General features: G+C 63.9%; 102 protein-coding genes and 1 pseudogene (2 of these 103 cut by a window edge). 38 read left to right on the top strand and 65 right to left on the bottom strand.

The genetic code is table 11. From position 1 onward, the window contains the following. On the bottom strand, window positions 1-202 hold the beginning of the coding sequence (locus DOM56_RS02110; protein WP_157958138.1) for an MFS transporter. It extends 1,001 nt beyond the left edge of the window; 202 of the gene's 1,203 nt are visible here — the first part of the coding sequence; its start codon is at window positions 200-202; the stop codon falls past the left edge of the window. A gap of 206 nt (window positions 203-408) precedes the next feature. Between DOM56_RS02110 and DOM56_RS19820 the strand changes: the two genes are divergently transcribed. Beyond that, the gene (locus DOM56_RS19820; RefSeq protein ID WP_198655642.1) at window positions 409-804 is read left to right on the top strand and encodes an RcnB family protein; all 396 of its coding nucleotides are present in this window, start codon (window positions 409-411) and stop codon (window positions 802-804) included. Window positions 805-928: 124 nt separating this feature from the next. Continuing rightward, window positions 929-1,876 (top strand): LysR family transcriptional regulator, encoded by a 948-nt coding sequence (locus tag DOM56_RS02100; RefSeq protein ID WP_110707271.1) that lies wholly within the window; start codon window positions 929-931, stop codon window positions 1,874-1,876. A gap of 39 nt (window positions 1,877-1,915) precedes the next feature. On the opposite strand, the gene DOM56_RS02095 is transcribed toward DOM56_RS02100, so the two are convergent. The 7 genes from DOM56_RS02095 to DOM56_RS02065 form a co-directional block, all read right to left on the bottom strand. Further along, the gene (locus tag DOM56_RS02095; RefSeq protein ID WP_198655641.1) at window positions 1,916-3,127 is read right to left on the bottom strand and encodes an OprD family porin; all 1,212 of its coding nucleotides are present in this window, start codon (window positions 3,125-3,127) and stop codon (window positions 1,916-1,918) included. Window positions 3,128-3,422: 295 nt separating this feature from the next. Further along, window positions 3,423-4,391, bottom strand: a complete 969-nt coding sequence (locus DOM56_RS02090; protein ID WP_110707270.1) for an alpha/beta hydrolase-fold protein — start codon at window positions 4,389-4,391, stop codon at window positions 3,423-3,425. Window positions 4,392-4,489: 98 nt separating this feature from the next. Further along, window positions 4,490-5,863, bottom strand: coding sequence for a lyase family protein (locus DOM56_RS02085; protein ID WP_110707269.1), 1,374 nt, complete (start codon window positions 5,861-5,863; stop codon window positions 4,490-4,492). A gap of 37 nt (window positions 5,864-5,900) precedes the next feature. Next, window positions 5,901-7,292 carry a C4-dicarboxylate transporter DcuC gene (dcuC, locus tag DOM56_RS02080; RefSeq protein ID WP_110707268.1) on the bottom strand — a complete coding sequence of 464 codons (1,392 nt, stop codon included), beginning with the start codon at window positions 7,290-7,292 and terminating at the stop codon, window positions 5,901-5,903. Between the two features lie 258 nt (window positions 7,293-7,550). Beyond that, on the bottom strand, window positions 7,551-7,979 hold the full coding sequence (locus tag DOM56_RS02075; RefSeq protein WP_110601867.1) for an organic hydroperoxide resistance protein: 429 nt from the start codon (window positions 7,977-7,979) through the stop codon (window positions 7,551-7,553). 91 nt (window positions 7,980-8,070) lie between these two features. Continuing rightward, entirely contained in the window at window positions 8,071-8,520 is a 450-nt protein-coding gene (locus DOM56_RS02070; RefSeq protein WP_110707267.1) for a MarR family transcriptional regulator, read from the bottom strand. A 36-nt stretch (window positions 8,521-8,556) separates the two neighbouring features. Then, window positions 8,557-9,519 carry a LysR family transcriptional regulator gene (locus DOM56_RS02065; protein WP_110707576.1) on the bottom strand — a complete coding sequence of 321 codons (963 nt, stop codon included), beginning with the start codon at window positions 9,517-9,519 and terminating at the stop codon, window positions 8,557-8,559. A gap of 185 nt (window positions 9,520-9,704) precedes the next feature. Here DOM56_RS02065 and DOM56_RS02060 point away from each other — a divergent pair, with 185 nt between their 5' ends. Then, window positions 9,705-10,778 (top strand): SDR family oxidoreductase, encoded by a 1,074-nt coding sequence (locus DOM56_RS02060; RefSeq protein ID WP_110707266.1) that lies wholly within the window; start codon window positions 9,705-9,707, stop codon window positions 10,776-10,778. A gap of 154 nt (window positions 10,779-10,932) precedes the next feature. Here the strand turns inward: DOM56_RS02060 and DOM56_RS02055 are convergent, their stop codons facing one another. Together DOM56_RS02055 and DOM56_RS02050 are read right to left on the bottom strand one after the other, a co-directional pair. Continuing rightward, window positions 10,933-11,772, bottom strand: coding sequence for an inositol monophosphatase (locus DOM56_RS02055; RefSeq protein WP_110707265.1), 840 nt, complete (start codon window positions 11,770-11,772; stop codon window positions 10,933-10,935). Between the two features lie 95 nt (window positions 11,773-11,867). Further along, on the bottom strand, window positions 11,868-13,115 hold the full coding sequence (locus DOM56_RS02050; protein ID WP_110707264.1) for an MFS transporter: 1,248 nt from the start codon (window positions 13,113-13,115) through the stop codon (window positions 11,868-11,870). A gap of 143 nt (window positions 13,116-13,258) precedes the next feature. On the opposite strand from DOM56_RS02050, the gene DOM56_RS02045 reads away from it, so the two are divergent. From DOM56_RS02045 to DOM56_RS02010, 8 genes are all read left to right on the top strand, one after another. Next, window positions 13,259-13,519 (top strand): ATP-binding cassette domain-containing protein, encoded by a 261-nt coding sequence (locus DOM56_RS02045; RefSeq protein WP_110707263.1) that lies wholly within the window; start codon window positions 13,259-13,261, stop codon window positions 13,517-13,519. A gap of 137 nt (window positions 13,520-13,656) precedes the next feature. Next, window positions 13,657-17,187: a type I restriction-modification system endonuclease gene (hsdR, locus tag DOM56_RS02040; protein WP_110707262.1), complete on the top strand. Its 3,531-nt coding sequence runs from the start codon at window positions 13,657-13,659 to the stop codon at window positions 17,185-17,187. A gap of 178 nt (window positions 17,188-17,365) precedes the next feature. Further along, a complete protein-coding gene (locus DOM56_RS02035) occupies window positions 17,366-18,436 on the top strand; it encodes a Fic family protein (RefSeq protein ID WP_110707261.1) in 1,071 nt (356 codons plus the stop codon). Window positions 18,437-18,453: 17 nt separating this feature from the next. Beyond that, entirely contained in the window at window positions 18,454-20,076 is a 1,623-nt protein-coding gene (locus DOM56_RS02030) for an N-6 DNA methylase (RefSeq protein WP_110707260.1), read from the top strand. Continuing rightward, window positions 20,073-21,428, top strand: a complete 1,356-nt coding sequence (locus tag DOM56_RS02025; protein WP_198655640.1) for a restriction endonuclease subunit S — start codon at window positions 20,073-20,075, stop codon at window positions 21,426-21,428. The genes DOM56_RS02030 and DOM56_RS02025 overlap by 4 nt, the downstream gene beginning before the upstream one ends. Beyond that, window positions 21,425-24,691 (top strand): DEAD/DEAH box helicase, encoded by a 3,267-nt coding sequence (locus DOM56_RS02020; protein WP_110707259.1) that lies wholly within the window; start codon window positions 21,425-21,427, stop codon window positions 24,689-24,691. The genes DOM56_RS02025 and DOM56_RS02020 overlap by 4 nt, the downstream gene beginning before the upstream one ends. 32 nt (window positions 24,692-24,723) lie before the next feature. Next, window positions 24,724-25,548 carry a DUF3800 domain-containing protein gene (locus DOM56_RS02015; protein WP_232822135.1) on the top strand — a complete coding sequence of 275 codons (825 nt, stop codon included), beginning with the start codon at window positions 24,724-24,726 and terminating at the stop codon, window positions 25,546-25,548. Window positions 25,549-25,847: 299 nt separating this feature from the next. After that, window positions 25,848-27,299 carry an aspartate ammonia-lyase gene (locus DOM56_RS02010; protein WP_232822134.1) on the top strand — a complete coding sequence of 484 codons (1,452 nt, stop codon included), beginning with the start codon at window positions 25,848-25,850 and terminating at the stop codon, window positions 27,297-27,299. 55 nt (window positions 27,300-27,354) lie between these two features. On the opposite strand, the gene DOM56_RS02005 is transcribed toward DOM56_RS02010, so the two are convergent. From DOM56_RS02005 to DOM56_RS01995, 3 genes are all read right to left on the bottom strand, one after another. Next, a complete protein-coding gene (locus DOM56_RS02005; protein ID WP_110707258.1) occupies window positions 27,355-28,071 on the bottom strand; it encodes an SDR family oxidoreductase in 717 nt (238 codons plus the stop codon). 54 nt (window positions 28,072-28,125) lie between these two features. After that, window positions 28,126-28,800, bottom strand: coding sequence for a peroxiredoxin-like family protein (locus DOM56_RS02000; RefSeq protein WP_110707257.1), 675 nt, complete (start codon window positions 28,798-28,800; stop codon window positions 28,126-28,128). Between the two features lie 76 nt (window positions 28,801-28,876). Next, window positions 28,877-29,443, bottom strand: a complete 567-nt coding sequence (locus tag DOM56_RS01995) for a carboxymuconolactone decarboxylase family protein (RefSeq protein WP_110707256.1) — start codon at window positions 29,441-29,443, stop codon at window positions 28,877-28,879. Between the two features lie 229 nt (window positions 29,444-29,672). Between DOM56_RS01995 and DOM56_RS01990 the strand changes: the two genes are divergently transcribed. Next, a complete protein-coding gene (locus DOM56_RS01990) occupies window positions 29,673-30,575 on the top strand; it encodes a LysR family transcriptional regulator (RefSeq protein ID WP_110707572.1) in 903 nt (300 codons plus the stop codon). Window positions 30,576-30,761: 186 nt separating this feature from the next. Here the strand turns inward: DOM56_RS01990 and DOM56_RS01985 are convergent, their stop codons facing one another. From DOM56_RS01985 to DOM56_RS01925, 13 genes and pseudogenes are all read right to left on the bottom strand, one after another. Then, window positions 30,762-31,751 (bottom strand): MDR family oxidoreductase, encoded by a 990-nt coding sequence (locus tag DOM56_RS01985; protein WP_110707255.1) that lies wholly within the window; start codon window positions 31,749-31,751, stop codon window positions 30,762-30,764. A 62-nt stretch (window positions 31,752-31,813) separates the two neighbouring features. Further along, the gene (locus DOM56_RS01980) at window positions 31,814-32,449 is read right to left on the bottom strand and encodes a TetR/AcrR family transcriptional regulator (protein ID WP_110707254.1); all 636 of its coding nucleotides are present in this window, start codon (window positions 32,447-32,449) and stop codon (window positions 31,814-31,816) included. Between the two features lie 242 nt (window positions 32,450-32,691). After that, window positions 32,692-33,831, bottom strand: a pseudogene (locus tag DOM56_RS01975) (alpha-hydroxy acid oxidase). Window positions 33,832-33,880: 49 nt separating this feature from the next. Next, window positions 33,881-34,816 (bottom strand): SMP-30/gluconolactonase/LRE family protein, encoded by a 936-nt coding sequence (locus tag DOM56_RS01970; RefSeq protein WP_110707253.1) that lies wholly within the window; start codon window positions 34,814-34,816, stop codon window positions 33,881-33,883. Between the two features lie 3 nt (window positions 34,817-34,819). Next, window positions 34,820-36,115 carry a TRAP transporter large permease gene (locus tag DOM56_RS01965; RefSeq protein ID WP_110707252.1) on the bottom strand — a complete coding sequence of 432 codons (1,296 nt, stop codon included), beginning with the start codon at window positions 36,113-36,115 and terminating at the stop codon, window positions 34,820-34,822. Beyond that, window positions 36,115-36,669 (bottom strand): TRAP transporter small permease, encoded by a 555-nt coding sequence (locus DOM56_RS01960; protein WP_110707251.1) that lies wholly within the window; start codon window positions 36,667-36,669, stop codon window positions 36,115-36,117. Before DOM56_RS01960 ends, DOM56_RS01965 begins: the two co-directional genes overlap by 1 nt. A 17-nt stretch (window positions 36,670-36,686) precedes the next feature. Then, entirely contained in the window at window positions 36,687-37,673 is a 987-nt protein-coding gene (dctP, locus tag DOM56_RS01955; protein WP_110707250.1) for a TRAP transporter substrate-binding protein DctP, read from the bottom strand. A 529-nt stretch (window positions 37,674-38,202) separates the two neighbouring features. After that, complete coding sequence (locus DOM56_RS01950) at window positions 38,203-39,006, bottom strand: amidohydrolase family protein (protein WP_110707249.1); 804 nt, start codon at window positions 39,004-39,006, stop codon at window positions 38,203-38,205. A 3-nt stretch (window positions 39,007-39,009) separates the two neighbouring features. Continuing rightward, window positions 39,010-40,491, bottom strand: a complete 1,482-nt coding sequence (locus tag DOM56_RS01945) for a tripartite tricarboxylate transporter permease (protein ID WP_110707248.1) — start codon at window positions 40,489-40,491, stop codon at window positions 39,010-39,012. Window positions 40,492-40,518: 27 nt separating this feature from the next. Further along, a complete protein-coding gene (locus DOM56_RS01940; protein WP_110707247.1) occupies window positions 40,519-40,995 on the bottom strand; it encodes a tripartite tricarboxylate transporter TctB family protein in 477 nt (158 codons plus the stop codon). Continuing rightward, the gene (locus DOM56_RS01935; RefSeq protein ID WP_110707246.1) at window positions 40,992-41,939 is read right to left on the bottom strand and encodes a tripartite tricarboxylate transporter substrate binding protein; all 948 of its coding nucleotides are present in this window, start codon (window positions 41,937-41,939) and stop codon (window positions 40,992-40,994) included. Before DOM56_RS01935 ends, DOM56_RS01940 begins: the two co-directional genes overlap by 4 nt. A gap of 433 nt (window positions 41,940-42,372) precedes the next feature. Continuing rightward, window positions 42,373-43,047 (bottom strand): RraA family protein, encoded by a 675-nt coding sequence (locus tag DOM56_RS01930; protein ID WP_110707245.1) that lies wholly within the window; start codon window positions 43,045-43,047, stop codon window positions 42,373-42,375. Between the two features lie 56 nt (window positions 43,048-43,103). Further along, window positions 43,104-44,096, bottom strand: a complete 993-nt coding sequence (locus DOM56_RS01925; protein WP_232822133.1) for a hydroxyacid dehydrogenase — start codon at window positions 44,094-44,096, stop codon at window positions 43,104-43,106. Between the two features lie 165 nt (window positions 44,097-44,261). On the opposite strand from DOM56_RS01925, the gene DOM56_RS01920 reads away from it, so the two are divergent. After that, window positions 44,262-45,143: a LysR substrate-binding domain-containing protein gene (locus tag DOM56_RS01920; protein WP_110601897.1), complete on the top strand. Its 882-nt coding sequence runs from the start codon at window positions 44,262-44,264 to the stop codon at window positions 45,141-45,143. Window positions 45,144-45,181: 38 nt separating this feature from the next. On the opposite strand, the gene DOM56_RS01915 is transcribed toward DOM56_RS01920, so the two are convergent. From DOM56_RS01915 to DOM56_RS19905, 8 genes are all read right to left on the bottom strand, one after another. Next, entirely contained in the window at window positions 45,182-46,126 is a 945-nt protein-coding gene (locus DOM56_RS01915; protein ID WP_110707244.1) for a tripartite tricarboxylate transporter substrate binding protein, read from the bottom strand. A 66-nt stretch (window positions 46,127-46,192) separates the two neighbouring features. Then, window positions 46,193-47,203: an amidohydrolase family protein gene (locus DOM56_RS01910; RefSeq protein ID WP_110707243.1), complete on the bottom strand. Its 1,011-nt coding sequence runs from the start codon at window positions 47,201-47,203 to the stop codon at window positions 46,193-46,195. Further along, entirely contained in the window at window positions 47,200-48,708 is a 1,509-nt protein-coding gene (locus DOM56_RS01905) for a tripartite tricarboxylate transporter permease (RefSeq protein ID WP_110707242.1), read from the bottom strand. Before DOM56_RS01905 ends, DOM56_RS01910 begins: the two co-directional genes overlap by 4 nt. 12 nt (window positions 48,709-48,720) lie before the next feature. Then, window positions 48,721-49,206 carry a tripartite tricarboxylate transporter TctB family protein gene (locus tag DOM56_RS01900; protein WP_157958137.1) on the bottom strand — a complete coding sequence of 162 codons (486 nt, stop codon included), beginning with the start codon at window positions 49,204-49,206 and terminating at the stop codon, window positions 48,721-48,723. 130 nt (window positions 49,207-49,336) lie between these two features. Further along, entirely contained in the window at window positions 49,337-50,197 is an 861-nt protein-coding gene (locus tag DOM56_RS01895; RefSeq protein WP_232822132.1) for a tripartite tricarboxylate transporter substrate binding protein, read from the bottom strand. 691 nt (window positions 50,198-50,888) lie between these two features. Next, entirely contained in the window at window positions 50,889-51,995 is a 1,107-nt protein-coding gene (locus tag DOM56_RS01885) for a hydroxyacid dehydrogenase (protein WP_232822131.1), read from the bottom strand. Beyond that, complete coding sequence (locus DOM56_RS01880; protein ID WP_110707238.1) at window positions 51,992-53,323, bottom strand: alpha-hydroxy acid oxidase; 1,332 nt, start codon at window positions 53,321-53,323, stop codon at window positions 51,992-51,994. The genes DOM56_RS01885 and DOM56_RS01880 overlap by 4 nt, the downstream gene beginning before the upstream one ends. Window positions 53,324-53,426: 103 nt before the next feature. Next, on the bottom strand, window positions 53,427-54,506 hold the full coding sequence (locus tag DOM56_RS19905) for a 4-carboxy-4-hydroxy-2-oxoadipate aldolase/oxaloacetate decarboxylase (protein WP_232822130.1): 1,080 nt from the start codon (window positions 54,504-54,506) through the stop codon (window positions 53,427-53,429). Here DOM56_RS19905 and DOM56_RS01870 point away from each other — a divergent pair. The 3 genes from DOM56_RS01870 (at window position 54,451) to DOM56_RS01860 (ending at window position 57,470) form a co-directional block, all read left to right on the top strand. After that, window positions 54,451-55,398, top strand: a complete 948-nt coding sequence (locus DOM56_RS01870; RefSeq protein WP_232822129.1) for a tripartite tricarboxylate transporter substrate binding protein — start codon at window positions 54,451-54,453, stop codon at window positions 55,396-55,398. The two genes, DOM56_RS19905 and DOM56_RS01870, sit on opposite strands and share 56 nt — an antisense overlap. A gap of 65 nt (window positions 55,399-55,463) precedes the next feature. Continuing rightward, window positions 55,464-55,925, top strand: coding sequence for a tripartite tricarboxylate transporter TctB family protein (locus DOM56_RS01865; RefSeq protein ID WP_157958136.1), 462 nt, complete (start codon window positions 55,464-55,466; stop codon window positions 55,923-55,925). A gap of 3 nt (window positions 55,926-55,928) precedes the next feature. Beyond that, a complete protein-coding gene (locus DOM56_RS01860) occupies window positions 55,929-57,470 on the top strand; it encodes a tripartite tricarboxylate transporter permease (protein ID WP_110707235.1) in 1,542 nt (513 codons plus the stop codon). Between the two features lie 56 nt (window positions 57,471-57,526). On the opposite strand, the gene DOM56_RS01855 is transcribed toward DOM56_RS01860, so the two are convergent. Together DOM56_RS01855 and DOM56_RS01850 are read right to left on the bottom strand one after the other, a co-directional pair. Further along, on the bottom strand, window positions 57,527-58,210 hold the full coding sequence (locus DOM56_RS01855) for a GntR family transcriptional regulator (protein WP_110601919.1): 684 nt from the start codon (window positions 58,208-58,210) through the stop codon (window positions 57,527-57,529). 139 nt (window positions 58,211-58,349) lie between these two features. Beyond that, on the bottom strand, window positions 58,350-59,213 hold the full coding sequence (locus DOM56_RS01850) for a YicC/YloC family endoribonuclease (RefSeq protein WP_110707234.1): 864 nt from the start codon (window positions 59,211-59,213) through the stop codon (window positions 58,350-58,352). Between the two features lie 173 nt (window positions 59,214-59,386). On the opposite strand from DOM56_RS01850, the gene rph reads away from it, so the two are divergent. Then, the gene (rph, locus tag DOM56_RS01845; protein WP_110707233.1) at window positions 59,387-60,109 is read left to right on the top strand and encodes a ribonuclease PH; all 723 of its coding nucleotides are present in this window, start codon (window positions 59,387-59,389) and stop codon (window positions 60,107-60,109) included. A gap of 285 nt (window positions 60,110-60,394) precedes the next feature. After that, window positions 60,395-62,131 carry a ubiquinone-dependent pyruvate dehydrogenase gene (gene poxB / locus DOM56_RS01840; RefSeq protein WP_110707232.1) on the top strand — a complete coding sequence of 579 codons (1,737 nt, stop codon included), beginning with the start codon at window positions 60,395-60,397 and terminating at the stop codon, window positions 62,129-62,131. Window positions 62,132-62,195: 64 nt separating this feature from the next. Here poxB and DOM56_RS01835 read toward each other — a convergent pair whose 3' ends face one another. Continuing rightward, window positions 62,196-62,804: a TetR/AcrR family transcriptional regulator gene (locus DOM56_RS01835; RefSeq protein WP_110707231.1), complete on the bottom strand. Its 609-nt coding sequence runs from the start codon at window positions 62,802-62,804 to the stop codon at window positions 62,196-62,198. A 181-nt stretch (window positions 62,805-62,985) separates the two neighbouring features. Between DOM56_RS01835 and DOM56_RS01830 the strand changes: the two genes are divergently transcribed. Beyond that, window positions 62,986-63,402 (top strand): RidA family protein, encoded by a 417-nt coding sequence (locus DOM56_RS01830; protein ID WP_110707230.1) that lies wholly within the window; start codon window positions 62,986-62,988, stop codon window positions 63,400-63,402. A 104-nt stretch (window positions 63,403-63,506) separates the two neighbouring features. On the opposite strand, the gene DOM56_RS01825 is transcribed toward DOM56_RS01830, so the two are convergent. The 3 genes from DOM56_RS01825 to DOM56_RS01815 all read right to left on the bottom strand — a co-directional run bounded on the left by DOM56_RS01825 (window position 63,507) and on the right by DOM56_RS01815 (window position 66,999). Beyond that, entirely contained in the window at window positions 63,507-64,640 is a 1,134-nt protein-coding gene (locus tag DOM56_RS01825) for an alkene reductase (protein WP_110707229.1), read from the bottom strand. 168 nt (window positions 64,641-64,808) lie between these two features. After that, window positions 64,809-65,576 carry a glucose 1-dehydrogenase gene (locus DOM56_RS01820; protein WP_110707228.1) on the bottom strand — a complete coding sequence of 256 codons (768 nt, stop codon included), beginning with the start codon at window positions 65,574-65,576 and terminating at the stop codon, window positions 64,809-64,811. 43 nt (window positions 65,577-65,619) lie between these two features. Beyond that, complete coding sequence (locus tag DOM56_RS01815) at window positions 65,620-66,999, bottom strand: GntP family permease (RefSeq protein WP_110707227.1); 1,380 nt, start codon at window positions 66,997-66,999, stop codon at window positions 65,620-65,622. 239 nt (window positions 67,000-67,238) lie between these two features. Between DOM56_RS01815 and DOM56_RS01810 the strand changes: the two genes are divergently transcribed. Both DOM56_RS01810 and DOM56_RS01805 read left to right on the top strand, forming a co-directional pair. Then, window positions 67,239-68,816, top strand: a complete 1,578-nt coding sequence (locus tag DOM56_RS01810; RefSeq protein ID WP_110707226.1) for an FMN-binding glutamate synthase family protein — start codon at window positions 67,239-67,241, stop codon at window positions 68,814-68,816. Window positions 68,817-68,880: 64 nt separating this feature from the next. After that, window positions 68,881-71,040, top strand: coding sequence for a prolyl oligopeptidase family serine peptidase (locus DOM56_RS01805; protein ID WP_110707225.1), 2,160 nt, complete (start codon window positions 68,881-68,883; stop codon window positions 71,038-71,040). A gap of 38 nt (window positions 71,041-71,078) precedes the next feature. Here DOM56_RS01805 and DOM56_RS01800 read toward each other — a convergent pair whose 3' ends face one another. Genes DOM56_RS01800 through DOM56_RS01785 form a run of 4 tightly spaced genes read right to left on the bottom strand, consistent with a single transcriptional unit; the run spans window position 71,079 to window position 74,920 of the window. Beyond that, window positions 71,079-72,011 (bottom strand): amidohydrolase family protein, encoded by a 933-nt coding sequence (locus DOM56_RS01800; RefSeq protein WP_110707224.1) that lies wholly within the window; start codon window positions 72,009-72,011, stop codon window positions 71,079-71,081. 10 nt (window positions 72,012-72,021) lie between these two features. Continuing rightward, the gene (locus DOM56_RS01795) at window positions 72,022-73,302 is read right to left on the bottom strand and encodes a TRAP transporter large permease subunit (RefSeq protein WP_110707223.1); all 1,281 of its coding nucleotides are present in this window, start codon (window positions 73,300-73,302) and stop codon (window positions 72,022-72,024) included. Continuing rightward, window positions 73,299-73,850, bottom strand: coding sequence for a TRAP transporter small permease (locus tag DOM56_RS01790; protein WP_198655636.1), 552 nt, complete (start codon window positions 73,848-73,850; stop codon window positions 73,299-73,301). Before DOM56_RS01790 ends, DOM56_RS01795 begins: the two co-directional genes overlap by 4 nt. Before the next feature lie 59 nt (window positions 73,851-73,909). Beyond that, the gene (locus tag DOM56_RS01785) at window positions 73,910-74,920 is read right to left on the bottom strand and encodes a TRAP transporter substrate-binding protein (protein WP_198655635.1); all 1,011 of its coding nucleotides are present in this window, start codon (window positions 74,918-74,920) and stop codon (window positions 73,910-73,912) included. Window positions 74,921-75,345: 425 nt separating this feature from the next. Here DOM56_RS01785 and gshB point away from each other — a divergent pair, with 425 nt between their 5' ends. The 4 genes from gshB to DOM56_RS01765 all read left to right on the top strand — a co-directional run bounded on the left by gshB (window position 75,346) and on the right by DOM56_RS01765 (window position 78,052). Further along, window positions 75,346-76,311, top strand: coding sequence for a glutathione synthase (gene gshB, locus DOM56_RS01780; protein ID WP_110707221.1), 966 nt, complete (start codon window positions 75,346-75,348; stop codon window positions 76,309-76,311). Window positions 76,312-76,449: 138 nt separating this feature from the next. Then, complete coding sequence (locus tag DOM56_RS01775; RefSeq protein ID WP_110602123.1) at window positions 76,450-77,007, top strand: YqgE/AlgH family protein; 558 nt, start codon at window positions 76,450-76,452, stop codon at window positions 77,005-77,007. Then, a complete protein-coding gene (gene ruvX / locus DOM56_RS01770) occupies window positions 77,007-77,477 on the top strand; it encodes a Holliday junction resolvase RuvX (protein WP_110707220.1) in 471 nt (156 codons plus the stop codon). Before DOM56_RS01775 ends, ruvX begins: the two co-directional genes overlap by 1 nt. Before the next feature lie 23 nt (window positions 77,478-77,500). Then, window positions 77,501-78,052 (top strand): cupin domain-containing protein, encoded by a 552-nt coding sequence (locus DOM56_RS01765; RefSeq protein ID WP_110707219.1) that lies wholly within the window; start codon window positions 77,501-77,503, stop codon window positions 78,050-78,052. Between the two features lie 34 nt (window positions 78,053-78,086). Here DOM56_RS01765 and DOM56_RS01760 read toward each other — a convergent pair whose 3' ends face one another. From DOM56_RS01760 to DOM56_RS01750, 3 genes are all read right to left on the bottom strand, one after another. Beyond that, entirely contained in the window at window positions 78,087-79,586 is a 1,500-nt protein-coding gene (locus DOM56_RS01760) for an aldehyde dehydrogenase (protein WP_110707218.1), read from the bottom strand. Next, complete coding sequence (locus DOM56_RS01755; protein ID WP_110707217.1) at window positions 79,583-80,986, bottom strand: aspartate aminotransferase family protein; 1,404 nt, start codon at window positions 80,984-80,986, stop codon at window positions 79,583-79,585. The genes DOM56_RS01760 and DOM56_RS01755 overlap by 4 nt, the downstream gene beginning before the upstream one ends. Window positions 80,987-81,058: 72 nt before the next feature. After that, on the bottom strand, window positions 81,059-82,435 hold the full coding sequence (locus tag DOM56_RS01750; RefSeq protein ID WP_110707216.1) for a glutamine synthetase family protein: 1,377 nt from the start codon (window positions 82,433-82,435) through the stop codon (window positions 81,059-81,061). A 244-nt stretch (window positions 82,436-82,679) separates the two neighbouring features. Here DOM56_RS01750 and DOM56_RS01745 point away from each other — a divergent pair, with 244 nt between their 5' ends. Beyond that, window positions 82,680-83,432: a gamma-glutamyl-gamma-aminobutyrate hydrolase family protein gene (locus tag DOM56_RS01745; protein ID WP_110707215.1), complete on the top strand. Its 753-nt coding sequence runs from the start codon at window positions 82,680-82,682 to the stop codon at window positions 83,430-83,432. Between the two features lie 76 nt (window positions 83,433-83,508). Here the strand turns inward: DOM56_RS01745 and DOM56_RS01740 are convergent, their stop codons facing one another. The 10 genes from DOM56_RS01740 to DOM56_RS01695 all read right to left on the bottom strand — a co-directional run bounded on the left by DOM56_RS01740 (window position 83,509) and on the right by DOM56_RS01695 (window position 95,554). Continuing rightward, window positions 83,509-84,819 carry an FAD-binding oxidoreductase gene (locus tag DOM56_RS01740; RefSeq protein ID WP_110707214.1) on the bottom strand — a complete coding sequence of 437 codons (1,311 nt, stop codon included), beginning with the start codon at window positions 84,817-84,819 and terminating at the stop codon, window positions 83,509-83,511. A gap of 45 nt (window positions 84,820-84,864) precedes the next feature. Continuing rightward, window positions 84,865-85,938: a spermidine/putrescine ABC transporter substrate-binding protein gene (locus tag DOM56_RS01735; RefSeq protein ID WP_110707213.1), complete on the bottom strand. Its 1,074-nt coding sequence runs from the start codon at window positions 85,936-85,938 to the stop codon at window positions 84,865-84,867. Window positions 85,939-85,982: 44 nt separating this feature from the next. Further along, entirely contained in the window at window positions 85,983-87,362 is a 1,380-nt protein-coding gene (locus DOM56_RS01730; RefSeq protein ID WP_110601957.1) for a glutamine synthetase family protein, read from the bottom strand. Window positions 87,363-87,441: 79 nt separating this feature from the next. Continuing rightward, entirely contained in the window at window positions 87,442-88,509 is a 1,068-nt protein-coding gene (locus DOM56_RS01725) for a spermidine/putrescine ABC transporter substrate-binding protein (RefSeq protein ID WP_110707212.1), read from the bottom strand. A gap of 71 nt (window positions 88,510-88,580) precedes the next feature. Beyond that, window positions 88,581-89,378, bottom strand: coding sequence for an ABC transporter permease (locus tag DOM56_RS01720; RefSeq protein WP_110601960.1), 798 nt, complete (start codon window positions 89,376-89,378; stop codon window positions 88,581-88,583). Next, window positions 89,375-90,295, bottom strand: coding sequence for an ABC transporter permease (locus DOM56_RS01715; RefSeq protein WP_110601961.1), 921 nt, complete (start codon window positions 90,293-90,295; stop codon window positions 89,375-89,377). Before DOM56_RS01715 ends, DOM56_RS01720 begins: the two co-directional genes overlap by 4 nt. A gap of 11 nt (window positions 90,296-90,306) precedes the next feature. Next, complete coding sequence (locus DOM56_RS01710; protein ID WP_110707211.1) at window positions 90,307-91,437, bottom strand: ABC transporter ATP-binding protein; 1,131 nt, start codon at window positions 91,435-91,437, stop codon at window positions 90,307-90,309. A gap of 29 nt (window positions 91,438-91,466) precedes the next feature. Beyond that, entirely contained in the window at window positions 91,467-92,759 is a 1,293-nt protein-coding gene (locus tag DOM56_RS01705; protein ID WP_110707210.1) for an FAD-binding oxidoreductase, read from the bottom strand. Window positions 92,760-93,314: 555 nt separating this feature from the next. Beyond that, on the bottom strand, window positions 93,315-94,634 hold the full coding sequence (locus tag DOM56_RS01700) for an APC family permease (RefSeq protein ID WP_110707209.1): 1,320 nt from the start codon (window positions 94,632-94,634) through the stop codon (window positions 93,315-93,317). Between the two features lie 107 nt (window positions 94,635-94,741). Further along, on the bottom strand, window positions 94,742-95,554 hold the full coding sequence (locus DOM56_RS01695) for a carbon-nitrogen hydrolase family protein (RefSeq protein ID WP_110707208.1): 813 nt from the start codon (window positions 95,552-95,554) through the stop codon (window positions 94,742-94,744). Between the two features lie 171 nt (window positions 95,555-95,725). Between DOM56_RS01695 and DOM56_RS01690 the strand changes: the two genes are divergently transcribed. Next, window positions 95,726-96,547, top strand: a complete 822-nt coding sequence (locus DOM56_RS01690; RefSeq protein ID WP_198655634.1) for a LuxR C-terminal-related transcriptional regulator — start codon at window positions 95,726-95,728, stop codon at window positions 96,545-96,547. 142 nt (window positions 96,548-96,689) lie between these two features. Here the strand turns inward: DOM56_RS01690 and DOM56_RS01685 are convergent, their stop codons facing one another. Continuing rightward, window positions 96,690-97,739, bottom strand: a complete 1,050-nt coding sequence (locus DOM56_RS01685) for an aspartate carbamoyltransferase (RefSeq protein ID WP_110707207.1) — start codon at window positions 97,737-97,739, stop codon at window positions 96,690-96,692. Window positions 97,740-98,023: 284 nt separating this feature from the next. Between DOM56_RS01685 and DOM56_RS01680 the strand changes: the two genes are divergently transcribed. Continuing rightward, entirely contained in the window at window positions 98,024-98,878 is an 855-nt protein-coding gene (locus DOM56_RS01680; RefSeq protein WP_110707206.1) for an SDR family oxidoreductase, read from the top strand. A 10-nt stretch (window positions 98,879-98,888) separates the two neighbouring features. Here DOM56_RS01680 and DOM56_RS01675 read toward each other — a convergent pair whose 3' ends face one another. Together DOM56_RS01675 and uraD are read right to left on the bottom strand one after the other, a co-directional pair. Then, entirely contained in the window at window positions 98,889-99,791 is a 903-nt protein-coding gene (locus DOM56_RS01675) for an IclR family transcriptional regulator (RefSeq protein WP_110707205.1), read from the bottom strand. A 70-nt stretch (window positions 99,792-99,861) separates the two neighbouring features. Then, window positions 99,862-100,401, bottom strand: a complete 540-nt coding sequence (gene uraD, locus DOM56_RS01670; RefSeq protein WP_110707204.1) for a 2-oxo-4-hydroxy-4-carboxy-5-ureidoimidazoline decarboxylase — start codon at window positions 100,399-100,401, stop codon at window positions 99,862-99,864. Between the two features lie 107 nt (window positions 100,402-100,508). On the opposite strand from uraD, the gene uraH reads away from it, so the two are divergent. The 3 genes from uraH to DOM56_RS01655 all read left to right on the top strand — a co-directional run bounded on the left by uraH (window position 100,509) and on the right by DOM56_RS01655 (window position 103,087). After that, window positions 100,509-100,871: a hydroxyisourate hydrolase gene (uraH, locus tag DOM56_RS01665; RefSeq protein ID WP_110707203.1), complete on the top strand. Its 363-nt coding sequence runs from the start codon at window positions 100,509-100,511 to the stop codon at window positions 100,869-100,871. Beyond that, entirely contained in the window at window positions 100,871-102,238 is a 1,368-nt protein-coding gene (locus DOM56_RS01660; RefSeq protein WP_110707202.1) for an 8-oxoguanine deaminase, read from the top strand. Before uraH ends, DOM56_RS01660 begins: the two co-directional genes overlap by 1 nt. Before the next feature lie 99 nt (window positions 102,239-102,337). Continuing rightward, window positions 102,338-103,087 carry a GntR family transcriptional regulator gene (locus tag DOM56_RS01655; RefSeq protein ID WP_110707201.1) on the top strand — a complete coding sequence of 250 codons (750 nt, stop codon included), beginning with the start codon at window positions 102,338-102,340 and terminating at the stop codon, window positions 103,085-103,087. Window positions 103,088-103,105: 18 nt separating this feature from the next. Here DOM56_RS01655 and DOM56_RS01650 read toward each other — a convergent pair whose 3' ends face one another. Next, entirely contained in the window at window positions 103,106-103,837 is a 732-nt protein-coding gene (locus tag DOM56_RS01650) for an aspartate/glutamate racemase family protein (RefSeq protein ID WP_110707200.1), read from the bottom strand. 128 nt (window positions 103,838-103,965) lie between these two features. On the opposite strand from DOM56_RS01650, the gene puuE reads away from it, so the two are divergent. The 6 genes from puuE to DOM56_RS01620 all read left to right on the top strand — a co-directional run bounded on the left by puuE (window position 103,966) and on the right by DOM56_RS01620 (window position 109,007). Then, window positions 103,966-104,889: an allantoinase PuuE gene (gene puuE / locus DOM56_RS01645; RefSeq protein ID WP_110707199.1), complete on the top strand. Its 924-nt coding sequence runs from the start codon at window positions 103,966-103,968 to the stop codon at window positions 104,887-104,889. 305 nt (window positions 104,890-105,194) lie between these two features. Continuing rightward, window positions 105,195-106,010, top strand: a complete 816-nt coding sequence (locus DOM56_RS01640) for a transporter substrate-binding domain-containing protein (protein WP_110707198.1) — start codon at window positions 105,195-105,197, stop codon at window positions 106,008-106,010. A gap of 14 nt (window positions 106,011-106,024) precedes the next feature. Then, entirely contained in the window at window positions 106,025-106,708 is a 684-nt protein-coding gene (locus tag DOM56_RS01635) for an amino acid ABC transporter permease (protein WP_110707197.1), read from the top strand. Continuing rightward, a complete protein-coding gene (locus DOM56_RS01630; RefSeq protein ID WP_110707196.1) occupies window positions 106,705-107,361 on the top strand; it encodes an amino acid ABC transporter permease in 657 nt (218 codons plus the stop codon). The genes DOM56_RS01635 and DOM56_RS01630 overlap by 4 nt, the downstream gene beginning before the upstream one ends. Continuing rightward, window positions 107,342-108,070, top strand: coding sequence for an amino acid ABC transporter ATP-binding protein (locus tag DOM56_RS01625; protein ID WP_110707195.1), 729 nt, complete (start codon window positions 107,342-107,344; stop codon window positions 108,068-108,070). Before DOM56_RS01630 ends, DOM56_RS01625 begins: the two co-directional genes overlap by 20 nt. Before the next feature lie 94 nt (window positions 108,071-108,164). Next, window positions 108,165-109,007: a MurR/RpiR family transcriptional regulator gene (locus DOM56_RS01620; RefSeq protein WP_110707194.1), complete on the top strand. Its 843-nt coding sequence runs from the start codon at window positions 108,165-108,167 to the stop codon at window positions 109,005-109,007. A 49-nt stretch (window positions 109,008-109,056) separates the two neighbouring features. On the opposite strand, the gene DOM56_RS01615 is transcribed toward DOM56_RS01620, so the two are convergent. Further along, a complete protein-coding gene (locus DOM56_RS01615) occupies window positions 109,057-110,496 on the bottom strand; it encodes a TIGR00366 family protein (RefSeq protein ID WP_110707193.1) in 1,440 nt (479 codons plus the stop codon). Between the two features lie 314 nt (window positions 110,497-110,810). Between DOM56_RS01615 and DOM56_RS01610 the strand changes: the two genes are divergently transcribed. After that, complete coding sequence (locus DOM56_RS01610) at window positions 110,811-111,668, top strand: bifunctional allantoicase/(S)-ureidoglycine aminohydrolase (RefSeq protein ID WP_110707192.1); 858 nt, start codon at window positions 110,811-110,813, stop codon at window positions 111,666-111,668. A 15-nt stretch (window positions 111,669-111,683) separates the two neighbouring features. Here the strand turns inward: DOM56_RS01610 and DOM56_RS01605 are convergent, their stop codons facing one another. The 3 genes from DOM56_RS01605 to DOM56_RS01595 form a co-directional block, all read right to left on the bottom strand. Beyond that, window positions 111,684-112,976 (bottom strand): FAD-dependent oxidoreductase, encoded by a 1,293-nt coding sequence (locus DOM56_RS01605; RefSeq protein ID WP_110707191.1) that lies wholly within the window; start codon window positions 112,974-112,976, stop codon window positions 111,684-111,686. A 53-nt stretch (window positions 112,977-113,029) separates the two neighbouring features. After that, the gene (locus DOM56_RS01600; protein WP_110707190.1) at window positions 113,030-113,692 is read right to left on the bottom strand and encodes a GntR family transcriptional regulator; all 663 of its coding nucleotides are present in this window, start codon (window positions 113,690-113,692) and stop codon (window positions 113,030-113,032) included. A 161-nt stretch (window positions 113,693-113,853) separates the two neighbouring features. After that, window positions 113,854-114,282: the 3' portion of a dihydrodipicolinate synthase family protein gene (locus DOM56_RS01595; RefSeq protein WP_110707189.1), read on the bottom strand. 522 nt of this gene lie beyond the right edge of the window; the window shows 429 of its 951 coding nt (coding positions 523-951); its start codon lies beyond the right edge, outside the window; the stop codon is at window positions 113,854-113,856.

The raw sequence follows: 114,282 nt of genomic DNA, 5'->3' as shown, positions 1-114,282 counted from the left end.
GCTGCAGGCAGCCGTAGACGATGGCGAAGGCGGTGATGGCCCAGGAGGCAGCGCTCAGGGTGGTGGTGTAGACCTCGGCGAGGCGCGGCAGCATCGGATCGAGGATTCGCTGGGTGGCGGAGGCGCAGAAGGCGGTCATCGCCAGCAGAACGATGGTGGGCCAGGGCGTGGGCGCTGCGGAGGGGGAGGTGGTCGCTGACACGGGCGGCAAGTCCGGGTGAAGGGTGAGGATATCTGCGATATTAGCATGCTAAGTGAGATTCGCCGCCGTTCGCGGTTGGACTCTCCTGCATGACACCCGCGTCGCCGGGGCAGTCAGGCAGAATGCACAATTCGTGAACACTGTTTTCTTATTGGCCTTTCATGCTGGAAAAATCTCGCCATCGACGGCCATGAGAGGAGAGTCCCATGAAACACCGTATCGTCACTGCCGGTGTCCTGATCGCCGCGCTGAGTACCGCCGGCATTGCCCAGGCCCACCCGGGGGGCGGCCCCGGCCACGGCCCTGGAGGGCCGCCGGGCCACGCGCGCCAGCATGACCGCCACCACGGGCCGGCTCACCACCATCATCACCACGACCATCATCACCACGACCGGGAGCGCCACCGGGCGCTGCGGGCGTGGCACCCCGGCGGGCGGATCGCCGATCGCTACTACCACGACGACCGCTACTGGGTGCGCGACTGGCATGCACGGCATTTGCGGGAACCGCCACGCGGGCATCGCTGGTTGAACATCGACGGCGATTACGTACTTGCCGCGGTCGCCACCGGCGTGATCACGGCGATCATTCTGAACCATTGATCACGGCTGCCGCTCCGTTCTGGCCGCCCGATGCGTCGTCACCGGCTTTGACCAAAGCGGCAGTGTCTCTCTCTGGGCTTCTGGTAGGCTCGTCGATCCGATAGCCTGGCAAAGTCGACTTCCCATGAACCTCAAGGCGCTCCGACTGTTCCGATTGACCGTGCTGCACGGCTCGCTGTCGGCGGCGGCGCAGGCGGCCAACCTGAGCCAGCCCGCCGCCAGTCGGTTGATCGCCTCGCTGGAGGCGGAACTCAAGCTGACGCTGTTCGAGCGTACCCACCAGAAGCTGCTGCTGACCCAGGAAGGGGAACGCTTCTACCGCGAGGCCGAGCATATCCTCAACGGGGTCGAGGAGATTCCCACCATCGCCGGCGAGATCCGCCAGCAGACGGTCGAGGCGTTGCGCATCATCACCTCCGCCCCCATCGGCGCCACACTGCTGCCGGCGGCGATCGCCGACCTGCGCGAGCGCTGCCGCGAGCTCAACTGCAAGATCGATATCGGCAGCCGGTTCGATGTCGAGCGCCAGGTCGGGTCGCGGCGCTACAACGTCGGCCTGCTGTCGCTGCCGGTGGAGAACACCATCGTCGAGCTGGCGGTGGAGCCTCTGCTGCAGGCGACCACCCAGGTGCTGATGCCGGCCGACCATCCGCTGGCAACCCTCGAGCAGGTGCCGGTCGAGGCGCTGCTGGAGTCACCTTTCGTCACCCTCAAGCCGCAACAGATCTGGCGTCAGCGACTGGAGCGGCTGTTCGACGGAGTCGGGCGCAAGCCCCGGATCGCGCTGGAAGTCGGTTCGACGCAGCTGGTACCGCGCTTCGTCGAGGCCGGCTTCGGGCTGGGGCTGCTCGATCTGGCCTGTTGCGGTGCCGCTGTCGGATCGGGAGCAGGGATGGCCGGCACGGTGATGCGGCCGATCACGCCTGCCACCGAGCTGACCTATGCCTGCATTTTGCCGCCGGCGGGGCAGCGCCCCATCGCACGGCGCTTCATCGAAACCTTGCGCGAGACGCTCGAGGCGCGCGGCCGGCAGGACCGCGCGTTCCGTGACGGTGTCACCCTGCTCCCCTGAGTCGGAAAGGGCTGCCTGGCGGTGACGGGGTCGGCCGCGTCAGAGCTTCAGGGTATAGCCGAGCAGGATGCGGTTTTCGTTGGCGTCGCGGGTGAAGTTGGCGCGGCGTGAGGCGTTGCGCCAGCGCAGCGACAGCCCCTCGAACATGCCCCCCTGGACGATGTACTCGATATCGACATCCCGCTCCCACTCCCGCGCCTCGCCGTCGAAGCCGCGGACGCTGGCCTGGTCGCCGGTCGCATACCGGAGCATGAAGGTCAGCCCAGGCAGGCCGAGATCGCTGAAGTCGTAGTCGTAGCGGGCGTGCCAGACCCGCTCGCCGGTCTCGGTGAAGTTGCTGATCTGGTACTGGGAGAACAGGTAGACGTTGGTACCGCTCAGGTAGGTGAAGGGGGTATCGCCGAACTGGGACTGGTAGCCGCCACTAAAGGTATGGGCGCCCAGCCGATAGCGCAGCCGCGTGCTGACGGCGCGGTTGTCCACCTCGCCGGCCTCGGCGGCGCCCTGCTCGCTGGCGTCGAAATAGCGTATATCGGCGCCCAGCCGCCCCGAGCCGAGATCGATGCCGTCGCTCAGCCCCACATAGTGCTGGCGGTAGATATCCTCCAGCTGCGCATAGTGATAGCCGAGGCGGGCGCGCTTGCCGAGATGGTACTCCCCGCCGACGAACTGGAAGCGGTTACTGGTGGCCCTGCCGTAGGCGCCGCTCTTGCGATTCAGCGCCATCGGCTCGTGCTCTGTCTCGTCGCGCTGGCGGGTGCGGTTGAGCTGGCCTGCCGTCAGCTCCAGGCCCTCGATGTCGGTGGAGGTGATCTGGGTGCCGAGGAACGACTGCGTGAACAGCCGGCTGGCATTGGGCCGCAGCGACGGCAGGCTCGGCTCGAGATAGCCGTAGCGCAAGATGCTCTCACCGGCGCGGATCTTGGCGGTGGCGCCGAACTTGGTGTAGTCGTCCTCGGCACGCCCATCGTCATCGATCTTCAGCAGGCCGGTGCCGGAACGGGACGGGCTCGAGTCGAGCTTCACGCCCAGCATGCTGATGGTGTCGACGCCGAACCCGATCGGGCCCTCGGTGAAGCCGGAGTCGGCCCGGAACAGAAAGCCCTGGGCCCACTCCTCGCGCTTGTTGTTGTCCCGGTTGCCCTCGAGGTAGTCGCGGGTGATGAAGTAGTTCTTGAGTTCCAGCGAGGCGGTGCTGTCCGCCAGGAAATCGGCCTGGGCCGGGGTGGCGAGGGCCAGGGTCAATGCCACAGTGCCGGCGCCCGCGAAAGTCGTTATCGATAAAGGCGTCTTTATCGACAGAGGCGAGCGTGCGTGTGCGAATCGGGATCGCCGGGACATGTGGCGGTGGCATGGCGTGATCATGGTGAACTCCTGTCGTTTTTCATGTTGTGGGGAGCTTCTGGAAATGGTCGGGAGCTGCTGGCGCGGCCGCTCGAGGCTCGACGCTGGCCCTCGAGCGGACGCAGGTTCCCTGCCTCGCCCGCTGAGCGGACGAGGGGTAGTGATCGAAAGGGCGAAAGGCGAGTATCGGAAAGACGAAAGCCTAGTCAGGCGTGCTCTCCGGCGCGGTCTCCGGGGTCACGACATCGAAGGTGCCATCGCGCTCGAAGGCGGCGAACTGCTTGGCGGCGAAGGGCGCGATGCCGGCGTTGTCGTGGCCGACACCGGGCACGGTCTGGAACGCCCAGTGGAAGTCGAAGCCGTAGCGGTTGGCCTTCTGCTCGGCGGTTTTGTAGTAGACCCAGGCTCGCTCGACCCGGTTGTTGCCCTGGGCCATCGCCTGATAGCTTCGGCGCAGATACTTGTGCCAGGGATCGGTGTCCTCGGCGCCGACCGTCACCAGCAGGTTGAGGCCGGCAAGCTGGCGCTGGGCATCACGATCGACTGCGACCGGCGTATCCTTGAGTCCGTAGGGCCACTCGTTGTCGGTATCGGGCAGCGTCCACCAGCCCGCCGCCGAGCAGATCGCCGCCTGGATTCGCGACTGTGGCACGAAGGTCAGCATGCGGTGGACGAACTGACAGCCGGCGCTGTGGCCGAACAGGTAGTAGCGCTGGCGCTCGGTCTGGCCGGACTGCTCGAGATCGCTGAAGAGATCGTCGATGACGGTGTAGGACCACGCCTCGGGCGGGTTGGGCTGGCCATCTTTCGCGACCAGATTGCCCAGGTTGTAGCCGGCGACGCCGGGATAGTCCTGCTTGGAGAAACGTGGCACCACGATGGTGAAGCCGTATTCGTCGGCGGCCTTGATCCAGGCGTCGCGATAATCCTCGGCGTTGCGCTTGAGGCCGGTCAGCACGAACACGATCGGTGTCTTGGCATCGGCCCCCTTGGGCACGTAGCTGGCCACCTCGATCTGGCGCTGGCTCTGCGGCAGGGTGAAGGTCGATTCATGGCTGCCCGTGGCCAGGGGTGGGGCGGTCTGGGGCGTCTGTGACTGTGCCAGCGGCGACAGGGCGAGGCCGCCCAGCGCGAGCAGGAGGCCGAGATAGCGTCTTGGTGTTGTTGGCATGATCCTTCCTCTTTTTCTTGTCGATGCGTTCTTGTCGATGCGGCGTTGTGCCACCGATGCGCTTGGCGCATCGGTGGGGTGGTTCTCATTCCGGGCTGTCAGCGCGCCGACGTGGGTATTTCCGTGAGTTCCCGAGCCAGGCGTGCGGCGAGGTCGCGGGCGGAGGCGGCCATCGTCAGCGCGATCTGGCGGCTCTGGCCGGTGTAGTGCTCGGGGCTGAGCGCACGTTCGAGCGCGTCCCGGTCGCCATAGTGGCGGCGCACGGTGTCGTCCTCGAACAGCGCCTCGGCAAAGGTGCGAGCCCCGTCGCGACTGGCGACGATGGCGTCATGGACGAGGTCATGGGCGCGCTGGCGGCCGACCTCGTCGCTCAGTTCGAGCATGATGTGTTCGGACATCAGCGGTGTGGCGTTCGCCATCAGGATCTCGCGCATCCGCTCGGGGTGGGGGACCAGTCGGGTCAGCAGCGTGCGCTGGGTGGCGGCAACGCGATAGGCGAGCGCACCGGCCTGGTCGAGCAGTTTGTAGAGGCGGAAGTTGCACGACGCATCGCCCTCGTGGGAGGGGCGCGCGGTCTCCAGCGCCGGTGCCACCAGACTGCGCAGCTCGCCGGCCTCGGCCAGCAGGTTGACGGCATACTTGGGGTTGAACTTGTGCGGCATGGTGCTGCTGCCGACCACCTCCTCGCCCTGGTTCTCGCTGACCTCCTCGAACTCGTTGGCCATCAGCGTGTAGAGCTCCTGGCCCAGGCGCTCGCAGCCGGCGGCGTAGAGCCCCAGCGTGGTGATGTACTCGACCAGGCCGTCGACGGCGGCGCGGGAGTGGACCCGCGACACGCCGAGGCCGAGCCGGGCGGCCAGCGCATGGGCCAGTGCCTGCCCCTCGTCGCCGTAGCTGTGCATGGCGCCGCTGGCGCCGCCGAAGGTGAGCACGAAGGCGCGGAACTCGACCGACTCCAGCCGCTCGACGTTGCGCTCCAGCTCCTCGATCCAGCCGGCGACCTTGTAGCCGAAGGTGATCGGCAGGGCGTGGCGGCGATTGGTGCGAGAGACGCAGGGCCACTCGGCGCCGCGCTCGGCGAGATCCGCCAGACACTCGAGCTGGGCCGCGAGCTGCGCCTTGAGCCAGCGATGCGAGCGTGCGAGCTGCAGCATCTTGCCGGTGAGGATGATGTTCTGGGTGGTGGCACCGAGGTGGACATAGCCGCCGGCATCGCCGTTGCAGCGCGCGGCCAGCGCCCGCACCAGCGACATCACCGGCGACAGGGTGCGTTCGATATCCGCCGCCAGCGCCTCGCGGTCGAGCTGGTCGAGGGTCGCGCAGCGCGCGATCTCGGCGGCGGCGGCGGCAGGGATCATGCCCCGCTCGGCCTGGGTCAGGGCCAGCGCACGCTCGACCTCCAGCCATGCCTGCCAGGTGGCGTCACGCGAGAAGATAGGGTCGGTCGACTCGGGAAGCGGGTCGGTCTTCATGTGGGGTTCCTTGGTCCGGTTCCTGGGCGATCGGGGATCAATTGACGCCGACGAACAGCGCGGTATAGACGAACAGCACCACCAGGCCGCCGATCAGCGGAATCGCGGTGCGCTTGACGATATCGATGGGCGAGCAGCCGGCGGCCTCGCTGACCGCGATGATCACCCCCGAGACCGGCGACAATGAGCGCGCGATCCCGGCGGTGAACTGCAGCGGCAGCAGCAGGGCCACCGGGCCAGCGGCCGTGGCGGCAGCGACGTTGGGGGCCAGGCCGGCGAAGGAGAAAAATGCCGCGTTGCCGGAGCCGGTGAGAATCGCGGTCACCGCCACCAGCAGACAGGTGACCAGGGTCATGCCGAACAGGCCGAAACCCGCACCTTGGGCGGCGCCGATCATGAAGTCGATGGCGCCGATGGCGGTGAGCCCGGCGGCGAAGAACTCGGCACAGATGATCAGCGAGATGATCGAGGAGAACATCTGGCCCATTCCCTGGAAGAAGGTCATGAAGCCCTTGAACACCGCCTGAAGCTCGCGACGCTTGCGCACCATCTCGCAGAACAGGCCCAGCACCGCACCGATGATCATCGCCGTCACCACGCCGATCTCGATCTGATGGATCAACAGCTTGCTGAAGACCAGGATCAGCGTCAGCGGCAGGATCGGCAGCAGCGCGTAGAAGCCGGGCACGCGCTGGGCCTCCGTCTCGCCATCGGCGATGGCATGGGCGGTCGGATCGGGGTCGACCACGTGGCCGCTGCGGCGATCGAAATACTTGGCGCTGAAATAGGTCAGCACGCAGATCACCGGCACGATGAACAGCGACGCCGGAATCTGGTACTGGGCGAAGTAGATCGCCACATCCATGTTGGCGGTATGCGCCGCCAGGTTGGCGGTGCCGGACGCCGGCCCCAGGTCGAGCACCGAGGTCATGCCGATCATCGCCGCGGCAGAAGCCTTGCTGACGCCGAGGCGTACCAGCGTCGGGTAGAGCGTGACCAGCAGCAGCATGGCCAGCCCCGCCGCGCTGGGGATGAAGATATTGAGCACCTGGCCCACCGCATAGCCGAGCGCCAGCACCAGGTAGGGCGCACGCATCCGGGCCAGCGGCCGGGTGCCGATATTGACCATCGCCTGGGTGGCGCCGATATGGTCCATGTACTTGGCGAAGCCGCCAGCGGCCATGATGATCAGCCCCAGCCCGGCCAGGCGGTAGGACATGATCTGGTGGATGAACTCGAAGATATCGAAGCCGGCCCAGCCGCTGGTCTGGGTCTCCTTGAACAGGATCGACTGGGCGGGGAAGAACAGCGCCGTGGCGACGAACAGGGCCAGACCGGCCAGCAGCAGCACGGTCTGCGGTTGGTATTTCTTGATGACCAGCGTGCCGGCAAAAGCCGTTACCGCCATGGCGATGAGAAACGCGACCATGATCGAATCCCTTGGTTGTTGGAGTCGACACGGTAGTCAGCGGCGACGGCGCGAGACTATTGCGTTGTTGCTATGTCCGCATCGCGTTTTTGCATGATCCTGTAAGAATTTGATTTTAGAAGTTTTTATAGATTGCTAAAAAGTGGCGGTAGGGGTCGCTACGACCAAAGCACGACGCCCCGCCCCCTTTGCCAAGGGGGCGGGGCGCAGGGATGGGAGCACCCGTATTAGGCGAGCGTCGGCGCTGCCGACACCGGCTCAGACCTCGACGTTGAGCGTCACGTCGATATTGCCGCGGGTGGCGTTGGAGTAGGGGCAGACCTGATGGGCCTTCTCCACCAGCGCTTCGGCCTGCTCGCGTTCCATGCCCGGCAGCTTCACCGTCAGCGTGGCTTCGATGCCGAAGCCGTCACCCTTGGGGCCGATGCCGACTTCACCCTGGATCCGGGTGTCTTCGGGCAGCTTGGCCTTCTCTTTCGAGGCGACCAGCTTGAGCGCGCCGATGAAGCAGGCGGAGTAGCCAGCGGCGAACAGCTGCTCGGGGTTGGTGCCGTCGCCGCCGGCGCCGCCCAGCTCCTTGGGGGTCGACAGCTTGAGGTCGATGGCACCATCGGCGGCGGTGGCACGGCCGTCGCGGCCGCCAGTGACGGTGGCTTCGGCACGGTAGAGGACTTTATCGAGTGACATGGAACTGCTCCTTCGGGTTAAAGATCGTCAACGATTGAATCGCACACGATCTATTGGGCTAAAAAAGGTCTGCGCCAATCGTGCAAACGCTTCACTGAGTGTCGAGCCGCTGGCGCAGCTCGTGCAGGGCATCGCGCAGTTCGGCGGCCTCCTCCGGCGTGCACTGGCCCGCGCAGCCGGCGGCATGCGGGACCGACTTGGCCCGCTCCCGGAGCGCACGGCCCTTTTCGGTCAAGGCGATCTCCACCTGGCGTTCGTCCTGTCGCGAGCGCTGGCGCGTGACCAGACCGGCCGCTGCCAGGCGCTTCAGCAGTGGCGTCAGCGTGGCCGAATCCAGATACAGATGTTCGCCGATCTCCGATACCGTCTGCCGGTCCCGCTGCCACAGCACCAGCATGGTCAGGTACTGGGGATAGGTCAGCTCGAGCTCGCGAAGCAGGCCGCGGTAGAGCTTGTTCATCGCCAGTTGCGTCGAATAGAGCGCGAAGCAGAGCTGCGATTCGAGCGTCAGGGCGTTGTCGGTGTCATCGGGTGTCGTCATGCAGCTAAGATAGATCGCGCACGATTCAATCGCTAATTAGCTTTGTCTATGGTCGTTCGAGAGGCCGCCTATGCCTTCACGCCACCGGTCCCATGCCGGCCGTGGCGCCAGCGATTCGCGTAGATAGTCGAGAAACGCCCGCACCTTGCGCGTTCGCAGGCGGCGCTCGGTGGTCAGCACGTGAATGTCGCGGCGGCCGGGCATCACCTCGCCACGCCACGCCTCCAGCAGCGGCACCAGCTCCCCGCGCGCAAGCGCATCGCCGATCAGCCAGGTGGGAAACAGCACCAGCCCCTGCCCCAGCAAGGCGGCGCGCAGCAGGCTCTCGGCATCGTTGCTGTAGAGATTGCCGCTGACCTCGAACGGGGTCGAGCCGCTCTGGTCCGGCGCCTGGAAATACCAGCGCTGGCGGCCCATCTCGCCCTGGTAGAGCAGGCAGTTGTGATCGGCCAGCGCCTCGGGGGTCCGGGGTTCACCGTGCGCTTCGACATAGCTCGGTGCGGCGGCCACCACGTAGTTCATCGGTGCCAGGCGGCGTGCCACCAGCGAGGAGTCGGCCAGATCGCCGACCCGAAAGGTGATGTCCTGACCCTCTCGCACCGGGTCGACGACCTGGTCGCTCAGCTGCAGTTCGGCGGTGATGCCTGAATGTTGGCGCTGAAAAGCATGCAGCAGCGGCACGATCTGGCGCTGGCCGAAGGCGACGGGGGCATTGATGCGCAGCACGCCGCTGGGCTCGGCGTCGGGGTAGGCCAGCGCCTCCGTGGCGAGATCGAGCCGTTCCAGAATCTCACGGATCTCCTCGTAGTAGCGCCAGCCCGCGTCGGTGAGCGCGACGGCGCGGGTGTGCCGGTAGAGCAACGGCTGGCCGAGCGCCTCTTCCAGCCCGCGAATCTGACGTGAGACCGAGGAGACCGCGCGGTGAAAATGCCGGGCGGCGGCGGTGAAGCTGCCGGTCGCGGCGACGCGCTCGAAGACGCGCAGGGCATTGAGGTCCAGCGCGTTGAGATCCATCGCATGGCGGGTTTTTGGCCTGTCCGTCATCGAGTTGCGCCTCATGCAATAAAGATTTGTGATGCTTTCGATTGTAGCAACGAACAGGCGCTATCAGACTGCGTTCATCGATCCGGCGCACCCCGGATCTTCCTGACTCGACGCCCTGACTCGAAAGGAGGTCATCGACCATGCGTAAAGGAACTGCACTCGTCGTCGGCGCGACCGGCATCACCGGCGGCAATCTGGCGTCTTATCTGGTCGCCAGCGGCTGGACCGTCTACGGCCTGTCACGTCGTGCCACCGAGCAGAGCGGCGTGATTCCCGTCGCCGCCGACCTGCTGGACCCGCCCGCCACCGAGCAGGCGCTGGCCGGCCTGCCGATCACCCACGTCTTCTACTGCACCTGGATTCGCCGCGACAACGAGAAGGCCAACGTCGAAGCCAACAGCCAGATGATGCGCAACCTGTTCGCCGCGCTCGAAGCGGCGCCGCTCGCGCATGCCTCTCTGGTCACTGGCACCAAGCAGTATCTGGGCTCGTTCGAGGCCTACGGCAGCGGGCGGATCGAGACGCCGTTCCGCGAATCCGAGCCGCGCGTCCCCGGCGATAACTTCTACTACGCGCTGGAAGACGTGCTGTTCGAGGCCGCCGAGCGCCAGGGTTTTGCCTGGAACGTGCATCGCCCGCACACCGTGATCGGTTATGCCCGCGGCAACGCCATGAACATGGGCACGACACTGGCGGTCTACGCTTCGATCTGCCGCGAGACCGGACGACCCTTCATATTCCCCGGCTCTCAGACCCAGTGGAACGCGCTGACCGACATGACCGATGCGCTGGTGCTGGCACGTCAGATGGCGTGGGCGGCGACCACGCCGGGCGCGGCCAATCAGGCCTTCAACACCGTCAACGGAGACGTGTTCCGCTGGCGCCGGATGTGGCGCGAGATCGGTGAGTATTTTGGTCTAGACAGTCAGGGGCCCGAAGCCTCGGACGATCCGGAGACGATGCAGCCGCTGGAGAAGCAGATGGCCGGTGCCGAATCGATCTGGCGCGAGATCGCCGCCAAGCACGATCTGGTCGAGCCGGACGTCGCCAAGCTCGCCTCCTGGTGGCACACCGATGCCGATCTCGGCCGCGACCAGGAGTGCGTCAACGACACCACCAAGTCCCGCGACTTCGGCTTCGATCACTTCCGTGAAACGCGAGCAGCCTTCTTCGACCTGTTCGATCGTCTGCGCGCCGAGAAGATCATTCCCTGATCCGGCCTAGGTGATCATTTTTTGATCGGCCGCGGGTCTTTATCGATGGCTAGACGTTGTCGACGACAGGTCCGTTTCGATGAAAGCAAGAAAACCGGCGCCTTCTCGGCGCCGGTTTTCGTCGTCATGGATGGTTAAAACGCGCAGGCACTTTTTAGCCCAGAAAGCTGAACTTCTCGCGCAGCTGCTCCCAACGCGCCCGCGAGCTGGCCGCCAGCACCGTGCCCTGATGAATCGTCGGCTGGTAGGGCGTGCCATCGAGCAGTGCCGAATAACCGCCGGCTTCGGCGTGAATCATCAGCCCGGCGGCGTGATCCCACGGCATCAGCTTGCCGGTGAGCATGAAGTCGACGAAGCCGAACGCCATGGTGCGATATTCGTGGCAGGCGCAACCGAACGCCATCATGCGCTGGAAGTCGGGGAAGGTCGCCGCCAGCTGATACTGCTGCGGCTTGGGGAACAGCCGGATCGAGGTCGAGCCGACCATCTCGTCGAACTTGTCGGTATCCGAGACCTGCAGCCGGCGCTGGGTGCCGTCGGGGCGGCCGAACCAGGCACCCTCGCCGTGGCGCGCGACGATCCAGTCATCCGCCATGGGGTCGTAGAGCAGCCCGAAGATCGTCTCGCCGAAGCTGGTGGCGGCCAGGATCACGCCGAACTGGTTGAGCCCGCGGGCGAAGTTCCAGGTGCCGTCGACCGGGTCGATGATCAGTGCGAGCTCGGCGCCGGCGATATCATCGAGATTGGCGCTGCCATCGGCCACCGCCTCCTCGCCGATCACTGTCGCCTCCGGCAGCAGCTCGCGAATCGCCGCCGTCATCATCCGCTCCGCCCCCTGGTCGGCATCGGTGACCAGATCGTCCGGCGCGCTCTTCGAGCGGATCGCGTCTTCGGAGAGGTTGCGAAAACGCGGCAGGATCTCGGTCTTGGCGGCGTCGCGCACGATCTCGATCAACTGCTGTTGCTGCTCGAGGCTGATGGCTCTGGCGGGCATGCGAATCTCCTGGGTCGTGGGTCTCGTCTCTAGGGTAACCGATTCCGGCGGCCCGGTTCGTCGGCGTGTCCGCTTTGCGCCGTCAGTCCACGTCGTCAATCCACACCCTGGGTCGAGGCCACCTGGCGATCGCGGCCGGCACCTAGGGCCATGACCAGCGCGCCCAGCGCAATCGCGCTCACCAGAATGCCCACCACGTTCCAGCCACCGCTCCAGTCGTGCAGCACGCCGACCAGCAACGGCCCCATTGCCGCCAGGGTATAGCCGATGCCCTGGGCCATCGCCGAGAGGCTGGCCGCGGTGATGGCGTCCGGCGCGCGCAGCGCCAATAGGGTCAACGCCATGCTGAAGGTGCCGCCCTGGCCCAGCCCCAGAATCACAATCCATAGCCATACGCTGCCGATCGGCGCATAGAGACAGCCCAGCAGGCCGATCAGGGTGAGCGCCATCACCCCGACCAGCACCGCCCGCTGATCGCGCATGCGGCTGCCGATCCACGGCGCCAGGATCGCCGTGATCACCTGCAGCAGGATCGACACCGATAGCGCCAGCCCTGCGGTGACCGCCGTCAGCCCTCGATCCTGCAGGATCGTCGGCAGCCAGCCGAACACGATGTACGCCAGCGACGACTGCAGCCCCATGAACAGCGATACCTGCCACGCCAGCGGATCGTGACGCAGGCGCGCGCCCCGGCGGACGGGCACCCGAACGGGTTTGGTGCCCTTGAGCTGAGGCAGCCAGAACAGTGCGGCGATCACCGCCGGCAGCAGCCAGAACGCCAGCGCGCCCTGCCAGGAGCCGTGAGACACCCCTTGAGAAGCACCCTGCCAGATACCGTCGAGCTGCTGACGCAACGGCTCCGTGGTGCCTGCGGCAGCGGAGGCGCCGAGATTGAGCGCAACGGTGTAGAGGCCGGTCATGATGCTGACGCGGCGGGGGAAGTCCCGTTTGACGATGCCCGGCAACAACACCCCGATGATGCCGATGCAGCTCCCGGCGATAGCCGTACCCAGGAACAGACCCGCCGTGCCGACCGTTGTAACGACATAGGGCCGCGCCAGCAGCGCCACCGCCAGCACCACAAGCGCGGCGAACACGCTGCGCTCCGGCCCGATGCGACGCACCAGTTTGGGCGCCAGTGGCGCCGCCAGACCTAGAAACAGCACCGGCAGCGTGGTTAGGATGCCCTGCCAGCTGGGCGAGAGCGCCAACGCCTCGGCGATGCTGCCGAGCACCGGCGAGACGCTGGTCAGCGCCGGGCGGAGATTGATCGCTACCAGCAGCAGCGCGACGAGAGTCAGCACGCTCCGGCGGGGCATCGCGGAAGTCGACAAGAGAACCATCCTTGGAGATCGAAAGATATTGCTGCACGGCGGCAAGCCAGGGGAGCAAGGGTAGCCGATTACGGCCAAAACAGGGATGGTTCTACGCCAATGGTCGAGGGTGGTAGGGTTTTTGACCTTGGGAACAGAGGTTGTGTGCTGCGATGTTGCTTGGGAATCCCGGGGACGGCAATGGCGAGCTTAAAGGTATTGAAGCCGCCACCCACCTTTTCACCGGCCAGGTTTGGCGTGTCTGCATCGCCCGCGCCTTCCTGCTCGATACCCGCATCCTCCTGCTCGACGAACCCACCGAAGCCCGCGTGCTCGACGCGCTTGGCAAACTGATGGAAGGGAAAACCACGCTGCTGGTGTCGCACCGGCCCAGGGCGTTGGCGTTCGTGGGGAGCATGGTGAGAGTGGAGTAGAAAATCTGTAGCCGGATGCGCTCACGAGTTACGCTGCGATACAGTGTCGGCATACAGATTCATGGCGTTGCGTTCGTCTGCCGATACCAGAGTGAATGCGCCGCTGACCGCTGCCAACCCCTGCGCCTGGAGACCCGATGCCGCCGCCTTCCTCCACACGCCTGTCTGAACTGTCGCCAAACTTCGGCTTCCTGGCCGAACATGACCCGCTCTTCGTCGAGCTTGCGGCAGCGGCGGAGCGCGCGTTCTCAAGCGACCCGAACACCACGCTGATCAAGCTGCGTCAGTTCGGCGAGGCGATAGCGCAGCACATCGCGGCACTGTCGGGCGTGGAATTCGATGACCAGACGGCGCAAAGCGAGCTCTTGCGTCGTCTCGATCGAGAGCTTCAGTTCGATTCAGGCGTTCGCGAGATGTTTCATGTCTTGCGGGTCGAGGGCAATCGCGCCACCCATCAGTTCCGCACCCAGCACCGCGAGGCCATGGAAGGGCTGCAGATCGCGCGCAAACTGGCGATCTGGTTTCACCAGGCTTTCAGCCAAAACGGCGCGGCCTTCAAACCGGGGCCTTTCGTTCCGCTCGCCGATCCCAGCGCGCAACAGCGCCAGCTCCAGATCGATATCGAAACGCTCAAACATGAACTGCTGCGGGCCAACGAAGCGTTGGATTCCAGCCAGCAGCTCAATGAGTTGATCGAAAAAGAGCGCGCCGAGTACGAAGCACTGGCGTGTGCCATGGACGAGGAGTCGCGCGAGAAAGCGCAGGTGTTGAAATCCCACGAGCAAGCGCTGCTCGATCAGCAGCAACAGTACGAACAGAGCATTCAGGCGCTCAAGCGCCAGCTTGCCGAACAGAATCAACAGGCGCAGACCTCGCAGCGCCGACAGATCACGCGCAAGATGCAGAGCGCTAACCAGCGGATCGTGTGGGATGAGGCGCTGACGCGCACGATGATCGACCGGCAGCTCGTCGAGGCAGGCTGGGAAGCCGATACCCAGGTACTGAGTTTCAAGCAGGGTGCGCGACCCGAGCCAGGCATCAATCGCGCGATTGCGGAGTGGCCGACGGTCGGGCGTGAGAAGGCGGACTACGTGCTGTTCCACGGGTTGACGCCGCTGGCCGTGGTGGAAGCCAAGAAAGAGAACGTCAACGTGGCCGGCAAGATTGGACAGGCAGAGCGCTACAGCCGAGGCATGGTCATCGAGTCACCGCTGATCGGCGTCTGGGAGCTGGCTGGGCGCACGGTTGCCTGGGCCGATGAACAAGAGGGGCACTACAAGGTGCCGTTCGTTTATTCCTGTAACGGCCGGCCTTACGTTCCCCAGCAGCCGGAGCTTTCGGGCACCTGGTTTCGCGATGTCCGCGAGCCGAGCCATCTCAAGCGCGCCCTGCAAAAGTTTCATTCTCCTCAAGGGCTTTTGGATCAGCTCAAACGCAGTAAGGAGCAAGCGGAACAACGGCTGGCGCAGGAACCCTTTGGCTACCTCGGGCTACGTGAGTATCAGCAGCAAGCCATCGTCGCGACGGAAAATGCGCTTTCTCAGGGCGTGCGACAGGCGCTTCTCGCCATGGCGACCGGTACCGGCAAGACGCGCACGATCATCGGTCTGATGTATCGCTTTCTTAAAGCCGAGCGCTTCAAGCGCATTCTCTTCCTGGTGGATCGCACGGCGCTGGGCGAGCAAGCACTGGGGGCGTTCGACGAAGCGCGGCTCGAGCAGAATCAGACGCTATCGACGATTTACAACGTGGCCGAGCTGGGCGATATGGCGGCGGAAGCCGAAACGCGGGTGCAGGTCGCCACGGTGCAGGCGATGGTCAAACGCGTTTTCGACAGTGATTCACCGCCGCCGGTCGACCAATTCGACTGCGTGATCGTCGACGAAGCGCACCGCGGCTATACGCTCGACCAGGAGATGACCGAGGGTGAGTTGGCGACGCGTGACGTGCGCCAGTATCTCTCCAGCTATCGCCGCGTCCTCGATTACTTCGACGCGGTGAAGATCGCCCTGACGGCGACTCCTGCGCGTCATACCAGCGAAATCTTCGGCAGGCCGGTTTACACCTACTCCTACCGCGAAGCGGTCGCCGATGACTGGCTGATCGATCATGAGCCGCCTATTCGCTACGAGACCCAGCTCTCGCAGCAGGGCATCAAGTTCGATAAAGGCGAAACCGTCCACGCCATCAACACGCAGACCGGCGAGATGGAAGCCGCCGAACTGGAAGACGAACTCAGTTTCGAGGTCGATGCTTTCAACCGTGGCGTGCTCAACGAAGACTTCAATCGGGTCATCTGTGAGGAACTCGCCAAGGAGCTCGACCCCTTCGGCGACGAAAAGACGCTGATTTTCTGCGCGTCCGACCGGCATGCCGACGAGGTCAAACGCCAATTGGATACCGCCTTCAAGGCGATATACGGCGAGGAATATTCCCAAGCGGCCGTCGAGAAGATCACTGGCAAAAGCGACCGCGCCAACCAGCTCATTCGCCAGTACAAAAACGAGCGCTATCCCAATATCGCCATCACCGTCGATCTGCTGACCACGGGGATCGACGTGCCGGCGATCTGTCACTTGGTCTTCATGCGCCGGGTGAAATCCCGAATCCTTTACGAGCAGATGATTGGCCGCGCCACGCGCCGCTGTGACGAGATCGGCAAGACCGTTTTTCGCATTTACGACCCGGTGGATATCTACGCGGCGCTGGCCGAGGTCAGCACCATGCAGCCGCTGGTGAAGAGCCCCAACGTCACGCTCGAGCAGCTAACCCAAGAGCTGGTCGACCCGGATCGACTCGAACAGGGGCTGAATAGCCCCGGCGACCAGCCGGACGAGAGCCAGGCGCACGTCGTGCTCAAGCAGCTCAGTCAGAAGCTGATGCGCGTATTGCGCAAGGCGGAAAAAGCCGCCGAGAAGAAGCCGGCACTTCGCCAGAAACTCGATGAGTTGGAAACTCTCTGGGAAGTGCCGCCCAAGACGCTCCACAAGCATCTGCTCGAACTCGGCCCGAACAAGGCCGCCGTGTTCATCCAGCAGCATGCCGGCTTGATTCATCAGTTGGCGGACGTGGCATCGCTGATGGGCAGCGAGCGGATGCCGGTGATCTCCGAGCATGAGGACGAGATTCGCGAGCGCAGCCAGAGCTACGGTGAGCACAAGCGGCCGGAAGACTATCTGGAAAGCTTCGAGGCGTTCATTCGCGACAATCTCAACGACTCGGCGGCGCTGGCTACTGTGGTCAACCGGCCGCGAGACCTGACCCGCGAGGACCTTCGCCAAATCCGGCTGATGCTGGATAACAACGGCTACTCGGAAGCTCACCTGCAGACGGCGGTGCGCAACCAGACCAACCGCGATATCGCCGCCACCATCATCGGCCACATTCGACGCGCTGCGCTCGGCGAGGCGCTGGTGCCGTTCGAACAGCGGGTGCAAAAAGCGATGGAAGCAATTCACGCGCAACATGCCTGGACGTCCAGCCAACGCAAGTGGCTGGAGCGGCTGGCGAAGCAACTGACGCACGAAGTCATTCTCGACCGGGAAGCCATCAATCGCATACCGGCGTTTGTCGGCGGTGCCAGACAACTGGATAGAGTGCTCGACGACCAGCTGGATGCCGTGCTGGAGGGCATGAACCAGGCGCTCTGGCCCGAGCGAAACGTATAGAAAAGCGGATTTTCTATACAGGTGGTGGCGCTCATGTCGATGGCATCGACATGTATAGGCATCGCCGGTTTCCTGGCATTAGCGTGACGCTAATGCCAAAAGATTCCGGTTTTCTTTGCATGTCGTGTTTTTTATATATAGATTTTCGGTTTTTCTATACATGAAATGAGGGGGCATCGTGCTTCCCACCTTGCCGCTGCCCGAGATCGACCAGTGGGAAACCCGCGCCGTGCTCAAGCAGGCGGCAAAAGCGCATCGCTATCTGGCCGAGCTCAAGGGTGTTGCGGCCACCATCCCCAATGAAGAGATCTTGATCAACACGCTCACGCTGCAGGAAGCGCGACACAGCTCCGAGATCGAGAACATCATCACGACCCAGGACGATCTTTACCGTGCCGTGGTGGCGGATGAAGCCCAGATCGACTCGCAAACCAAGGAAGTGCAGGACTACGCCACGGCGCTGCGCGCCAGCTTCCGTAGCGTTCGGCAGAGTCGACTGCTTCGCCTGAATGACATCCTCGTTATCCAGGAGACGCTGGAGAAAAACCGAGCGGGCCTGCGTAAGCTACCGGGTACGGCACTGCGGAATCAGGCAACGGGCGAAGTCGTGTACGAGCCGCCCCAGGCGGCGCCAGAGATCGAGCGCCTGATGGGTAACTTGGTGGACTACGTCAACGACGACCAACTCTGCGATGCCGATCCACTGGTGAAAATGGCGATCATTCATCACCAGTTCGAGAGTATCCACCCGTTCTACGATGGCAATGGGCGGACCGGGCGGATCATCAACATGCTCTATCTCGTCTCCAAAGGGCTGCTCGATCTGCCGGTGCTCTATCTCAGCCGTTATCTGATCCAGACCAAGGCGCGCTATTACCAGGAGCTGCAGGCGGTCCGCGACAGCGGTGACTGGGAGCCCTGGCTGCTCTATATGCTGGAAGGCATCAGCCAGACGGCGCAGCAGACCATCGAGCTGATTGGCCAGATTCGCGATCTGATGCAGTACACCAAGCACCGGATACGTGAAGAGTGTCCCAAGATCTACCGCCAGGAACTGCTCAACAACCTGTTCAACCACCCCTACACCAAGATCGAGTTCGTCATGGAAGACCTGGGCGTGAGTCGGATCACCGCGACCAAGTATCTGGATGAACTGGTCTCTATCGGTCTGCTGGAAAAGATCAAAGTGGGCCGCAGCAATTTCTATATCAATGCCGCGCTGATGGCGCTTTTCCTCGAGCGCGGTTAACCCGACAGGAATTCATCGTGTCCAATAATGACATCGTTCAAAAGCTCTGGAACCTCTGCGACGTGCTGCGCGACGACGGCATCAACTACTCGGACTACGTCACCGAGCTGGTGCTGCTGCTGTTCATCAAGATGGTTCATGAAAATACCGAAGCCGGCACGCTGGAGCGCCACCCGCTGCCGGTGGGCTGCCGCTGGACCGATCTCAACGGCAAGTCTGGCATCAACCTGCTGGACGACTACAAGCGCATCCTGCTGAGCCTCTCCAGCGGCCGGGACAAAGATGGCCACTTGGTACACGCCGACCCGCTGATCAGCGCGATTTACGCCGATGCCCAGACTCGCCTGCGCGAGCCGCGCCATCTGGAGCAGATGATCAAGGCGCTCGACGGTATCGACTGGTTCAGCGCCCAGCAGGATGGTCTCGGTGATCTCTACGAAGGGCTGCTGGAGAAGAACGCCAACGAGACCAAATCCGGTGCTGGGCAGTATTTCACCCCGCGCAAGCTGATTGATTCGATGGTGCGCTGTGTGAAGCCGCAGCCGCGCGAGGTGATTCAGGACCCGGCCGCCGGTACGGCGGGCTTTCTTATCGCTGCGGATCGCTATATCAAGGCGCAGACCGATGAGCTTTTCCTGCTCGAAGCCCGCGACCAGGCTTTTCAGCGCTACGAGGCCTTCGTCGGTATCGAGCTGGTGCCCGGCACCCGCCGACTGGCACTGATGAACTGCCTGCTGCACGGCATGGAGGGCAGCAAAGAAGGCGTGGTCCATCTAGGTAACGCTTTAGGTCAGGCGGGTGCTGACATCGATAGCGCTGACGTCATTCTCGCCAACCCGCCGTTCGGCACCGCAAAGGGCGGAGATAAAGCTATTACTCGTGAGTTCACTCACAAGACTACTAACAAGCAGCTCGCCTTTCTCCAGCACATCTACCGCAATCTCAAACCCGGCGGCCGCGCCGCCGTGGTGCTGCCGGACAACGTGCTGTTCGAAGCTGGCGTTGGCACTGAGGTGCGCCGCGACCTGATGGAAAAGTGCAACCTGCACACCGTTCTGCGCCTGCCCACCGGCATCTTCTACGCCCAGGGCGTGAAGACCAACGTGCTGTTCTTCACCAAAGGCAGTGCAGCGGACAAGTATCAGGACACCGGCTGCACCGACAACGTCTGGGTTTACGACCTGCGCACCAATATGCCGAGCTTCGGCAAGCGCACGCCCTTCGGCGAGCAGCACCTCAAGCCCTTCGAGGCGGTCTATGGCGATGACCCCAACGGCCAAAGCCCACGTCAGGAAGGCGAGTGGTCGTTCAATGCCGAAGAGATCGCCGTCGATGCTGAGGCCAGCGAGGAAAACCAGGGCGTGAGTGACGACCGCCTCGCCAAGTCGCGCTGGCGCTGTTTCAGTCGCGAGTGGATTCGCGACACCAAGGGGGATTCGCTGGATATCAGCTGGCTCAAGGACAAGGACAGTGTCGACGCCGCCGATCTGCCTGCCCCCGAAGTGCTGGCCGGCGAGGCGATGAGCGAACTGGTGCAGGCGCTCGGTGAGCTGGACGGACTGATGCGTGAGCTGGGCGCCGAGGACGAAGCTGATGGGCAGCGGGTGTTGTTGCAGGAAATGATGGGTGGGGGCGAATGATGCTTCGGCGTGAATTGCCCATTGAATGGTCTCATGCGCAGCTGGGCGACGTCGTTGCCTATGGCAAAACACAGAAATGTGTTTTAAGCGATGTGTCTGACGACACCTGGGTTTTGGAACTCGAAGACGTAGAGAAAGAAAACTCTAGGATTATTGCCCGAAAAACGGCTGCTGAAAGACCGTTCAAAAGCTCAAAAAATTTATTTAAGAAAGGTGATGTGCTTTACGGGAAGTTACGACCCTATTTGAGCAAGGTTGTACTTGCAAATGCGCCCGGGGTCTGCACGACAGAAATTATCCCTATGGATGCTGAGCCATTTGTTCTCAACTGCTATCTTTTTTATTGGCTCAAGACCCATGATTTTCTGAGTTACGTCACTGAAGTTAGCTATGGTGTTAACATGCCTCGTCTGGGGACTAAAGACGGTGTTGTAGCACCAATTGTCCTCGCTCCCCTAGCCGAACAAAAGGTCATCGCCGACAGACTCGATACCCTGCTGGCACAAGTGGAAAGCGCCAAAGCCCGCCTCGAACGCATTCCCGAGATTCTCAATCGCTTTCGTCAATCCGTGCTCGCGGCGGCGGTGAGTGGGAGATTGACTGAAGAATGGCGATTAAAAGCCGAGAAAAAGCTGGAGCCTTTAAAAAAGATAGGAGATATCGCAAAGGTCGTGAGGGGAGGGTCGCCACGACCTGCGGGGCATCCAGATTATTTTGGTGGAGATATTCCCTGGATAACTGTTAAAGAAGTTACGAAGGATAAAGATAAAATTCTTCGGACCACCTCCAGTCAGGTTACAGAGCTAGGGAAGGAAAGAAGTCGGTATATTGAAGCCGGGACGCTGCTATTGACAAATAGTGGGGCAACTCTAGGTGTTCCAAAAATAACTGAGATTGCCGGTTGTATAAATGACGGAATTGTGGCTATTCAGAACATAGAAGAGCCTTTGAAAGGCTATCTTTACTATAATCTATTGTCTATGACTGATTCACTGCGGAGATTAAACCAAGGTGCAGCACAACCTAACCTGAATACTTCAATAGTAAAGGCCATCGAAGTAATTTTGCCCTTGCCTGACGAACAAACCGAAATTGTCCGCCGCGTCGATCAGCTCTTCGCCTACGCCGATACTGTCGAACGCCAGGTCAATAACGCCCTTGCCCGCGTCAACCAGCTCACCCAATCCATCCTCGCCAAGGCCTTTCGTGGTGAGCTTACCGCCCAGTGGCGGACGGATAACCCGGAGCTGATCAGCGGCGAGAACAGCGCCGAGGCGCTGCTCGCGCGCATCAAGGCAGAGCGCGCCGCCCAGGCGCCGCAAAAACGTACACGGAAAAAGGCCAACGCATGACGTCATCGCCTTCACCCACGCAGGCCGAGCGGATTCTGTCGTTCTGGCACAAGGTCGAGTTTTTCGAGTCCACCGATCTCAAGGATATCGACGACGGTAAAGGGGCGATCCATTACCGCAGCGGAGATCTTGTCGATACGCCGGACTGCCTGCCGTGGCTGAACGCGGAGAAGATCCGTTGCGCGGGAGAGCGCTATCGCCCTGGCAATCGTTATCGCTACAAGCTCTATTTGGGGCTGTTCAAGCGCAGTGCAATTTTCGAAATCGCCCGCGACGCCTACCCGGATCAAAGCGATGCGTGGGTGGAGCGCAGCCGGGAGGAGGGGCTGACCTGCTCGTTGACGGTGGAGGTCGATGAAAAAGGCATCGTGGATCGTGAAAGCTTCGCGATTTCCACCGCGCCCTGGATGCTGGGGGCGCTGCAGCAGGGCCGGCTCGATGCGGTAACGCTCGAGGCATTCGAGGAAGCCACCGAAGTCTTCCGCGCGCGGCTGAACAGAATTCTGACTGTCGCCGACAATCTTAAGCGTGAACACGAATTGCCGCCCTGGCTCACCACCTTCGAGCTGGTCGAGATGCTGAAGGCGATGCAGGGCTGGACGGCGTTTTCGCCGCGCAGCGAAGCACCCGCGCTGATCGTGCAGCTCTTTGAGTTGAACAGAAACATGGGGGGTGAGTCGGCAGTCGTCGATGAAGCGCCCGAGGGGCAAGCGTGGTCGGCGCTCGAAGCGCTGTCTCCTCGGTTGGAAGCCCCGCTCGATGAGGTGCCTCCCGTCACGCACACTGATGCAGCGTCAGAGGGTGCGCGGGCTTCAGAAGATGACCCGATGCCAGAAGAGGCGCCACCGGCGGTCAACGAACTCGCCATTCTCAACAGTTTCTATCTTCGCGATCTGGAGCGGGTGCTGTCTCAGGCCAAAGAACAAGGGTTGGCACCCGGCTCGCCGCTGGCGCGCTATTTGGAAGGGGACTGTCACCGTCAGCCCGATCTGCTGCTACCCGAAGGCAAACCGCTGTTGTTGCGCAATCTGGCGATGGAGCGAATGCCCCTGGGGCGTTGGCCCGGTGAAGACGCCCACGCCATGAGCCTGATGCAGCAGTTTGCGATCAACACCATCGACGAGGAGCTGGCCGAGACCGGGCTTTACTCCGTCAACGGCCCGCCCGGAACCGGTAAGACGACGATGCTGCGCGACCTGGTGGCGTGCAACGTGGTCAAGCGGGCGACAGTACTGGCAGGGCTTTCCGCGCCGGAAGCCGCGTTCGGGGAAGATATCAAGGTCAAGATCAACGACCAGCTCCAGCCCATCAAGACGCTCATTCCGGAGCTTGCCGGGTTCGAGATGGTGGTGGCTTCGAGCAACAATGCGGCGGTGGAGAACGTCACCCGCGAACTGCCGCAGGCCAAGGCGCTGGGAGCGGCGTATCGGAAGCTGGGCTATCTCAAGCCGGTGGGTCAGAAACTCGCCGCCGAGCATGACAATCGCGATAGCAAAACGTATGTCGAGGCGCTGACGCCTGACAAAGATTGCTGGGGGCTGATCGCCACGTCGCTGGGAAAGAAAGGCAACCGCGATACCTTCGGCGAGCGGGTCTTTTTCAAGCCGATCGCCAAATGCGAAGCGCAGGTTGAAGCCGAACACTACGCGACGCTGATCCCGACGCTCAACGCGCTGGCCAAGGGGCGTGACGCCAAGCGCGATTTCAATACCGCGCAGCGCGCCTTCCAAGCGGCCGAGAAAGAAGTCACGTCCGTGCAGGCGGAGCTCAAACGCTTGCTGGCGCTCAAGCATCTCGAGACGCAAACCATTTCGGCACGACGTCAGACGGAAAAGCACCGCGGCTTCGCGGCCCGCGTGGCGCTGTGGAAAAGCGAGCAGCAAGCCAAGAACACACCATTTTGGCCGCTGGGCGAGTATTGGAAGCAGCGGGCGATTCTCAAGCAGATGCAGCGACGCGAACGCCGCGCCGCGCAGCAGGTGGAGGTCAGCCAGCAGCGGCTGGCTTCACTGGAGCGGCGGCGGGACAACGAGCAGGCCGAGTGCGCACCGCTACAGCAACGCTACGCCGATGTACTGCTGCCGGATGATTCACTCGATCTGGAAGCTGCCGAGGTACAGCGCACCTCGTTTGGGCACTGTGAAGCGCTCAACCAGGCACGCGGGCGGCTCACCGCACGCGCGTTCGAGCTGCACCAGGCGTGGCTGGTTGCGGTGTATGCCGATCGCAGCAACCCGCTTTTACCCACCATCATGGCGCTGATGCCCACGCTGAACGGAAAAATCGATGACCGTGATGCGGCAAAAGCGCTATGGCAAATGCTGTTCATGATCGTGCCGGTCGTCTCCTCGACCTTTGCCTCGGTCGCCAACCAGTTCAAGGCGCTCAATGAAGGCGAGATCGGCTGGCTGTTCATCGACGAGGCGGGTCAGGCTTCACCGCAGCAGGCGGTGGGAGCGCTGTGGCGGGCCAGACGTGCCATCGTCGTGGGTGATCCACTGCAGATCGAGCCGGTTTTCACCGTGCCGGCCGAGCTGGTTGAGGCGATGGCGAAGGGCGAGTTCGAGCGCGACTGGTACAAGTGGTCGCCGACGGTGTCATCGGTGCAGGTGGTGGCGGATCGCGCCAATCCCTATGGCACAAATGAAATATCCGACGTCTTTTGGGTCGGCAGCCCGCTGCGCGTGCATCGGCGCTGTGACGAGCCGATGTTCAGCATCGCCAACCGCATCGCCTATAACGACAAGATGCTCCACGGTAACGACAACCTGCCTCCCGGGCCGGGCGATAGCCGCTGGTTCGAGGTCGACGGCAACGTCAGCGGCAAGCACTTCGTGTTTGCGCAGGCGGAGAAAGTTGCCAGCATGCTCAAGCCACATATGGAGCGCACCGGTGAGCCGCCGAGCGTCTACGTGATCTCGCCGTTCAAGGCGGTGGCCAGTGGGATCAAAATCCATCTCGAAAGCGCGCTTCCCGCAGAGGCCTTTGGCGGACGCGAGGGGCTGCGTAATTGGCTCAAGGAGCGCGTCGGTACGGTCCATACCTTCCAAGGCAAGGAGGAGGACAGTGTCATCCTTGTGCTGGGGCTTTCGTCACAATCGCCCGGCGCCGCCGAATGGGCTTCCAGTAAACCCAACCTATTGAACGTGGCGCTAACTCGAGCCAAGAAGCGGGTTTACGTAGTCGGCAGCACGAACATCTGGGGCAACAAGAAATACTTCTCGGAGGCGAAAGATCAGCTACCGGTATCCGAATCGATCTGACCGAGTTTCTATGGTGCCGGAACGACAGGTGATTGGCCGAGTACTGCACGAACGTTTTAGGGGGCGCGATGACAGGTGAGGCGATGATGCCGAAGACAGGCAAAGCACGTGGATTCAGCGACTTCGTGGTGTACGTCGACGAGAGTGGCGATCACGGCATGGTCAATATCGATCCCAGCTACTCGGTCTTTGTGCTGGCCTTTTGTATTTTCTACAAGGGGCATTACCTTTCGACGGTGGTGCCGGCACTGCAGCAGCTAAAATTCGATTACTTCGGCCACGACCTGGTGATATTGCACGAGCACGAAATTCGCAAGGAGAAAGGCGATTTTCGACTGTTCAGAAACCGGGCTGACAAGCAGACGTTCATGGGTAGGCTGAGCACGTTAATCGACGAGAGCAACTTCATTCTTGCCTCCTGTGTTATCGAAAAACATCGGCTAAGCAGTCACGAAGAAATGGCCAATCCGTATCATCTGGCGCTAAGGCACTGTTTGGAAACACTCTTCGACCTCGTCAAAGAGAAAGGCCAGGAAAAGCTCGTCACACACGTCATTGTGGAAAAGCGCGGTGCCAAGGAGGATGACGAACTGGAGTTGGAGTTTCGCCGCATCTGTGACGGCGACAACAAATATCAGCATGATCTGCCTTTCAGCATTCGCATGGCCGCGAAAGCCAGTAATTCGGCGGGCCTGCAGTTGGCCGATCTGGTGGCGCGCCCCATCGGACGGCATGTGCTCGACCCGGCTCAGGCCAATCGGGCATTTGATGTACTGCGGAGAAAATTTTACTGCGAGGGAGGCAGACAGACGGTCGGGAATGGATATGACCAGTGGGGGCTCAAGCACTTACCCTGAGATTTTGCATCCCCCAGATAGCGAAAAACCCCGATGAAACTCACCGAGGTTTAGACGCCGACCGGGCACTCCCAGTCCATTTGCAATGGATTCTGGACATCATCGCACGTTCAGTCAATGCCATTTGCGCTCTATTTGGCACTAAAACGTTCCTTCCCCTTTCCCCATACCACCCACGCATGCACCACCACGCAACGGCATTGGGCAGGCGACCCGGCGCGGCGTTACCTTACGCCCAGCGGCGCCGGCAACCCGGTGCCCAGGCCGTTCGAACCCCCTGACGGAAGACGATACCCACCATGATGGCGACCCCGGATCTCGGCACTGACGCCGACGCGATCCCCACCCGTGAAGAGAAGGACCTGCTGGGCGTGCTGCCTGTACCCCAGAGCGCCTACTACGGCATCCAGACCCAGCGCGCGGTGGAAAACTTCCACCTGAGCGGCGTGCCCCTGGCGCACTATCCCAAGCTGGTGATCGCGCTGGCCATGGTCAAGCAGGCCGCGGCGGAGGCCAATCACGAGCTGGGCTATCTCGATGCCACCCGTCTGGCGGCGATCCGCCACGCCTGCCAGACGCTGATCGCCGGCGAGCACCACGATCAGTTCGTGGTCGATATGATCCAGGGCGGGGCGGGTACCTCGACCAACATGAACGCCAACGAGGTGATCGCCAATCTGGCACTCGAACACCTCGGCCACGCCAAGGGCAACTACGCCCACCTGCACCCCAACAACCACGTCAACATGGCGCAGTCGACCAACGATGCTTACCCCACCGCGATCCGCCTCGGCCTGCTGCTGGGCCACGATGCGCTGCTGGGCAGCCTAGCACAGCTGCGCGATGCGCTGGCGGACAAGGGCGCGGCCTTCGCCGACGTGCTCAAGATGGGCCGCACCCAGCTGCAGGATGCGGTGCCGATGACGCTGGGCCAGGAGTTCAACGCCTTCGCCACCACCCTGGGCGAGGATCTGGGCCACCTGGAGGCGCAGATTCCGCGCCTGCTGTGCGAGGTCAACCTGGGCGGCACCGCCATCGGTACCGGGATCAACTCCGACCCGCGCTATCAGCGCCTGGCGGTGGAGCGGCTCAGCACGATCAGCGGCCAGCCGCTGGTGCCGGCGAAGGATCTGATCGAGGCGACCTCGGACATGGGCGCCTTCGTGCTCTTCTCGGGCATGTTGAAGCGTCTGGCGGTGAAGCTCTCCAAGATCTGCAACGACCTGCGCCTGCTCTCCAGCGGCCCGCGGGCCGGCTTCAACGAGATCAACCTGCCGCCGCGCCAGCCCGGCAGCTCGATCATGCCCGGCAAGGTCAATCCGGTGATCCCCGAGGCGGTCAACCAGGTGGCGTTCGAGGTGATCGGCAACGACCTGGCGCTGACCATGGCCGCCGAGGGCGGGCAGCTCCAGCTCAACGTGATGGAGCCGCTGATCGCCTACAAGCTGTTCGACTCCATCCGCCTGCTGACCCGCGCCATGCACATGCTGCGCGAGCACTGCATCGAGGGCATCACCGCCAACGAGGCGCACTGCCGCGAGATGGTGGAGCGCTCGATCGGGCTGGTCACCGCGCTCAACCCGCATATCGGTTACGACAACGCCACGCGCATCGCCCGCGAGGCGCTGCTCTCAGGCCGCGGCGTGCTGGAGCTGGTGCTGGAGGAGAACCTGCTGGATGAAGCCTCGCTCGCCGATATCCTGCGCCCGGAGAACATGATCGCCCCCAGGCTCGCGCCGCTGGTGGTATGAATCGTCACCGACGTCCGATCGCGCCTCGGCCCGGGAAACCGGGCCGAGGCGTTCTTTAGAAAGCGGCCTTGCCGATCGAGGCGCCGCCGTCGATGAAGAGCGTCTGTCCGGTAATGAAGCTGGCGTCTTCCGAGAGGAAGAACTCGATGCCGGCGGCGATCTCCTCGGGCTTGCCGAAGCGACCCATGGGAACGCCGGAGAGGTAGCGGCGTTCCCCATCGCTGCCAGGCGGGTTGTTGACGCGGAAGAGTTCGGTTTCGGTCGGGCCGGGGGCGATGGCATTGACGGTGATGCCGGTGTCGGCGAGTTCGAGCGCCCACGAGCGGCTGAAGCTGACGAGGCCGGCCTTCGCCGCAGCGTAGGCGGTGCGATCGGTGATACCGAGAATCGTCAGGCTCGAGATATTGACGATCCGCCCCCAGCCTTGCCGGCGCATGGCGGGCAGTGCCGCCTGGGCCACCTGCACGGCGGCGTGCAGATTCACGGAGAACACCGCGTCCATGTCGTCATGCCGGATCTCGCCCAGCCGTTGCGGACGCACCAGGCCGACGTTGTTGATCACGCCATCGAATGCATGACGCTCGGTCAGGTCATCGAGCGCCCGTGCCGTCTGTGACCGGTCCGCGAGATCGGTGGTGACGAGTTCGCCGGGGAAATCGGCATCGCTGCGCGCCAACCCCACGACGCGGTGTCCGGCCGAGACGAGCCGTCGGGATAGCGCGAGCCCGATACCTTTGGTCGCGCCGGTGATGAGAAACGTGCGTGGGTTCATGACGAACTCCCGTGAGAACGGCCCTTGCCAGGGTCGTCATTTCAGGTGGTGGTATCAGGCACTGGTGGGCTGGTGCGCTTCCAGCGCGGCGATCAGCGCTTCGGGCTCGGGCCGCCGGGTATAGTCCGGGTTCACGTCCGCGTAGAGGATGGTCCCGTCCTGTCCGATCAGATAGCGCGCCGGCATCGGCAGGGACCAGCTGGGATCGTCGTTGAACGTCGGCAGGTCGTTTTTCAGCGTCTTGTAGAGGTCGACCAGATCGGGAGGAAGCGAGAAGCGCAGGCCGAAGGCGGCGCCAATGTCGCCCCGGGTATCCGACAGGATCGGAAACGTCAGCCGGTTCTGCCGCACTGACTTGCGGCTGTTGGGGGCCGTCTGGGGCGAGATGGCGACGAGCGAGGCGCCCAGGCGCTCGAATGCCGGCTTGGCGGCCTCGAGTGCCTGTAGCTCCATGTTGCAGTAAGGGCACCATGCCCCGCGGTAGAAGCTCACGATCAGCGGCCCGTACTCCAGCAGATCCTCCGACCTGACGACCCTGCCTTCCGGGTCCTTGAGTTCGAACGAGGGGGCCTTGTCGCCGACCTGCCTGGCGTTTTCGGCAGCGCCGGACTCGATCAGGGCGGCGGTCGCGCGATGCATCGTCGCGATCATCGCCGGTGACATGTTGTAGGGCGGGTTACCGGCTTCGAAATCCGCCTTGAAAGCGTCCAGTCTGGCTTGAAGTGACATGAGGTTCTCCTGGGTAGTGCGGCGCGTTGTCGTCAGGTCGAGTTGTCGTCAGGTCGAGTTGCAGAGGGCGCAGGGTTCAGGCGCCGGCGGTGCCGGGCTTGGTCCACTCGTTGCTTTTCATGAAGTCATCGAGCTGGGTATGGGCGATATGGTTCGTGTAGTTGCTCATCACCTTGGTCGCGACACCGAGAATCACCTCGAACACATTGCGGCGGGTATAACCGGCGGCGAGGAAGGCCTCGGTATCGTCATCGGAGACCCAGCCGCGATGGCGTACCACCAGCGTGGCGAACCGATGCAGGGCTTCGAGCCTGGCGTCCGGCAGGGCGGTGCCGGCACGCAGCGCTTCGATGACCGCAGGGTCCATTTTCTGCATCCTGGCCAGGGTGCTGTGGCCGGCCATGCAGTAGTGGCATTCGTTCTCGAAGTTCGAGCTCATGTAGACGACCTGCTGTTCGTGGGGCGTGAGCGTCGTCTTGCCGAAAAGGTCCCACAGGGTGGCGTAGCCCGCCAGCAGTTCCGGCGATTCGGCCATATTGCCCTGCAGGTTCGGGACGAATCCGAAAGCGGCTTTGGTGGCAGCCAGCCCTGACCGGGAAGCTTCCGGAGCGGTGTCGGCGGTGTACGTGGTAAATGTCGTCATGGGGATTCCTCGCTGTCGTGGCAGACCTATGGGATGCGACAGGTGCAGATTCGAGGATTTGCCCGATGCCAGGTAGACAGGGAGTTGGACTATCGTTTATTCCTCTCAGGAATAGGCCGCTCGTCTGGTCAGGGCCGTTCTCCTGCATTGTCACGAGCCGGATATCTCATTGACAGGTCATTGACCGGACATCGAGCGGCGCGGCCTTGCGCACTTCTGGGGCATGATCATGAATCGCTTTACCGCGATGGAAACCTTCGTGAAGGTCTACGAGTCGGGCTCGTTCTCCAGCGCCGCCCGGCTGTTGCATGTCGGACAGCCGGCGGTCTCCAAGGCCGTGGCGCAGCTGGAAACGCGGCTCGGGGTGCGGTTGCTACTGCGCTCGACCCAGGGGCTGACGCCGACCCAGGCCGGGCATGACTTCTACGAGCATGCCAGGCTCGCGCTGGAACAGGCCGACGAAGCGGAACGCGTCGCCCAGGGAGACAAGGCCGCCATATCCGGCCGGGTCAGAGTCTGCATGGCGGTCACGTTCGCGCGCCTGCACGTGATTCCCCGATTGCCGCTCTTCTTTGCCCGCCATCCGGATATCGAAGTCGATATCGTGCTCAATGACGGCAATATCGATCTAATCGAGAACGGGATCGACCTCGCCCTGCGGATGGGCGAACTGGTGGACTCCTCGCTGACGGTGCGCAAGATCAGTCAATGTCCTCGCTGGGCGGTAGGCACGCCCGGCTATTTCGAGCGCGCCGGGACTCCCGAACACCCCTCCGCGCTCACCGAACACGATGTCGTGATCCATGACCTTTCCGGTCGTGACCACCAGTGGACGTTCGAACGCGATGGCCAGCGTGTGAACGTTTCCGTGAGTGGGCGGTTGAGAACGAATGCCGCCGAGGGCGTGCGCGAGAGCGTCCTGGCCGGGATGGGGATGGCCATTGCCTCCGAGTGGATGTTTGCGCCGGAGCTGGCGGCGGGCACGGTCATCCCCGTGCTAACCGACTGGCATCTGCCATCGATCGACCTGTGGGCCGTCTTCCCCAGTGGCCGTCAGAGCAACGCCCGCACCCGAGCGTTCGTCGATTTCATCGAAACCGAGTTTGCCGGCGCCCGTTCCGAGCCGCGGTGAACGGCCTCGGCCAGACGGATGAACAAGCTCGACGCGGCGTCCACCAGCGCGAAACTGATCTGGCACCTGGAGACCTGATCGCGTGCATTCCCGTGAATCACGACCACGCATTCGGCGGGGCGTCGCGGAGTCTTTCGTCCCTCACTCCTCGTTTCCGCCCGTGCCAGCATGTCGGCCCTCGGGCAGTCAGCCATTGACGTCCACTACGAGCCGGCCGCGCACGGTTCCTGCCAGGAGCCGTTCGGCCGCCTCCAGGGTTTCGCTCAAGCGGATGTCACGTGAGATTGCGTCGAGCAGGGCGGGCTCGATGTCCTCGGCGAGTCGTGCCCAGGCGTGCCGGCGCTCCTCGGCAGGGCGGGTGACGCTGTTGATACCGAGCAGGCTGACGCCACGCAGAATGAAGGGGGCCACGGTGGCGGGGAAATCCATGCCCTGGGCGAGGCCGCAGGCGGCGACCAGGCCGTCGGGGCTGGTTCGGGCGCAGACGTTGGCCAGGGTATAGCTGCCCACCGAGTCGATGGCGGCAAACCACTGCGCCTTGGCCAGGGGCTTTCCGGGGCCTGACAGTTCGCTGCGATCGATGATCTCGGCGGCACCCAGCCGCTCGAGAAAGGCTGCCTCCTCAGGGCGGCCGGTCGCCGCGACGACGCGGTAGCCGCGTGCCGCCAGCAGGGTGATGGCGTAGCTGCCGACGCCGCCGTTAGCGCCGGTCACTAGTACCTCGCCGCGATCCGGCGTCAGGCCGTGGCGCTCCAGCGCGAGCAGGCTCAACATGGCGGTGTAGCCGGCGGTGCCGATGGCCATCGCCTGATGCGTGTTCAGCGAGGGAGGCAGCCGGGTGAGCCAGTCGCCGTCGACGCGAGCGTACTGGGCCAGGCCGCCCCAGTGCGCCTCGCCGATGCCCCAGCCGTTGAGCAGGACGCGATCGCCTACTGTCCATTCGGGATGCTCGCTGTGCTCGACGACTCCGGCAAGGTCGATGCCCGGCACCATGGGGAAACGGCGCACGACGGCCCCTTTGCCGGTGATCGCCAGCGCGTCCTTGTAGTTGAGCGTGCTCCATTCGACACGCACCAGGACGTCGCCCGGAGGCAGTGATTCGGGGTCGAGCTGCGTCAGCGCGGCGTGGCTCCGACGATCGGCTTCGGTCTGCTGCACGACAATGGCGTTGAACACGTGAACCTCCTGAGCATTGAACGGTGATTCGGAGAGGGCGTTTGACGGTGGTGAGATCGATCTCAACGGGGCAATCGGGCGAAGAACTCCTGGCTGAAGAGCTCCAAGGGGGTCGGCTCGCACTTCAGGCGAGCTCGCTGTACGGCGCCTTCCCAGCCGATCCAGAAGAAAGCGGCGAGGGTGTCACAATCCGTATCGGCTGCCAGTTCGCCGTGCGCCTGGGCCAGCCGCAGGCAGTCGGCGACCCGGCATTGCCAGTCCTGGAGGATGGCTTCCAGCCGCTCATCGAATCCTGCGGGTAACAGGGTGACTTCCTGGCCCAGATTGCCCACCAGGCAGCCTCGCCGATAGTGGTGGCGCGCCATCCCCTCCTGGGCGTCCTGGGTGAACCGGCGGAGCCGTTCGAGGGGCGGCAGCTCGGAAGAGAGCAGCCAGCGGTCGAGCTTGCGCGCGAAATAGTCGGCGTATCGTGACAGCACGGCGTGGCCGAACGCCTCCTTGCTGTCGAAGTAGTGATAGAACGAGCCCTTTGGCACGCCGACCCGTTTCAGCACGCCATCGATTCCGGTCGAGACGAATCCCTGCTCGGTGAGCACTTCGACGCCACACCGAATCAGGGCGTCCCGGGTGTCCGGGTTGGTGCGCGCCACCTTCGGTGGGCGGCCGCGGCGTTTGCTGGGGGTCGTTGGCGTCTGCATGGACTCCAATTTAGACCGGTCGTCTCCAAATATCAAAATCGGATCGTCATCGACATCTGGCGACTCGCCATGGCTTCCTTGTGCCGGCCCATCGAGACACGCCGATCCCGGCGTGGACTTCTTTCGCACGGAGGCCGCTGGCGTGAAACCGGTCACTGGACGCTTGAACGGCGGGCTGCCCGAGACCAGGTCCGGGCAGACAGGGGTAACCATCCAGCATCGGGCGTTGGAGAGCGTGATTGTTAGGCTTGGTGCAGCACGGGAGAAGAACGCGTTTCGCCGGTCGAGCGTAAGCCGAGCAGACCCAGATCACGATAGATCTCGTTTTTCATGATCTGAACCGCGCCGCCCAGACTCCCTTCGCCCCCGGTGGTGGAGGCGTAGAGAAAGGGACGTCCGATGAAGACGAAGTCGGCGCCGAGCGCCAGGGCTTTGACGACATCCGTGCCACGCCGAATGCCGCCGTCGACCATGATGGCCATGTGGCCGGCCTCGGCCTTGGCCCGCGGTAGCGCTCGGATCGCGGAGATGGCGTGATCGAGCTGTCGGCCGCCATGATTGGATAGCACGACGCCGTCGCAACCGATGTCCCGGGCTAGCGCGACATCGAGATGGGAGAGCACTCCCTTCACGACCAGCTTGCCTTTCCACTGGTCTCGAATTCGACGGACGTGGTCCCAGTTCAGGTGATCCTTGCGACCGAAGTCCCGCGCCGCCTGGCGAGAGACGATGGGCGCGCCGCGCTGGGCGTGGGAGTTCTCGAAATGTGGCATGCCCCGGCGCCGGAGCGTCGGCAGGAAGGTGGTGAACAGCCAGCGGGGTCTGATGCCGAAATCCCACAACAGTCGGGGCGTGAAGCGCAGCGGAGTGGAGAAGCCGGCACGCAGGTTGTTCTCCCGGTTGGCCAGCACGGCCGTATCCGCGGTCAGGACCAAGGTCTGGTAGCCCGCCGCAGCGACTCGCGCCACCAGCGCCTCGATCCGGTCCTCTTCGCCGGGCACGTAAGCCTGAAATCAGGCTCGGGGGTTGGTCTCGATGACTTCTTCCAGGCGGGTAAGAGACGAACCGCTCAGAACGTAGGGGATGCCTTCGCGGTCGGCAACTCGCGCGGCGACGTTGTCGCCGTCAAGCGCCATCAGCGCGCTGATGCCCATCGGCGCAATGCCGAAGGGCGCCGCCCACTCTTCTCCCAGCAGCCGCTGCCGCAGGGTCCGGCCCTCCACGCCGCGAAGCACCCTCGGCACCAGCTTCAGCTCGTCGAGCGCGGCGCGGTTGTCCTCGCGTGCCGCGGCAGTCTCCGACGCACCTGCGACATATTGGAATAGCGGGCGCGGGAGGCGGCGTCGGGCCGCGATTTCATAATCGTCGAGATTGAGAATCATCGCGCTGGGATCGACCTGTACAGATAGGCTATGGGCATGCGGGCGGGCGCTACTGCCCCCAGCCTGAAGCCATGGGAAGACCGGAAACCGGCAACTCGGCGCACAGAATCGAACCGGAATCCGACTCCGTGATGTAGAGCGTCCGGCCCTCGGGGCCGCCGAAGGCACAGTTGGTGGTGCCCAGCCCCTTCGGCGACCTGACCACGGCGACGGGAACGCCGAGCGCATCGTGAACCCAGACCAGCCCCATGCCGGTCTGGCACACCACGACGCCGTTGTCGCTCGTCAGCGCCAGCCCATCCGGGCCGGCGCGGCCACCGGAGAATTGCAGGAACAGGCCGGCCTTGACCACGCGCTGACTCCGGGAGATCGGCAGTCGCCATACCGCATTGGCTCGGGTGACGGCGACGTAGAGCGTGTGGCCGGACTTGTCCAGCACCAGGCCATTGGGGCTGGGAATCTTGTCGATCAGACAGTCCAGTCGGCCGCTGTCGGGGTCCCAGCGATAAACGCGGCCACTGGGGTCCTGCAGTCCGGTCTGGCCCTGGTCGGTGAAGTAGAGCATGCCGTCGGGGCCGAAATGGAGATCGTTGCAGCCCTTGAACCCTTCCGAATCGGCGTCTCCCAGTGCGGTGGTGACACTGCCCGTGTCAGGGTCGAGCATCAGGATGCCGTGCTGAAAATCGGCGATGAAAATCCGACCCTTGGCATCGATCTTCAAGCCGTTGGGTTGTCCCTCGTACTGCGCGATCAGTTCGATTTCACCCCTGGGGGAGGCACGAAAGATGCGCCCGAAGGGGATGTCGACGAACCAGAGATTGCCTGCCAGATCGAAAGAGGGGCCTTCGATGAAACTGTCCACTGCCGCGCCGCGCCGATTCTTGTCGGCCCAGGGCGAGGGTTTCCCGGTCTGGCGAAGCGCGGGCGGCAGCGTGGTGAAGACGTCCGCTTCGATCAGCACGGGATCAGGGTGGGGAAACGCCATGGATCAACCTCCGGCAGTCAGATTGGGTAGCCACAGTGCGATATCGGGGAACCCGATCAGCAGCACGAGAAACGCCAGGATGATGGCGAAGAAGGGCAGCACGCCCATGACGACGTCCTCGACCCGGGTCTTCGAATCCGAACTGGCCACCACGAAGAGAATGACCCCGAGCGGCGGCGTCAACTGGCCCAGCTCGACCAGGATCACCACGAAGACACCGAACCAGACCGGGTCGACGCCCATCGCCATGAGGGTGGGGAAGATCACCGGCACGATGATGGCGATCATGCCCAGCCCTTCCATGAAGCAGCCCAGAATGGCGAACACCACCATCAGGATCAGCAGCAGCGAGAACTGGGACAGACCCGCGTCGGCGACACGATCGACCAACGCCTCTCCCACGCCGGAGAGCGCGGTGGCATAGGCAAACAGCATGGAGATGAAGACGATGAACAGGACGTTGCCGCTCATCGTCAGCGTGCGTGACAACGCGGACTTCAGCATCGCGACATCGAGCTTGCCATAGAGCGCGGAGATCAGCGTGGCGCCGATGACGCCTAGCGCGCCGGCTTCGGTCGGGGTGGCGACACCGGCATAGATACTTCCCAGCACGAAGGCGATCAGCAGCGTGAAAGGAAAGACGTCGAAGGCGGCCCGCAGGTAATCCTTGAACTGGCGCTGCTGGGTATCCTTGGGAACGAGATTCGGCTTCGCCAGTGCGCGAGCGATGATCAGCAGGCTGTAGCAAGCGCCGAGCAGGATGCCGGGCATCAGGCCCGCCGCGAACAGTTTGGCAATCGACGTCTCGGTGAAGGTGGCGTAGATGATCATGGTGATCGACGGCGGAATCAGGATCCCCAGCGTGCCGCCCGCCGCGAGAGAGCCGGCGACCAGGCGCCGGTCATAACCGCGTGCGGTCAGTGCCGGCAGGGCGACGGTGGACATGGCCGCGGCCGTCGGTGCGCTGCCCCCGGCCACGGCGGCGAAGACGCCGCTGCCGACGATATTGGTGTGCAGCAAGCCACCGGGCAGGCGCTTCATGAATGGCGCAATACCGTTGTAGAGGCGTCCACTCAGGCCGCTGGCCAGCAGAATTTCCGCCATCAGAATGAACAGAGGGATGGCCGCCAGGGTGAAACTGTTGGCGGCGCCCCAGCTCACCAGCCCGAGTGCCTTCCACCCGGCGGCACCTTTCATCAGCCAGAGATAGATCAGCGAGGCAGCGCCAACGGCAAACTGAACCCACAACCCGCCGACGATCAGAATCAGTAGCACGCCAAAGGCGATGAGCGCATCCATCAGTCACGCCCCCCGTTGCGCAAGGCGACCAGCCCGCGCTCGATGATGAAGATGGCAACGAAGAGGAGCCCGACCGGCATTACCAGTTGAGGGATCCAGAGTGGCGTCATCAGGAAGGTGGGCGCCACGTTGCCGCGCTGATAGGAACTCATCACCAGTTGGGCGGTGTACCAGATCAACACGCTGCAGACGGCAAACGAGAGCGCCAGATAGAACAGGTTCAGCCCGTGGCGCAGGGCGCGTGGGAGCGCATCGAACAGGAAACCGACCTGGAACAGGCTGTTCTTCCTCACGGCCAGGCTCGCGCCGAACAGCGTCAGTCCGACGACGAGATAGCCGGCGAGTTCTTCGACGATTCTCAGCGAATAGTTGAAGAAGAAGCGCGAAACGATCTCCGCGGCGACCAGCACCACGAGCGCAACCAGCGCGATGCCAGCAACCGCTCGGACGAGAGACGCCACGATGTCGAAAAAGGAGCCGGCCGACGCCGGCCCGGGCGGTGTCCGAGAGGAGGGCTCTTGCGAGGAGATTTCGTGCGAATGGGCTTCGCTCATCGTCATGACTCCTGGGTTCACTTACCGAGTGCTTTCAACACCTCGGCCAATGCCTTCTCATGGTCAGGCCCCGCTTTTCTGGCCCACTCGTGCCACCAGGGCACCATGGCCTCCTGCGCCCGGCGGATATCGGCGGGATCCGCCTCGACGATCGTCATGCCCGCCTGTGCCTGGTTCTGCTTCTGGACCTTTTCGTCCGCGATGAAATCCCGAGTGATCTGCCGGGTCTCTTCATCGACGATCTTGTCGAGGGTGTCGCGAGTCGCCGGGTCGAGATCGTCGTGAGAAGAGGTGTTGGCGATGATGGCGCTGAATGCGTAATTGACCGGCAGGCGGTAGTTGTAGGGCAGAAATTCGTGCCAGTTCTTCGCCCCGCCGGCGCTGGCGGTCAGCACACCATCGATGACGCCGCGCTCCAGCGCCGTCGGGACTTCCGAACCGGAGAGCGTGATCGGCGACCCGCCGAAAGCCTCGACGAAGGCGCCCTGCTCCGGCGAGGTGACGCGGATCTTGTGGCCCGAGAGATCGTCGAGTGAATCGACCTCGAAGCTCGTGAAGATGACCTGTTGCGGATAGCGGTAGCTGCCGAGATACGTGACGCCCTGTTGCGCGAACCCCTCTTTCAAGTAGGGCTTCATCACGGCGTAGGCCTTGTCCCACTCTTCATCGTCGTTGATGAGCAGCGGCAGGCTGAGAATGCGGGCGATTGGCACGTTGCCCGAGGAGTAGAGGTCCGCGGCGAAGTCGACGATGCCATCTCCGGTGGCCTGGGTGATGTCGCTGGAGGCGATCTGCAGCGTCTTTCCCAGGTGGAGGGTGATCGACAGATCATCGCCGGTCTCTTCCTCGACACGATCCGCGATCCGCTCCATGCCCTTTACGGCGGCCGTGGTGGAAACGGCGGAGTAGGTGTATCCGGTCCAATTGGTGGCGTGGGCCGTGCCGGCTGCCGTGAGCCCCAGCAGTATCAAGCTCGATAGCAGGCGATTCTTGAGAGATTTCATGAGTTGTCCTTCCTAAGGTCGGTCGGCGCTCGCTGAGGGAAAGCCAGGTGACAAATTCCCAGCGGTTGTTAGGGAATATGTTTTGGTCACGAGCTTGATCGGAGCGGATTTCAGGGAGTGATGACTCGCTTGAACGCTTCCACTTTTTCAAAGTGAACATGAAATTCTGATGGCACTAAAGCGCGTTTTTCTGGTTGTAGTGATTAGTTATTTTTCACCTAAACCGCTGCTTATAAAGAAGAAATGTCTATAAAACTTTGGTCTCGAGACGAGAGTCGACAGGGCCGATGGAAACCGTGATGCCTGCAGGCCCGAGACGAAATGTCCGGGATATCGTCTTCGGATCGAACGCATCCCAGGCTGCCGAAATCGATCCGAACGGCGACGCTAGGTGCTGTCTGAAAAGTCGACGAGCGAAGGCCAGGCAAGGCAAAAATCGGCGAAAACGCGGAGTTTACGGGGTGTAAATGAGTATTTTGAGCCGATTTTTAACGCCGCATGGGCGAGCACAGTACTTTTCAGGCAGTGCCTAGAATCGATAAAGAGCGGCAGGATTACTCGAAAAGCAGGCTTCGAATTGAGCGCTGGTCAGTTCGCGCTCGAGAAACCCGATCATGGCCGACGAGCTGGGCAGCGGTGGCGCCGTCATCACATGGGGCCAGTCGCTGCCCCAGAGACACCGTTCGGGATAGCGTTCTGCCAGGTGATGCACCAACTGAGCGAGATCGTCGTAGCGATCCGGGGACTGGCTGACCCGCGTCGGCGCAAGCTTGACCCAGACGCGGCCGGTGTCGAGCAGGTGGCTCAAGCCGGCGAGATGCTCGATGTTGTGTGGCGATACGTGACCCAAGTGGTCGAGCACCAGGGGCTGGTCCGCCGGCAAACGGGTCATCAGTGCCTGCAGCCTGCCATAACGCGCAGGCTCGGTATTGAGCTCGACGTGCCAATCCATGGCTGCTGCCCGTCGAGCGAGCGCCGGCAGCCGGTCGAGATCGTTCCGACCCAGGCGGGTCCTGTCCTGCACCCGGATACCGCGCACGCCAGCGGCGGCAAGATCGTCGAGGCCCTTGGTCCGCTCGTCGATGACCGCCACCCCCCTCAGCTCGATACCGGCCTGGGCACGCAGCGTCTCGACCAGATAGCGATTATCCGTACCATCGATGGAGGCCTGTATCAGCACCGCCCGGCCGATCCCCTGCACCATGCCCTCGGCGCGGAACGCGTCGATGCCCTTGCCGGGAGGCTGGTAGGTCGAGGAGGCGTAGGACTTGTCCCGGTCGAAGACATGAATGTGGCAGTCGCATCGAAGCGGCGTCGGCGAGTGGTTCGGCATGGGTCAGCTCCCTTGGCGTCGCTGGCGAAGACGCTGTAACGAGGCGCCCAGGGTACAGAGCGCCGTGACACCCAGAAGTCCTAGGGCGATTGGCGAGTTCAGGAAGATATCGACACTGCCACCGCTGGTCAGTAGTGCCTGACGCAGGCTCTCCTCGAGAGGGGGGCCGAGGATCAGCCCGATCAGCAGCGGCGGCAGCGGGAAACCGCAGCGACGAAACAGGAAGCCGATCACACCGGCGCCGAGCATGACGCCAACGTCGAACAGCGAATTGTTGACGGAAAACGCGCCGAAGATGGCCAGCATCGCGATGGCCGGAAACAGGTGGCGAGGCTGGAGCTTGATCACGTGGACGGCGCCTTTGAACATCATCAGGCCGAACAGGACGCAGGGGATCGACAGTAGGATCAGCGCCTCGAAGATCGCGTAGACCTCGACGCCGTGGTGCTGGAACAGGAACGGCCCAGGCGTCAGCCCCTGCAGCATGAAGGCGCCCAGGATGACTGCCGTCACCGCGTCTCCGGGAATGCCCAGGGAGAGCATCGGCACCAGAGCCCCGCCAGTGACGGCATTGTTGGCCGCCTCGGGGGCCGCGACCCCCTCTGGCTCGCCCTGCCCGAAGGTTTCCTTGTGTCTCGAGCGCGAGCGTGCGAAGCCGTAGCTGACGAAGGCGGGTACCGTCGAGCCGATCCCGGGCAGGATGCCGACGAAGGTGCCAATGAGCGATGACGCGAGCAGTGTCACCCGCATCCGCCACATCGCCAGCAGCCCGACATGGCCGGAAACGCTGCCCACCTCGGCCGACGGGCGCGGTTGGCGATGGCCGCCGAAGGCTTGCAACAGCACTTCCGACATCGCGAACAGGCCGATCAAGACCGGGATCAGCTGCAATCCATCCTCGGCGGCGAAACTGCCGAAGGTGAATCGGGGCAGACCCTCGATCGGATCCAGCCCCACGATGCCGGCGGTGATACCGACGAGCGTCATGAGTGCCGAATCGAGGATGGAGCCGCCGCCGAACAGCACGATGATGGCGAGCGCGAAGAGCATCAGCGCCGCCATCTGGGCGGGGCCGAAATCGAGGGCGAGGGAGGCCAGCGGTTGTGCCAGGAGCATCAGCACGAGACAGCTGAAGACATTGCCGAAGACGCTGGCATAGAGCGCGATGCGCAGCGCCTCGCCCGCCTTGCCCCGGCGCGCCATCGCGTGGCCATCCAGCGCGGTTGCGGCCGACGATGGGGTGCCCGGTACGTTGAGCAGTATCGCCGAGATGGAACCACCAAAGATCGCCCCCTGGTAGACCCCGAGGAGCAGGATGAGGGCAGGAATCGGCGACATCGTGAATGTCACCGGAATCAGCAGCGCGATGGCCATGGTGGGCCCCAGTCCGGGGATCGCGCCGATCACGATCCCCGCGATGACGCCGACCACGGCGGCGATCAAGACCCACACATCGAGCAGTGCGTAGAAGGCGTCCAGCAGCATGACGGGTTCTCTTCGAATGGCCTGAATTCAGGGGAGCGGGAGGTTCAAGAGCTGACGGGCAGATAGCGTGACGAGCGCGGCGACGACCAGCGGCAGGACCACGCTCAGCGAAAGCCGCCGCTCGCCCAGCAGCCAGGAGAGCAGGATGCCGACCACCGCGGCGCTGGCGAGAAAGCCGACCAGGTTCATCGCCGCGATGGCGACGCCGATCAGCACGACCGCGAACAGCGTCCGACTCCAGTCTCTGGCTGAACCCAGGGGGGTCTCCAGCGCGTGACGGTGGCGCCATAGCCGCAAGCCGGCCATCAGGGCCAGCAGCGCAAGGACCAGCCGAGGGAAGAAGCGGGCATCCGGGCCGCTGTCGCCGAAATCGAAGACAGTGACCTGGGAAGAGAGCGTGAACAGTCCAGCCAAGGCGACGAGCAATAGCCCCGACGTGATCAGCGTCTGCAGCCCGACGCGGCGATCGGCGTTCTCCTGAGATGACTCGATGCCGGGCTTCATTTTTTCAGCTCGCTGGCCAGTTCGCGGTAGTCGGTCAGGTTTTTCTCGATGACCGCTTCCAGGGCCTCGCCGGACATGAGTCGCACCGGCTGGTTCAGCTTTTTCATGACCTTGGCGAAGGCATCCGATGATGCAGCCTGGGTGAAAGCGTCGCGGAGCGTATCGATGCGCCCGGCTGGCGTCCCCCGCGGTGCCATCAGCGCGACGATGGAAGGAAACTCGATATCGTGACCACTCTGCGCGAGTGTCGGAACCGAGGGAAAATCCGGATCCCGCCCGTCATCCAGCACCGCCAGCAGCCGGAGCCGCCCATCGTTGACCAGGTCGCGGTAGGCGGGGACCAGTGCGATGTCGACATGATGACCCAGCAGCGCCGCCGTGGCGCTGGAGGCGCCGTCGAACGGGACATGTTGGAGGTCGGCGTGGGTCTCCCGCGAGAGCGCGGTGAAAGAGAGGCGAGCCCCGCTCAATGCACCGGCGGTGGCGTAGGTCAGCCGCGTGCCGTTTCGTGCCGCCTCGAGCAGCTCGTCCAGGGTTCGATAAGGGCTGTCGGCGTTGATCAGCACCCCGTGATAGGGGCCTGAATAGTTCAATAGCGGCAGGAAGTCCTGGATCGGATCGTATCCCACGTCACGCAGCGCCGGTGTCACGAACGAGGGAGACGAGGTCGTCGCGATGAGGGTGTAGCCGTCCGGGGTGGCTCGAGCGACGGAGCGCATGGCGTTTATACCGCCGCCGCCAGGGTGATTCTCCACGACCACGGGCTGGCCCAGTATCGGCTCCGCGAGCTTGGCCAGTTGACGCGCCGAGATGTCCGTCGTGCCGCCTGCACCGTAAGGCACCACCAGCGTGACGGGCCGCGAGGGAAAAGATTCGGCCCAGGCCGTCGTCGTGACGAGCAGCAGCGCCGTGGCGAGGGCAATAATAATGCGGTGAACTAGCAAGGCATCAGACCCCTGTTGATGGCACGACACCGCCGATCCCAAAGCCTGAGATGCGCGATGAAACGAACGAATGGCCCTACGGCTGTATCGACAGCTGATGTGCTGAAATCATCACGAGTCATTTCTGTCGGTTTTTCATTGGATTTCGGCATGCTTTCGATAGGAATTTCAAAGACGGTTAGCCTTGAATTCGACAAGGAATACTAGCCAATCTGGCGAGATTCAAGCATTAGACCTTAGTTTTAAAAAACGATATTTATTCCATTAATATCAAAGATTTGTGGTTAATTTCGACATGCCCAAGCCGACCTTCTCCCGTGGGGAGGCGGTCGGCGGATTTCAGCTTTCGTAGCGCTTTGTCGGCGGCTGTGGGCGCCGGTTAGCAGCGATAGACGTTGTCGATGATGGCAGGTTGAATCCGGTGGCCGTGGCCTCAGGCCATTTCGCATCCCGCTGTTTTCAACGCGGCATCGACCCAGGACCGATCGTTTTCACCGGCATGAATGGCGGCCATCTGCTTCTCTTCGGCCGCCTGCTTGGCCTGGGCCGCCTCCAGCACCGTTTCGGCATCGTCGTAAGGCACGGCAAGCATGCCATCACTGTCGCCGATGATCAGGTCGCCGGGTTCGATGACCATGCCGCCCAGGTTGATCGGTGTATTGATCTCTCCGGGCCCGTTCTTGTACGGGCCACGATGCGTGACACCGGCGGCAAAGGTCGGCAGGTTGGTTTCGCGGAAGCCGTCGAGGTCGCGAAGCGCACCGTTGAGGACGAACCCGGCGACCCCTTTCTTGACCGCGTAAGCCAGCATCAGCTCACCCATGAGCGCATTGGTGGTATCGCCGCCAGCGTCGCAGACGATGACGTCACCGGGCTCGGCCATGTCGATCGCCTTGTGCAGCATCAGGTTGTCGCCCGGGCGCGTACGAACGGTGAGCGCGACGCCGGCCAGGTTGCCGTCGCGGTGCATGGGGCGCAGGTTGGAGCCGCCAGCGAAGACACGCGACATGCTGTCGCTGACCACGGCGACAGGCAGTTCTGCAAAGGCCTTGACGAGGCGCTGGTCGACACTGCGCTTACGCTGAAGAATTCTGTTTCCGACTGGCATGGCATGACTCCGTTTTGGAAAAGCGCCAACGAGATGGCGTTACTGGTAGCAATCGTTCAGGAGAAGATCGACTCTGGCAATTCATTGGCCAGGCGCGCTTTCGGAAGCGCCTTTCCGGCAAGAAAATCGATGATGCCACCGACAGCCAATACGCCGACCCGGGTACCGCCTTCTTCCGTGACGCCCGCGACATGAGGGGTCAGGATGACCCGCTCGGAGTTCGCCAGCGGGCTGATGCCCTCGGGGGGTTCCTGCTCGAAGGTATCCAGGCCGGCGCCTGCGATGTGACCGCTCTCGAGTGCAGCCAGCAGGGCCTTTTCATTGATCAGGCCGCCGCGGGAGGTGTTGACGATATAGCTGTTGGCCGGCATCAGCGCGATCGTTTCGGCATTGAGCAGATGCGCGTTATCTTTGGTCAGCGGGCAGTGCAGGCTGACGATGTCGGATTGACCGAGAAGGTCCTCGATTCGGTCGGCTCGGCGCGCGCCGAGGGCTTCGATAGCCTCGGCTGGAGCATAGGGGTCGTAGACGCTGATTTCCAATCCCACCCCCTTCACGATTTTTGCGACGGCGGCGGCGATGGCGCCCGCACCGACCAGGCCCAGGCGCATGCCGGACAGCTCGCGGCCCAGGAACTCGGCTTTTTCCCAACGGCCTGCCCGCATGCCGGTGTCCAGCGGCAATAGGCGTTTGACGATGGCGAAGATCAGGGCGACCGCATGTTCCGCGACGGAGATGGCGTTGCCTCCGGCGGCACGGATGACCTGCACGCCCTGCCGGGTCGCGGCATCGATGTCGATGTTGTCGACGCCCGCGCCGTGCTTGGAGACGACCTTGAGCGACTTTCCGGCCGCCATGGCCTCCGCGCCGAACTGGCCCATGCGGGAGACGATGCCGACGGGATCGTGACGCTGGATGTGCTCGACGAGCATTTCGGTCGTCGGATAGGGCGGGGTGTGGAAGATGGCGTAGCCGGCGTCCTCGGCAAGCTGCCTTGCCGGATTCGCCAAGTAGGGACCGGTGACGAGAATGGCGGGTTGCTTATCCAATGGCGTGTCTCTCTTTGTCTTATCCGACTTGTCTTGTCCAACGGCCCGCCAAGTAGCAGGAGCCGCAAATCGATGAAGCGGTCAAACCAGAATACAGATAGTTTTTCTGTATAAAAGCGACTAATATTGTTCGATAAGTGAAGTTATTTTAATCAAAGGGGTGGTATGGACACTCGCCAGCTACGCACGCTGATGGCTATCGCCGAGTACGGCACCTTCGCGCGGGCCGCGCGCGAGGTGAACCTGACGCCATCTGCCGTGAGCCAGCAGATCCTCGCGCTCGAGCAGGAGCTGGATACACCGCTGTTCAACCGCGAGACGCGGCCCCCGAGCCTCAACCTGCATGGATTGCAGCTTCTGGAGACGGCCAAGAAGATTCTGGGACTGGTCGAGGAGACTCGGATCTCGTTGAAAGGCAGCCGGATCTCGAGCTCGCTCAGCATCGGGTCGGTTCGAACCAGTACGATCGGCCTGTTGCCACGCGCTATCGTGGCCCTGCGTCAGACCTATCCTGAGCTTCACGTCGACCTGCGCGTCGGGATGTCGTCGAGCCTTCTGAGCGACGTCAACGCCGGACGCCTCGACCTGGCGGTGGTGGCGGAACACGCGGGGGTGTCGCGCAACCTCACCTGGTCCCCCTTCCTGCGCGAGCCGCTGGTCGTCATCGCGCCGCCGGGAACGCCGCCAATGACGGCGGGGGAGCTGCTGGAGAGCCTGCCGTTCGTGCATTTCGCCAGCGACGTGCCGCTGGCCGCACTCATCAACAACGAGCTGACCCACCAGAGTCTCAAGGTCAAGCACATCGCCGAGATCGACACCATTCCGGCCATCGTGGAGTGCGTGGCGGCCGGGCTCGGTGCCGCCGTGGTGCCGGACATTGCCGTGCGCGAGAACGGTCGTGACATGTTGAAGCTCCCCTTCGGGCAGCCCCAGATCTATCGCCAGATCGGTACCGTGCAGCGCGCCAACTCGGCCAAGTCCGAACTGTTGATCGCCATGCACAACAAGCTCGCTGAGCTTTCCGGGGAGTTCGGCGTCTTTCTCTGATCGTCTGGATCGATTCAAGCCGCGCCAGATGCCGTGATTCACTTCCACGGCTGATGCTTCCACAAGTCTCCCGCGATATCGGACTGCGCCTCGGCCAGCCTGCGGTAGTCCTCCCCCACGACGATATCCAGCGAGTTGCCCTGAGCCGCCAGCTCCCGACGAAGATCCGGGTTGTCGGCCAGGTGCCTGAAGGCCGCTTCGAGGCGGGACTCGAGCGCATCGGGCAGCCCCTTGGGCGCGACGAACCCGCGATAGGAACCCATCTCGACGTCGTACCCCTGCTCCTTGGCGGTCGGCACGTTCGGCGCGTAGGAGGAACGCTGGTCATCCAGGACGGCGAGAACTCGTAGATCGTCCTCGAAGCCCACCGTCTGGCTCAGCGCCATGGTCCCGACCGCCACATGCCCGCCCATCAGTGTCGTCCTCGCCATGGAGGCGCCCTCGAAGGGGATCAGGTTGAAGTCGACGCCGGCAGCCGCTTCCATCAACAGCGCGCTGAAGTGATCGTTGCCGCCCAGTGATGCCAGTGCCACGCTCAGGCTCCCGGGCTTGGCCTTGGCGGCCTCGATCAGCTCGTCGAGGCTGTGGTAGGGCGAATTCCGACTGACGACGATGGTGTTGGGGTCGTGGACCACGTTGGCGATGTAATCGAAACTGTCGGCGTCATAAGCGGCATGGCGATCGAAGGTCAGCGCCAGCGCTGCCGGCAGGTTGAAGGTGCCCAGGGTGTAGCCGTCGGGCTTGGCCTCGGCGACGCTGGTGAAGCCGATCTGGCCACCGGCGCCGGGTTGGTTCTTGACCACGACGCTCGCATCGTCGCCCAACGCCTTCTCCAGGTACTTGCCGACCACGCGGGCCAGCACGTCGGTGCCCCCGCCTGGCGAGTAGCCCACGACCACCGTGATCGGCTTGTCGGGGTAATCGGCGAAGGCCGCGGCGCTCAGTGCGGAGAGCAATATCGTGGCCAGCGTTCTCTTGAGCATCGTCTCTGTCCTCATGGTCGTCGGGTGACTGCGGCCAAGGCGGCGTCGCCAGGTCCTGGTCACTGTTCACTGCCAGCCCGGGTCGAGGCCGTAGGTCTCGGCGGCCGTGCGCCAGAACAGGCGGTCCCGATCTGCCTGACCCAGGGGTTGGGTCAGTCGTTTGAAGGCATTCCACAGCGCAACGTAGGAGTACATGCCCTTGTCCACGGGGAAATTGCTTTCGAACATGGCGCGATGCGAGCCGAAGGCCTCGAGGCAGGTCTCCACATGGGGCGACCAGTCCGAGGCGAGCTGCGCGGAAGTCGGCGGCTCGGGATTCAGGTGATAGGCGTTGCCGAAAACCGCCAGGCCGAATCCGCCGATCTTGATGCGGGTATTGGGCAACGCCGCCAGACGCTGGATTCCCTGACGCCATGCCGCGAAAGCCGCGGGGGGTCTGCCGCGGAACGGCCCCACCCCCAGCGGGCCGCCGCAGTGATCGATCACCACGGTGAGGTCCGGCACGGCGCGGGCCAGCGCTTCTACCTCCTGAAGCTGGGTCTGATAGGCCCAGACATCCAGCGTGAGCCCTGTCCGGGCCACTTGCGTGGCGCCCTCGTGGAAGGCCCTGGCACGCAGCAGGCCATCCGGTGCCGGCCGGGGGTTGGAGCGTATGGCCGGATCGGGATGGTAGGCGGTGGTGTTACGAATGCCGCGCACGCTACCGGGCGCAATGTCGCACAGCGCCTCGAGCGTCTCTCGAACCTGGCTGCCGGCCAGCAGGTCGGCGAAGGCGACGATGCCGAGAGGATAATTCGGGGCGCCAGCGCTCCACTCGAGTACCGTCTCGACTTCGCCTAGCGGTTTGAGGGCCTCGGGCCCCGCATCGCGATACCCGGTGCGGCACTGGACGTAGAGGCTCGCGCGAACGTCGTGACCCTGGGCGACATCCGCCAGGAACTCGTCGGTGCGGTAGCGGCTCTCTTCCCGGTCCCAGAGATGGTGATGCGCATCGAGGATCTTCTGGTCGGGCATCATGATCGGTTCCCGGTGGCGAGCCAGCCACGACGCCCGGATCGTCGCGTGCGGCGTCTTCATCCCGCTACCTTGCTGGCCTTTCTGGCGCGCAGACGTCGCGAGATGAGCGGCGAGACGATGACCAGCAGCACCATGGCGATGAGCACCTTGGCGGTGGGGCTCGACGCCAGAATGCTCCAGTCACCACCGCCGATCCTCAGCGCCAGGCGCAGGTTCTGCTCCGCGAAACCGCCGAGGATCAGGCCTAGCACCACCGGCGGCAGCGGGAACTTCAGCTTGTCCATGAAGTAGCCAATGAGGCCGAAGCCCAGCATCAGATAGACATCGAACATGCGATTGTTGATCGAGTAGACCCCAATGAAGACCAGGGCAATGATGATGGCGCCCAGTAGCGGCCGTGGCAGGCGCAGTACCTGAGCGAAGCTGTTCGTCGCCAGGGCGCCGCCCAGGAAGATCAGCAGGACGGCAGCGAACAGGAATTGCCACATGAAGCCGAAGACGATCTCGGGGTTGTCACGGAAAAGCATCGGCCCCGGCTGGAGACCATGGATCAGCAGTCCGCCCAGCATGACGGCGGCGACGGCGGTGCCCGGAATCCCCAGGGTCAGCGCCGGGATCAGCGCGGCGGCGGTATCGGCATTGTTCGACGTCTCGGACGCCGCGACGCCCTCGGGCTCGCCCTTGCCCCAGTCATCCGGGTTCTTGGAGGCACGCCGCGCTTCGTTGTAGCTGAGGAAGGCGGCCATTGATCCTCCGGCCCCCGGCAGGATGCCGACGAAGACCCCGATCACCGACGAGCGAAGCCAGGTCTTCCAGTACTTCAACATGCCGGGTATCGCCTTCCAGATGCTGGTCGTATTGAGGCGCCCGGTGTTCTTGGTGTCGAAGTCTCGAACTTCTTCGAGCAGCCCGATTGCCGGCGGCAGCGCGTAGAGACCCACCAGCAGCACGACGATGTTGATGCCATCCAGCAGCTCGAGATGGCCGAAGGTGTAACGCTCGTAGCCCGTGATCGTATCGACGCCGATCAAGGAGACGAACACGCCGAAAGCGGCGCTGATCAGCCCTTTGATGATGTCGCCGCCGAGCAGGAACACGATCGCCGACATGCCGAACACGGCAACCCAGAAGATCTCGGTCGGCCCGAACAGGAGCGTCACCTTGGCCAGCGGCGGCGCCAGCAGCATCAGAACCAGCGCCGAGGCGATACCGCCCAGTGCCGAGGAGACCACCGCCACCTGCAGGGCGTAGCCGCCGCGTCCTTGCTGGGCCATCGGGTAGCCGTCGAAGCTCGTGGCGACGGCCGCCGGGGTGCCGGGGATGCGCAACAGCACGGCAGGAATCGATCCGCCGTACATGGCGCCGTTGTAGATGCCGGCCATCATGCCGAGCGCGACTAGCGGGTCCATGCCGAAGGTGAACGGAATGAGCACCGAAATCGCCATGGTGGCGCTGAGGCCTGGCAGGGCGCCGACGCAGATGCCGGCGATCACGCCGACCACGACTGCAAGGATATTGCCAAGGGACAGCACTGCCGGCAGTGCGTCGATGAGATTGCCGTACATGGGATGCCCTCGCTAGCGCAGAAAGAATTCGGTGGGAAGTTCTTGGCCCATCAACAGCACGAAGATGATCGCGATGCCGCCGGTGAATATCAGATCGGCGAGTAGCAAGCCCTTCGGGCTGCGATAGCCGAAACACCAGGCCACCGCGGGGATCATCACCGCGGTCGTGGTGTAGAAGCCGAGCAGGGCGACGCCCGCGACGTAGAGGGCGATGGACGCTGCGATCCCGAGGAAACGGCGGGCGTTATCGAAGACCTGCGTGGGCGCGTAGGTGTCGCCTTGTCGCTTGAGGCGGATCACGCAGCGGGCGATCAAGAAGACGCCGAGCAGAACGAGCACCGACAGCATCGAGACCGGCAGCAACGCCGTCATCGCCAGCATCCCGGCGGTCCGCAGGAGCAGGGCGCCCGCTCCCAGAACGATGACGATGCCGGCGATCAGGTCCGGATCGAGGCGGCGAGAACGAGGGGACGATGGGGCGTTGGACTCGTGGTTCATGGTCTGTCTCATCAATGGAAGGACGAGGGGCCGACGTGTCTCGCCGCTGGCGCGAGCCGACTACGACTCTCTCGTGGCGAGAGTCGCAGGGATCATCGAGGGGGTGTCGGATGGCGCGGGCGAGTGGCGCTTACTTCCAGGGCTGGGTTTCCCAGATCTGCTTGGCGAGCTCCAGCTGTTCGGCGTTGAGCGCCTCGAAGTCGTCACCCAGTGCAAGTTCGGTGGGATTGCCCGACTTGCGCATCGTGGTCTGAAAGTCCGGGTCGTCGTAGGTCTGCTGGAATGCGGCGAGCAGCTTTGACTCGACGTCGTCGGGCAGGCCGGCCGGCGCGACGAAGCCGCGCAGGGCGCCATTGACCAGGTCGTAACCCTGTTCCTGGAAGGTCGGGATATCCTCGGCCATGCTGGAGCGCTCTTTCGAGGCGATACCCAGAACGTTCAGCTCGTCGCGAAAATTGACCACTTCGGAGACGTTGATGATACCCATCGTCACGTGCCCCCCCATCAACGCGCTGCGTGCCGGCGCCGAACCCGAGAAGGGAACGGTGATGTAGTCGGCGTCCGTCGCGCTGGAGAGCTTCTGCAGGAAGAAATGATCGTCGCCGCCGAGGCTGGACATGGCGACCGTCACCGCGCCCGAGCGTGCCTTGGCAGCCTCGACGAGCTTGTCCATGGTGTCGATATCACTACTTTTTGGCGTCACGATCACATTGGGATCGTTAACGATATTGGCGAGATAGGTGAAGCTGTCAGCGTCGTAATCCGCATTGCGGTCGAGGGTTCGTGCCATCGCCCCCGGCAGATTGTAGGTGCCGATGGTATAGCCATCCGGGTCGGCTTCGGCCACGGCCGTGATGCCGATCTGCCCGCTGGCTCCGGGCATGTTCTTGACGATCACGGACACACCGTTACCCAGGTACTTCTCCAGATAAGGTGCGATATTTCTTGCCATGACGTCGGTGCCGCCACCCGCGGCAAAGCCGACGATCATGTCGATTTTCTTTTCAGGATAATCTGCCAGTGCGCTCGTGGTAGTGATACATGAAACGATAAGCGCTGCGGCGACCGAAAGCGATTTGAATCCCATTTTTGTGCCCTCAAGACTCTCAATTCGTCCGGCCAGTTAAGGGCACATCAAAGGGGGGCTAAAGCGAATATTTTTATTGGGCGTGGTTAATTTTTTTTCACACAAGGAATTAGGGATGTGAATAGAGACTTTGGTCTAAAGTTTCGCAAATTTACTTAAATGATGTCCGGCATTGTGTCAATCAGACCAATTGTTCGGCGAGTTCGCGCACTACCCCGGGTACCGAGCGTGTCGGATGCTTCGAATATCTAAATTGTCAGGTTAACGAGATGCTGCCTGGTGGTCGCTGCCGCCCCGATGGCGCAAGCAAGACATCGCGATAGGACTAACCCCCAAGAGACGGGCGATCCGCTGTAGATCGGCGGTATTGGCGGCGATATCGCCGCCGAAGCCGGCCGTCGACAGCTCGGCGAGTAACCGGCGATAGCGCCCGGGCAGCGTCAGCTTGGCGCTGGCCCGGTCAAGGCGTCTCATCATTGCCAAGTGCAGCGCTCGATGAGAATCCGCCAAGCCACCAGACCCCAGCCGATACGGTATTTCGATTGCAATACCATGTCAGGTCGACTGGTATTGAAGGAGCCAAGCGTGTCGTGCTTTATCGATAAGATTTTGTTGGATGTTCGCCGAATATCGCATGGTAACGCTCAGCGTACATTGGCCAGGCTTCGGGATTGAGCAAGCGCGGCGGGAATTCACCGTCCAGTGTTTCGATCAGTTGCCGTGTTGCCCAGGTCGCAATATTACGCCGCGCCTCGTGAGTGACGCCGGCGGTGTGATACGTCGCCATGACATTGGGCATGGTCAGCAGTGGATGGTCCAGAGGCGGGGGTTCAATGTCCCACACATCGATACCGGCTCCACCGATATGTCCGCTTTGAAGTGCCTCGGCCAACGCCGCTTCCGAATGGATGCCACCGCGTGCCGTGGTAACGAAGAGTGCGCCGGGTTTCATGGCAGCAAAGGCGGACGCATCAAACATCCCAAGCGTGTCGGCCTTCCTCGGGCAGTGCAGCGATACGATGTCCGATTCGGCCAGTAGCGTCGATAGGGTCACCGGTTGGGCACCTCTCTCTCGAATCGTGTCCGCGTTCAGGAACGGATCATAGGCGATCACCTCCATGCCGAACGCCCTGGCCAACGCGGCAACGCGCTTTCCGATATGGCCGATGCCTACGAGTCCGACTGTCTTGCCTTGCAGCTCGCGTCCCATGAGATCCTCGCGGGAGAAGGTGCCACCTTGCCTCAGGCGGTGGTCATTCTCCGCGAGTCGCTTGTTGACTCCCAGCATCATGCCCAAGGTATGTTCGGCCACCGATTGGGCGTTGGCGCCGGATTGATTCATCACGAGGACGCCGGCGCGGCTGCAGGCCTCGATATCGACCGTGTCATAGCCGGATCCCGAGGTGGAGACACAAAGAAGGTTGGGCGTTCTGGCGAGCAGGGCCTCGTTGGCAAACCAGGCCGGAGGCGTTTCATCCTTGGCCGAGGATATCTGGTAGGCGTGTGCCGCCTGCAGCACCTCTGTACAGTCGTCGAGGCGGCTGGCGACGGGAAGCGTGGTCAGCGTGATATCGGGGCGGGTCTTGTAGATAGCCTGCATCGATTCGTCGTACCAGACATCGAGTCGGAAGACCGACTTGTCGAGAGACCGTTGCCGCGACGTCGTCTCTAGTGGTGTCGGCGCACTGTGTTGATGATTCAATTTTCGCTCCTCGCTTCCTGACGATGATTCTCTCGATCGGTGTGATGGTCTCGATGTGACGAATTTTCTGGACTGTCGTGATGACCTGGGTCGTTGTCATTCGACAAGCGGCGCTCCGCCATCGAGGTCAGCGCGACCAGGTGATCCCGGCGCAACTGATTCAGTCGAGTGATGCCCAGTAATGCCATGTCTCGCCGGATCTCGGCCGACATGAGTTCGATGGCGTGCGCGACTCCCGGCTCGCCGCCGACGGCGGCGGCATAGGCGAACGGTCGCCCGATAAATACGAAGCGCGCTCCGAGAGCCAGGGCTTTCAGCACGTCCGTGCCGCGACGGAACCCGCTGTCGATCATGACCGGCAGGTCACCCACTGCCGCGATGATGTCGGCCAGCGCATGTAACGGCGAGATCGCCCCATCCAGCTGCCGGCCGCCGTGGTTGGATACGATGAGCGCGTCGACCCCGAGTGCCTGGGCTCTTTCCGCATCGGTGGGATGCAGGACACTCTTGAGTACCAGCCGGCCCCGCCAGATGTCGCGAATGAATGCCAGATCGTCCCAGTTCAAATGGCCCCGGTCGGAAATGTCTCGGTTGACATGGGGGGAAAAAATAGGGGCGCCGCGGGAAGCGTAGTTGTTCTCGAAGTGCGGCATCCCGTGGCGATGGAGCGTTCTCAGGAAGGTGTTGATCAGCCATCCGGGATGTGAAATTCCATCCCAGGCCAGTCTGACCGACGGCTTCATGGGGGAGGAGAAGCCGGCTCGACGGTTGTTGTCCGGGTTCGTGGCAACCGGCGTATCCAGGGTGATCACCAGCGTGGTGAACCCCGCTGCCTGGACGCGTGCCACCAGCGACCGAATGGCCTCGCGCCCGGCCGGTAGATAGGCCTGGAACCAGGTCGAATCTCCTCGCCCGGCGAGGGTTTCCATACGGATTAGCGATGAGCCGCTCATGATCATCGGGATGCCCGCCGATGCTGCGGCGTCAGCGAGGACGATGTCAGCCCGGTAAGCCCACAGTGCGCCGAGTCCCATCGGTGCGATACCGAACGGTGACGACATCGGCAAGTCGAAGAGAGTCGTGGTCTGGCTCACTTGAGAGACATCCACCAGCACGCGTGGCATGAAGCCATAATCGCCAAAGGCATGCCGGTTGGCTCTGGACGATTGACCCTCTTCTGCGGCATTGGCGATGTAGGAAAAGATGGCGTGGGGAAGATACCGCCGAGCCGCCGCCTCGAAGTCGTGCAGATTGTGAATACGGGCCAGCCGTCGACGGGTTGCCGCCGATCGGGCGTCAGCGAGAAGGGGGCGGATTGAGATCGGCATCGAGCGTTCCATCAGTCAGTCTAGCGGGGCCGGCGTTCAAGGGGATTGGGTCTTCGCGCGATACCCTCATCCCGCGACGCGCCGGTCATTGACTAGCCAGGCTTTACTTCAAACCCAGGCGGTCGAGGGTGCCGCGTAGATTCAGTAGATCGAGCGTGCTGGCCCCTTGCTCCAATTCACGGCGGAACGCCTCTTCCTTCTCTTCGCGCGCCTGGGAGGCCGTGATGACGTCATCGAGCGCTTCGCTTGCCACTACCACCACGCCGTCCCGATCGCCGACCACGAAGTCGCCGGCACGTATCGCCACGCCGCCGCATTGGATCGTTTCGTTGACCTTGCCCGATTGATGCTTGTGCGTTCCCTTGATCGAGAGCCCGCGGCAGAACACTGGAAAGCGGGATTCGATGATGGTATCGGCGTCGCGCACCATGCCGTCGATGATCAGGCCGCTGATGCCTGCCAGCGTGGCCGCCAGCGTCAGAATATCCCCCCATGGCCCACCTTCGGTGAAGCCCTTGGCATCGACGACCAGCACATCACCCGGTCTTGCCTTGGAGATGGCGTAGTGAATCAGCAGATTGTCGCCGGGCGAGCAGTCCACGGTCAGCGCCCTGCCGGCCATTCTTAGCGTAGGATCCAGCGGCTTGATGCCGGAATCCATGGCGCCACGCTGACCTTGAGCTTCATGAATCGTTGCACTGCCCAAGGTCTTCATCGTGTCCATGACGGTCTGTGAGGTCATTCGTTGGCCCTTCTCTGAGTGAGGAGATCGTCCGGTGCGCAAGGTCTCGTCAGCGCAGGACATCGACAAGAACAATAAAAAAACAATAAAGATGGCCTGTCTACAAAATCTTCCTTTTTCCAATGCGAGACAAAAGTATAATGAAGTTAAAATATATTTATATTCAGTTGTTTGTAGGCTGTGTTCGGTTTTTGGGCAGAGCGGTTGAAATCGCCGCTTGAGCCAATGAGACACCTGTGATTCGATGATTTTGTTTTTTATTAGAACAATAATCGAAAGCCAAACGATATCAGTCGTTTTCGACATCCATCCGAGCACAGCTCGCCAAGCCAGTACGTCCGTTGAGGCGATGGCGGCGAAAAAGGAGAGGCCCATGAAGCCTGGCATGAAGACAAGAACCGTTGCGATCGCCGCCATCATGCTGATGCCATTGTCGGCCATGGCCGATTATCCCGAGCGCGCCGTGCAGATGATCATCGGCTATTCCGCCGGAGGCGGCACGGATATCGCCGCGCGGACACTGGCTCCCTATATCGAGAAGGAATTGGGCACCGACATCACCGTCATCAATCGCCCCGGCGCCGGTGGTGAGGTCGGCTTCACGGCACTGGCCAACGCCGAGCCCGACGGTTACACCATCGGCTTCATCAATACGCCCAACGTGCTGACCATCCCGATCGAACGTGACACACGCTACGAGCTTTCCGATTTCCAGCCGGTGGCCAGCGTTGTCGATGATCCCGATGGCTTCAACGTGGGGCCGGATAGCGAATTCGCCTCGCTCGAGGATCTGGTCGCCTACGCGAAGGAACACCCCGGCGAGATCACCTACGGCACGACCGGGGTGGGCTCGGACGATCACCTGGCCGCGCTGGCGCTAGAGCGCTTGGCGGGGATCGAGATGACCCACGTGCCCTTTCCCGGCGCTGCCGACGTACGTCAGGCATTGATGGGCGGGCACATCGAGATGGGGATATTCAACATTGGCGAAGCGGCGGCGGACGTGAAGGCCGGGCGAATCAAGATGCTGGCCCAGGCCGCAAGTCAGCGTTCGAAGGAATTACCCGATGTGCCGACGACTGCCGAAGCCGGTTACGAGCTGACTATTGGCTCGAACCGCGGCATCGCCGTTCCTGCCGGGGTCCCGGACGCGATCGTTCAGAAACTCTCCAGTGCCATCGAAGCGGCCATGAACAACGAAGAGTTCCAGAAGGCAGCCGCGCAGCAGTCGTTACCACTCGACTACCAGGACCCGACCACCTACCAGCAAACACTTCAGGACCTGCAGGCACGTTTTCAGACGCTTTGGGACGAATCTCCCTGGAGTCAGTGATAGGACGAGCCAGCCCCTGGCTGGCTCGCCACTTTTTATCCATCGCATTTGAGAGGAGCGCGATGATGCGTCAGGCAGCGGTAGAGACAGGTGTGGCACTCGCTGGCGCGACACTCAGCGTCTTCGGGCTTGTCCATGCGCTGGGTTTCACGCGAGATTCCGCCTATTTGCCCACCGTCGTGATGGGATTTCTGACCCTCCTGCTGGTGGTATGGGCTGTGAGGTCTGCGCTTGCCTTGCGTCATGAAGGTGGTGAATCGATGCGATTGTCGCCGGGCCATGTCAGAAGGTTTTTCACCTTGCTGGCAACCTCCATCGTCATGATCGTCGCTGCACCCAGGTTGGGATTCGCCACTACGTTTCTGCTGTTCGTACCTCTGAGTGGAATGCTCCTCGGCTATCGCAGAGGCAAGTGGCTGGTGGTCACGGCAATCATTTTCTCGCTGTTGATCTATGTGATTTTCCAGGTGGTGCTGGATAGACCACTACCTCCCGAAATGGCGCTGCGTCTTTTCACAGGGATATGACTCATGTGGGATTCCATTCTTTCCGCCCTCCCGTTGCTATTCTCACCCGCTGTCCTGCTCGCCATGGCCGGTGGTACGACCATCGGCGTGCTCATCGGTGCCCTGCCTGGGCTTTCGGCGACGATGGGGATCGCCGTGCTGATTCCGCTGACGTTCACCATGGACCCACTGGTTGCGCTCGGCATGATGGCGGGTATCTACAATGGCGCCATGTACGGCGGCGCAATTCCCGCCATTCTACTGCGTATTCCCGGTACGCCTGCCGGTATCGCCACGGTCTTCGATGGCCATCCCATGGCGCAAAAGGGCCAGGGGCTGGAGGCGATGAAGATCGCGTTGACGTCTTCGGCGATCGGCGGCTCGGTCAGTGCCCTGGCGCTGCTTTTTCTGAGTCCGCCTCTGGCCGCGATGGCGTTGAAGTTCGGCCCGGTGGAGGTTTTCTGGCTGGCGATCTTCGGGCTGGCGGCCATCTCCGTACTGCTGAGCGATGCGCCCATCAAGGGGCTCATCAGCGCCTGTCTCGGTCTCGTCATCGGTATGGTCGGCATCGACTCGATGACCGGTAACGAGCGCTTCACGTTCAATGTCATGGATCTCATGGGGGGTATCGACATCCTGGTGCTGCTCACCGGGCTCTATGCCATTCCGCCGGCTCTGACGCTGGCGCAGGAAGCCATGCTGCTGAGCAGGAACAGCATCGGCAGCAGCGGAAGAACGAGAAGCGGCATCGGCTGGAGACGACTGGTGCCGACCTGGTGCCGGGCATCGGCCATCGGCGTGATCGTAGGCATCATCCCGGGCACGGGGGGGAATATCGCAGCCATGCTCTCATGGAACGAGGCGCGGCGTGTGGCGAAGGACAAGTCGCGGTTCGGCAAGGGAGCGCCTGAAGGCGTCGCAGCGGCGGAGTGCGCCAACAACGCTGACAACGCGGCTTCCCTGATTCCCGCGCTGACCCTGGGGATTCCGGGCAGCAGCGTTTCTGCGGTCATCCTGGGCGGGTTGCTGGTTCACGGCATGCTTCCGGGGCCGGACTTGTTCACGCGCTCCGCTCCCGTCACCTACGGCTTTATCCTGGCCATGCTGGTGACCTCGATCATGCTGTTCGTGATCGGTCGGCTTGGCGCGAGGCTGTTCATCAATGTGATGTACATGCCGCCGCTGCTCCTGGCGCCGATCATCATTGCCCTGACCACCATCGGCGTCTATGCCATTAACAACAGTCTGTTCGATGTGTGGCTCATGCTGGCGTTCGGGGTCATGGGGTGGGGCATGGAACGACTGAAAATTCCGCTGGCGCCTGCGGTATTGGCCGTCATTCTTGGCCCGGTGGCGGAATCGAACCTGCGTCGTGCGATGCTCATTGGCCGGCATGAGGTGAGCTATCTCTTCTCCAGTACCATTGCCATCGTGATGGTGACGATCATTGTGCTGACCGTTCTAGTGCCGGTCATTCGGCGCTTACTCACCCACTACCGGGGGCGGCCGTCGAAACTGGCGATGGCGAGCGACCCTGAGCGGGCCCGTCAACGGTTTGAGCCTTGAGCGTCAGTGATCTGGAATAGGTTGATTCAGCGCGTCTTTGGTGAGCTCGAGGCGCGCTATGTCTTATCCGCTTTTTCCCAAGGGTCTCCTTTCGATTGGGCCGACTGCCTGGCCATGAAAACGCAGTAGGCCATGCGCAGGTGCACGCGCATGAGGTCTTCAGCGTAACTCTCCTCCCGTTGCTCGATCGCATCGATGATGTCCCTGTGTTGCTGCATCGAGCGCTGCATCTCTGCGTCGGAGTAGAGGTAATAGGAGCCTACCGTGATCGGTGAATCGACCAGCATCCTGACCATCTGCTTGAGCTGCGCAGAGCCAGATGCCGTCATCAGGATCTGATGGAATTTCTGATTTTCCGCCTGGATGCTGAACAGGTACTTGTCGGGCTGGTCCCGATAGAGTCCTTCGATCACGTCGGCATGACGATGCAATTGCGCGATCTGCTCCGCCGTCGCACGGCTAGCGGCCAGCCTGGCTGCGCGTGATTCCAGCAGGATGCGCAGCTCGTAGATGTCGACGATATCGTCCTGCTGCCAGGGCGAAACGAATGAGCCGCGACCCTTCTCGTGATAGATCAGGCCGTCGTCCACGAGGCGCTGAATGGCTGCTCGAACCGGCGTCCGGCTGACTGCAAGCGTCTCGGCTAGATGGGCTTCCTTGATCTGCATGTCCGAAGATAACTCTCCCGACATGATTTTTCTTCTGAGTGTCGTGTAGACCCGATCTGTGAGCTTTGTCATGGCTTGAATGCGATCACGCTAGACCGTCATGACGGTCGTCCGGAACCCTGGGCTGATGTCGATACCGTGCCAGCATCGCATCGGTGACAGGTAGTGTCATGTGGTGGGGTGATGGATCGTCCTCCGATGGATGGACATCTCACTCCAGATTCTGAATCTGCTCCCGCATCTGCTCGATCAGCACCTTCAATTCCACCGCGCAGCGGGTGGTGTCGGCGACGACGGCCTTGGAGGAGAGGGTGTTGGCTTCGCGGTTGAGTTCCTGCATCAGGAAATCGAGGCGGCGGCCGATCGGCCCTTTCTGTTTCAACTGACGGTCCACTTCGGTGACGTGGGTTTCCAGCCGGTCGAGTTCTTCGGCGACATCCGCCTTGTGGGCCAGCATCACCATTTCCGCTTCCAGGCGTTGCGGGTCGAGTTCGGTCTTGGCGCTCTCCAGTCGTTCCAGTAGCTGGGTACGCTGGCGCTCGAGAATCGTCGGCAGGTGCTCGCGCACGGTCGCTACCTGTTCGCGGATGCCGCTCAGACGCTCGCGAATCAGTTCCGCCAGGCGCTCGCCTTCGCGGGCGCGGCCGGCATCCAAATCCTCGAGTGCGGCGTCGAACAGCGCGAGTCCGGCGGCTTTGACCTGATCGATATCCAGGCGCTGGGTGGCCATCACGCCAGGATGGGCGAGCAGCTCCAGTGCGTTGGGCATCGGCGCTTCCGGGAGCTGGGCGCGAACCTGCTCCAGCGCCTGGGAGAGGGCGGCGAGTTGATCGGCATTGATCTCCGGTGCGGCGTTGCCTTCGGCGGGGTCGAAACGCAGCGAGCACTCCACCTTGCCGCGGGCGAGGCGCTGGCGCATGGCATCGCGAAAGTGCGGTTCGAGATCGCGCAGGGTATCGGGGAGGCGGAAGTGGGGCTCCAGGTAGCGCTGATTCACCGAGCGCAGTTCGAGCTGCAGGCTGCCCCAGTCGGCGTCACGGGTCTGGCGTGAGAAGGCGGTCATGCTGTGGGGCATGGGAGTTCCTTGAATCGTCGAGCTGATCGATCGAGTGTAACCCATCCGTGAAGCCGTTGGCCGCCGCTCGCCAGCGGTGAATGTGCAGCCGAGCCGTGTAGAATGGCCGGCCTGCTGTGAAGCGTCGAAGACGTGGCGCTTCTGTCATTGATGTTTTGGATCGAGAGGCTTTCATGCGCCCGAGTGGACGACAACCCGATCAGCCCCGCGAGGTCACGCTGACCCGCGGTTTTACCCGTCACGCCGAAGGCTCGGTGCTGGTGAGCTTCGGGGATACCCAGGTGCTGTGCAACGCCAGCGTCGAAGCCGGTGTGCCGCGCTGGTTGCGCGGCAAGAACCAGGGCTGGGTGACCGCCGAGTACGGCATGCTGCCGCGGGCGACCCATACTCGCGGTGGCCGTGAGGCGGCGCGAGGCAAGCAGGGCGGGCGCACGCTGGAGATCCAGCGCCTGATCGGCCGCAGCTTGCGCGCGGCGGTGGACCTGAAGAAGCTCGGCGAGTTCACCATCACGGTCGACTGCGACGTGCTGCAGGCCGATGGCGGCACCCGTACCGCGTCGATCACCGGGGCCTGTGTGGCACTGATCGAGGCGCTGCAGTACATGCAGCGCAAGAAGATGATCAAGACCGATCCGTTCCGCCAGTTGGTCAGCTCGATCTCGGTGGGCGTCTACAAGGGCACACCGGTGCTCGATCTGGACTATCCGGAAGACAGCGCCGCCGATACCGACATGAACGTGGTGATGACCGAGGACGGCAAGCTGATCGAAGTACAGGGCACGGCGGAGGCCGAAGCGTTCTCCCGCGCCGAGCTCAACAACATGCTCGACCTGGCCGAGAGTGGCTGCCAGGCCCTGTTTGCCAAGCAGCATGAAGCGCTGGGCATTCGCCGCTGATTCGCTGCCGTGATGGCGGCCGCATGGGCCGCCATCCTGGGTTTCTCTCCGATTTTCTCTTCTCTTTTCGCGGTTCTCTCCCCTGGGGATTTCGACTTCCGGCTGACTGGCTGGTCATCGTCGCTCGGCGGGCTCAGGCCCGGCGGCAGGGCCCGGTATTTCTACTAGACTAAAGTCCAAGCACTGGGGCCTCGGCTTGGAGGCTCCATTCGCTGTTCTCTTCAGTCATCGGGGCTGCCCGGCATCTGACCTCGCCGGGAGTCCAGTCAACCCAGGGAGACTCTCGTGGCCGAACCGAATATTGCGGACCTCATCATCGAGACGCTGGACCGCGCCGGCGTGCGCAACATCTGGGGGCTGCCGGGCGACTCGCTCAACGGCCTGACCGAGAGCCTGCGACGCCAGGAGCGGATTCGCTGGCGCGGCGTGCGCCACGAGGAGGTGGCGGCACTCGCGGCCAGCGCCGAGGCCGATGCCACCAAGCGTCTGTCGGTCTGCGCCGGCTCCTGCGGCCCGGGCAATCTGCATCTGATCAACGGCCTGTACGAGGCCCAGCGCGCCAATGTGCCGATGCTGGCGATCGCCGCGCAGATCCCCTCCAGCGAGATCGGCCTGGGCTACTTCCAGGAGACCCACCCCGAGAACCTGTTCCGTGAGTGCAGCGACTACTGCGAGCTGGTGTCGTCGCCGGCGCAGATGCCGCGGGTGCTGGAGACCGCCATGAACGTGGCGATCACCCAGCGCAGCGTGGCGGTGATCGTGATACCGGGGGACATTGCGCTGCAGCCGGCACCGGTCAAGGCCTCGAGCTGGTCCGATCCGGTGCGCGCCGTGCCGGTGCCGCCCGCGCCTGCACTCGATGAGCTGGCCGAATTGATCAATGGCCAGGAGCGTGTGGCGATTCTCGGCGGCTACGGCTGCGACGGCTATCACGATCAGGTCGTCGCCCTGGCCGAACGGCTGAAGGCACCGGTCGTCCATGCGCTGCGCGGCAAGCAGTCGCTGGAGTACGACAACCCCTATGACGTCGGCATGACCGGGCTGATCGGTTTCAGCTCCGGCTATCACGCGCTCAAGGATTGCGACTTCCTGCTGATGCTGGGAACCAACTTTCCCTATCGTGACTTCTTCCCCGAGCACGGCAGGATCGTCCAGATCGACGAGCGCGGCCCCCACCTGGGCCGGCGCAGCCCATTGCTGAAGGGGCTGGTGGGCGATATCGGCGCTACCCTCGAGGCGCTGCTGCCGCGTCTGACCGAGAAGACCGATCGGGATTTCCTCGACGATGCCCAGAAGGATTACCGCAAGGCGCGCAAGGGGCTCGACGACCTCGCCACCCCGCGCGGCAGCGGCGAGCCGCTGCATCCGCAATACCTGACCGCGCGAGTGAGCGAGCTGGCCACCGGCGATGCCGTGTTCACCTGCGATGTCGGCACGCCGACGGTGTGGGCAGCGCGCTACCTGGCCATGAACGGCCAGCGAAGGCTGACCGGTTCGTTCATGCACGGTTCGATGGCTACCGCGGTACCCCAGGCGATGGGCTGGCAGGCGACCTTCCCCGAGCGCCAGGTGGTGGCGCTGGCCGGCGATGGCGGTATCAGCATGCTGATGGGGGATCTGATCACGCTGGTCGAGCATCAACTGCCGGTAAAGATCGTGGTCTACAACAACCACACGCTGGGCTTCGTGGCGATGGAGATGAAAGCGGCGGGCTTCGTCGACGAAGTCACCAACCTGCCAGCGGCGGATTTCGCCAAGGTCGCCGAGTCGCTGGGCATGTTCAGCGTCCGTGTCGAATCCTCCGACGCCATCGACGATGCGTTGCGCGAGGCGTTCGCGCATGACGGCCCGGCGCTGGTCGACGTGCGTACCGCCAAGCAGGAGTTGTCGATTCCGCCGCGTATCCAGGCCGAGCAGGCCAAGGGCTTCAGCCTCTACACCATGCGCGCGGTGATGAGCGGTCGCGGCGACGAAGTGGTCGATCTGGCCAAGACCAACTGGCCGTGGCGGCGCAAGAAGTAGACGAAGACAACCGCGATGATGCCGTCGCCCGGCCCTCTCGCCGGTGGGCGACGGTGATCTCCGATCAGCTCGGGCTGGTGGAAGGGCCGAGCGCCAATAGCCCCGAGGCCAGTTGGCGGAAAGCGTCGGTGGCCCTGTCCAGCACGTCAGCATCATCGCTGGCGGCGACCCAGAGCGCGGCGTTGAGCGCCGCGCCATTGATCAGCCGGGCGGCGGCTTCCACGTCCACCGGCTTGACGACTCCCTCCCTGCTCAACGCCTCCAGCGTCGTCATCGTCGCCAGCAGGCAGCGGTTCTGGCTCGGCCACTGGGAGGGATCTCCCAGCACCGCCGGGCCATCCAGCAGCACGATGCGCTGGATCTCGGGATCGCGCGCCAGCTCGATGTAGGCACCGCCCTCCGCCAGCAGTGCCTCCCAGGCATCGGTATGGCGCTGCCCGATCTCATGGGCGCGGGCGGCCATCTCGCTGTCGAGTCGGTCGACCACGGCGGCCAGCAGACCCCGCTTGTCACCGAAATGATGATAGAGCGCGCCTCGGGTCAGGCCGGCACGGGCGGTGAGCTCGTCCATCGAGGCGCCGGCGTAGCCCTTCTCGGCGAAGGCCGCTCGCGCAGCATCGATCAGCTTGGCGCGGGTCTCTTCCAGCATTTCGGCGCGACTACGTCGGGTCATGATCTCTCCTGTGTTCAAGACGGCTTCGTCCGTTCCGCCGCAAGGGTATCGCGAGACGACAATTATTGGCATACGCAGCGTATATTAATTTGACATACATCGCGTATGTGTCATTAATATACGTGTCGTATGTCAATTCTCTGGCGCTCTCGTGCGTCGCGCTGTCCCAAGGAGTCAAACCATGTTGCAAGCTCAGCCTACCCAGTCGCCGCAGCCGGTCTTTCCCGCCAACCGTAGTGCGCTCTACGAGAAGCACGGCTACTCGGCCGCGATTCGCTCCGGGGATCTGCTTTTCGTCTCCGGCCAGGTCGGCAGCCGCGAGGATGGCTCGCCGGAGCCCGATTTCGAACGCCAGGTCGCGCTCGCCTTCGATAATCTGAAGGCGGTGTTGGCCGCCGCCGGCTGCGGGCTGGAGGATCTCGTCGACGTCACGACCTTCCACACCGATCCGGAGCATCAGTTCGATACGGTGCTGGCGGCCAAGTCGCGTCACTTCCCGGCGCCGCCCTATCCCAACTGGACCGCCGTGGGCGTGAACTGGCTGGCCGGGTTCGATCTCGAGATCAAGGTGGTGGCACGAATCCCCAGCGACGGCTGATGCCGGCGGTCTCGCCATCAAAAACGCCCCGCGATGGCGGGGCGTTTTCATCTCAGCGGCAAGATCCTGCCAGCGAGGTGCCGGGATTACGGCGGGTCAGGCGATCAGGATTTCTCCTCGATCATCTTTTCACGCGCCAGACGCGCCTGCTCTTCCTCGTAGGTGGGAAAGTCGACATAGCCTCGGGCGTCACCGCCGTAGAAAGTATCCGGGTCGAACTCGGCCAGCGGCCAGTCGTGCTGCAGGCGCTCGACCAGGTCCGGGTTGGAAGTGAAGTGGCGACCGAATACCGGCAGGTCGATGACACCTTCATCGACCAGCTTCTGCGCTTCCGCCTTGTCGAGATTGCCGGCGAACAGCAGCGTGCCGCGATAGGCGTCGCGGAACTGACGCAGGAACTCTCGCGGCAGGCCATCCTGCCCCTGGGCGCCCTGGTCCATCAGGTGGACGTAGGCCAGGCCGCGCTTGCTCAGCTCGGCGGCAAGATAGAGATAGGTCCCTTCGATATCGTCGTAGCTCGGCATATCGAACAGGGTGCCGTAAGGCGTCAGGCGCACGCCGACACGATGCGCGCCGATCAGCGCGATCGAGGCGTCGATCGCCTCGAGCAGCAGCCGGCAACGGTTCTCGCGCGAACCGCCGTAGTCGTCGGTGCGGTCGTTGAGGCCGGCGTTGATGAACTGCTCGAGCAGGTAGCCGTTGGCCCCGTGCAGTTCGACGCCGTCGAAGCCGGCATTACGCGCGTTCAGCGCCGCCTGGGCGAAGTCGTCGACGAGCCGGCGGCACTCCTCGGTGGTGGCCGCGCGCGGCGTCGTCGCCGCCAGCATGTCGGGCTGACCGTCTTCGTTGTAGCCGAACGCCATGCCGCCCTGCTTGGCGCTGCTGCTGATCGGCGCGGCGCCGTTGAGCTGGATCGACGTGTGCGAGACACGACCGACGTGCCAGGTCTGGCAGAAGATGACCCCGCCGCGCTCGTGCACGGCCTGGGTCGCTTTCTTCCAGCCGGCGATCTGGTCCGGCCCGTAGATGCCCGGATTGAACAGGTAACCCTGGCCCTCGCGGGAGATCGGGCTGCCCTCGGAGATGATCAGCCCGGCACTGGCGCGCTGACGATAGTAGAGGGCGCCCATCTCGTCGGGGATGTCGCCCTTGGCGCGGGCCCGGGTCATCGGGGCCATGACGATGCGGTTGTTGAGGCGCGTACCGGCAAGATCGAACGGTTCGAATAGCGATGTCATATCGTGAACTCCTTTTTATGCCGACATTCGGCCGCGGTATATGGCCGGCCAAACGCAGAGCGAGCCCGAAAGGGCTCGCTCGAATAGACCAAAGTCTAGGAAACGATTAGCCGACCAACAATGAAGCCTGACGACCGGGTCGATAGAGGGAACCTATCGCGGGCCGGTTCACACCACCGAGGTCATGCCGCCATCGACGAACACGTTCTGCCCGGAGACGAAGTTGGACGCCCCGGAGCAGAGGTAGACCAGCGTGCCGACCAGCTCCTCGACCTGGCCCCAGCGCTGGGCCGGCGTGCGCTTCTCGATCCAGGCGTTGAAATCGGCATCCTGCCACAAGGCCTGATTCATGTCGGTCTGGAAGTAGCCGGGGGATAGGCAGTTGACCTGGATGCCGTAGCGCGCCAGGTCCGCCGCCATGCCCTGGGTCAGCAGCGCCACGCCGCCCTTGGAAGCGGCATAGGGCACGATGGTTTCGCGGGCCAGCTTCGACTGCACCGAGCCGACATTGACGATCTTGCCGCTGCCGCGCTCGGACATCGCCGGACTCAGCGCCCTGGAAACATAGAAGGCGCTGGAGAGATTCGTCGCCAGCACGGCGTCCCAGTCGGCGGGGTCGAAGTCGTTGAAGGGCGCCCGCTTCTGCAGGCCGGCGTTGTTGACCAGGATGTCCGGCACGCCGAGTCGTTCGATCAACGCGGCAGTCGCGGCTTTCACGGCCTCGGCATCGGTGACGTCGAAGGCCACGGCGTCGACCTGGGCCCCGGTCTCTGCCGCCAGTGTCCGCGCGGCCTCGTCGGCGGCTTCCTGGCGGCGTCCGTGAAGGATGACGTGAGCGCCGCGCTCGGCCAGCCCGCGGGCCAGTGCGTTGCCCAGGCCGCGGGTCGAGCCGGTGACCAGCGCCAGCCGGTCGCGAATGTCGAAAAGGTCTTTCATCGGTACTCCTTGCCGCCAAAAACGGATCTGGCGGGTCAGTGACTTAGAAAATCAGATAGACGATGCAGGCGAGCAGGAAGCCGACCACCGATTCCAGCGCCTGCTGCACGGTCCAGGTCATCAGCGTGGTCTTGACGTCCATGCCCAAAAGCCGCCCCACCAGCCAGAAGCCGGAGTCGTTGACGTGGCCGGCGAACACCGAGCCGGCAGCGGTGGCGAGGGTGATCGCGACGATCTGCATGGCCGAGAAGTCGCCGCTGGCGACGGCGGGCGCCATCAGTCCGGCGGCGGTGACCAGCGCCACCGTGGCGGAACCCTGGGCCAGGCGCATCACCACCGCGACCAGATAGGCGGCGACGATCACCGGCATGCCCAGGTCGCTCATCGAGTCGGAGAGCGCATCGCCGATGCCGGAGGCCTGCAGCACGCCGCCGAACATGCCGCCGGCGCCGGTGATCAGGATCACCGAGCAGATCGGCCCCAGCGAGGAGTCGACGATCTTCTCCAGCGCGCTGCCGCCTTCACCGCGGCGGCTGCCCAGCACGTAGATCGCCACCAGCACCGAGATCAGCAGTGCGATCGGCGTCTCACCCAGCGAGGAGAGGAACTGGAACCAGGTAGCGTCGCTGTCGGCCACGCCGGCGGCGCGGGCGAAGTCGAGCCCGGTATTGAGAAAGATCAACGCCAGCGGCAACAGCAGTAGCGCAATGACCGTACCCACGCTGGGCGGATTCTCGATCGTGTCGTTGTCCTGGCCGCCGAACAGGCTGACTTCCAGCTTGAAGTCGAAACGGCTGGCGGCGAAACGCCCCCACAGGTAACCCGAGAGGTACCACATCGGGAAGGCGATGAGGATGCCCACCAGCAGCACCAGGCCCAGGTTGGCGCCGTAGAGCTCGGTGGCGGTGACCGGGCCGGGATGGGGCGGCACGAACACGTGCATCACCGAAAACGCCGCCGCCGCCGGCAGGGCGTAGAGCAGCACCGGGCCGCCGAGGCGTTTCGCCACCGCGAAGATGATCGGCAGCATCACGATCAGGCCGGCATCGAAGAAGATCGGGAACCCCATGATCAGCGAGGCGATACCCAGCGCGAACGGGGCGCGGGACTCGCCGAACAGCGACACCATCCGTTCGGCCAGCACCTGGGCGCCGCCGGAGTGCTCCACCAGCTTGCCGAGCATGGCACCGAAACCGACCAGCAGCGCCACCGAGCCCAGCGTGCCGGCGAAGCTGTCGGTCATGGTATCGACGATGGCACCGGACGGGATGCCGGTGGCAAAGGCGGTCAGCAGGCTGACCAGCACCAGGGTGGGAAAGGCGTGTAGATGAAAGCGGATGATCAGTACTAGTAGCAGGGCGATCGCGGCGGCGGCGATGCCGAGCAACGGCCCTGCGGTCAGGGTTTGCGTCCAGTCGTCCATGAAGCTCTCCCGGAAGGGGTGGTTATCGTCCCACGGTTGCATGAAGTCATATGTCTAAAAATACGACATTGGTTTGCCGCTCTCGCCCTCTGCTCGTTCGATGGCGCCGGAGGCTCGTCGCCTCCGTATCGGTGACGTGGTTTACTTACTACGTCGGTAGCCGGCGGGCTCGATAATTTGAACAATCCTCAGGTGCGATCAACACTTGAAGGGTCACCCTCATCGTCGGACAGCCAACCATGTATCGCCAATGTTTTTATTTTCTGACGGCTGCGTTGATCGCGGCCACTCTCGTCATCGGCATTTTCTGGTCCCCGCTACTGTGGTTGCTGCTTCTCTGGATACCGCTGGCCCTCGTCGGCTGGCGGGATCTGCGCTCGCCGCACAACGTGCTCTACAACTACCCGCTGATCGGTCATCTGCGCTATATGCTCGAGTTCGTGCGCCCGGAGCTCCGTCAATATTTCTTCGAATCCGAGACCAGCGGCCGGCCGTTTTCGCGCGAGCAGCGCAACCTGATCAATGCGCGCGCCGACGGTACCGGGGATACCTCGCCGTTCGGCACCATCCGCGATGTCGATGCGCCCGGCTACAACCTCTCCTACCACTCCATCCAGCCCGGCAAGGTGCCGGATGAGGCGCGCTGGATCACCATTGGCGGGCCCCAATGTACCCGGCCCTATCGCTCGTCGCGGCTCAACATCTCGGCGATGAGTTTCGGCTCGCTCTCGGGCAACGCCATCGAGGCGATGAACCTGGGTGCCAAGCAGGGCGGCTTTGCCCACGACACTGGCGAGGGCGCGATCAGCCCCTATCACGAGAAGCATGGCGGCGATCTGATCTGGGAGCTGGGTACGGCCTACTTCGGCTGCCGCCACGACAATGGCCGCTTCGACGCCGAGACGTTCCGGGAGAAGGCGTGCCGGGACCAGGTCAAGATGGTGGAGATCAAGATATCCCAGGGTGCCAAGCCCTCTCATGGCGGGTTGCTGCCGGGGGCCAAGGTCAACCAGGAGATCGCCAGCACGCGCCAGATCGAGGCGGGGCAGGATTGCGCCTCCCCCTCTTCACACCCTGAATTTTCCACCCCGCGCGAACTGATGGCGTTCGTCGCGCGCCTGCGTGAACTCAGCGATGGCAGGCCCGTCGGCATCAAGCTCTGCCTGGGCAAGCGCAGCGAATTCCTGAGTATCTGCAAGGCGATGATCGAGACCGGCACGCTGGTCGATTTCATCGTCATCGATGGTGCCGAGGGCGGTACCGGGGCCGCGCCGCAGGAGTTCTCGGACAGTCTCGGCGTGTTCATCGACGACGCCGTGCCGTTCGTCGACAATGCCCTGCGCGGCGTCGGCCTGCGCGACAAGATCCGCCTCGTCGCCAGCGGCAAGGTGGCACTGGGCTACGACATGGTGGTCAAGACCGCGCTTGGCGCCGACATGTGCAACGCCGCGCGCCCGTTCATGTTCGCGGTCGGCTGCATCCAGGCCCGTCGCTGCCATACCAACAAGTGCCCGACCGGGGTGGCGACCCAGGACCCCAAGCGCTCCCGAGCGATCAACGTGCCGGAAAAGGCCGAGCGGGTGGCCCGCTATCATCAGGCCACGCTGGATGGTTTCGCCGCGCTCACCGGTGCCATGGGACTCTCGCACTTCGACGAGCTGACCCCGGACCACATTCGGCATCGCAGCGGTTACGCGCCGGCTCGCGGCTACAGCGATTTCGAAATGCCGGCGCTGGAGGCCGGCCAGTTGCTCGGCGACGACGTGCCCGAGGTGTGGCAGGCCGAATGGCGGGCCGCCGGCGTGGATCGGTTCTAAACTCGCCTTGCCGTCGACCGACGCATGCTAGGCTCGACGGCACCCTGATGGTCTGGAGAACGCCATGCTTCGCTTCCCCCCTTATCGTTATCGCTCGGCCGATCCGGATATCGCCGGTTCGCCGGGCGAGGATCCGTATCGCTGGCTGGAAGCGGTCGACAGCCCAGAGGCGCTGGCCTGGGTCGAGGCGCAGAACCGGCGGACGCTTGCACGCTTCGAGGACGCCGAGTTCGACGCCTTGCAGACGGGATTGCGTCAGATTCTCGACGCCGACGACCGGATTCCGTTCGTGGTCAAGCGCGGCGAGCACTACTACAACTTCTGGCAGGACGCCGAGCACCCGCGCGGCCTGTGGCGGCGCACCACGTGGGCGTCCTACCGCCAGTCACGGCCGGCGTGGGAAGTGCTGATCGACGTCGACGCGCTCAACGCGGCCGAGGGCGAGAACTGGGTCTGGCATGGCGCCAGTTGCCTGGAGCCGAAGACGCCGGACGCTCCCTGGGAGCGGGCGCTGGTATCACTCTCCCGCGGTGGCGCGGATGCCGACGTGACCCGCGAGTTCGACCTGATCGACAAGCGCTGGGTCGGGCACGACGGTCACGGCGAGGCCGGTTTCGAGCGCCCGGAGGCCAAGGGCGGCATGAGCTGGATCGATCGAGACACGGTGTTCGTCTACACCGATTTCGGTGCGGACTCCCTGACCAGCTCCGGCTACCCGCGCTGCGTCAAGCGCTGGCGGCGGGGCGAGCCACTGAGTGCTGCCGAAACGCTGTTCGAGGCGGACCGCCAGGACCTGATGGCGCTGGCGTTCCATGACAGCACCCGCGGCTTCGAGCGCGATTTCATCCATCACGCCCTGGCCTTCTACGAGCAGCGCCTGATCGAGCTCATGCCCGACGGCGAGACCTTCCCCATCGAGGTGCCGCTGTCGGCGCAGGCGGTGGTGCATCGTGAATGGCTGCTGGTGCATCTGCGCGACGACTGGCGACTCGAAGAGAACGACCGGAAGTTCCAAAGCGGCGCGCTGCTGGCGATCGACTACGACACCTTCAAGCGCGGTGGCCGGGATTTCACCACCCTGTTCACGCCGGATGCACACCGCTCGCTGGAAGGGTTCGAGTGGACGCGCCATTACCTGGTGCTGGATATCCTCGAGGACGTTAAGCACCGGCTGCAGGTGCTGACGCCGGGGCAGGGCGACGACTGGTCGCCGCGTCCGCTGGCCGGCTTGCCCGCCACCGGCGAGATCGGCGTCGCGGCGGTGGACGACGAAGAGAACGACGAGGTCTTTCTGATCGTCACCGACTATCTCACCCCGACATCGCTGTTGAAGATGGATCTGGCACGGACCCCGTCGGCTCGGCCGGAGAGCGACGCGGAAACGATCAAGCGCGCGCCGAGCTTCTTCGAGGCCGACGGCATGCAGGTGACGCAACGTTTCGCCACCAGCCTGGACGGCACGTCGATTCCCTATTTTCTGGTGCTGCCGGCGGATGTGGGGCGGGAGAGGCCCAATGCGCCCTTGCCGACGCTGCTCTACGGCTACGGCGGCTTCGAGATCTCGCTCACGCCGCACTACATCGCCGGGGCCGGGCGCAGCTGGCTTTCGCGCGGCGGCGCCTACGTGGTGGCCAATATCCGGGGCGGTGGCGAATATGGCCCGCGCTGGCATCGCGCCGCGCTCAAGGGCGAGCGCCACAAGGCCTTCGAGGATTTCGCCGCCGTCGCCGAAGATCTGGTGGCGACCGGCATCACCACGCCGCGTCAGCTGGGCATCCAGGGCGGTTCGAACGGGGGGCTGCTGGTCGGCAACATGATCACCCGCTATCCGGATCACTTCGCCGCCGCAGTGTGTGAAGTGCCGCTACTCGACATGCAGCGTTATCACCAGCTGCTGGCGGGCGCCTCGTGGATGGCCGAGTACGGCGATCCGGACAGCGACGACTGGGAGCGCTTCCTGAAGGACTACTCGCCCTATCACAACCTGCGCGAGGGTGTGGATTATCCTGCGGTGCTGTTCACCACCTCGACCCGCGACGACCGGGTCCACCCCGGCCACGCCCGCAAGATGATGGCGCGCATGGAAGCGATGAACGCAGGGGACGTCTTCTACTACGAGAACACCGAAGGCGGCCACGGCGGCGCGGCGGACAACGCCCAGCGGGCGAAGCTGAGCGCGCTGGCGTGGCGGTTTCTGTGGGCTCGACTGGGCAAGGCCGGATAGGGCGTTGTCGCAATCGACTGCCGCCATCGCGGCGGCAGTCAGCCCGCCATGGCCGGCGCCGGGAGCCGATACCAGCGGACAGCGTTGTCGTGGAGGATCGGCTGGCGGGCGTCCGCTGCGGCATCGGCGATGGCCTGCTCGATCATGGCGAGCCAGGTCGCATAGCTGGCATTGAGTCCGGTAACCGGAAAGTTGCTGGCGAAGAGACAGCGTCGGGGCCCGAAGATACCGATCGTTTCGGCGAGCAGGGCGATATTCTGGCGCTCGTCCCAGTCAGCCATGGGGCTTCCCAGCTCCGAGAGCTTGACCGCGACATTGGGGTTGGCCGCCAGCGCCTGCATCCCTTCGCGCCAGCTTGCCAGCCCCGGCTCGCTGCGATCCCAGGGCAGACCGGTATGGTTGAGAATCACCCGCAGGTTCGGGGTGGCTTCCAGAGCCCTGGCTGCATCCGCGAGATGCCAGGCCGGCACCCGCAGATCCCACGACAGGTCGCGCTCTTCCAGCATTCGCAGCCCGCGGGTCCAGCCGGCATCCTGCAATGAACCGGGCGCGCCGAGCGTATCGTCGTATCGATCGGGGCGCGCGGCCGTCACCGGTTTGGCGCGCACGCCACGAAACAGCGGCGAATCCATCTGACGATCGAGTTGCGTTTCGCAGGCCGGATCGGCGAAGGCCGCCCAACCCACCAGTGCCACCGGCAGCCCCTGCTGCTCGGAGAGCTGCGTCAGCCAACGGGTCTCCACCTCCGGCGTTTGGCGAGTCGATTCGGCCTCGCAGTGCACCGTGCCCGCCAGGTGATAGCCCGGGGGGATCAGCGCCCGGATGTCCGCCGGCAGGAACGGTTGGCGAATGGCGGCGTAATCACCGAGGAAGAAGTGGTCGTCGATCTCATCCTCGAGCCATGGGTAGTGCACGCTGCCATCCAGCGCCCAGAAGTGGTGATGGCTATCGATCAGGAGCTGTTCGCTCATGGGGATGACCTCAGCTTGCCAGCCAGTAGAGCGGCATGGTGATGATTTGCGGGAACGCCACGAACAGCAGCAGCAGTAAGACGTAGGCCGTGACGAAGGGCAGTACGCCCATGACCGCTTTCTCGAACTTGATCCGGCCCACGCTGGTGATGACGTTGAGCACGTTGCCCACCGGTGGCGTGATCAGGCCGATGGCGCAATTGAGTACGAACATGATGCCGAAGTAGACCGGGTCGATGCCGGCGATCTTGACGATCGGCATCAGGATCGGCGTCAGCACCAGGATCGTCGGCGTCAGGTCCATCACCATGCCGACGATCAACACGATGGCCATGATCGCCAGCATCAGCAGGCGGGGATGGTCGGCCAGCGGCGCCAGCAGACCGGCCACCATCATTGGCAGTTGGGCGATGCTGATCAGCCAGGAGGCGACACTGGCCGCCGCCACCAGGAACATCACCACGGCCGTGTTGCGCGCAGCCTGCGTCAGCACCTCATACAGCTCGGCGAGATTGAGCTCCCGGTAGATCAGGGTGGATACCAGCATGGCGTAGACGGCCGCGACCACGCCGGCCTCGGTGGGGGTGAAAATGCCGGTCTTGATACCGCCGATGATGATCACCGGCAGCAGGATCGCCCAGAAGCTCTGGCGCAACGCAGCCAGCCGCTCGGTACCGGACGCCTTCTCGGCGACCACCAGCGTTTCCTTGCGCGTGATGAACATCCACATCAGCACCAGGGTCGCGCCCATGATCAGCCCGGGTACGATGCCGGCCAGGAACAGCTTGCTGATCGAGATGCTACCGGCCACCCCGATGATGATCAGCGGAATGGAGGGCGGGATGATCGGGGCGATGATGCCTCCCGCCGCCATCAGCCCGGCCGATCGACCCTGGGGGTAGCCTGCCTGGCGCATCATCGGCAGCAGCATCGAACCCAGCGCCGCGGTATCGGCGACGGCCGAGCCGGACAGGCTGGCCATGACGATGGCAGCGAAGATGGCGACGAAGCCAAGCCCACCCTTGCGGTGCCCCACCAGGCTCATCGCCAGCAGCACGATGCGTTTCGACAGGCCGCCGCGCGACATCACCTCGCCGGCTACCAGGAAGAAGGGAATCGCCAGCAGCGTGTAGCTGTCGGCGCCGTTGATCAGGTTCTGGGCCAGGATCTGCGAATCGAACAGCCCCAGATGCAGCATCAGCACCACGGCGCTGACCAGCAGGGCGAAGGCGATCGGCAGGCTGAGCCCGATCGAGGCCAGCAGCGAGGCGAGAAACAGACCTATCGTCATGGTGCCATCTCCCGGCGGTCCGGCATCGACGTCAGCGGGGCCGGCAGCAGCAAACGCAGCGTCAGAATCAGCGACATCAGAACCCCGGCGACCAGCCCGGCCAGATAGAAGACACCCACGGGGATGCCGCTGATCGGGGAGAGATCGCTCCAATTGAGCAGTGTCTGGGCGTAGCTGCCCTTGACCAGCATCAGACAGCAGACCAGCATCACCAGCGTCACCAGCCGCCGCAGCACGGCCTGGGCCCTGCCCGGCAGGCGATCCGAGAACGTCGTCACGCTGAGATGCTCGTGTCGCATCAGGCCCACGACGGTGCCGAGAAAGATCACCCATACGAACAGGAATCGCGACAGCTCGACGCTGATCGAGATGCCGCTATTGAAGCCGTAGCGCAGCACGACGTTGGCGAACACCAGCGCGATCATTGCCACCAATGCCAGCACCATCACCAGGTTGAGCACCTTTTCGGTGAGGTGCGACAAGCGACATAGCGTGGTCTGGAGCGAGCCATGGGGCGTGCGGACACTCGCTTGTGCCGGTCTGGACATGATGGGCCTCTTCTCGCAATCGGTGGTCGATCGTGTTGGGCAGTTGCCGCGGCGCCGATCTATTCCGTGCCGGGCCTTGCCGCCTCGATGGCCTCGATCAGCTCGCTGCCGTACTGCTCGGCGAAGCTGGCCTGTACCGGTGCGGCGACGATATCCCGCATCGAATCGCGATCCGGCTCCTCGACGATCTGCATGCCCTGCTGCTCGAGAAACTCGAGGTCGCCGGTCAGGCGTCGGGCTAGCTCCTCGCGCTCGAACGTCGCCGAGTCGATGGCGGCCTGGACCAGTAGTTGCTGGTTTTCCGGACTCAAGCTCTCGAACTTGGCCTTGTTCATGACCAGGGGCGCCGCGGTATAGGCGTGCGCCGTGAGCGACAGGTAGTCCTGAACCTCATAGAAATTGGCCGAGCGGATCAGGCTGACCGGATTCTCCTGCCCATCCACCGTGCGGGTCTCCAGCGCCGTGAACAGCTCGGTGAACGGCATCGGTGTCGGGTTGGCGCCGAGGGCCTTGAAAGCGGCGATATGGGCCGGGTTTGGCGTGGTGCGCAGCGTCAGTCCCTTGATGTCGTCCGCGGTCTCCACCGGGTGTCGGGAGTTGGTCAGGTTGCGAAAGCCGATCTCCCAGAATGCCAGCCCCTTGAGGTCGTGGTCGCCGAGCCTGGCGAGCAGGGATTGGCCGATATCGCCATCCAGCACGGCATAGGCATGGGCGTAGTCGTCGAACAGAAACGGCAGGTCGAGTACGTTCAGCTCGCCGACCAGTCCGGTGTAGTAGGGGTTGCCGGTCAGTACGATATCGACCTGGCCGCCGCGGGCGCTGGCCACCAGGGCGGTGTCGCTGCCCAGCTGTCCGCTGGGGAAGACGCGAATCTGCAGGTCGCCACCGCTGCGCTCGTCGACGAGATCGGCAAAATGCTCCGCGGCGAGATGCTGGGCGTCCTCCACCGGATGGGTATGGGCGAAGTTGAGTGTCGTGGCGGCCTGGGCGCTGGCGAAGGGCACGAGCACCGTCGCAGCGGCCATCAGGGTAGCGAAAAGAGGGCGGGACGTTGGGTTCTGGACGGTCATGCAGGCGATCTCCGATTGAGGGCATCCAGCTGACGCGTCGACCCAGCGATCAACACGCCGTGGCACGGTGGAAAGGCGCCGTGCCTGAAGAGATCGCTTTCGAAACCGACGTGCGCTGTACCGAGACGCCCCTGGCGCCGGGCGATATCGGCCAGAGATGGCCCCTCGCGGCCGCCGATCCCTCGATGCTCTTCAAGACAGAGATTGCGCCCAATCGGGCAATGTATACATTATACGTTGGTCGCTTCGGCGCACCGGGGGCCTTAACCTTTAGTCCCGTCGGTTGCCGTCAGCGGCTATCGAATGCGTGGGGATCGGGCGCCGCGACAGATCGCCCGAACTTCGGTTTCCCCGCCCCCTACAGATGAGACGTGGGCTGCGTCATACTGCGACCCATTCAATCTCTCTTTGGGAAGATCTGATCGATGAGCCAGAAAACGGTGAAGCTTGGCGTGGTGATGGACCCCATCGCCGACATTACCTACAAGAAGGACACTACCCTGGCGCTGCTGTGGGCGGCGGAGGCGATGGGCTGGTCGCTCCACTATCTCGAGCAGGAGGATCTCTATCTCTACGAGGGACGCGCCATGGGCAGCGTGCGCCCGCTCAAGGTGTTCCGCGATCCTGCGCACTGGTTCGAGCTGGGCGAGCGGGAGGCGATGCCGCTGGGTGAGCTGGACGTGATCCTGATGCGCAAGGACCCGCCGGTGGATGGCCACTTCCTCAACGCCGTGCACCTGCTGGCGTTCGCCGAGCGTGAGGGTACCCTGGTGGTCAACCCGACCCGGGCGCTGTTCGAGTGCAACGAAAAGCTGTTCGCCCAGCAGTTCGCCCACTGTATCCCGCCGACGGTGGTCTCCTGTCGCGACGCGGTGCTGCGGGCCTTCCAGGCCGAGCATGGCGATACCATCTTCAAGCCGCTGGATGGCATGGGCGGCACCGGCATTTTCCATATCGGCCCGGAGGGGCGAAATCTCGGCGCGGTGATCGAGCAGCTCACCGAGCGCGGCCAGCGTCAGATCATGGCCCAGCGCTATCTGCCGGAGATCAAGGATGGCGACACCCGCATTCTGCTGGTCGACGGCGAGCCGGTGCCCTACGGGCTGGCGCGCATCCCCAGCGCCGGCGAGACTCGCGGCAACCTGGCCGCCGGTGGCCGCGGTGTCTCCCGGGAGCTGACCGATCGCGACTACTGGCTGGTCGAGCAGGTGCAGCCGATGATTCGCGAAAAGGGGCTGCTGTTCGTCGGCCTCGACGTGATCGGCGACTACATCACCGAGATCAACGTCACCAGCCCCACCTGCGTGCGCGAGATCGACGACCAGCGCGGCACCGACATCGCCGCGCAGTTGATGGCCGCGATCGCCAGACGGCTGGACGCCCAGGGCTGATCCAGCCCGACGGGGCAGAGATGTTACAATAAGCCCATTTCCTCTATGACCGGCGCTCGCGGCTCGAGCGCCGGATCGCTGCACGATGTCCGATGGAGTCCTATGCCAACGACCAGGCCAACATCCATGCCCACGCCGATGCAGAGCCTCAAGAACTACTTCCTGATGGCGATGCCGCATCTGGAAGACCCCAACTTTGCCGGGACGCTGACCTATCTCTGCGACCATGACGACGACGGCACCCTGGGGGTGATCGTCAATCGGCCCTCCGAACTGACTCTGGACGGGCTGTTCGAACAGCTCGATATCGAATCCGAGCCCGGCCCGCACAACGACGTGCTGGTCTACAACGGCGGGCCGACCTACCGCGATCGCGGTTTCATCCTGCATCGTGGCAATGCAAGCGACTGGGACTCCAGTATCCAGGTCGCCGACGGCCTGGCGTTGACCACGTCGATGGACATGCTGCAGGCGATCGCCCAGCGGCGGGGCCCGGAGCAGTATCTGGTCACGCTGGGCTGCGCGGGGTGGAAATCCGGCCAGCTCGAGGACGAACTCAAGCAGAACACCTGGCTGATCGCCGAGGGTGACGCCGCGATCCTGTTCGATCGCCCGCCTGAGCAGCGCCTGGGCGCCGCCGCCGGCATCCTCGGCGTCGATCTCAACCTGATGACCCGCGACGCCGGACACGCCTGATGGCATCGGCAACCGGTGACCGGGTCGGTCAGCGCCTGGTGATGGCATTCGACTACGGCACCCGGCGGATCGGCGTCTCGGTCGGCAACGAGATGCTGCGCTCCGCCAGTGGTCTGGAGCCGTTGCCCGCCCGCGACGGCATCCCCGACTGGGTCGTCGTCGAGAAGCTCTTGAAGGAGTGGCAGCCGGATCTGCTGGTGGTCGGGCTGCCGATCCACGACGACGGCAGCGAATCCGACATGAGCGTGCGGGCGCGCAAGTTCGGCAATCGGCTGCATGGCCGTTTCGGCAAGCCGGTGGAGATGTTCGACGAGCGCGGCACCACCCGCGCCGCCAAGCAGATCGCCCGGGAGCAGGGCCACAAGGGCAACTACCGTGATCGTGGCGTCGACGGCATCGCCGCCCAGTTGATTCTGGAGAACTGGTTCAACCGCGAGTCGCTCCCGTCCGCGCCCCCCGACGTAAGCTGACCATCGCTTGAGGAAGAGAACGGATGTCTGATGATGTCGGCGCCCGCCTGCGAGCTCTGAGAACCTTTCGCGGCATCTCCCAGCGCGAGCTGGCCAAGCGCTGTGGCGTGACGCACTCCAGCCTGTCGCTGATCGAGCAGGGCAAGGTCAGTCCTTCCGTCAGCTCGCTGAAGAAGATCCTCGACGCCATTCCGATGAGCGTGGGGGATTTCTTCACCATGGATCTGGAGAATCGGAACCAGGTCTTCTTCGGTGCCGACGAGTTGACCGACGTTGGCACCGGAGACGTGATCTACAAGCTGGTGGGAGCCAACCGGGAGTCGCGGGCGTTGTCGTTCATGGTCGAGACCTATCCGGCCGGCAGCGATACCGGGCGCGAGATGATCGCCCATCAGGGCGAGGAAGCCGGGGTCGTGCTCGAGGGGGAAATCGAGATCACGATCGGTGCCCAGACGCGGACACTGGCGCCGGGCGAGGCTTACTACTTCAATACCAACATCCCGCACCGCTTCCGCAACCCCGGCAAGTCGGCCTGCCGGCTCGTCAGCTGCGCCACTCCCGCCAAGACGTTCTGACCCCCCGCGGCGATCTGCCAAGCGCGATCCCGGCTCACGACGAAAGCGACATCCACACACTCTTGAGCTCGGAGTACTCTTCCAGCGAGTGGTGCGACTTGTCGCGGCCGTTGCCGGACTGCTTGACGCCGCCGAAGGGCACGGTCTGGTCGCCGCCGGCCCAGTTGTTGACGAAGACCTGGCCAGACTGGAGGCGCCGTGTGACCCGCATGATGCGGTCGATGTCCTGGCTCCAGAAGCCGGCCGCCAGCCCGTAGTCGCTGTCGTTGGCCATCGCGATCGCTTGCTCCTCCGTGTCGAAGCCGAATACCGACAGCACCGGACCGAAGATCTCCTCCCGGCCGATGACCATGTCGTCGGTGACGCCGTCGAAGACGGTTGGGCCGATGAAAAGGCCGGGCCCAGCTTGTGGCTTGCCGCCCATGCGCAGCCGCGCCCCTTCTGCCACGCCCTGGCGGATATAGTCCAGCACCCGTTCGTACTGGGTGCGGTCGACGATAGCGCCCATGAAGCTGGCGGGGTCCAGCGGATCGCCCGGTTGCATCGATTCGGCGGCGGCGAGCAGCCTGTCGATGAAGGCCTCGCGCACGCTGTTTTCCACCAGCAGACGGGACCCTGCGATGCAGACCTCACCCTGGTTGTAGAAGATCGCCTCGGCGGCGTGGCGGGCCACGCTGTCCAGGTCCTTGCAGTCGGCGAAGACGATATTCGGGCTCTTGCCGCCACACTCCAGGTACACCCGCTTCAGGTTGGACTGCCCGGCGTACTGCAGCAGCTGCTTGCCGACGCCCGTCGAGCCGGTGAAGGCGAGGCAGTTGACCTCCATGGACAGCGCCAAGGCCTTGCCGACCGTGTGGCCGAACCCCGGCAGTACCTGGAAAACGCCGCTCGGCAGGCCCGCCTCCCGCGCCAGCGAGGCCAGGTACAGCGCGGAGAGAGGCGACTTCTCGGAGGGCTTGAGGATGACGCTGTTGCCCGCGGCGAGCGCCGGACCGATCTTCCAGGCCGTCATCATCAGGGGAAAATTCCACGGCACGATGGCGGCGACGACGCCCAGCGGTTCGCGCAGCACCAGCGCGAGGGTATCGTCGCCGGTCGGCGCCACCTCGCCGTAGAGCTTGTCGATCGACTCGGCCTGGTGGCGAATGCAGCCGATGGCGCCGCTGACATCGCTCTGGGCGCTGCTGATCGGCTTGCCCATGTCCAGCGTGTCGAGCAGGGCCAGCGTATCTCGATGGTGCTCCATCAGCCCGGCCAGGCGTAGCAGCGCGTGCTTGCGTGCGGTGGGCGCCAGCCGTGCCCAGCTACCGCGGGTGAATGCCGCGCGGGCCACGGTCACGGCCTTGTCGGCATCGGCGGCGTCGCAGCTCGCCACCTTGGCCAGGATTTCCCCCGTCGCGGGATTGATCGTGGCGAAGGTCTCGCCGCTCTCGGCCGTGACGAACTCATCGTCGATGAAGGCGCGTGTCTCGAGATTGGCGGTAAGGGCGGCGGCCTTGGCCTGCCAGTCGGCCAACGTTGGCGTCGGGCTCATGTGGGTGTCTCCTTCGTTGCCGTGATGGTGGCCCCTCGGGCCTGCAGCCGGCGTGCCGTCTCGTCCAGCGCGGCCGTCGCCAGCGCGATCAGTTCGTCGATCTGGGCCTCGGTGATGACCAGCGGCGGAGAGATGATCATCGTGTCACCCACCGAGCGCATCACCAGCCCGAACTCGAAGCAGATCTCGCGACAGGTTTCGCCCGCCTTGAGGGCCTTGTCGAAACGCGTACCGGCCGCCTTGTCGGCGACGATCTCGAGCGCGCCGATCAGCCCCAGGGAGCGGGCCTCGCCGATGAGCGGATGCCGCTCGAGCGCCTTCCAGTACTTCGCCAGATACGGCCCTGTCACTCGGCGCACCTGTTCGACGACGCCTTCGGCCGCCATCAACCTGAGGTTTTCCAGCGCAACGGCGGCGCAGGTAGGGTGCCCGGAATAGGTGAAGCCGTGGTGGAATTCTCCGCCATCGTCGATCAGTGTCCGGGCGACCCGATCGCCGACCAGCACGCCGCCGATCGGCAAGTAGCCGGACGACAGGCCCTTGGCGACCGACATCAGGTCCGGCGCGAGATCGTAGTGAACGCTGCCGAACCATTCGCCCAGGCGACCGAAGCCGCAGATGACTTCGTCGACGACCAGCAGGATGTCGTGGCGCGACAGCACCTCCTTGATCGCCGGCCAGTAGCTCTCCGGCGGGATGATTGCGCCGCCCGCGCCCTGCACTGGTTCGGCGATGAAGGCCGCGACCTTGTCCGGCCCCAGCGCCTGGATGCGCGCTTCCAGTGCGTCGGCACAGACCTTGCCGAACGCCTCTGGCGACATGTCCCGCCCTTCATCGAACCAGTAAGGCTGACGGATGTGGGTGATGCCCGGTACGCAGGGCCCGCCCTGGGCCTGCATCGGCGCCATGCCGCCCAGGCTCATGCCGGCCACCGTCGAGCCGTGATAAGCGTTGTCGCGGCTGATGATCCACTGCTTTTCGGGCTGACCCTCGAGCGCCCAGTAGCGGCGCACCATGCGCAATGCCGTGTCATTGGCTTCGGACCCGGAGCCGGTGAAGAACACGCGGTTGATATGAGCCGGCGCCAGGCCGCAGAGGGTCTCGGCCAGCTCGGCCGCTGGTGGGTTCGTGGTCTTGAAGAAGCTGTTGTAGTAGGGCAACTGCTGCAACTGGCGACTCGCGGCATCGACCAGTTCCCGACGGCCGTAGCCCAGGTTGACGCACCACAGTCCCGCCATCGCGTCCAGGAACCGCCGGCCTCCGTCGTCCTCGATGTAGATGCCGTCGGCGGCGGTAATGAGTCGACTGCCTTCGTCACCCAGCGCCTTGAAGTCGGTGAAGGGGTGCAGGTAGTGATCGCGGTCGAGCGCTTTGAGTCCTGCGGCGTCTGACGGTGTCATGGCGTACTCCTCTGGAGCGGGCGTACCCGATGTGGTGGCTCCGGCAATGTCCTCCTGGTGTCGCTCCAGGGATCAGACGTGGCGCAGATACCAGTCGTACTCGAGCCGGCTGACCACTTGCATGGCGGATGCCCGTTCGGCACGGCGGTTCGCCAGGAACACGTTCAGGAACTCCTGACCGAGCGCCTCGTTCAGCACCTCGGATTGCTCGAGCAGCTCCAGCGCTCGAGACCAGCTGTTGGTCAGTACCGGGTCGAACTGCTCGTAGGCGTTGCCGGTGACGACCTCCTCGGGGGGGATCCGGTGGGTGATGCCGTGGATGATCGAGGCGAGCAGGGTGGCCAACAGCAGGTAGGGGTTGGCATCGGCACCGCCGACACGGTGCTCGATCCGCCGCGCGGCATTTGGCCCGGAGGGAATGCGCAGGGCCACGGAGCGGTTGTCGAAGCCCCAGGTCGGTGCCATGGGAACGTAGAGCCCCGGCTGAAACCGGCGGAAGGAGTTGAGATTCGGGGCCATCAGGGCGACCGATTCCGGCATCAGTCTGAGCAGGCCGCCGATGGCGTGGCGCAGCGTTTCGGTACCCAGCGGGTTCTCGTCATCGGCGGCAAAGACATTGCGACCGTGGGCATCGAGCAGGCTGATGTGGACATGCATGCCGTTGCCGGCTTCCTCGTCGTAGGGTTTGGCCATGAACGTCGCTTCGAAGCCATGGTTGACGGCGACGCCCTTGATCAGGCGCTTGAGCAGCACCGCGCTGTCGCATGCCTTGAGTACGTCGCTGCCGTGCAGCAGGTTGATCTCGAACTGGCCCGGGGCGCACTCCTTCAGCGCTGTGTCCAGCGGCAGGTTCTGGGTCGCGGCCGCGGCCTGGATGTCGCCCAGGAACGCGGCGTACTCGTCGAGCTCCGAAATCGAATACACCTGGCTGGTGGTGGCGCGTTCGCCGGTCTCGGGCGAGCGGGGCGGCTGCACTCTGCCCAGCTCGTCCCGCGTGCGATCGACGATATAGAACTCGAGTTCCAGCGCGACGGCGGCGGTGAACCCCATCGTCGCCAGGCGCTGTACCTGTCGGGCCAGGACGTTGCGCGGGTCGGCGAAGAAGGGGCCATCATGCTCGTTGCGCATGGTCATCAGCAGTTGCCCCTGGCAGCCCTCCCGCAGCCAGGGTGTCGGCATCAGGGTGCCGGGAATCGGGCGGCAGACCTGGTCGCAGTCGCCGATGTCCAGGCCAAGGCCCGTCGCTTCGATCGTGTTACCGGTGATGTCCAGCGCGAAGACCGAGCCGGGGAGATTGATACCGTTGACGTAGGCCTTTTCGAGATTTTCCCGGGGAATCCGCTTGCCGCGAAACACCCCATTGAGGTCGCTCAGCAAGAGATCGATGCTATCGATAGCGGGGTTGCGCGCCAGGAAGTCACGAGCCTCGTCGACGGGAAGGGAGGACATGATGTCACCTGAGATCGTTTGTTATGGTCGTTGATAGTGTTTCTTTCGCCCGGTATTGTTGTCAAATTATTTACGTTTCATTCGTTTTTTCTTCGGCTGAAAATTGGCGATATGTATTATTTAAATTATTGATATTTATATATTTAGTAGGATTCAACTTGTTCCCCGTGATCGATGCTTGGCAAGAAAAATAGACATCGCCTGTTGATGAAAACATAACGAATTCCGGTTTCGAGGAGGCATCATGCAGAAGCGTCCCCTGGTGGGTGTCATTGCCTGCCGCCGTGAGGTGGAAGGCCACCCTGCCCACATGGTCACCGACAAATATCTCAGCGCGCTGCGGGCGTATGGGCTGGAGCCGGTCATCCTGCCGGTCTGGCGCGACAGCGATGCCGACGCTGCCAACGCGCTGCTGGATCGTCTCGACGGCCTGATGCTGACCGGTAGCTACACCAACGTGCTGCCGAGTCGGTACCATGCGGCACGGGCGCCTGAAAACACGCGGGACGACCTGGATCGCGATCACGCCGCCATGCTGTGGGTGCCGTTGGCACTGGAGCGCCGGCTGCCGCTACTGGGGATCTGCCGCGGCTTCCAAGAGTTCAACGTGGCCCTTGGCGGGACGCTGCATCAGGCCGTCCAGCGTGTGCCCGGCCTCATGGATCACCGCGAGCCGGAAGGGTCGAAGGCCCAGCAGTATGCGCCGAGCCACGAGGTCGAGATCCGGCCCGGCGGCCGCCTGGCCAGCCTCTATGGCGAGTGCCGGAAAGGGCTGAAGGCACGGGTGAACTCGCTGCATCAGCAAGGTATAGACCGGTTGGCGGAGGGCCTGTTCGTGGAGGCGGTGGCACCGGATGGTCTGGTCGAGGCGGTTTCGCTGCCGGAAGCGCCTGGCTTTACCCTGGCGGTGCAGTGGCACCCCGAGTGGGAACCCGGGAACAATGCGCTCTACGACGCGATCTTCCAAGGGTTTGCCCGCGCCTGTCAGCCGCAATGACGGACGCCGCCAGCGCTCGCCCGAACATGGACGGTAATCCCTGCGCGCTCCCGGCGGCATCGGGATGTCGAGCCACCTAGATGCCGAGTCGGTCGCGCGCCTCGTAATACCAGGCTCCCAATGCCGAGAGCGGCACGCGCAGCATCCGGCCGCCGGGAAAGGGCTGGTGCGGCAGCCCGGCGAAGGCGTCGAATCGATCGTCGCGCCCCGTCATCACTTCGCTGATCAGGCGCCCGGCAAGATGCGTGCAGGTCACGCCGTGGCCGGAGTAGCCCTGGGCGTAGTAGACGTTGTCGTTGATCACGCCGAACTGCGGCAGGCGATTCAGCGTCATCAGGAAGTTGCCGCTCCAGGCGTAGTCCACCTTGACGTCTTTCAACTGCGGAAACGTCTTGAGCATCTTGGGGCGAATCACCGCCTCGATATCCGCCGGCCCCTCGCTGCCGTAGTTGACGCCACCGCCGTACAGCAGCCGGTTGTCGCGAGTCAGCCGGTAGTAGTCGAGCAGGTAGTTGCAGTCCTCCACCGCCATGCCGTTGGGCAGCAGGCGCCGGGCAAGCTCGTCCCCGAGGGGTTCGGTGGTGATGATCTGCGTCCCGCAGGGCATGGACTTTCGCTCGAGCTCCGGCATGACTCCGTGCAGATAGGCGTTGCCGGCCATGACGACGCGGTCGGCCCTGACGGTGCCATCAGCGGTCTTCACCGTGACCGGAGCGCCGTGCTCGAGAGTGACGACCGGGCTCTGCTCGTAAACCACGCCACCCCTCGATTCCAGGGCGGCAGCCTGGCCCAGCGCCAGGTTCAGCGGATGGAGGTGGCCGCCGGAGTGATCGATCAGCACGCCGGTGTAGCGGTTGCTGCCGACCTCACGCTGGTAGGCGTCGCCTTCCAGCAGTTCCAGGCTGTCGTTGCCGTAACGCTGCCACAGGGTCTGGTGGTGCCTGAGGGCCTCGAGCTGCTTGGCGTTGCAGGCGGCGAACAGGTTGCCGTCGCGGAGGTCGCACTCGATGCCGTAGGTCGCGATTCGCTCGCGGATTATCCGGTTGCCCTCGAAGGCCATGTCGCCCAGCGCCCGGCCGGTTGTCTGGCCGTATTTCGATTCGATCACGTCGATGTCGCGGCTGTAGCTGTTGACGATCTGGCCGCCGTTGCGTCCCGAGGCGCCATAGCCGACGCGCGCGGCTTCTAGCACGATCACCTTCAGACCCTTCTCGGCCAGATGCAGCGCCGATGACAGCCCGGTGAAGCCGGCCCCCACCACGCACACGTCGCAGCTGACGTCGGCCGACAGTGCCGGTCGCGCCGGCGCGGCGTTGGCCGAGGCCGCGTACCAGGAGGCGGTGTGCTCGAGCTGTGACGGGCGCTTTGCGTCGGAAGGCGCGGACATCCTGGACTCCATGAATGAAAGGACGATTGGGAGGATAAAGGCCGATCAGCGAGATCGGGCTTCCGACCACAACTGCTGCAGCAGCTGCAACTGCTCGCCGTCGACGGCGGGCGTCAGCGACAGCCGTGAGCGGGTGTCGGCATCGGGCATCACCGGCGGCTCGCGAAGCTCGGCGGACAGCATCGGTTGCGCCGCTGCGTTGGGCGAGGTGTACAGGTTGTAGTTGGAGAGCCGGGCCGCGACCTCGGGGCGCAGCAGGTATTCGATGAAACGGCGTGCGTTGTCCGGATGCGGTGCCCGGCCCGGGATGGCCATCACGTCCACCCAGCGCTGCGAGCCTTCTCTGGGCACGAAAAAGCCGATGTTGCCGTAGAGCTCCGGGTCTTCGCTCTGCTTGCCGGCCAGGTCGCCGTTGTAGGCAATGCCGGCGTGGATCACGCCGCTGGCGATCTGCTCGATGGTCGCGGTGGCGTCGACGAAGCCGACGAAATTGTCTCGCTCACGGGTGGCAACCAGCAGCTTGGCGGCCTCGACCCAAGGAGCCTGGCCGACGCAGTCGAACCCTTCGCCAAGGTAGGCGCAGAGGGTCGAGAAGGTGAACTGGGCATCGCCCTTGAGTAGCGCAAAGGGGTAGTCGGCGTTGACGGCGGGATCGTACAGCAGTCCCCAGCTAGGGTCCGGGTCGGGGAAGGTGTCTGTGTTGTAGACGATGCCGGTCACCCCCCACTGATAGGGCACGGTGTAGGTGCCATCCGGATCGTAGGCGGGCTGCTGGAAGTCCGCCATGATGTTGTCGATGCCCTCGAGTGATTGGCCGTCAGGGGCGAGCGGCTGAATGACCTTCGCCCCGATGAGGCGCGGCACGAAGTAGTCCGAGGGGATGACGATATCGTACTGGGCATCGCCGCCGGCGTTCAGCTTGGCCAGCATCTCGGCGTTGGAGTTGTAGTAGTTCTGAACCACGTCGATGCCGGTTTCGGCCTCGAAGTCGGCGATGATCTCGGGGTCCATGTAGTCGGTCCAGTTGAACAGGTTCAACTGTCTTTCCTGATCGTCGGCCACGGCGCCGCTGCTCGCCAGCGCCGTCATCGACAAGACCGCCCATTGCGTCAATTTCATCATCGTTCCCCCGCTTCGCTGTTTATTGGCCTTCTTGTTGGACTTCAAACCCGCAGCAGCAAATGCTCGCGCTCCCACGAGCTGATCACGCGGAAGTAGGCGCGGTGTTCGGCGCGTTTGACCGCGAGATAGCTGTTGGTGAAGCGTTCGCCGAGAATGTCGGCCAGTTCGGGACATTCCCGCAGCCGATCCAGTGCCGGGCCGATGTCGTCCGGCAGCTTGCTGCCACTGGACCAGGCCGAACCGACCATCGGCGGACGGGGTTCCAGCTGGCCGACCATGCCGAGATAGCCGCAGGCCAGCGAGGCCGCCAGCACCAGATAGGGGTTGGCGTCGGCGCCGCCGAGGCGGTTTTCGACCCGGGTGGCGGCGGGCGAGGAGACCGGCACGCGCAAGCCCACGGTGCGGTTGTCCATCCCCCAGTCGACGTTGACCGGCGCGGAACCACTCGCCTCGTGGCGCATCAGTCGGCGGTAAGAGTTGACGTTGGGGGCCAGCAGCGGCATCGCTGCGGGCAGATAGTGCTGCAAGCCGCCGATGAAATGATGAAACAGAGGGCTGGTGGGGTTGTCCCCGATCCCGCTGAGGCCAGAGGCGAACAGGTTGTTGCCCTTGGCGTCGACCAGGCTCTGGTGAATGTGCATGGAGCTACCCGGCTCGTTGGCCATCGGCTTGGCCATGAAGGTGGCGTACATGCCGTGGCGCAGCGCGGTTTCTCGCAGCACACGCTTGAACATGACCACCTGATCGGCCAGCGCCAGCGGATTGCCGTGCTGGAAGTTGACCTCCATCTGGCCGGCACCCTCCTCGTGGATCAGCGTGTCCAGGTCGAGGTGCATCGCCTCGCAGTAGTCGTACATCTCCTCGAACAGGGGATCGAATTCGTTGACCGCGTCGATGGAGAACGACTGGCGGCTGCTCTCCTGGCGTCCGGTACGGCCGATCGGCGGCTCCAGCGGGTAGTCGGAATCGGTGTTGGTCTTGACCAGGTAGAACTCGACCTCAGGGGCGACCACCGGGCGCCAGCCGCGCTGTTCGTAGAGCTCCAGGACGCGCTTGAGCACGTGACGGGGCGAGAGATCGACCGGCTCGCCAGTGAGGTAGTAGCAGTCGTGAATGATCTGCGCGGTGGGGTCTTCGGCCCAGGGTACCAGGAAGGCGGCATCGGGATCGGGCACCAGCTCCATGTCCCGCTCGGCGGGATTCCAGAAGCGGATATCCTCGTCGTCGGGATAACCGCCGGTGACGGTCTGGATGAAGATCGAGTCCGGCAATCGTGGCAGCCCGCCATCGAGGTACTTGCTGGCGGGCATGATCTTGCCCTTGAGGATGCCGGTGAGATCGGTAACCAGACATTCGACTTCGGTGATGCCGTGCTGTTGGAACCAGTCTTTGAGCGCTGGTGTTTCCTGACGGTGACCCATGTGAGCGTTCCGTGTGGTGATGGGTTGCCCGGACGCGGCCAGCGGCCGTGCCGGGCAGTGAGATGGGGGAGCGGCGGCGCTACCGAGCCTGCACTTCCGACCACAGTTGCTGGAAGGTCTGCAGTTTTTCGCCCTCCAGGCTCGGGGTGAAACGCAGCACTTTCATCTCTTCGTCGGTGGGCTGGGCCGGCGGCTGCCTCAGAGCCGCTTCCAGATAGGGCTCGGCGGCGGCGTTGGGGCTGGCATAGAAATTGTAGTTGGAGAGCTGGGCACCGATCTTGGCGTCGAGAATGAAGTTGATGAACTTGTAGGCCAGATCCGGGTGGGGGGCCTGGGACGGAATCATCATCGAGTCGACCCACATTTCGGCGCCTTCCTCGGGGATCATGAAGTCGAGGTGCGCGAAGGTCTCCGGATCCTCGCTCTTGTACAGCAGATAGTCGCCGTTATAGGACATGCCGACATGGGTCACGCCGCGCGCGAGCTGCTGCAGTGCGGGGGTGCCGTCGGAGAAGCCGGAGAAGTTGTCGCGATGCTTGGTCTCGATCATCAGCTTGGCGGCGTCGCGCCAGCTGTCGAGGTCATCGCAGTCGTAGGGTTTGCCCAGCGCCGCGCAGGCGGCGCCCATGGCGACCTGGCCGTCGCCCATGATCGCGAAGGGGTAGTCGGGGTTGACCTTGGGATCGAACATCAGCGACCAGCTGCGGGGCGCGTCCGGGAAGGTATCGGTGTTGTAGATGATCCCGGTCGTGCCCCACTGGTACGGCGCCGAATAGGCGGAACCCGGGTCGAAACTCGGATCCTGGAACTGCGCCTTCACATTGGTGAAATTGGGGATCCTGGAGTGATCGAGCTTCTGGACCAGGCCGGTCTGGATCAAGCGCGGCACGTAGTAGTTCGAGGGCACGATGATGTCGTACTGGGAGGCACCGCCGGCATTGAGCTTGGCGAACATCTCCGGCAGCGAGTTGTAGTAGTTCTGCACCACCTCGACGTCGTATTTCTGCTCGAACGCCGTGATGATCTCCGGGTCCATGTACTCGGTCCAGTTGAACAGGTAGAGCTTGTCGTCCGCGGCCTGGGCCTGGCTGACGAGCAGCAGGCTGCAGAAGGCGGCAGCGATGGCACTGGTGACGGGCTTTGACATCGGTTCTTCTCCTTGTTGTTCGACGGCTTTTCTTGACAGTTTTCCGAGCGGGCCCGGCGCGGGGCTTCGACTCAGACCTTGCGCTGGCGGTTGAATGCGAGACTGATCACGGCGGCCAGGGCCACCGCGCCGATCATCAATGTGGCAATGGCATTGATCTCCGGCGTGACGCCTTTCTTGATCGCGCTCCAGATGTAGATCGGCAGCGTGGCACTCTCCGGCCCGGCGGTGAAGAAGCTGATCACGAAATCGTCCACCGATAGCGTGAACGACAGGAAGAACGCGGAGATCAGCGCCGGCTTGATGGTCGGCAGCATGAAGTGAATGACCCGCTTCAACGGCGTGGCGTAGAGATCCTTGGCCGCTTCGAACAGGCTGGGGTCGAGCCCGACGAAGCGCGAGTAGACGATCAGCGCGACGAACGGGATCTGGAAGGTCACATGGGCGATGACCATGGTCCCAAGCCCCGGCTGCAGCAGTCCGGTCAGACGGTGGAACTGGACGAAGAACGCCATCTCGGAGATGCCGAAGACGATGTCCGGCAACACGATCGGCAGATAGATCAGCACGATCAGCCAACCGAGCTTGCGATGGCGGTGCCGGTACATGCCGTAGCCGATCAGGCAGCCGATGGCGAGCGCGATGACGGAGGAACAGGTTGCCAGAATCAACGTGTTACCAAATGCCGTGATGATCTGTTCGTTGCCCAGCAACTGGTGATACCAGCGCAGCGAGAATCCGGTCAATCGAGCGGCGCTGTTGGCGGCATTGAACGAGAACAGCACCACCACGGCAAGCGGCAGGTAGAGGAAGATCAGCGTCAGCCACCAGAACGCCGTCAGGCCGCGCTTGAGCGTGCGCTTTCTCATATCACCACCTCCTCGCCGCCGCCGAGACGCTTGCCGATGCGGCGCATCGCGAACAGACCGATGAAAGTCGCGATCAGCATCAGGATCGCGCCAGCGGCGCCCAGCGGCCAGTTCGAGCCGCCGGAGAACTGCGTCGCCACCAGGTTGCCGAGCATCATCGCCTTGCCGCCGCCGAGAAGCTCCGGAATCACGTACATGCCGAACGCGGGGATCGCCACCAGCACCACGCCCGCGAGCAGGCCCGGCAGTGTCTGCGGGAAGACGGCGTGCCAGAACGCCCGGACCGGCTTGGCGTAAAGATCCTGCGCCGCTTCGACCTGGGCGGTGTCGAGCTTCTCGAAGGCGGCGTAGAGCGGCAGTACCATGAACGGCAGGAAGTTGTAGACGAGACCCAGTGTCACCGCGAAGTTGGACGGATAGAGCCCCATGTTGGGCGAGATCAGGCCCATCATCTCGGCGAGGTTGGAGAGCGGTGTGCCCGGCGCCAGCAGATTCATCCAGCCGAAGGTGCGAATCACCTGATTGGTCCAGGACGGCACTACCACCAGCAGCAGCATGATCGGTCGCCACCGCGCCCGGCAGGTGGTGATGTAATAGGCGATGGGATAGGCGACCAGCACCACCAGGCCGGTGGCGACGACGGTCTGCCACAGCGAGCGCAGCAGCGTGTAGAGATTGCCCGGGCTCCAGCCCAGAAAGCCGACGCCCGCCAGCTGCTCGAACGAGCTCAGCGACAGCGGCAACTGCGGCAGTCCGTAGGGGCCGTTGGTCATGAACGCCACGGCCATCAGATAGAGACTCGGCAGCACCAGAAAGAGGATGATCCAGGCGGCGCCCGGGGTCACCGTAAAGAGCAGGTGGCGGGTTTCGCTGACCACCGCATGGCGCCGCGAGGCGGTCTGGGATGTCTGCAGCATCTCGCTTCTCCTCAGGCCGCGACGCGGACCAGATCTTCCGGACAGATGCCGATGGTCACCCGGTCGCCGACGTCGTGTATGCGCTGGCCGAGATTGCCGGCCACCGCCGTCAGGGGGTGATCGTTGACGGTTAGCCGGTATTCGATGCGGCTGCCGCGATAGAGGCGCTCTTCGACCGTGCCCTCGAGCCGGTTGTAGTCCGCGGGAACGTCGCCGCCCAGCTCCAGGGTCTCGGGGCGGATCAGCAGCCATCCTTCAGGGGTGTCGCGTTGCTCGGCGGGATCCAGCTGCAGCCGCCCCAGCCCGGTGTCCACCCAGTTGCTGTCGCTGGCGGTGATGGCGAACAAATTGTCGTGCCCCATGAAACGGGCGACGAAGGCGTTGGCCGGATGCTCGTAGATCTCGCTGGGGGTGCCCACCTGCTGGATGATGCCGCTATCGAGCACCGCGATGCGATCCGACATCACCATGGCCTCGTCCTGGTCGTGGGTGACGAAGACGAAGGTCACGCCCAGGCGCTTCTGCAGGCGTTGCAGTTCGACCTGCAACTGGCCGCGCAGGCCGGCATCCAGGGCCGACAGCGGTTCGTCCAGCAGCAGCACGTCGGGCTCGCAGACCAGCGCCCGGGCCAGGGCGATGCGCTGTTTCTGGCCTCCCGACAGCTGGTCGACGCGGCGCTCGACCAGCGAGCCGAGCTTGATGAATTCGGCGACCTCCGCCACCTTGCGGTTGCGCTCGGCGGCCGGTTCGCCACGCATGCGCAGGCCGAATGCCAGGTTGTCGCGTACGGAGAGGTGGGGGAATAGCGCGTAGGACTGGAAGACCGTATTGACGCTGCGCCGATGCGGCGGCACGTCGATGACATCCTTTCCGCCGATCTTCAGCTGGCCGTCATCGGCCTCTTCCAGGCCGGCGAGAATGCGCAGCAAGGTCGTCTTGCCACACCCGGATGGCCCCAGCAGGGTAAAGAATTCGCCGGCGTTGATATCCAGGTCGACGCCGGCCAGCGCAACGGAATCGCGCCCGAACTGCTTGCGTAACCCCTGCATCCTGATCGAGGAAGCACCGCGTTTGTCTTTCGACGCCGTGTCTGCCCCGTCCGCGCGATCGGTGGCTTTCACGGTGTTGGTCAAATCGGTCATTGGGCCGTCCTCGTCGTTCTTGCCGCTGGTCACAGCCGGTCGCGAAGCTTGTAGAAATGGGTCGCCAGTACCAGCAGGGGGGTCCGTAACCACCGGCCGCCCGGAAAAGTCCGGTGGGGCATGGCGGCAAAGATGTCGAAGCGCTCACTTTGTCCGGCAATGGTCTCGCCCAGCAGTTGGCCGGCCAGCCCCGCCAACGCCATCCCGTGGCCGGAGTAGCCCTGGGCATAAAGGACATTAGGCGCCAGTCGGCCGAAGTCAGGTGCGCGATTCATGGTGATGGCCACGTCTCCTCCCCAGCGATATTCGATATCGATCTCTTTCAACACCGGGAAAAGACGCCGTATCTTGGCATCGGTGCGCGCCTCCAGACCTTGCGGTGGGCGGCCGTCGTAACTCACTTCTCCGCCGTAGATCAGGCGCCTGTCTTTCGACAGACGATAATAGTCGAGTACGAAGTTGGCATCCGACAAGGCGTCGTTTCTCGGGAGAACCTGAGCGACCTGCTGCTCGGTCATGGGCGCGGTGGCGATCATGTAGTTGGCCGCTTTCATGATGCGCCCGCTCATGGCGGGCACCAGCCTACCGCCGTAGGCGTTGGTGGCGATCACGACGTGATCTGCAGTGACACGGCCGCGCGCGGTGACGACGTTGGCCGGCTGGCCGTGCTGGATATCGACCACGGGGCTGAACTGATGAAGGATCGCTCCGGCCTGTTGAGCGGCTCGGGCCAGGCCGAGCGTGTAATTGAGCGGATGCAGGTGGCCCGCTTCGCGCTCCCAGAGCGCCGCCGGGTAGGCATCGGTGACGACGTGTTCGCGCAGCGCGTCGCCTTCCCTCCACTCGAGCCCGTGATAGTCGAAGTCGCGGGCCATGCGCTCCTGTGACTGCCTGAGCGCGACGACATGGCGAGGTTTGACCGCCGCGTGAAGGTAACCCCAGGACATCTCGCAGGGGATCTGGTGATGCTCGACGAGGTGGGCGGTCAGCCTGACGGCCTCACGGCTCATTTCCCAGATATCACGGGCGGCCGATAGCCCCAAGGCCTTCTCGACGGTGTGTATATCGGTGCCCAGGCCAGGCAGTATCTGCCCGCCGCTACGTCCCGAGGCCCCATGGCCCACGGTCAGTGCTTCGAGCAGGATGACTCGATATCCCCGCTGAGCCAGGTGCAGCGCGGCGGAACACCCGGTAACGCCTGCGCCGACCACGCAGACATCGGCGCGGTGATCGCCCTCCAGCGGGAGCGCCGGCTCGAGCTCGACGGCGATGGAGTCCCGATACCAGGAGGAGGTTGTCGCCGACGACGAATAAACTGTCATAGGGAGTCCGTCTTGGGTTGCGCGCTGCGCTTGTAATTGTTGATTCTGTCATATCGAAGAGTGACGTGACCTACTCAGTGTGTCACTCGTTCTGTAGTTGATGTCAACTATTTAATAACACTATTTTTTTGGCCGGAAGAGATGAGGTTCGTTAGACGCCTCGCCTCTTTTTGTTGGGCTTCTTTCCCTCGGAAAGGAGGGTAGGAGGGCGTTTTTCGCTTTTCTATGTCTGTTTTTTCGCGACCTTACAATGGAGGTCCGGGCCGGAATGTTCCGTCCGGCAGTCTTGGGTCAGCCTCGAGAGAGATTGGGTGGGTAGTGGAATAATCGACAGTGGCGTTGAATCAGGCAGCCGATGAAGGGCATCGGCTGCCTTGGATCGATAGGCAGGGCTGTCGCGGGGTGCGCGCCACAATGCCGTCAAACCAACGGATGACCCAGTTCCGGGGATCGATGGCGCATCATGAGCCCGCTTTCGGACTCTCTTCGTCGATGCCGTCAGTTTTCGGCACGAACCGGCGCACCTCGCGCGGGTCGCGTGTCATCTCCTCCACCTCAAGCGTCGATATGCAGCTCTGGCGTCGGGCGGCGGAAGCCACGGGTCAGCCAGGCCAGCCAGCCCAATCCTGCCAGTAGCCATATCGAGCCAAGCATGATCGCTCTGTGATCGAGACTGAACAGCAGCCACACGATGGCGACGAGCCCGATCGCCGGGCAGACCAGAAAGCACAGGGTATCGCCCGGGCCACGGCGGCGCTCCTTGAGATAGTAATGAAAGATCACCGCCAGGTTGACCAGGGCAAAGGCCAGGAAAGCGCCGAAGTTGATGAACGAGGCCGCTGACAGCACATCCATCGTCAGCGCCAGCAGTGCCACCAGGGCGCTCAATATCAGTCCGCCCAGTGGCGTCCCATGGCGACCCAGCGTCCCCAGCCAGCGCCGCGGCAACACGTCGTCCCGTCCCATGGCATAGATCAGCCGAGCGCCGCTGGCCTGTGCGGCAATGCCCGAGGCGAACTGGCCCACGACCAATCCGATCAGGAAGATCGAGACGAACAGATCGCCACCGATGTTACGCGCGATGGCATAGGCGGCGGCATCCGGGTTGGCGAAGTCGAAGCCCGGTGCCGCGAGCTGGACGCAGTAAGAGACGACGACGAAGATCAGCCCGCCCAGGAGCGTGATCAACAGGATCGCTCGGGGCAGCGTGCGCTGCGGATCTCGAGTCTCCTCCGTCAGCGTGGTCACGGCATCGAAGCCGAGAAACGAGTAGCAGGCGACGGCTGCACCGGCCATCAGTACCGGTAGCGATCCACCGTCGCTGCCGAGAAACGGCGCCAGGCTGAATAGCGGCTGCGTGGGGTCGCCGAGGATGTAATGCACGCTGAGACCGACGAAAGCCACTAGCACCAGCATCTGAATCAGCATCATGGCGCTGTTGACCAGGCTGGCCAGCTTCAGGCCGAGCACGTTGATCACCGTGGTGACCGCGATGAACGCCAACAGCCACAGCGCCGTCGGAATGCTAGGGAAGGCGGAGTTGAGATAGGCCGCTCCGATCAGCCAGATCACCATCGGCAGGAACAGATAATCGAGCAGGATGGCCCAGCCGGCGAGAAAACCCAGGCGATCGTCGATGGCATGACGAACATAGGCATAGGCGGAGCCGGCTACGGGATAGGCAGCGGCCATGCGACCGTAGCTGTGGGCGGTGAACAGCATGGCCACCAGGGCGGCGAGATACGCACCCGCCACCGCCCCCTGCGTGACCACCGCGAGTACCCCGAAGGTGCCGAGCACGATGATCGGGGTCATGTAGGCCAGGCCGAACAGCACCACCTGGGAGAGGGTAAGGGTCTTCTTCATTTCCGACATCGTCGTTTCCTGTTGTGGTTATTTTGAGATTCGCGGTTATTTCGAGATTCGCGGTCATTGCGACCCGTTGCCGCTGTGGCACCGACAGCAGGGCAGAGCAACGGCGCTCAGCCGAAATGCCAGCTGCGGTGTGAGCCCTGGGTTTCGAGGTGGCCCTCGAGGCTCAGGCGCCGATCCCGGTGGTAGTCGTACTCCTGCCTGGCGCTGGACAGGCGTGCCGGATCCAGGTGCAGCGGCTGGATCGTCTCCTCGCGGCCGGCCCGGAACAGCAGCTCGCCGTCGGGGCCGACCAGCGCGCTCTCGCCGGCGAAGGTGAGCCCGGCGCCCTGGCCGACCCGGTTGCTCATGGCCAGGAAGCACTGATTTTCCTGGGCTCTGGCCTGGGCGGCGCGGGCGTGTACGGGGCCGTAGGGGTCCATGTTGCCGTTGGTCACCACCAGCAGGTCCACACCCATGGCGGCCAGCGCCCGCGCCGGTTCGGGGAATTCCAGGTCGTAGCAGATCAGCAGCCCGATGCATCGGCCGCGCCATTCGAGGCAGTGAAGCGCATCGCCGGGCTCGACCAGGGTGCGTTCATCCGGCCATAGATGAGTCTTGCGATAACGCAGGGCGATCCCACTTTCCGGCGTGATCAGCACGGTGGTGTTGAATACGGCATCGCCATCCCGCTCCAGCAGGCCGATGGCGATCGCCATGTCGCGCTCGCGACTGGCGCCGATCAGCGCCTGCAACTCCGGACCGTCGAGCGCCAGGGCGCGGTCGAGCACATGTCCGGATTCGGCAAAGCCGCTCAGGTGCGTTTCGGGAAAGACGATCAGCGCTGTGCCTTCGTCGGCGGCATGCACGATTTCCAGCGCGCGGGCGAGGTTGTGCGCGATCTCGCCTTCGCGGCTGGCGAGTTGTGCCAGAACAAGCTGCATGGAACACTCCGGGAGTTGTGGTTGGAACGGGAGCCGGTGATCTCCAGTATCCCCAATCCCGCGCCACTGCCTATCCCGCGAGCGGGGTAACCCGATCGGGGGAAGGAGACGCTCGCCGGTGGTGTTGAAGAGATATGGCGTAAGGAAGGCGTAGCCTCAGAGAGAGAAACGATGACGCATCGACCCTGGCCGAGGACAAGTACCGATGACATGACGCCGCTGGAAAGCCTGGAGTGGCATCGTGCCTTCGGGCAGTTGGCGGAAAACGTCGATCGTGCCGGCTTCTGGCTGGCGCTGGTGCGGCGGTTGGCGGAGGAGGTGCATTTCGATACCTGGGTGGCACTGGTTTTCGACCGCCGGCAGCCGCCCCGTATTCTCGCCGAGAGCGACGAGGACGATGGCGCCGACGACGCGCTGTTTCAGGACTATCAGCGCGGCCTGTATCTCCTCGATCCGTTCTACATCGACGCTTGCGAGCGCGATCGCTGCGGTCTGTTCACGCTGGCGGAAGTGGCGCCTCAGCACTTCACCCGCACCGAGTACTATCAGCGCTATTTTCGACGCAACATCGTCGCCGACGAAATTCACTTCAATCAGACGCTGGATGCTCGCCGAACCCTGTGCCTGTCGCTGGGCTCGACCCGTTCCTTTTCCCGTCAGGCGTTGGGCAGCCTCGCGCTGATGCAGCCGTGGCTGCTGGCCCTGATGCGCTTGCGCATGCATTTCGAGCCGGAGGGCGATGGCGAGGCCGGGCCCCATCCCTGGCATCCGCTACCGGAACGCGCGCTGGAATTCGATTCCCGCTATGCACTGACCGAACGTGAGCGCGAAGTGAGCCAATTGATGCTGGGCGGCAGCTCGACCAAGGAGATCGCCCGGCGTCTGGCGATCTCCGTCGAAACGGTCCGCGCCCACAAGAAACATCTCTACGCCAAGCTGGGGGTCAATTCCCAGTCGGAGCTGTTTTCGCTGTTCTGGCAAGCACGCCGTTAGGCTTGCCTCAAAAGTGCTGCGCTCGTCCATGCGGCGTTAAAAATGAGCTCGTGCGCGAGTCCGATCAAAGTACTCATTTACAACCCGTAAACTCCGCCTTCTCGCTCATTTTCGCCTTGCCTGGCCATCGCTCGCCAACTTTTCAGGCGAAACCTGAGCCCTGGAAGCTGGCGTCGTCGACGCCGAAGGTCTCCGGCACGAACCAGCGCACCTCGCGCAGGTCGCGTGTTATCTCCTCCTCCACCTCAAGCAGATGGGCGAAGATCGCCATGCGCATGGGGATGCCGTTGTCGGTCTGGCGGAAGATCGCCAGGCGCGGGTCGCCGTTGAGGTCGGTGGAGAGATCGTTGGCGCCGGGGCGGCTGTCCCGGGGCAGCGGATGCATGACGATGGTGGTCGGCGAGCAACGGCGGTCAAGGAAACCGCGATCGACGACGAAGTCCGAGGTCAGCTCGGTGAAGCTTTCCGACATCTCCGCGGTGAAGCGCTCGCGCTGGATCCGGGTGGCGTAGATGACGTCCACGTCGTCGAACGACTCGGCGAGGTTGGGCCGCGTCTCGATGCGATGCCCCCGCGACGCCACCAGATCGATCAGGTGCTGGGGCATCTCCAGCCCCGGCGGCGAGACCAGCGTGATGCGCAGCGGTTCGTAGAGCGACAGCAGCTTGATCAGCGAGTGCACCGTGCGGCCGTATTTCAGGTCGCCGGTCAGCAGCAGATGGGCGCCCGCCAGCGGCTTGCCCAGCCGCGCGAACTCCTTGGTGATGGTGTAGACGTCCAGCAGCGCCTGGCTCGGGTGTTCGCCGGGGCCGTCGCCGCCGTTTATCACCGGTACCTGGGTCGCCTCGGCGAACTCCGCCACCGAGCCCTGCTCCGGGTGGCGCATGACGATGGCGTCGACATAGCCGCCCATCACCCGGCTGGTGTCGTAGAGAGACTCGCCCTTGGCCATCGACGAGAAGGTGAAGCCGGTGGTATCGCAGACGCTGCCGCCGAGCCGGCAGAAGGCGGCGTTGAAGCTGATCCGCGTGCGCGTGCTGGCCTCGAAGAAGAGATTGCCGAGCACCGCACCCTCGAGCACGCGAGTCACCTTGCGCCGTTGGGCGATCGGTTCCATGCGCTCGGCGATGCGGATCAGGTGGTCGACGGCATCGCGGGAGAGCGAATCGACGGAGAGCAGGTGCGAAGGCATCGGGAGACCTCTTTGGCGGGCGAATGTGACGGCGCATGCGGCGGCGATAGTGTAGCGCCGCTGGCGGCCGGCTTCACGCCCGGAGAGGAGCGATGTCGCGGCGTCTCCGCCAGGGGCGACAAGACCGCTCCCCGGCTCTTGAATTAACCTGGGTTAAATGTCGATACCAAGGTTTGGAAGAAATCGCCAGACTTCCTATGCTGGGAGAGCGTCGCGGTGAATCTCGGGAAAGATGCCGCGACGGCCGGGTACATTTCATTCGATTCATTCGGGAGGGAGCCAGAATGTCCGAATCGCATTTTCCACCACAGCATCAGACTCATCAGCCGGGTAACGAGCATGAGATGCACCCTGAACCGGAGTTCATTCGTGCCGATTACCGTGGCACCGACAAGCTCAAGGGCAAGGTGGCGCTCATCACCGGCGGCGACAGCGGCATCGGTCGTGCCGTCGCGGTCCATTACGCGCGCGAGGGCGCCGATTGCGCCGTGGTCTACCTCGACGAGGATCGCGACGCCGAAGACACCCAGGCGCTGATCGAAGCCGAGGGCCGGCGCTGCCTGTTGCTCAAGGGCGACGTCGCCGACTCCGCATTCTGTCGCGACGTGGTCGAGCGCACGCGGCGGGAGCTGGGCGGCCTCAATATCCTGGTCAACAATGCCGCCGAGCAGCACGATTGGGACGACGTGACCGAGATCACTGACGAGCAGCTGCAGCGGACGTTTGCCACCAACATCTTCAGCCACTTCTATCTGGTGCGCGAGGCGGTACCGCATCTGGGGGCCGGCGATACCATCATCGCCACGTCCTCCGTCAACGCCTTCAAGGGCAACGCTACCCTGATCGATTACTCAGCGACCAAGGGGGCGATCCAGGGATTCGTGCGATCGCTGGCGCAATCGCTGGTGGGTCGCGAGATCCGCGTGAATGCGGTGGCGCCGGGTCCGGTGTGGGCGCCGCTGATTCCAGCCAGCTTCGACGACGAGAAGGTCGAGGGCTTCGGTGGGCAGGTGCCGATGAAACGCGCCGGGCAGCCCAGCGAGATGGGGCCTGCCTACGTCTATCTGGCCAGCAAGGAGTCTTCCTACATGACCGGCCAGACTATCCATCTGAATGGCGGGGTGATCCTGAATACCTGAGCAAAAGCGCCTACGCCGGCGGTTCGGTGGGGGTCTTGCCGCCGATCTTGGCGGTGATCTCGCGGGCGGTTTCCGCGACCAGCGCGGCGAGTTCGGGCAGGCGGGAGTCGTCGATCCGGGCCACTGGGCCGGAGACCGAGATCGCCGCCAGCGGCAGGCCGCTTTCGTCATGCAGGGTGGCCGCGACGCAGTTCAGGCCGATGGCATGCTCTTCGCGGTCGACGGCGTAACCCTGTCGGCGAATCTCGACCAACTGGTCGCGAAGCGTCTCGACGTTGGTCAGCGTATTGGGCGTTTCGCCCTCCAGCGTACGGCCGGCGACGATCTGCTCGAACTCCTGAGGCGGCATCCACGCCAGCAGTGCCTTGCCGACACCGGAGGCGTGCAGCGGCGCCCGTGACCCGAGACGGGTGATCATGCGCATCATCTGCTTCGATTCGCTCTGGGCCAGATAGACCACCATGCCGTCATCGCGGATGCCGAGATTGGCGGTTTCGCCACTGGTGGCGGTGAGCTGGCGCAGGAAGGGGCGAGCGGTAGCGACGAAATCCCTCGCTTCGAGAAAACTGTTGCCGATACGGAAGGTCTTGACGTCGATCTTCCACAGTCCGCTCTCGACGTCCTGGGTGATGAAGCCCTGCTGGAACAGCGCCTGCAGCAGGCGGTGGGTGGTCGAAGGGGCCAGGCCGACGTCCTCGGCGACATCGGAAAGGGCCAGTCCGTCCGGGGTTGCCGCCAGCATTTCCAGGATTTTCAGGCCGCGGACCAGCGACTGACTGTGACCGCCGCTGCTCTTGCCGCCCGCGGGCCGGCCGACGGCCCTGCGTTTGGGTTCCGTCGCCCGATTGTGCTGCTGTTCAGTCGCCCGATGCCGCTGCTGTTCAGTCGCCCGATGCCGCTCTTCGTCCGTCACCCGTCGCCGCTCTCGTGTCCGCTCATATCAGGCGCTCAGGATAACCGCTCGATCCCCTGGTGTCTGCGCGCTATCGGTTAAGACTTTCGGCCGCGCGCTGCTCCAGCCGCAGTTGCGCGATCCGGTGTATCTGCGCGATGGCGGTCCGGCGCTCCTGCTCCCGGGTATGGTTCAGGCGGGTCTCGAAGGCGGCCAGAATCGCGTGGCGATCGAGTCCACGCACGGCGATGACGAAGGGGAATTCGAAGCGTTCACGGTAAGCGTGATTGAGCCGTTCGAAACGGGCGAACTCCGCCGGCGTGCACTGGTCCAGGCCAGCGCCGGCCTGTTCCGAGCGGGAGTCGTCGGTCAGCTCGCCGCCGATCGCTGCCTTGCCGGCCAGATCGGGATGGGCTCGGATCAGCGCCAGTTGGGCCTTGGCCGAGGCGGCGTCGACCTGGTCGCGCAGCCGCTCGGCCAGTCCGGCGGGCGTGTCCTGGGCCGCCTCGAGCCCCAGCTCCCAGGCCTGCGCCGCGATCCACGGCGAATGTTCGTAGATATCGCCATAGCGCGCGATGAACGCGTCGCGATCGAGCTGGCTGGGGCGAGGCGAGAGCAGGGCGGCAGACATGGCGGCTCCGGTTGACCTTTGTATACAAAAACACTTGAATGAGGCTAGCGCGACACCGCCCGTCGATCCACCCTTTTCGGCCACGACAACCGATTCGCGAGGAAGCCATGAGCGACGCCCCACAAGGTTATCTGACCACTCACGTGCTGGACACGGCGCGCGGTCGCCCTGCCAGCGATCTGCGCATCGAGCTCTATCGGCTTGAAGGAGGCACCCGGCTGCGGCTGGCCGATGTGAAGACCAATGCCGACGGCCGCTGCGACGCACCGCTGCTGGAAGGGGCGGACTTCTCCGCCGGGGTCTACGAACTCCTTTTCCATGCCGGGGATTATTTACGCGCCAGTCAGACATCGAGCGGCCACTTCCTCGACCGCATTCCGCTGCAGTTCACGGTCGATTCGCCAAACGAGCACTATCACGTGCCGCTGTTGCTTTCGCCCTACAGCTACTCGACTTACAGGGGCAGTTGATGACGACCACGCTGATCCGCGATGCCGAGTTGATTGCGACCTTCGACGATGACGCGCGCGAGTTGCGCAATGCCAGTCTCTTGATCGAGGACGATCGTATCGCGGCGATCGGACCAGCGTCGGAAATCACGGCAACGCTCGAGACGCCCATCGACCTGGTCATCGATGCCCGCGGCCACGTCATTTTGCCGGGGCTGGTCAACACCCACCATCACTTCTATCAGACCCTGACACGCAACCTGCCGGCGGGCCAGAATGCCGAGTTGTTCGACTGGCTGGTGACCCATTACCCGATCTGGGCGCGACTCGACCCGGAGTCGCTGTTCGCCAGTAGCCAGGTCGCCGCGGCGGAGCTGCTGCTCTCCGGCTGCACCACCGCGGCGGATCACACCTATCTATGGCCCAACGGCGCACGCATCGACGATCAGATCGCGGCGGTCTCCGAGCTCGGGCTGCGCTTTCATGCCTCGCGTGGCTCGATGTCGGTGGGCGAGTCCCAGGGTGGGCTGCCGCCGGACAGCGTGGTCGAATCCGAACAGGCGATCCTCGACGATACCCAGCGCGCCATCGAGCGCTATCACGACGCCGCCGAGCGGGCGATGACCCGTATCGTGGTGGCGCCCTGCTCGCCGTTCTCGGTCTCCCGCGAGCTGATGGTCAACAGTGCCGAACTGGCCCGTCACTACGGCGTGCATCTGCACACCCACCTGGCCGAAACCCGCGACGAGGAAGCCTACTGTCGCGAGCGCTTCGGCTGCACGCCGGTGGAGTACGCCGAGCAGGTCGGCTGGGTCGGCAGCGATGTCTGGTTCGCCCACATGGTGCATCCCCATGCCGACGAGATCGCGCGCCTCGGCGGCCACTGCTGCGGCGCAGCGCACTGTCCCAGCTCCAACATGCGTCTCGGTTCCGGCATCGCCCCGGTGATGGCGATGCACCAGGCCGGCATGCGGGTCGGTCTCGGCGTCGATGGCAGTGCCTCCAACGATGGCTCGCACCTGCTGGCGGAGGCACGCCAGGCGATGCTGCTGGGCCGGCTCCAGGGTGACATGGGTGAATTCAGCGCGCGCCGGATGCTGTGGTTCGCCACTCGTGGCGGCGCTGCGGTGTTGGGCCGTGACGATATCGGCCAGCTCGCGGTGGGCAAGGCCGCCGATATCATCGGCTTCCGGCTGGACTCGCTGGCGCTGGCCGGTGGCGCGCTCCATGACCCGCTGGCATCGCTGGTCTTCTGCCAGCCGCCGACGGTCGATCTCTCCATCGTCAACGGCGTGCGTCGCGTCGAGAACGGCCAGCTGCTGGGTCACGATCTCGAGACGGTGGTGGCCATGCACAACGCCAGTGCCAGGCGGCTGGTCTCGGGCTGAGCATCCGTGCCCTTGCGGCTGTCATCTGGCAGCGGGCCGTATACAATCGATGACGAAGTAAATTATCGGTGCGACCGGCGCTGGGTGGAGCGAACGACAATGGCAAAGAGCGCGAACGCAGCGAGCGACACGAGCACGCCTGCCGAGGCGAAACGGGGTCGCGGGGCGGGCAAGGCGGGCGATGGCGCCGAGCGCCATGAAACGATCTATCAGCAGATTCGCGAGGCGATCGTCGAGCACCGGCTCAAGCCGGGGGCACGGCTGCGCGAGGATGCGCTGGCAGAAGTGTTCGGGGTCAGCCGTACCGGCATCCGCAAGATTCTGCAGCGTCTCGCGCTCGAGCATCTGGTCACACTGACGCCAAGGCGTGGCGCCAGTGTCAGCCGGCCGACCATCGAGGAGGCGCGGGATGTCTTTGCCGCGCGCCAACTGGTGGAGTGCCAGTTGATGCCTTGGGTCGCACGGCGGCTGAAACCGGCAGACGCCAAGGCGCTTCGGCAACTGGCCGTCGACGAGCGCCAGGCCCTGCGCGCCGGCCAGCAGAGCCGGGCGATCCAGCTCTCCGCCCAGTTCCACCAGCGCCTGGCCGAACTCTCCGGCAACACGCCGCTGGCGGAGTTCGTCGCCCGGCTCTGCTCGCGCTCGTCGCTGATCCTCGCCGTCTACGGCGCCTCCGGTCACCTGGGCTGCGAATCCCACGACCACGACGAGCTGGTCATGCTGCTGGAAACCGGCAAGGAGGAGCGCGCGATCGCTTTCATGCAGCGCCACCTCAAGGCGATCGAGGCGTCGCTGTCGATTGAAGAAAGCACCGATGAAGCGCCGGATCTGAACGCGATCTTTGCCTGACGCTCAGCGCTGATCCGGCTACTGGCCCCAGTCGGCGAAGCGCCCCGCGAACGGCTTGGGTCGGGGAAAGGCGAGATCGCCGTGCTTGCTGGTCCCCAGACCCAGCGAAACCAGCGACTCCGCCAGCTTGATCGCCGCGCTGACGCCTTCGATCACCGGCATCTGCAGGTCATGGGTGAGGCGCTCGGTGAGGTCCGCCATGCCACCGCAGCCAAGCACGATGGCGCCGATGCCATCCTCGTCCCTGGCTCGTTGGCACTCTTCCAGTAGCGCCTGATAGGCATTGCCCGCCGAGTTTTCCAGCTCCAGCACCGGCAGGTCGGTGGAACGTACCCGGCGGCAGTGATGGCGGAATCCATACTGGTCGAGCAGATGCTCGGCGATGATCGCGGTGCGCGAAAGCGTGGTCACCACCGAGAAGCGGGTGCTGATCAGCGTGGCCAGATGGAAGCCGGCCTCGGCGATACCGATCACCGGCGCCCGGGTCAGCTCGCGAGCGGCGAGCAGCCCCGGGTCGCCGAAACAGGCGATGACGTAGGCATCCATTGCCAGGGTTTCGCCGCGGCGAATCTCCTCCAGCACGCCGACGGCGCTGATCGCCTCGTCGAGGTGGCTCTCGATCGAGACCGGGCCGCTCTCCGGCTGACTGACGTGGATCCGCGTGCTCTCCGCGGCCACACGGTTGGCGCAGGCACCGATCTTGTCGGTCATGCTGGCGGTCGTGTTGGGGTTGATGACGTGGATCTGCATGGCATGGCACCTTGGCGACTCGAGCGAATCGCGATACGTTTATTTTGTCCACAAAAATAACCGATTTTGAATACAATATCGATGAAGACCAGTCCAAAACCGGCATCTCGACAAAAAGGGCGCTGCGCATGATCTCCCCGGATTATCCCCGCGATCTGATCGGCTACGGCCGCAACCCGCCCCAGGCCAACTGGCCCGGCCAGGCCCGGGTCGCGGTGCAGTTCGTGCTCAACTACGAGGAGGGCGGCGAGAACAGCGTGCTGCACGGCGATGACTATTCCGAGCAGTTCCTCTCCGAGATCGCCGGGGCAGAGGCCTATCCGGCGCGCCACCTGAGCATGGAGTCGATTTACGAGTACGGCTCCCGCGCCGGGGTGTGGCGGGTGCTCAAGGAGTTCGAGCGCCGCGGCCTGCCGCTGACGGTATTCGGTGTGGCGATGGCGCTGGAGCGCAATCCGGAAGCCGCCCAGGCGTTCCGCGAGCTGGGCCATGAAGTGGCCTGCCACGGCTACCGCTGGATCCACTACCAGAACGTGCCTGAAGCGGTTGAGCGGGCGCACCTGCAGCGCGCGCTGGCGATCTTCGAGTCGCTCTACGGCGAGCGCCCGCTGGGCTGGTACACCGGCCGTGACAGCCCCAACACCCGCCGTCTGCTGGTCGACGAGGGGGGCTTCCTCTACGACAGCGACTACTACGGTGACGACCTGCCGTTCTGGATGCCGGCCGAGGACAGCCAGGGCAAGACCCATCAGCATCTTGTCGTCCCCTACACGCTGGACAGCAACGACATGCGCTTCGCCTCGCCGACCGGATTCGATCACGGCGAGCCGTTCTTCCAGTATCTGCGCGACGCCTTCGACGTGCTCTACGCGGAGGGGGCAGAGACGCCCAAGATGCTCTCGATCGGCCTGCACTGCCGGCTGATCGGCCGGCCCGGCCGCTTCCGTGCGCTGCAGCGCTTCCTCGATCATCTCGAGGCCCACGACCGGGTGTGGATAACCCGACGTGTGGATATCGCCCGCCACTGGGCCAGCCAGCACCCGGCCACCTAGCGAACCGGTCATGCCGGGTTTGAATCCCGTGAATCGAACCCGGCATCCACCGCGCATCTTCATGGTGCGCTGGGGGCTCTCCCGTGCTCCTGATTGGACCAATCTCTCCCCCTGCCCGGTCCTCGAGACGGTGATCCCGGTCTCTAAGCGTTGGCTAACTCCCTGAATCGACAGCGCAGATAACCGATCTGGCGTCGAGCTTGCTAAGACGTGATGTGAAACCAACGTTTCTCATCCGGTAGAGAAGTCGCCAATCGTTTCTCCATCGGCATAACAACGTACAAGCTCTCCTCAGGAGGTATGGCATGTTCGCCTGCGTCAAGAATCGATTCTCGCGTCAGCTCGTGCTGGCGCTCTGCTGCACCGTCGTCGCCGGCCTCGCCGCTGCCACGGCCCAGGCCAGTGACCTGGAGACCATCGAGCAGCGTGGCACGCTGCGGGTCGCGGTACCGCAGGACTTTCCGCCGTTCGGCTCGGTGGGCACCGATCTGCAACCGCAGGGCTACGACATCGATATGGCGCAGTATCTGGCCGACCAGATGGATGTCGATCTGAAGCTGGTGACCGTCACCAGTGCCAATCGCATCCCGTTCCTGCAGACCGACAAGGTCGATCTGGTGATCTCGAGTCTGGGCAAGAACCCCGAGCGCGCCGCGGTGATCGACTTCACCGAGGCCTACGCACCGTTCTTCCTCGGCGTGTTCGGCACACCCGATGCCGCACCGGTCGAAGATGCTACGGGGCTCGCCGGCAAGACCATCGGGGTGACCCGCGGCTCGGTCGAGGACATGGAGCTCTCCGATCTGGCACCGAGCGATACCACCGTCCAGCGCTTCGAGGACAACGCCACCACGATCTCCGCGTTTCTCTCCGGCCAGGTCGACTACATCGCCACCGGTAACGTGGTCGCGGCACAGATCGCCGAGCGCAACGCCGAGCGGGCGCCGACCATGGTGTTCCGGATCAAGAATTCGCCCTGCTATATCGGCCTGGCCAAGGATAACGAGGCGCTGAAGACGCGCGTCAATGCACTGATCGAGCAGGCCAAGCAGGATGGCACGCTGGAATCGATGTCGCAGAAGTGGTTCCACACCGCGCTGCCCGACGATCTCTCCTCCTGAGTGGGTAAGCGGTCATGACGCTGGATTTCTCCACGCTGCTGCCCTACACGGATCAGATCCTGCACGGCTTGATGACGACGCTGTGGCTGACTGCCGTGACGACGATGGCCGGCATCGCCCTGGCGATCGTCGTCGCCTATCTGCGGGACGGGGCTTTCAAAGGGCGACCGAGCCTCGTCAGCCGCCTGCTGGGCGGCTATGTCGAGGTCATCCGCAACACGCCGTTCATCGTGCAGCTGTTCTTTCTGTTCTTCGGCCTGCCGGCGCTGGGCATCCCGATCAGCGCGACGGTCGCGGCGCTGCTGGCGATGATTCTCAATCTTGGCGCCTATACCGCCGAGATCCTGCGCGCCGGGATCGACTCGACCCAGCGAGGCCAGCATGAAGCCGCCCGCGCGCTGGGGCTGTCGCGTCTACAGAGCTTTCGGCACGTGGTCCTGGTGCCGGCGTTTTCACGGATTTATCCGTCGCTGATCAGCCAGTGCATCATCGTGATGCTGGGCTCCGCGGTGGTTTCCCAGATCTCGGTCTTCGATCTGACTTACGCCGCCAACTTCATCCAGTCCCGCAACTTCCGCGGCTTCGAAGTCTATCTGGTGGTGACGCTGATCTATCTGCTGCTGGCGGTGGGGCTGCGGCTGGCGTTCGAGTTCGTCGGGCGCCGCCTGTTCGCGTTTCGCCAGGGAGGTTCGGCATGACCGATTTCACGCTGTGGGACATCGTCCGCAACCTGCTGCTGGCAGGGCGCTGGACGGTGGTCCTGTCGCTGATCGCCTTTGCCGGGGGCGCACTTGTCGGGCTGGTACTGACCCTGCTGCGGATGGGTGGCTTGAAGCCGATTCGCTGGCTGATCCGGCTCTACGTCGATCTGTTCCAGGGCACGCCGCTGCTGATGCAGCTGTTCCTGGCCTATTTCGGTGCCGCGGCGCTGGGGTTCGACGTCTCCGCCTGGACCGCGGCCAGCGTGGCGCTGACGCTGTTCACCAGCGCCTTCCTGTGCGACATCTGGCGCGGCTGCGTCGAGGCGGTACCCAGCGGCCAGTGGCAGGCATCCCGGGTGCTCGGGCTGAACTATCTGCAGTCGATGCGCCACGTCATCCTGCCGCAGGCGCTGCGCCTGGCAATACCGCCGACCGTCGGCTTCTCGGTACAGGTCATCAAGGGCACCGCGCTGGCGTCGGTGATCGGCTTCGTCGAGCTGACCAAGGCCGGCACCATGCTCAACAACGCGGCGTTTGCGCCCTTCACCATCTTCGCGCTGGTGGCGCTCGGATATTTCATCCTCTGCTATCCGCTGTCCCGCTACGCCCGTCACCTGGAGAAAAAGCTCTATGGCGCTGGTATCCGTTAAAGACCTGCATAAATCCTTCGGCGAGCTGGAGGTGCTCAAGGGCATCGATCTGGAGATCGAGGCCGGCGAGGTGGTGTCGATCATCGGCCGCAGCGGCTCGGGCAAGAGTACCCTGCTGCGCTGCCTCAACCAGCTCGAGCAACACGACTGGGGTACCATCCATCTGGCCGATCAGCGTCTCGACGGCACCGCGATGTCGCCGGGGGAGCTGAGCCAGAACGTCGGCATGGTGTTTCAGAGCTTCAACCTGTTCCCGCACAAGACGGTGGTCGAGAATGTGATGCTGGCACCGGTGGTGGTCAAGCAGACGCCCCGGGAAGAGGCACGCCGCATTGCCGAGTCGGTGCTCGCCAAGGTGGGGATGTCCGAGAAGGTCGACGCCTATCCAGCCCAGCTCTCCGGTGGCCAGCAGCAGCGCGTGGCGATTGCCCGGGCACTGGCGATGAATCCCAAGGTACTGCTGTGTGACGAGGTAACCTCGGCGCTCGACCCCGAACTGGTGGGCGAAGTGCTGCGCGTGCTCGAAGATCTGGCGAGTGAAGGGATGACGCTGATCCTGGTCACCCATGAGATGAAGTTCGCCCGCGACGTCAGTGACCGCGTCGTCTTCATGCATCAGGGACGAATCCACGAATCCGGCGATCCGCAGACGCTATTCTCCCAACCCAGGACACCGGAGTTGAGTCAGTTCATCGCTTCGGTGATCTGAGCCGACGCCCGGCGGGCGCAGCCCGTGACCCCGGGCGCAGCGGTGGGGAATATCGATGGTAGAGTGACCGCAGCCATCATCAGGGAATGTACGCATGCAGGGCCATATCGGACGTCAGCTCCAGCAGCGCTTCGGCGAACTGGCGCCGCAGGAGCGGCGCGTCGCCAGTTTCATTCTGGATCACTTCGAGGATCTCGCGATCTACAGCGCCGCCGACCTGGCGCGCCTCTCGGGGGTCTCCAAGGCCACCGTGACGCGGCTGTTCCGGCGTCTGGGCTACGCCGACTTCAAGGCGGTCAAGGCCCACGCCCGCGAGCTGCGCCACTTCGGCGTGCCGCTGGCGGCGGGCAGCGATGCCCTGGGCGAGGGTGCCGAGCGCAGTGCCCGACACCTGGCCCGCGAGCAGGAGAATCTACAGCGCTGCCTCGAGGAACTCTCGGCGACCAGCTTCGAGGCCGTGATCGGCGCGCTCGACGCCGCGCCGCGGCTGGCGGTGGTGGGGTATCGCAACAGCTATCCGCTGGCGCTGCATCTGCGCCAGCAGTTGCTGCAGTGCCGCCCCGGCGTGGCGCTATGGCCGGCGCCCAACCAGTCGCTGGCCGAGGAGCTCGCCGAGCTCGATCCCGAGGCGCTGGTGGTGCTGTTCGGCTTCCGCCGCCGGCCGCGGGTGTTCGACGCGCTGGTCGAGACCCTGGCGGCGCGCGGGCAACCCTGCCTGCTGATCGGGGATGCCACCACCGCGCGCTACGCCGAACGCGTCACCTGGCGGCTGGCCTGTCCGCTGGACAGCGTCTCGGCCTTCGACAGCTACGCCGCGCCGATGAGCCTGATCTGCCTGCTGGCCAACGCCCTGCTGCACCGTCGGCTGGCGGCCGGGCGGGCGCGGATCGATGGCATCACCGATCTGTATGAGTCGCTCGACGAGCTGGGCCCCTGAACCCGACCGCCTCCGCGCCGTCGACGCGGAGACAGTCTGCGTCCGGACCCTAGCCTTGCCAGCCGGTGGCCTGGGCAAACAGTAGCAGGGCCACGGCGATCGCCACCCAGGCGCCGAACAGCGGCAGGAAGAAGCGCACCCAGCGCTGCCACGGCACGCCGGCCAGCGCCAGGGTGGCCATGAAGTAGCCGGAGGTGGGGTAGAGAATGTTGCCGATGCCGTCGCCCAACTGATAGGCGAGGACCGCGGTCTGGCGGGTCACCCCGAGCAGATCCGAGAGCGGCGCCATGATCGGCATGGTCACCAGCGCCTGGCCGCTGCCGGAGGGGACCACGAAGTTGAAGCCGAGCTGGGCGAGATACATGCCCAGCGCCGAGAACAGCGTGGGCAGGCCGCCCACCGCGACCCCGAGGCCGTGGACCATGGTGTCGAGCACCTGGCCATCTTCCAGCACCACGGCCACGGCGCGCGCGATACCGGCGATCATGGCGCCGACCATGACGTCACGGAAGCCCTCGTTGAAGCCTTCGCAGATGGCGTCGACCTTGAGTCCGGCGATCAGGCCGACGGAGATACCCATGACGATGAACAGCCCGGCCATCTCGAGCATGAACCAGCCCTGCCCGAGCACGCCGTAGACCAGGGCGGCGAAGAAGCCGAAGGCGGCCAGGATGGCGGCCTTCTGACGCCCGCTGGCGCGTGGCTTGTCGGCATCCAGCGCATGCTGGTAGTGGCGCCGCTTGGCGCGCTCGTCGGCGTCGTCGTCGAGCAGGCTGGCGCCGGCGTCGTCACGCACCCGGCGGGCGTAGCGCAGCACCCACACCACGGCCACCGCGAGCATGGCGATGAGCGCGACCAGGCGCAGGCCGAAGCCCGAATAGAGCGGCAGGTGGGAGAGCTGCTGGCCGAGCCCGGTGTTGATCGGATTGAGCACCCCGGCGGTGAAGCCGGCGGTGGTGGCACACAGCGCGACCGCGGCAGCCACCACTGAGTCGAAGCGCAGCGCGATCATCAGCGGCAGGATCACCGGCACATAGACCAGCGACAGCTCCTGGGTGCCGATCAGCGTGGCGATGACGGCGAACAGGGTCATCAGCACCGGAATCACCCACAGGCTGCGGCCGGCGAAGTGGCGCGTCAGGTTATCCACACCCAGTTCGATGATGCCGGTACGCCGCAGCACCGCGAACATGCCGCCGATGATCAGGGTGAAGAACACCACCTGGCCGGCGCTCATCAGGCCGTTGGGGATCGCCAGCAGAAAATCGGTCAGTCCGGTCGGCGTGGCGGGCACGTAGTGGAAAGAGGCCGGATCGATGGTGGTGCGTCCCGCTGGCCCCGGTATGCGCTCGTAGACGCCGGCGGGGATCAGGTAGGTGGCGATCGCCGCGAGGACGATGAAAAGGAAAAGGATGGCGTAGATATGCGGGATATGAAACGATCGTTTCTTGTGCGAACGGTCAAGATCCGCTTCGGATGATGGGCTCATGGACGCTTCGTCTTCTCTGTCGTGTTGATGTTGTGATTGCCGGTCGAACCGGCGGAGAGCGCTTTTATTCGGGGTGTGATGCCGTCCCCGTATTATCCTTGTGGTGATGCCGTGGGCCTGCGCGAGTCGCAGAGCCGCTCGGGTTCGATCGATAGTTTCACAACTCGATGGCCGCGAAAAGCCCTCTTCCGTTACGCTAGTTTCATTGCCGTTTCATCCGCGTTTCATTGATGTTTCATGGGCGTGTGCTGGCCCGGGGATCGCGCTCGGTCGCGAGTCATCCGGGGAGGCCGTGCCTTCACCGAGGAGGATCCATGTCGCAACCTGACGCCCCCCGCGGCACCCAGCCGCCACGCAGTTACTACGCCCCCCATGGCGGTTTGCCGCCGCAGAGCCAGCTTATCCATGGCCGTGCGGTGTTCACCGAGGCCTACGCGGTGATTCCCAAGGGGGTGATGAGCGATATCGTCGTGAGCTTCCTGCCGCACTGGGAAAAGACCCGGCTGTGGGTGCTGTCGCGGCCGCTCTCCGGCTTCGCCGAGACCTTCTCCCAGTACATCATGGAAGTTTCGCCCGGTGGCGGCAGCGACCGGCCGGAGCCGGACGAAGGTGCCGAGGGCGTACTGTTCGTGGTCGAGGGCGAGATGCGTTTGACCGTCGATGACGAGCACCACGAGATGGTGCCGGGGGGCTACGCCTATCTGCCGCCGGGGTGCGACTGGCAGCTGCGCAATACGAGCGATGCGCCGGTGCGCTTCCACTGGATCCGCAAGGCGTATGCGTTCGTCGAGGGGATCGAGGTGCCGCCGGCCTTCGTCACCAACGAGCAGACGATAGAGCCGACTCCGATGCCGGATACCGACGGCCGCTGGGCGACCACGCGCTTCGTCGATCCCGCCGACCTGCGCCACGACATGCACGTCACCATCGTCACCTTCCAGCCGGGCGGGGTGATTCCGTTCGACGAGACCCATGTGATGGAGCACGGCCTCTACGTGCTGGAGGGGCGCGCGGTCTACCACCTCAACCAGGACTGGGTCGAGGTCGAGGCCGGCGACTACATGTGGCTGCGCGCCTTCTGCCCGCAGTCCTGCTACGCCGCCGGATCGCAGCCGTTCCGCTATCTGCTCTACAAGGACGTCAACCGGCACATGAAGCTCGGCCTCTCCTGAGGGGAGCGGCCAGGTTCAGTCGAAGCGGGAGAGCCGATAGGGCGCCAGCGACGGCAGGTCAGGTGGCTCGGTCGATGGGTGGCCCTCGGCCGGGCCGGCCAGGTCGGCGATCAGTTCGGCGGTGATCGCCGCCTGGGTCAGCCCCAGGTGATGATGCCCGAAGGCCAGCAGCACGCGGCCATGCTCGAGACGATCGATGATCGGCAGCGAGTCCGGCAGCGACGGGCGGAAGCCCATCCAGGGTGTGGCGTCCCCGGCGTCGAGATCGGTCTTGAACAGGCCCCGGCTCAGTCGGTGAAGCTGCCAGGCCCGTTCCATGTTGGGCGGTGCGACCAGCCCCGCGAACTCCACGGTGCCGGCAAGCCTCAGCCCGGTTTCCATCGGCGTCATGATGAAGCGTCGCTCCAGCGAGGTCACCGCGAAGGGCAGTCGCTCATGCTCACGGGGCAGCATCAGGTGATAGCCGCGCTCAGTGTCCAGCGGTACGTGCTTGCCGGTGAGCTGGGCCGTCAACTCGGCCGAGTGGGCGCCACAGGCGATCAGCACTTGGCTGGCCTTGCGTTCGCCGGCGTCGGTCATCAACGCGACGCCGCTGTCGGTCAATCGCGCCGACTGCACGCTGGCCTGCTCGAACTGCACCCCTTCTTGTTTGGCCGCATCGACCAGCGTGTTGACGACGCGCCATGGATCCACCACATGACCCGTCGCGGGAAAGAACAGCCCGCCCTGCAGGTCGGTGGAAAGCTGAGGTGCCGCACGCCGAATCGCCTCTCGCTCCCACCGTTCCACCGGCACCTGCTGGGCGCGCATGCGCGACTCGAGTGCTGCGAGCTTCGAGTGCGACTCCGGCTTTTCGTAGACCAGCAGCGAGCCATCCGCCCTGAGCAGGTGAGCGCTATCGACCGATGCCAGCAGGCGTTGCCACGCCGCCAGGCTGCGCTCGTTGAGAGCACGAAGGCCGGCCACGCTTGCGCGGAACGGCGCCGGGCGCAGGTTCAGGACCAGCCGGGTCAGCCACGGCAGCGCGCGGGGCAGGTATTTCCAGTCCAGCCGCAGGGGGCCCATGGGATCCATGAGCATGCCGGGCAGGGAGCGCAGGATCGACGCATCGGCGATCGGAAAGACCTGCTCGGTGGCCAGATGGCCCGCGTTGCCGTAGGAGGCGCCCCGCCCCGGCGCCTGGCGATCGAGTACCCGCACGCGGTGACCTCGGCGCGCCAGTGCCAGGGCACTCGTCACGCCGACGAGGCCGGCACCGACGACGATGGTATCGGCATCGGTCAGAGCCGAAGGGGATGGGTTCGGCATGGGCTACCTCATGACCAGGCGACAGGGTTGGGGAGCAGAGAGTGCGCGACGGTTCAGGCGCTGCGCAGGCTCTTCTCCAGTACCGCCGCGATGCCCTCCGCGGCGTCCTTGATATGGCGTTCCAGCAGGCGGCAGGCCGGGTCGACATCGCCGCGGCGCGCCAGTTCGAGCAGCTCGCGATGTTCGCGTTCGGCTTTCTCGATTTCGCGGGTGTAGACCAGCTGCATGCGGATATAGCGCCCCGACTTGGTGTTCAACTGACCGATCATGGCCAGCGTCTCGGGTAGCCCGGAAGGGGCGTACAGCGCGTGATGGAACGCGAAGTTGTAGTCGCTCCAGTTGTCGATCTGGCTGCCGGCGTCGAGCGCGGCGTCGTACTGGCGAAGGATGCTCGCGGCGTGCTCGAGATCCTCCGCATTTAGGTTTGGGATCGCATAGCGCAGCACGTGGGTCTCGAGCAGCACGCGCAGATCGAACAGCTCACGAATCGCGGCCACGGAGAGCTCGGTGGTGAAGGCGCCGCGATGGGCGTGGAACTCCACCAGTCCCTCGGACTCGAGCGTCAGCAGGGCCTCCCGGACGGGAATGCGGCTGACGTCGTAGTCCTTGGCCAGGGCATCCTGACGCAGCTGGGAGCCGCCCTTGAATTCACCGCCGAGAATGCGCTCACGCAGGTCATCGGCGACATGCTGGGCTCGGGTCTTGAAATTTGCCATGGGAGATCATCGTTCTCGCGGTATTTTGGATATTGTATGCAAACCGCAAGTCACCCACCACGCGTGTCGATAGCGCGGGTGGCTTTCCGCCGGCTTCCCGCCGGCTTCCGGCAGGCGAGGCGGCAAGCCGATCCGCCTCGCCGTCGACTCGGCCGGGAGCGCTACCTGGCCTTGTCGAGCTGGGCCGACCACTGTGCGTACCACTCACGGAACAGCGCGTACTGGGTCTCGACGTAGCGGCGTTGGGCCTCGCTCAAGACGTCGCTCTCATTGAAGTGCAGGCGGTACTCGCTATCGCCGTTCAGCACCATCAGATGCTTGTAATAGAGCACCAGGTCCACGCCTTCGTCGAAGGAGGAGAGTACCGACAGCGCCGATTCCAGCTCCTGGGCCTGGCGCCGAGCCTCGAGATCGCCGGTGGCGGCCTTCTCGCAGAGCGCGACCAGTTGCAGCACCTCTCTCGGCAGGGCGTTGCCGACCCCGGTGATGGCGCCGGTGGCATGGCAGTTGACGAAACCATGGAACACCTGGGTATCGACGCCGACCATCAGGCTGACGTCGTCGTCCTGGGAGGTGATGTGTTCGGCGGC

The organism is Salinicola sp. CR57 (genome assembly GCF_003206585.1).
GTDB classification, from domain to species: Bacteria; Pseudomonadota; Gammaproteobacteria; order Pseudomonadales; family Halomonadaceae; genus Salinicola; species Salinicola lusitanus.
This window is presented reverse-complemented; position numbering and strand designations above follow the sequence as displayed.

Coding starts and splice junctions, on each gene's coding strand:
- DOM56_RS19820 (WP_198655642.1), top strand. CDS start 409: ATGAAACACCGTATCGTCACTGCCGGTGTCCTGATCGCCGCGCTGAGT.
- DOM56_RS02100 (WP_110707271.1), top strand. CDS start 929: ATGAACCTCAAGGCGCTCCGACTGTTCCGATTGACCGTGCTGCACGGC.
- DOM56_RS02090 (WP_110707270.1), bottom strand. CDS start 4,391: ATGCCAACAACACCAAGACGCTATCTCGGCCTCCTGCTCGCGCTGGGC.
- DOM56_RS02085 (WP_110707269.1), bottom strand. CDS start 5,863: ATGAAGACCGACCCGCTTCCCGAGTCGACCGACCCTATCTTCTCGCGT.
- dcuC (WP_110707268.1), bottom strand. CDS start 7,292: ATGGTCGCGTTTCTCATCGCCATGGCGGTAACGGCTTTTGCCGGCACG.
- DOM56_RS02075 (WP_110601867.1), bottom strand. CDS start 7,979: ATGTCACTCGATAAAGTCCTCTACCGTGCCGAAGCCACCGTCACTGGC.
- DOM56_RS02070 (WP_110707267.1), bottom strand. CDS start 8,520: ATGACGACACCCGATGACACCGACAACGCCCTGACGCTCGAATCGCAG.
- DOM56_RS02060 (WP_110707266.1), top strand. CDS start 9,705: ATGCGTAAAGGAACTGCACTCGTCGTCGGCGCGACCGGCATCACCGGC.
- DOM56_RS02055 (WP_110707265.1), bottom strand. CDS start 11,772: ATGCCCGCCAGAGCCATCAGCCTCGAGCAGCAACAGCAGTTGATCGAG.
- DOM56_RS02050 (WP_110707264.1), bottom strand. CDS start 13,115: ATGGTTCTCTTGTCGACTTCCGCGATGCCCCGCCGGAGCGTGCTGACT.
- DOM56_RS02045 (WP_110707263.1), top strand. CDS start 13,259: ATGTTGCTTGGGAATCCCGGGGACGGCAATGGCGAGCTTAAAGGTATT.
- hsdR (WP_110707262.1), top strand. CDS start 13,657: ATGCCGCCGCCTTCCTCCACACGCCTGTCTGAACTGTCGCCAAACTTC.
- DOM56_RS02025 (WP_198655640.1), top strand. CDS start 20,073: ATGATGCTTCGGCGTGAATTGCCCATTGAATGGTCTCATGCGCAGCTG.
- DOM56_RS02020 (WP_110707259.1), top strand. CDS start 21,425: ATGACGTCATCGCCTTCACCCACGCAGGCCGAGCGGATTCTGTCGTTC.
- DOM56_RS02010 (WP_232822134.1), top strand. CDS start 25,848: ATGATGGCGACCCCGGATCTCGGCACTGACGCCGACGCGATCCCCACC.
- DOM56_RS02005 (WP_110707258.1), bottom strand. CDS start 28,071: ATGAACCCACGCACGTTTCTCATCACCGGCGCGACCAAAGGTATCGGG.
- DOM56_RS02000 (WP_110707257.1), bottom strand. CDS start 28,800: ATGTCACTTCAAGCCAGACTGGACGCTTTCAAGGCGGATTTCGAAGCC.
- DOM56_RS01995 (WP_110707256.1), bottom strand. CDS start 29,443: ATGACGACATTTACCACGTACACCGCCGACACCGCTCCGGAAGCTTCC.
- DOM56_RS01990 (WP_110707572.1), top strand. CDS start 29,673: ATGAATCGCTTTACCGCGATGGAAACCTTCGTGAAGGTCTACGAGTCG.
- DOM56_RS01980 (WP_110707254.1), bottom strand. CDS start 32,449: ATGCAGACGCCAACGACCCCCAGCAAACGCCGCGGCCGCCCACCGAAG.
- DOM56_RS01970 (WP_110707253.1), bottom strand. CDS start 34,816: ATGGCGTTTCCCCACCCTGATCCCGTGCTGATCGAAGCGGACGTCTTC.
- DOM56_RS01965 (WP_110707252.1), bottom strand. CDS start 36,115: ATGGATGCGCTCATCGCCTTTGGCGTGCTACTGATTCTGATCGTCGGC.
- DOM56_RS01960 (WP_110707251.1), bottom strand. CDS start 36,669: ATGAGCGAAGCCCATTCGCACGAAATCTCCTCGCAAGAGCCCTCCTCT.
- dctP (WP_110707250.1), bottom strand. CDS start 37,673: ATGAAATCTCTCAAGAATCGCCTGCTATCGAGCTTGATACTGCTGGGG.
- DOM56_RS01950 (WP_110707249.1), bottom strand. CDS start 39,006: ATGCCGAACCACTCGCCGACGCCGCTTCGATGCGACTGCCACATTCAT.
- DOM56_RS01945 (WP_110707248.1), bottom strand. CDS start 40,491: ATGCTGCTGGACGCCTTCTACGCACTGCTCGATGTGTGGGTCTTGATC.
- DOM56_RS01940 (WP_110707247.1), bottom strand. CDS start 40,995: ATGAAGCCCGGCATCGAGTCATCTCAGGAGAACGCCGATCGCCGCGTC.
- DOM56_RS01930 (WP_110707245.1), bottom strand. CDS start 43,047: ATGCCAGTCGGAAACAGAATTCTTCAGCGTAAGCGCAGTGTCGACCAG.
- DOM56_RS01920 (WP_110601897.1), top strand. CDS start 44,262: ATGGACACTCGCCAGCTACGCACGCTGATGGCTATCGCCGAGTACGGC.
- DOM56_RS01915 (WP_110707244.1), bottom strand. CDS start 46,126: ATGCTCAAGAGAACGCTGGCCACGATATTGCTCTCCGCACTGAGCGCC.
- DOM56_RS01910 (WP_110707243.1), bottom strand. CDS start 47,203: ATGAAGACGCCGCACGCGACGATCCGGGCGTCGTGGCTGGCTCGCCAC.
- DOM56_RS01905 (WP_110707242.1), bottom strand. CDS start 48,708: ATGTACGGCAATCTCATCGACGCACTGCCGGCAGTGCTGTCCCTTGGC.
- DOM56_RS01900 (WP_157958137.1), bottom strand. CDS start 49,206: ATGAACCACGAGTCCAACGCCCCATCGTCCCCTCGTTCTCGCCGCCTC.
- DOM56_RS01895 (WP_232822132.1), bottom strand. CDS start 50,197: ATGATCGTCGGCTTTGCCGCGGGTGGCGGCACCGACGTCATGGCAAGA.
- DOM56_RS01880 (WP_110707238.1), bottom strand. CDS start 53,323: ATGCCGATCTCAATCCGCCCCCTTCTCGCTGACGCCCGATCGGCGGCA.
- DOM56_RS01870 (WP_232822129.1), top strand. CDS start 54,451: ATGAAGACAAGAACCGTTGCGATCGCCGCCATCATGCTGATGCCATTG.
- DOM56_RS19905 (WP_232822130.1), bottom strand. CDS start 54,506: ATGGCCGACAATGGCATCAGCATGATGGCGGCGATCGCAACGGTTCTT.
- DOM56_RS01865 (WP_157958136.1), top strand. CDS start 55,464: ATGCGTCAGGCAGCGGTAGAGACAGGTGTGGCACTCGCTGGCGCGACA.
- DOM56_RS01860 (WP_110707235.1), top strand. CDS start 55,929: ATGTGGGATTCCATTCTTTCCGCCCTCCCGTTGCTATTCTCACCCGCT.
- DOM56_RS01855 (WP_110601919.1), bottom strand. CDS start 58,210: ATGACAAAGCTCACAGATCGGGTCTACACGACACTCAGAAGAAAAATC.
- DOM56_RS01850 (WP_110707234.1), bottom strand. CDS start 59,213: ATGCCCCACAGCATGACCGCCTTCTCACGCCAGACCCGTGACGCCGAC.
- rph (WP_110707233.1), top strand. CDS start 59,387: ATGCGCCCGAGTGGACGACAACCCGATCAGCCCCGCGAGGTCACGCTG.
- DOM56_RS01835 (WP_110707231.1), bottom strand. CDS start 62,804: ATGACCCGACGTAGTCGCGCCGAAATGCTGGAAGAGACCCGCGCCAAG.
- DOM56_RS01830 (WP_110707230.1), top strand. CDS start 62,986: ATGTTGCAAGCTCAGCCTACCCAGTCGCCGCAGCCGGTCTTTCCCGCC.
- DOM56_RS01825 (WP_110707229.1), bottom strand. CDS start 64,640: ATGACATCGCTATTCGAACCGTTCGATCTTGCCGGTACGCGCCTCAAC.
- DOM56_RS01820 (WP_110707228.1), bottom strand. CDS start 65,576: ATGAAAGACCTTTTCGACATTCGCGACCGGCTGGCGCTGGTCACCGGC.
- DOM56_RS01815 (WP_110707227.1), bottom strand. CDS start 66,999: ATGGACGACTGGACGCAAACCCTGACCGCAGGGCCGTTGCTCGGCATC.
- DOM56_RS01810 (WP_110707226.1), top strand. CDS start 67,239: ATGTATCGCCAATGTTTTTATTTTCTGACGGCTGCGTTGATCGCGGCC.
- DOM56_RS01805 (WP_110707225.1), top strand. CDS start 68,881: ATGCTTCGCTTCCCCCCTTATCGTTATCGCTCGGCCGATCCGGATATC.
- DOM56_RS01800 (WP_110707224.1), bottom strand. CDS start 72,011: ATGAGCGAACAGCTCCTGATCGATAGCCATCACCACTTCTGGGCGCTG.
- DOM56_RS01795 (WP_110707223.1), bottom strand. CDS start 73,302: ATGACGATAGGTCTGTTTCTCGCCTCGCTGCTGGCCTCGATCGGGCTC.
- DOM56_RS01790 (WP_198655636.1), bottom strand. CDS start 73,850: ATGTCCAGACCGGCACAAGCGAGTGTCCGCACGCCCCATGGCTCGCTC.
- DOM56_RS01785 (WP_198655635.1), bottom strand. CDS start 74,920: ATGACCGTCCAGAACCCAACGTCCCGCCCTCTTTTCGCTACCCTGATG.
- gshB (WP_110707221.1), top strand. CDS start 75,346: ATGAGCCAGAAAACGGTGAAGCTTGGCGTGGTGATGGACCCCATCGCC.
- DOM56_RS01775 (WP_110602123.1), top strand. CDS start 76,450: ATGCAGAGCCTCAAGAACTACTTCCTGATGGCGATGCCGCATCTGGAA.
- ruvX (WP_110707220.1), top strand. CDS start 77,007: ATGGCATCGGCAACCGGTGACCGGGTCGGTCAGCGCCTGGTGATGGCA.
- DOM56_RS01765 (WP_110707219.1), top strand. CDS start 77,501: ATGTCTGATGATGTCGGCGCCCGCCTGCGAGCTCTGAGAACCTTTCGC.
- DOM56_RS01760 (WP_110707218.1), bottom strand. CDS start 79,586: ATGAGCCCGACGCCAACGTTGGCCGACTGGCAGGCCAAGGCCGCCGCC.
- DOM56_RS01755 (WP_110707217.1), bottom strand. CDS start 80,986: ATGACACCGTCAGACGCCGCAGGACTCAAAGCGCTCGACCGCGATCAC.
- DOM56_RS01750 (WP_110707216.1), bottom strand. CDS start 82,435: ATGTCCTCCCTTCCCGTCGACGAGGCTCGTGACTTCCTGGCGCGCAAC.
- DOM56_RS01745 (WP_110707215.1), top strand. CDS start 82,680: ATGCAGAAGCGTCCCCTGGTGGGTGTCATTGCCTGCCGCCGTGAGGTG.
- DOM56_RS01740 (WP_110707214.1), bottom strand. CDS start 84,819: ATGTCCGCGCCTTCCGACGCAAAGCGCCCGTCACAGCTCGAGCACACC.
- DOM56_RS01735 (WP_110707213.1), bottom strand. CDS start 85,938: ATGAAATTGACGCAATGGGCGGTCTTGTCGATGACGGCGCTGGCGAGC.
- DOM56_RS01730 (WP_110601957.1), bottom strand. CDS start 87,362: ATGGGTCACCGTCAGGAAACACCAGCGCTCAAAGACTGGTTCCAACAG.
- DOM56_RS01725 (WP_110707212.1), bottom strand. CDS start 88,509: ATGTCAAAGCCCGTCACCAGTGCCATCGCTGCCGCCTTCTGCAGCCTG.
- DOM56_RS01720 (WP_110601960.1), bottom strand. CDS start 89,378: ATGAGAAAGCGCACGCTCAAGCGCGGCCTGACGGCGTTCTGGTGGCTG.
- DOM56_RS01715 (WP_110601961.1), bottom strand. CDS start 90,295: ATGCTGCAGACATCCCAGACCGCCTCGCGGCGCCATGCGGTGGTCAGC.
- DOM56_RS01710 (WP_110707211.1), bottom strand. CDS start 91,437: ATGACCGATTTGACCAACACCGTGAAAGCCACCGATCGCGCGGACGGG.
- DOM56_RS01705 (WP_110707210.1), bottom strand. CDS start 92,759: ATGACAGTTTATTCGTCGTCGGCGACAACCTCCTCCTGGTATCGGGAC.
- DOM56_RS01700 (WP_110707209.1), bottom strand. CDS start 94,634: ATGTCGGAAATGAAGAAGACCCTTACCCTCTCCCAGGTGGTGCTGTTC.
- DOM56_RS01695 (WP_110707208.1), bottom strand. CDS start 95,554: ATGCAGCTTGTTCTGGCACAACTCGCCAGCCGCGAAGGCGAGATCGCG.
- DOM56_RS01690 (WP_198655634.1), top strand. CDS start 95,726: ATGACGCATCGACCCTGGCCGAGGACAAGTACCGATGACATGACGCCG.
- DOM56_RS01685 (WP_110707207.1), bottom strand. CDS start 97,739: ATGCCTTCGCACCTGCTCTCCGTCGATTCGCTCTCCCGCGATGCCGTC.
- DOM56_RS01680 (WP_110707206.1), top strand. CDS start 98,024: ATGTCCGAATCGCATTTTCCACCACAGCATCAGACTCATCAGCCGGGT.
- uraD (WP_110707204.1), bottom strand. CDS start 100,401: ATGTCTGCCGCCCTGCTCTCGCCTCGCCCCAGCCAGCTCGATCGCGAC.
- uraH (WP_110707203.1), top strand. CDS start 100,509: ATGAGCGACGCCCCACAAGGTTATCTGACCACTCACGTGCTGGACACG.
- DOM56_RS01660 (WP_110707202.1), top strand. CDS start 100,871: ATGACGACCACGCTGATCCGCGATGCCGAGTTGATTGCGACCTTCGAC.
- DOM56_RS01655 (WP_110707201.1), top strand. CDS start 102,338: ATGGCAAAGAGCGCGAACGCAGCGAGCGACACGAGCACGCCTGCCGAG.
- DOM56_RS01650 (WP_110707200.1), bottom strand. CDS start 103,837: ATGCAGATCCACGTCATCAACCCCAACACGACCGCCAGCATGACCGAC.
- puuE (WP_110707199.1), top strand. CDS start 103,966: ATGATCTCCCCGGATTATCCCCGCGATCTGATCGGCTACGGCCGCAAC.
- DOM56_RS01640 (WP_110707198.1), top strand. CDS start 105,195: ATGTTCGCCTGCGTCAAGAATCGATTCTCGCGTCAGCTCGTGCTGGCG.
- DOM56_RS01635 (WP_110707197.1), top strand. CDS start 106,025: ATGACGCTGGATTTCTCCACGCTGCTGCCCTACACGGATCAGATCCTG.
- DOM56_RS01630 (WP_110707196.1), top strand. CDS start 106,705: ATGACCGATTTCACGCTGTGGGACATCGTCCGCAACCTGCTGCTGGCA.
- DOM56_RS01625 (WP_110707195.1), top strand. CDS start 107,342: ATGGCGCTGGTATCCGTTAAAGACCTGCATAAATCCTTCGGCGAGCTG.
- DOM56_RS01620 (WP_110707194.1), top strand. CDS start 108,165: ATGCAGGGCCATATCGGACGTCAGCTCCAGCAGCGCTTCGGCGAACTG.
- DOM56_RS01615 (WP_110707193.1), bottom strand. CDS start 110,496: ATGAGCCCATCATCCGAAGCGGATCTTGACCGTTCGCACAAGAAACGA.
- DOM56_RS01610 (WP_110707192.1), top strand. CDS start 110,811: ATGTCGCAACCTGACGCCCCCCGCGGCACCCAGCCGCCACGCAGTTAC.
- DOM56_RS01605 (WP_110707191.1), bottom strand. CDS start 112,976: ATGCCGAACCCATCCCCTTCGGCTCTGACCGATGCCGATACCATCGTC.
- DOM56_RS01600 (WP_110707190.1), bottom strand. CDS start 113,692: ATGGCAAATTTCAAGACCCGAGCCCAGCATGTCGCCGATGACCTGCGT.